This window comes from Legionella clemsonensis (genome assembly GCF_002240035.1).
Lineage (GTDB): Bacteria > Pseudomonadota > Gammaproteobacteria > Legionellales > Legionellaceae > Tatlockia > Tatlockia clemsonensis.
Genome location: NZ_CP016397.1, coordinates 540,001 through 655,343 on the forward strand (window position 1 = coordinate 540,001; position 115,343 = coordinate 655,343).

Here is a 115,343-nt window from a genome sequence, read left to right on the forward strand (position 1 = left end):
TTAAAGAAAGCGTAATAGCTCACTGGTCGAGTCGGCCTGCGCGGAAGATGTAACGGGGCTAAAACTATACACCGAAGCTGCGGATGTGCACTTTAGTGCACGTGGTAGGGGAGCGTTCTGTAGGCTGAAGAAGGTAGATTGAGAAGTCTGCTGGAGGTATCAGAAGTGCGAATGCTGACATGAGTAACGATAAAGAGGGTGAAAAACCCTCTCGCCGGAAGTCCCAGGTTTCCTGCACGACGTTAATCGGAGCAGGGTGAGTCGGCCCCTAAGGCGAGGCTGAAGAGCGTAGTCGATGGGAACCAGGTTAATATTCCTGGACTTTCTATAAGTGGTGAAGTGGGGACGAAGAAGGCTAGGTGAGCCGGGCGTTGGTAGTCCCGGTACTGGCATGTAGGCGGAGAGACTTGGCAAATCCGGTCTCTTGATAACGCTAAGGTGCACAGTGGTCCTGACCCTACGGGGTGCAGGGAAGTCATTGATGCCAAGCTTCCAGGAAAAGCTGCTAGCCATAACTTATAGAGAACCGTACCGCAAACCGACACAGGTGGACAAGTAGAGCATACTAAGGCGCTTGAGAGAACTCGGGTGAAGGAACTAGGCAAAATGGTACCGTAACTTCGGGAGAAGGTACGCCCTTGCTGGTTAGTTTCCTTGCGAAACGAAGCTGGTGAGGGCCGCAGAGACCAGGTGGCTGCGACTGTTTATTAAAAACACAGCACTCTGCAAATTCGAAAGAAGACGTATAGGGTGTGACGCCTGCCCGGTGCCGGAAGGTTAATTGATGCTGTTAGGAGAAATCCGAAGCGGTTGATCGAAGCCCCGGTAAACGGCGGCCGTAACTATAACGGTCCTAAGGTAGCGAAATTCCTTGTCGGGTAAGTTCCGACCTGCACGAATGGCGTAACGATGGCCACGCTGTCTCCACCCGAGACTCAGTGAAATTGAAATCGCTGTGAAGATGCAGTGTACCCGCGGCTAGACGGAAAGACCCCGTGAACCTTTACTACAGCTTTGCACTGGACTTTGATGATAACTGTGTAGGATAGGTGGGAGGCTATGAAGTGCGGACGCCAGTTCGCATGGAGCCGACCTTGAAATACCACCCTGTTATTATTGAGGTTCTAACTTGGACCAGTAAACCTGGTTGAGGACAGTGTATGGTGGGTAGTTTGACTGGGGCGGTCTCCTCCCAAAGAGTAACGGAGGAGCACAAAGGTACCCTCGGTACGGTCGGACATCGTACCAAGAGTGTAAAGGCAAAAGGGTGCTTGACTGCGAGAGTGACGGCTCGAGCAGGTACGAAAGTAGGTCTTAGTGATCCGGTGGTTCTGAATGGAAGGGCCATCGCTCAACGGATAAAAGGTACTCCGGGGATAACAGGCTGATACCGCCCAAGAGTTCATATCGACGGCGGTGTTTGGCACCTCGATGTCGGCTCATCACATCCTGGGGCTGAAGCAGGTCCCAAGGGTATGGCTGTTCGCCATTTAAAGTGGTACGCGAGCTGGGTTTAGAACGTCGTGAGACAGTTCGGTCCCTATCTGCCGTGGGCGTAGGAAAATTGAGAGGAGCTGCTCCTAGTACGAGAGGACCGGAGTGGACGAACCTCTGGTGTACCGGTTGTAACGCCAGTTGCATTGCCGGGTAGCTAAGTTCGGACGGGATAACCGCTGAAAGCATCTAAGCGGGAAGCCTCCCTCAAGATGAGTTTTCCCATGAAGCCCGTTGAAGACTACGACGTTGATAGGCGAGGTGTGGAAGCGCAGTAATGTGTGAAGCTAACTCGTACTAATTGGCTGATTGTCTTGACCATATAACCTGAATTGCTTCAGGGTATGGCAACAAACGATTAAACGAGTCAACCTTGTGTTGCCCTTAACTTCTTTACCAGCCTGCTGGCAAGACAGAGAATAAAACAATCCTGTCCACCCAGCTGGAAAACCAGTTTTCCTGGCGACTATAGCGGTTTGGAACCACCTGATTCCATCTCGAACTCAGAAGTGAAACAGACCAGCGCCGATGATAGTGTGAGGCTTCCTCATGCGAAAGTAGGTCATCGCCAGGGTTTTATTCCAAAGCGGCCTCGTGCCGCTTTTTTTTTACCTACCTTACCTTGATTCGTAGATTGAGTCGTTTTCGACTCAACACTAAAGAGGCGAATAAATTTTTATTGGTTCGAAAAGGCCTAACAAATTCTTGCTGCTTCCCTTTTTATGAAGAATTAGAATAAGAACCATTCGCAATGCTGAAATTTATGGTATGCTTACGATTTTTCGGATGTTCGCTAAAGTCGAAAGATTCCTCTCGTAAGTGTAAAACAAATACAGTAAAATTACTTATCATTACAAGGAAGTAGAGCAGTATGTTAGTTAGTCAAGTTTATAAATTTATCAATGCTTTAACGGACATTGAACATAATTTAGGACCTCATGACCAAGAATTACTGCATGCTTTTAAAGAAAAATATCCTCTTTCTAATTCCGAGACAGAAGCAAATTTAACAGAAAACGCTGATTTGGCACTTAATGGAGAAGAACTTCAGTGGATTCAAGAAGTGTTTGCTAAACGCTGGACTCATATAGCGGATACCTCAGAAGATTATACCTTTGATCCCAGAGGTAATAACATTCCCTGGATTACGTTCGCCAGAGAATTGGGGAAAGTATGCAAAAAGCCTTATCTAATGGTATTAATGCCAAAACTTGAATCGATTGATCCAGAAAAATTTCTGCGTCTAGAGGATGATCAAGATCCTCGATCTATTTATCTTTCAAATGATGATAAAACTTGGCATAGAGTTAAGGGACTGCTTGAGCGATTGCAGCAACCATCCGCTGTATTTTCAACGTTTGATGTAAAAAAAATTTTGCCAAGAGCATTAACTTTAAAAGAAATGTTTAGAATTCGTTCAAAAAAAGGAGATGAATTAGCCAAAGAAATTGACAATGAAACCTATGCCAATCTTTGGGATTACATTATGCGACGTTTCGCACCTACCTGGCAGCAAAAGGGGAAATGTCCAGAACACTTATTGCCTGATTTGCTTGAAGTGGTCGAATGCTATTTCAATGCAAAGGCAATGAATCAAAATTTGAAAGTATTCCATCAAAAATTAAAGAATTTTACTAAAGATTTGGAAGCATGTCCTTTAGAAGATATTAATCATTTTTATGGTATTGAGATCTTTGGTAGAGAACATAATCACTATCTTGTCAACATTTTACTTGATTGTTTTAATGAAACACCAGACCTTGAAGAAAAATTGGCAGATGTAGCCAGATGGATTTGTCGCTTTGATCCCACCTTGGTAAGTAAATGTGAGAATTTACTTCCTGTCTATAAAATATTGAAGGTGGGAGAATACTTTGACTTAACTCATTTACGGCAATTAATAAATAAACTGGATTCAAATGCTGCAGAAATTAAACCTAAGATACATGATTTCCTGGAAAAGATTCCTGCTACAGGAGAAATTTCTAAAGAGATTATTACTGAAATAAAAAAACTTTATGCATTTCGTTGGCAAATTATTAAAGATAGCCCTCATGATTACTTAAGGAAGCAAAATGAGGAAAACCGCTCCTGGATTAGATTAGCTCAATACCTGGCAGGCGCAGGGTATATTGAAGCAAATTATTATAAGTTATTAATTCCTACTTTAACTGAGGATAGTGATCCTATTTCCAAAGAGATATTGACCAATTTCCCTTTATCTCGATTTATTTTGTCAGAAGATGAGAAAGAATTAATATATTTACCAAATTGTGTAAGCCAACATCAAGCTAATGGTACCTTCTATCATTTTTCAGGAGAACGATTTCGCAAGTTGACTGCCAAGGAAATAGAAAGATTACCTTTTGCAGAATTGCAATTCTATGAATATTACGCCCAAGTTGTTGCTATTGAAGAAGAATGTCTTCCAATAAAAAAATCAACGGTAATGGCCCTAAAAGAATTGGTAAATGGGACTTTAAATCCCTACGCTTTACGCCTTGGTCATAGTATAACCTCAGAGCAAGAACGAATTGCCGAAGAAGCTTATTTTAAATTTTTTGGATTCTTAAATAATCTACCTGAGGATGAATTAGCCAGGCTCTATGCGCATACCGTAATCTGGCGAGGACAGAAAAGAAGCGTTCAAGAAATTCTTGCAGAAGTTCAACTGAACGAAACGCCCGAAGAGGATAAAAATTCTACTATTCAAACTATCAGTTTGTCTGAAGACCAAATGAGGAGTGGAGAAAAACTCGAGGAAAAAAATTCGACCACGCATCAAAAAGAAAATACATCAGCAGAACCGATTGTTGCCAAAGAAGTACCTCTAAAGGAGCGAGAATGTATTGCTTTCGCTGGACAATTTTTTGCGAAACTAGTTGCAGATTATGCTCCTGAGGAAAAATTTAATCAGGCTATTGAGGAAAATGCTTTAGCGGCGCTTGATGACATGCGTTTATGCTCAGCTCAACTTGTTTTTCGTAACTGGGATTTTGTGGATGACAAGGAAGCGACCCGACGTGCATTAACTATACTTGTTTCCTTAATTACCCATAATTTTAGTTGCATTTGGGGTACTGGTTCCTCCTTGCAGTTTTGGGATCAGAAAAAAAATATAATTACGGCAACCGGTAAAGAGCTTTTTAAAGCACTTGAATATGCACTCGACAACGGAGATTTCAGTAAAATTCGTTTTACTTATACCTATACAATGCGCAATATTGTTAAACGGGCGTTGGAGCAGAATGATTTTATAAGGAAATATATTCGCTATAAAGATACTTTAGATTGGTTGGAATCAATTAAAGATGAATCAATGTTTGAACCTAGAAATCAAGTATGCTTTGAGCCGGAATTGTTATTGTCGGTGCTTACGTCTTTGACTGAAAGGTGCAATGCAAAAACTAGCATGCTTATCGAAAATTTTCTGGATGAACTGATCAAAACACGAATACAACCTGAAAATCAATATCAGCAATGGGTTCGCATTAATGTAGAATTTAATAAATTGCTAAATAATAAAGCATTACCTCCAAAAGCCCGTCATCTAATACTTCAAGAATTAAGAAAAAGAAAAATCTCGGATCATGATAATGATTTAAATGAGAAAGTCGTTCATTTTATTACACGACGATTAGCCAGAGTCTCTATCTCTTCTACAAACCAATATGGTATGTTTAATACTACTCCAGGAAAATTTGGTGCCCAGTATAACGAGACAAAAAAACGTCTGGAGCAATATATTTCCTCTTTAGAATTAAGCTCGAAAAAGGAAATAACCATTTCCGAGCTCATTTCACAATTTAAAATAGGGATTAAGGGAATAGTTAATAGCCACAATATTGCTATGACCCAGTATTTAGAATCGTTAACTCAATCCATTCCATTACAGCATGTTGGAGACGATATTGTACAAATGGAACCTATTTCCCTAAAAGCTTAAGAATTATTTAAAAATTGTTTAGTAATTTTGATAAAATTATCATAGCGTTTTGCCGAAATTTGACCAGATAGCAGTGCTAAAATGATCGCACAACCAGGTGTATCCTGATGATTGCAGTTACGAAATTTACACCGAGTATTAAAAGGTTTAAATTCGCGATAACCTTCAACTATTTCACTTAAAGGCATATGCCATAGACCTAATTCTCGTACACCGGGAGAATCAATCAATGCTCCGCCACTGGGTAGGTGGTATAGACGTGAATTACTTGTGGTGTGACAACCTAATTGGGTGTTTAACGATATCTCAGCAGTTAGAATATTGGCTTCATGAGGTAAAATGCCTGCTATCAATGAAGATTTCCCTACCCCTGACTGGCCAACAAAAATGCTAACCTGATGATTAAGCGTTTTCTTTAGTTGCAGATAAGTTTTCGAATCCTCTTTACTGGTAAGCAATAATGGGTAGCCGAGAGGCTGATAATAGGTCTCTAAATCTTTGCGAATTGTCTCACAGGCCAAATCAATTTTATTAAGAATAATACCCACTTTTAATTTCAAAGACTCTGCCATTATCAGATAGCTGTCAAGTAAAGCCCAGGATAAGTCAGGTTTTGCTGCAACAACAACCATGATTTGTGTAATATTGGCTGCAACAGGTTTAAATTCTCCCCTTTTATCAGGGCGTCCGAGTACTGACTCACGTGGGAAGCGACTTACGATCACCCCTTGGTCAACGCCTTCTGGTTGCCAAATAATACGGTCACCTGCGACTAAAGAATCAATATTTGGACGAATAGAGCAGTGAATGTGATTCCCCGAACTATCTTCAACCTCTGCATGTCGACTAAAGCGAGTAAGTACAAGACCAGGGAAAGAGGTCCCATCAGCTATTTTGCCAGAGCGGTAGTTTGCTTGATTTTTTTCAATACGGGCTGATTGCTGTTTGTTAACTCGCCTTTTACTCATAATTTCAATATAGTCTATAATTGCAAAGGTCAACATTTAGGATTTGTTTTAATTTTATCATAGAAGCTGAATTCTTTTATAATTCCTACTACTAGTTAAATAGAATTTCACCAAACTATTACTTCTAAGGGCGTAGATTTCATGAAAATATATCTGGTAGGAGGCGCAGTTCGAGATAAATTATTGGGCTATCCTGTCAAGGAGCGAGATTGGGTTGTTGTTGGGGCAACGCCTAAGCAGATGCAGGAATTAGGTTATCAACAAGTAGGACGAGATTTTCCTGTATTTTTGCATCCTAAAACGAAAGAAGAATATGCTTTAGCAAGGATGGAACGCAAGTCAGCTCCAGGGTATTACGGCTTCCAATGCGATTTTAATCCTGAGGTTAGTTTGGAAGATGATTTATTACGTCGGGATTTAACCATTAACGCCATAGCTATGGATACTAATGGTCATTTAATTGATCCTTATCATGGTGAGGCTGATTTAAAAGCAAAACTGTTAAGACATGTTTCTCCTGCTTTTATTGAGGATCCTGTTCGAGTTTTGCGCGTTGCTCGCTTTGCTGCACGTTACCATCATTTGGGATTTAAATTAGCGGATGAGACAAGAGCACTGATGTACCTTATGGTAAAACGAGGTGAATTAAACCATCTCGTTGCTGAGCGTGTGTGGCAAGAGTGGTATCGCAGCCTTGAAGAAAAAAATCCAGAGGTATTTATTAAAACTTTAAGGGCTTGTGGAGCTCTTAAGGTTATTTTACCTGAACTGGATGTCCTTTTTGGTGTTCCTAATCATAAAAAATATCATGCTGAAGTAGATAGCGGCGTGCATACATTGATGGTACTTGAAAATGCGGTAAAATTATCGACTGAACCAATAGTACGATTTGCAGCGCTCGTCCATGATTTAGGAAAGGGGGTAACGCCAATGGCAGAGTGGCCGAGACAGGTTCAACATGAAATCAGAGGAGTGGCTATTATCAGAGATTTGTGCACTCGGTTGCGCATCCCGGCTGATTATCGCAAGTTTGCCGAAATGGTATCGCGATTTCATTTAAATATTCACCGCTTTTTTGAACTTAAACCAGGCACAAAAATTAAAATTCTGGAACAAACCGATGCGTTTCGACGCCCCCAGTTATTTGAAAAATTATTACTGGTCTGTGAGGCAGATGCAAAAGGACGAGGGGCAGGAAAAAAAGACTATCCACAGGCTAAAAATTGGCATTATTTATTGAAAGAATGTGCGAAAATATCGCCACAGGTATTTATAGCGCAGGGGTATCAGGGTGAGGCCATAAAACAAGCGTTGCATCAAAAGCGCGTTGCCTGTGCTGAACAATTGGAACCTAACTATGAAAAATAATGATAATTTAGTCTGGATTGATTTAGAGATGACAGGGCTTGATCCAGAAAAAGACAGGATTATTGAAATAGCCACAATAGTTACTGATTCACAATTAACTATTTTAGCTGAAGGACCAGTATTGGCCATTCATCAGGATGAGGCTTTAATCGCCGGTATGGATGAATGGAATACCAAACAACATAATCAATCCGGATTAGTAAAACGAGTTAGAGAATCAACGGTTGATGAGGCGGAGGCACAGCGACAAACTATTGATTTTCTCAAAAGTTATGTGGATAAGGGTAAGTCGCCTATGTGTGGCAACAGTATTTGCCAGGATAGACGATTCTTATATAAATACATGCCTGAATTAGCGGCTTATTTTCATTACCGTAATCTCGATGTTAGTACTCTAAAAGAATTAGTCAAAAGATGGCGGCCGCAGCTTATGAATGGAGTGACTAAGGAATCAAAACATTTAGCGCTGGATGACATTAAAGACTCTATTGTGGAATTAGCTTATTACCGTCAACATTTTATTAATATACCGAGTAGTGAATCATGATTGAACGTGAACAATTAGTATTACCCAATGGTGCTGATAAATTATTGCTTCACTCTTGCTGTGCTCCTTGTTCAGGCGAAGTGATGGAGGCTTTATTGGCTTCAAAAATTAATTTTTCCATATTTTTTTATAATCCTAACATTCACCCTGTACAAGAATACGAAATCAGAAAACAGGAAAACATAGCTTTTGCTAAAAAGCACAATATCCCTTTTATTGATGCTGATTATGATAAGGACAATTGGTTTGCCCGAGTTAGGGGTCTGGAATGGGAGCCTGAGCGCGGCAAGCGTTGTACGGCTTGTTTTGATATGCGATTTGAGCGCACAGCGCTTTATGCGTTTGAGCATGGCTTTACTGTAATCAGCAGTTCCTTAGGAATTTCACGCTGGAAAGATATGAATCAAATTAATGATTCAGGTACACGCGCAGCCAGCCGCTATCCCAATATGATCTATTGGACTTATAATTGGCGTAAAAATGGTGGCGCAGAGCGCATGTATCAAATTGCCAAACGCGAAAATTTTTACAAGCAGGAGTACTGTGGTTGTGTTTATTCATTGCGCGATACCAATCTTTGGCGTAAAAAAAATGAGCGAGAACGCATTAAAATTGGTATGAATTATTACGGTAATGATAAAAATACAGCTCCGTCTTCTGATAATCAGGAGACAGAATGATCTTTCATCAGCCTAACAATGAAGAGCATAATCACCCTCATGCGCATTCTCATCATCATGTGTCGGAATTTAATGGGGCGTTTTTAATTGCAATTATTGCAAATGGTGTATTTGTTATCTGTCAGATTATTTTTGCCTATCTTGCCAACTCTACCAGTTTGTTAGCCGATGCAGTCCATAATTTAGGTGATGTACTTAGCTTGATTTTGGCCTGGATAGCCAATGGTTTATTAAAACGTCTGCCCACCCATCATACCACCTATGGAATGAAGAAAACCTCCATTCTGGCAGCTCTGGCAAACGGTGTCCTGCTGGTATTTACCTGTGGCATTATTGCTACGGAAGCCATGTATAAATTGTTTTCTCCTACCGAAATTCAAGCGGTTTCTGTCATCATTGTTGCCAGTATAGGTATCGTGGTTAATGGCGCAACTGCAGCTTTATTTTTACGCGGTACAGATGATTTGAATATACGAGGTGCTTTTTTACATTTACTCTATGACGCTTTGATTTCAGTCGGTGTGGTGATTGCAGCCGTTATTCTTTATTTCACTAACTGGTTGTGGATTGATCCTATTGTTGGGTTACTGATTGCTGTCATAATTATTAAAGGAACCTGGTCGTTGTTTGCTGATAGTTTCCATTTGATAATCGATGCAGTTCCTCGTGGTATTTCCTGGATGGACGTTCGGGATTCTTTGCAAGCAGAACCTGGGGTTAAGGAAGTTCATGACTTGCACATCTGGGCTTTAAGTACCAAGGAAAATGCGCTCTCGGTGCATCTTTATATGCCAGAAACACCATTAAGTGATGAAGCGAGACAGGTGCTGGTTAAGATGTTGCGTGACAAACATCAAATTCATCACGCAACGATTCAGGTAGAACGTAATTTAACGTTTTGTGAAGATGCTTGTAAGCCCATTCTTAGCTCAATCATTTCATGATAAGAGCGTCTTCTTCACCTTCCTCTACTTGTAATTCTTCTGAGTGTTCCAAGTAAAAATCATTGAGGATTTTTCCATAAAAATCTTTAGTAGACTGTTTTTGACCTCGACGAGGACTGTTTAATGCCTCTTGAGCAAATTGTTGTATATCGTGGTAAAGTTGATAAATCTCTTGTTCATTAGGATCAGCTTTGGCTTCAAAGGTGGTAATCAATTTATAGATTTCAGCCACACGATGGGGAACTCTCTTAAGTTTTCCATCTACCTCAATGTCAACTCCACCACGGAAAAAAGCAAAATTTCCTATCTCCAGCTTACCTACCTCCCACTCAGCAGTGATAATTGAATCTTTAATTTGATTAACTGCTTGTTGGTAGGATTGCTGTCTCTCTTGATAATAGGTATCAGGGAAAGGAGGTGCCTCATCAATACGTTCTCTGAAGTAGCTGGTTAAGGATTTTGCATTACTGACAGCCTGTTGGGTCTTTTTAGCAATTCGTATAGCGAGTTGTGGACTTTTATTTTCTGGGGACTCTAAAATCAAACCGTTAAAAATTTTATTCGCTAAATTGCTTGCTAAATTATTGGCAAATGTTTCATCATATCCATCACCTGCGACCTCGTAAATAGTAGAAAAGATATAAGCGACTTCTTCATCAAATTGATAGTCTTCAGGAAATGCATCTTCCTCATTTTGAATGAAAAGGGGCACGAATTGCTTGTTTTTCTCTTTTTTACGTTCGTTTTGCTTGACTAATTCGGCCAAAATACCCGCTAAAAAATCTGCAGAACCTTCCCGAATGAACTTTGCACCATTGGTGTCGAAGCAAATCTTACTTAGTTTTCTGATTAAGGTCGGAAAATTTTGCCCACGTTGATTAACAATCTCTTTGGCAAGCCTAATTCTTTCCTCTTTATCTAAATTAGATAGTTGGCTGTAAAATGCACTACTTATCTCTTGTTTTAATAGATAAGTCGTTTTATTTTTTGCATGTATGAGTTCTTGAATAGTTGGCATGGAGTGCTCTCATAATAGTCAGCGTGACAACATTATAACCAATATTCCTTGAAAAAGCCACGACCGTTCCGAGATAGAGAAATTATTGCATACAGAGAGCACTATAAATTTGAGTTTGTGAAGTATTCAGTGAATAGTGCCACCTTATAGAGGAGAAACAGGAAATGATTTCGATTGGGCTTATTAGCCCCAATCTTTATCGCCTAGGAAATAATACGGATTGGAGGGAAAACGCGTTGCCCGTTTTCAGTAACAATAAAAAATTGATTAATGTCATAACCCGGTGCTATTTCTCCACCTTCGTAAACATTTATACCCATGGCATCGAGAGTTGCTGTGCTGTTATTTGTTGTTGCGCGAATGGTATTAACACTGGGAGAAAGAGCTAATATACTAGGGCTGGTAAAACCGCCCACTTCATACCCTGATGCAAAAACAGAGCCATTGCCGTTCATATCAATCGCATCAACATTCAAATGAACTCCTTTTACAGAGGCCCTGCCTTCAAAAATAATCATGCCAAATGCCCCAACGATGTTCGAATTTCCGCCAATATTTTCTGCGGTAACTTGAATTTTATCTCTGGCTTCACCAATGGAAGGAGATATATTTAAGTTATAATTAATTAGAGCAGTACTGCGTCTAACTTCTATACCAATAGCGGTACTAAAATTATTTTCTCCTCCTACAGTGTGTGCTTCAACATTGAATGCAGCGGGAACTAATGGATCAATATTGGGATGACGAATCATTTCTTCTGGTAGTCTTTCAGGATACAATAATGACTTTAGTATAGTTGCCTGGCTTTCTACTAGCTGGATTCCTGTAGCGAAAGCTACTTCACCGCCTGAGCTGAAGGTTTTTACATCCAAGCGTTTGTTTTGAATCTCAACATCCTTACTTTGGAATATTACAATTCCTTGTGCGGTAGCAAAATCAGATATATTTTGTGTCGCTTCTACCAAGATATTATTATTTAACAAATGAATATCAGTAGAGCTTTGCACTAAAATACCGATTGGGGCGCCATCAAATATATCTCTGTCTTCTAAAAAAGCTATCACATCGCTACTTTCTATAGTGACATTGTTGGCCCCTTCAATTTCAATGGCAGAACGATATCCAGTTAGATTGCTGTATTGGCCAATCTTCGAATTAGTAATACGGATGTTCGAACCACGGATAATTAAACCGGCTAGATTTTCTCCATTGTTATTGAGTAGGGTGACTGAATCGATCGTATCGTTTCCTGAAAGAATGAGAGACCCTATGATGGTTTCATTCTGTCGCGCTTTGTAATCACCATTGCGACCGTAAATGGATTGTCCTTCGTTCAATGAAAGGGTAGAAAGTAATGCAGTGGTATGCGAGCGCATAGATGAAACGCTATTGAGAGTACCATATGTAGCTGGACCAAGATAAAAATTGGCATTAGGTGAAAAACTATCGATGGCATCGAGAGTTAATTGATTAAAAGAAGTACTGTTACATTTGTTTTCAAAGGTACAATTGCTCAAGCCATTGGCGGCGACAAAAGGAGCGCCACTACTGCTGAAAAACCAAATATTATCACGAGTAAGTACCTGTACACCGGTATTAACGTAAGCCTGTTGGGTTGGAATACCAGCGCCTGTATTCCAGGTCCCCAGATGCCGTGGTATTGGATCCAGTAGGCGTTCATGAATATTGGGTTGCTCGCTTTTGGCAATACCTCCTAACGTGAGGCGAAGTGTCAATAATGCAGTATTTTTTTGGACTCTGTCATAGCTATCACGCACGGAGACGGTAAAATATTGATTAAGAGGCATTTCCACTCCACCAATGATGCCATTGATATCTTGTGCTTCCTTAAAGGAAAAATGATAGCCACCTGCAAACAATCGAAGGTAACTTGTGTCTGGTGGGGTTAAACCGATGACGCCATCAACGCCATTGCCTGTTTCTTCAACTAGATTTATCAAATTATCAAATTCACGATGACCGGAAAAACTTATGTATTGCGTGGTTCCAATTTGTTGGCCTAAGAATGTGCTCTGAATTTTTTGTTTGACGTGGGAAAATAGCCGTTAACATGGACGTCCCATAGATTCGTCATGAATTCTAGCCCGGGGTTAACGACAGAAAAACGCGGCCCCCGATCAACACGGTTAAAATCACCGAAAGTATAGACACCCCATAAGAAAGTATTATTATGAATACCACGATAGCCTGCGCCAATACTTTCCAACGAACCATCATCACTACCAATTTTTCCCAGTCCGTCTACATAGAAGATGCCATCCTGATTCCCATAAAACGGTAACATGGCATCCGCTTCGCCCAGTGTCCTGTCTCCAAAGTAAACCTCACCTAAGGCCCGTGGTATAAAAGGAAAAGGTCTGGGGCTGAAGTCTGCATGTACTGCGGTATTGGCAAGTAAAATAGAAAGACTTAAGAAAGTCAATGGTGGGGCGAAGTAGCGCATAAATCCTTTTAATCAAGCGATTATTTTCACTTAATTTATACTATTTATTGTCGCTATTCAAACGCTACTTTTTTGATTTAGAAACTTTTTTGGTTTTGCTGTCCAGTAAAAAGGTAAGTCCTAATTCCACCAAATAGGCAACAAGGCTCATTGTTTTTATATTTTTTCCTTTTGCTGCCCTGGAGGCTATAACACGTCTTATGATGAGCTGAATTAATTTGAGTCTAATCAAGTTAAGTATGGTTGTGTAAAGCATAGTTGGTTTTCCTAATTTATTAGATAGTAGTTATCCCCTAATAAATTATTATAGAACAAATGAGAGCTATGGATGTGGTTTCCTCTCTCGAGCGAATTGCATCAAAAGAATGTTACCGAAAATAGCAAAAACCTGATTCGTTGCCTCATAAATAATGTTACCGAAGATACAAGGGAGATTGATTATGGGGAAGCTGTCGATGAAAAATACCAATGGCCTGGTACGACAATACTTAAAAAAAGGCTAGCTTTGAAACAGTCACAGAACAACAAACTTATAATAATTATGAATAAACTCAATGATAGACCAAGAAAAACATTAGGCTTTAAGACACCAGCTATGTTATCTTTGTCCGAAACAAATGATGAGAAAAGTGCGGTTGCATTAGCTAGTTGAATTCACCCGATATATAGTACCAGCGTTTCTCATATCTGTTCCTAATGGTTGGGTATAATTATAATTATTTTTATGAGAAATTTTTTTAGATGTTTGCTAAAAGTATTCTTTGTTAAATCAACTCCTTGCTGAGTTTTTATGTGCGCTTTAAAAGCTGTCAACGTAATCTCGGTATAACCAAGATTTGCTGAGCTATTATCAAAAATTTAAGTCGATAAAATGCTACTTCTGCTAATGCTGTTTGCAGCTCTAGTGCAATTTTATGGATGCGCCTTAATTGATTTTTTTAAAGATTATGGTTTGGAATATATGTAAGTCTCGGAATTGTAAATTAATCTCAACAACTAAATATCGATAGAATGTATATATTATATTAATACCCGAACTCTTTAATTCAAGGTGTTGCTCTTTAAAAAAACATCCTAACTCTACAACAATTTGGTGTTTTTCTGCATGCACACCCAATTTTTCAAGTGGCTTTATTAAATTACAAATTTTGAAATTGTGAAGTATCCAATGAATGGTGCCGCCATAGAAAAGAAACAGGAAATAATTTCGATTGGGCTTATTAGCCCAATCTTTATGTGGCCTAGGAAATAATACGGATTGGAGGGAAAATGCGTTTACCATTTTCAGTGACAGTAAAAAACTGACTAACGTCATAACCCGGTGCTATTTCTCCACCTTCATAAACATTTATACCAATAGCATTGAGAGTTGCTGTGCTGTTAATTGTTGTTGCGCGAATAGTATTAACACTGGGAGAAAGAGCTAATATGCTAGGCCGGTAAAACCGCCCACTTCATACCCTGATGCAAAAACAGAGCCATTACCATTAATATCAATAGCGTCAACATTCAAATGAATTCCTTTCACAGAGACTGTACTATTAATGACGAAGAAACCGAAAGCTCCAACGTCATTTGATTCTCCACCAATATTTTCTGCGGTGACTTGAATAGTATCCCTGGCTTCACCAATGGAAGGAGATATACCCAAGTTATAATTAATTGAAGCAGAGCTGCGCTCAGCATATACACCCAAAGCAGTACTACCAAGGCTGTTTACTCCTCCTATACTATGTGCTTCAACATTAAACGCTGCGGGAACCTTTGGATCAATATTAGGATGACGAAGCATTTCTTCCGGGAGTCTTTCAGGAGACAAGGATGACTTAAAGATAGTTACTTGACTATCTTCTAGAAGAATACCTTCAGCGAAAGCCTGTTCACCGCCTGAATTATAAGCATTTACATCTAGACGTCTGTTTTTAATTTCTACATTCTTACTTTGGAATATCACAATTCCTTGTGCAATAGCAGGATCATCTATATTTTGTGTCGCTTCTACCAGAATATTATTATTTAATAAATGAATATTAGTGGAGTTGTGCACGAAAATACCGGAAGGAGTGCCAATAAGTGACTCTTTATTTTCTAAAAAAGCTATCACATCGCTACTTTCTATAGTGATATTGTTGGCCCCTTCAATTTCAATGGCAGAACGATATCCAGTTAGATTGCTGTATTGGCCAATCTTCGAATTAGTAATACGGATGTTCGAACCACGGATAATTAAACCGGCTAGATTTTCTCCATTGTTATTGAGTAGGGTGACTGAATCGATCGTATCGTTTCCTGAAAGAATGAGAGACCCTATGATGGTTTCATTCTGTCGCGCTTTGTAATCACCATTGCGACCGTAAATGGATTGTCCTTCGTTCAATGAAAGGGTAGAAAGTAATGCAGTGGTATGCGAGCGCATAGATGAAACGCTATTGAGAGTACCATATGTAGCTGGACCAAGATAAAAATTGGCATTAGGTGAAAAACTATCGATGGCATCGAGAGTTAATTGATTAAAAGAAGTACTGTTACATTTGTTTTCAAAGGTACAATTGCTCAAGCCATTGGCGGCGACAAAAGGAGCGCCACTACTGCTGAAAAACCAAATATTATCACGAGTAAGTACCTGTACACCGGTATTAACGTAAGCCTGTTGGGTTGGAATACCAGCGCCTGTATTCCAGGTCCCCAGATGCCGTGGTATTGGATCCAGTAGGCGTTCATGAATATTGGGTTGCTCGCTTTTGGCAATACCTCCTAACGTGAGGCGAAGTGTCAATAATGCAGTATTTTTTTGGACTCTGTCATAGCTATCACGCACGGAGACGGTAAAATATTGATTAAGAGGCATTTCCACTCCACCAATGATGCCATTGATATCTTGTGCTTCCTTAAAGGAAAAATGATAGCCACCTGCAAACAATCGAAGGTAACTTGTGTCTGGTGGGGTTAAACCGATGACGCCACAACGCCATTGCCTGTTTCTTCAACTAGATTTATCAAATTATCAAATTCACGATGACCGGAAAAACTTATATATTGCGTGGTTCCAATTTGTTGGCCTAAGAATGTGCTCTGAATTTTTTGTTTTGACGTGGGAAAATAGCCGTTAACATGGACGTCCCATAGATTCGTCATGAATTCTAGCCCGGGGTTAACGACAGAAAAACGCGGCCCCCGATCAACACGGTTAAAATCACCGAAAGTATAGACACCCCATAAGAAAGTATTATTATGAATACCACGATAGCCTGCGCCAATACTTTCCAACGAACCATCATCACTACCAATTTTTCCCAGTCCGTCTACATAGAAGATGCCATCCTGATTCCCATAAAACGGTAACATGGCATCCGCTTCGCCCAGTGTCCTGTCTCCAAAGTAAACCTCACCTAAGGCCCGTGGTATAAAAGGAAAAGGTCTGGGGCTGAAGTCTGCATGTACTGCGGTATTGGCAAGTAAAATAGAAAGACTTAAGAAAGTCAATGGTGGGGCGAAGTAGCGCATAAATCCTTTTAATCAAGCGATTATTTTCACTTAATTTATATACTATTCATTGTCGCTATTCAAACGCTACTTTAAAGATTACCTAGATTACCCCCATTTAATGATAATAATAATCCTTGACGATAAGCCTCGCAAGCCTCTGCTTGATTATTAAGGCATTCAAGTAATTTTCCGAGTTCTGCATAAGTTTCGGAACAGGGGCTAATGCTAATGCTTTTTTCAAAATAATGTCGAGCTTTGCCCCACAAATTATTAGTCATACTCAATCGTCCCAGGCATAGATACAATTCAGCAGAATCGGGATGTTTCTTAACCAGTGATTCGGCAAAAATTAAAGGCTTGTCTCCCAGTTTTAACTGGCCATACAAATTAATTAATTTTTCATTAAATGTTTTTCGCAGAATATGGCGAAGGATTGGTTCAACTTGTGCATCTTGATGTTGCTCTAATAAAGCATTGCAGTAAATGGTTATCAGTTCTGGATCATTGCGCAAGTCTTTCGGTAAGTTAGCTATCAGCTTATTTAAAGGTTCAATTTCAGCGGATTTTGCAAGCTCGGCGATAGCTCCCTGATAAGCTTGGTGACGTAATAAATGAAATGCTTTGTCCGAAAGTACCTGATTTTTTTTTAAAGCGGGCAATAAAGCAATTAATTGCTGCCAGTCTTTCACTTCTTTATAAAGTCGCATTAACAATTTAAGCACATAAGGATGATTAGGGGCTAAGTCTTGCAAATGTCGCAGTGTGGCAAGTGCCTGTTCCCATTGTTTATTCGCCAACTGTAACTGAGCTTGAGTCAGCTCAACTGCGATTTTGGCATCAGGCATGGATTGTTGAGCTTCACGTAGATAATCATCACGTAAATTATGATCGCCCATTTCTTGTGCAGCACGCGCGGCGGTTAAGTAATTTAACAAAGGCGAATCGGTATCAGGGAGAGCTTTAATTAAATAATTCTTAGCTTGAGCCCAATGCCCCTCACTAAATTCAATTAAGCCCTGTTGGGTTTTAGCCTGAGCTTTTTGCATGCGGCGTTTAGTTTGCCAATGACGAAATGCTTCCGGAATGTGGGTAATTTTGCTTACAATTAGCAGAAGTGTATGCAGTAGGAAAAAAGCGAGGATTAACCCTAAAATTGCCACCCATAAATTAGTTTCTATTGTCCAGTGATTAAGGGCAATTAGTAAATAGCCGGGGTCCCGATTTAACTGTACACCTATCCATACTGAAACAAGTAAAACCAAAAAAATTATTATTATACGTATCATTGTGACAGCTCTCCTTCTTTGAGAGCAGGTGTACTCAATTCCCTGCTTTTATTTTCAATTAGCTGATTAAGCAAAGGGAGCGCCTTATCCAGCGTAGGTTTAGCCACGTCTAGCTTTTGTTGTTGTAAAGTTTCTAACTGGTGAATTATAGTTTGTGTTGCTGGCGCTTTTTCGTCAAAGGCGCGTTTAATAGTGTTAATAGATTTCGTTAAGGCTATTTGATAAACCTTAGGATTATTGTGTAATAAAGCCCATTGTGCTTCTGCAAGATTCAGACGAATTACTTCTTCTAACAGGCTTTGTTGCAGTGGAGACAGCAGAGGTTCAATGGCTTCATCGTGACGTCGAATTACAATTAAATCCCCAAGGGAGTTCAAGCTTTGTTGTAAATGTTCACGCCAGGAAGTTTTTTTCTTTGCCTCTGCTTTGTTTTGTGTTTTGCCAAGTGGTTGCTTTAAGGGTAAATTAGACAAATTTCTTTCGGCTGCATCAAGTTGACTAAGTAAACCTGCTATGTCCACTCTAGGTGTGGCTTGTAATTGGGTAATTTCCTGAGCTATTGCTTGTCGAACAGTGAACACAGGCTGTTCAGATAAGCTTGATAATAAAGCATCGGCTTGTTTTAACAGTGCGATGCTGGTTTGCTGATCATTACTCCAATGCGCGTTGATTTGCGCGAGCTCCAGATAATAACGAGCTTTTAATAAATTCCAGTCTTCTCTTTGATACAGACGCTGCTGCATCGCAGTGCGCAATTCTTGATCGATGGCTTGTAGTTGACGCTGTAACTCGGTTTGTGCTTTAGTTAACGTTTCAACGCTGGTAGTAAGCGATTGCGCCTGCATTTGCTGTTGTTTTAAACGGTTGAATTCTGCAGTAAGCGAGTGTGTTTCCTTTTCTGCTTTCATTACAGATTGTTTATTCATATGCAATGAATAGATAGCAAAAATAAGCGCTATTAATGCCAGCAGGACAGCTAAGAGAACAATTCCTAAAGATAACTTAGGCGAATTAATTATTGAAACTGTTTCTGCTTTAGAAGTTGTCGTTTTCCTGGTGTTATCGAGATGAGGTTTTGATGATAACTTTTTAGTCTGTTCCTCTTTGTTATTTGCCATGAACTAATCCTTGATTAAATTGGTGCAAGCGTTGTAAAACAGTTTCAGGGCTACTTACTATAATTTGCTGAATTCCTAATAAAGCAGCAGCTTTTGCCAAGCGGTTACTAATAACCAGGCAAGGTGTGTGACAAAGCCAATCATGAGCTTTTTTGCCAAACATAGTAAAAATATTTTGCATAGCTTGTTGGCTTGTAAATAGTATAATATCCACAGCATTTTCCTGCCATAAGGAATGAAGATACTGCTGATCAAACTCAGGCATAACGCGCTTATAGACATCAATGCTCGTTAAATCAGCGCCTTTGGAAATTAAAGTTTGTGCAATATCTGCTCGTCCGTTCTTTCCTTTAAACAGAAAGAGGGATTTATTAGCGACGTCTTGTAAACAATCCAGTTGGAGCAAGGATTCGCTGGTTGATTCTTGCGGAATAAAATCTACTTTTATGCCATATTGTTCTAAAATTGCTGCTGTGGCATGACCTACGGCAATGACTTTAATTGCCTTTGGCCATTGAATTTTCTGTTTAGTTAAGGTGGCCAATAAATAGGTTACCGCATTGGCACTGATAAAAATGGCAAAGGTTGCGTTATTAAGTTCAGGGAGTGAAAATTCAATGGGTTCAATAGCTAACGCAGGACATTCAATAGCAATACCTCCCGCCTTTACAATGGTATCACTAAGCGATTTCCCTTGTGCCAAGGGACGAGTATTTAGAACCGATAAGCCTTGCAAACAATAATTCATGAGGTTTGACAGAGTAATTTTCCTGCCCCTTTGCTTAATAGTGTTTGGGCACAGTTATCGGCTAAACGCATCGCCTGAGATTGATGGTCTTGCTGGCTATCTTCAATCATGACAGTGCCATCCATATTCATTACTCGAGCTCTCAGTAACAGCTGCTCGTGAGGTTGAGGTTTACAGTAAACAGCAAGAGGAACATGGCAGTTACCTCCTAATAAGGCATTAACATGCCGTTCTGTCTGAACGCAAAGTGCTGAAAGAGGGTCATTTAGAGAGGCAAGAAGTTGGTGCAAGGCAGTGTCCTCAGTACGGCACTCAATGCCAAGTGCACCTTGCCCGCAAGCGGGCAACATTATCTCATCACTTAAAATTTCACAGACGTGCTCTTTCATCCCTAAACGCTCAAGTCCGGCGTAAGCAAGAATGATAGCATCATATTTCCCATTATGTAATTTTTCCAAGCGGGTATTCACGTTGCCACGCAAGGGTTTTACTATTAAATCCGGACGAATAGCCAACAATTGCGACTGACGTCTTAAGCTGGTAGTGCCTATTATGGCTTGCTGCGGTAACTGCTGTAATTTACAATGACTTCGACTGATAAGGGCATCAGCTGGATTATGACGTTTGCCGATGATTGGTAAGCAAAGACCTTGTGGGAAAGTAGCCGGTACATCCTTCATAGAGTGAACAGCAATATCGGCTTGCTTATCAAGAATCGCTTGCTCAAGTTCTTTAACAAAAAGACCTTTACCTCCTACCGCCTGTAATTTATCTTTTTGAAATTTATCGCCTGAAGTCAGCATGGGAACAAGTTCTACTCGTACCGGATGCAATTCTTTAATTTTATCGGCTATAAAATGTGCTTGCCATAAAGCCAGAGGGCTTTTTCTTGTAGCAATACGTAAGGTATCCATCTAGATTTCCATGACTATCATAGTTCATCACATTATTCAGTAAGTGGAGTGATACTTCAATTTGAAATTTATGAAATTCTTTCACACCCATGTAAAATAGTTAAATCAGGATCTATACGAATAGGGAAATGAATAATTTTAAAAAAATAATTAGCTACCTCGATAGTTCGATGCAGCGGAGTTTGTCAAACTCCGCCCACCAACTCATAGCAGTAGGTGCAATTGCCTTTTTTGGATTCCCATTGTTTTATTGGATTTGGGCGGTTTTCTTTCCTCAATACTATGAAACAATTAGTCTACGCCTGGTAGGAAGTTTACTCGGTTTGGGCTTGATGTTAACTCCTTACTGGCCTGCGGTATGTAAACCTTATTTGCCTGGTTATTGGTTTTTAACCATCTTGTATACTCTCTCCTTCTTTTTTGCTTATTCATTTCTAATGAATCAAGCCAGTGATATCTCGGCAATGTCCTTGCTGTGTAGTGTTTTCTTATTAGTCTTATTGGTTGATTTATTCAGTCTTACCGTATTGCTAGCTCTCGGATGGAGTCTTGCACTTATCTGCTATTATTTTACTTCACCTCAGCTTTATTTTGGTAAAGAGCATCTCGAAATGGCAATTGTATTACTCTTTGTTATCATTGCTGGTTCTACAGTTAATTATAAGACCGCCATGCTCCAGCAGCAGCGTTTAGCAGGTATGGCTGCCGCTGCAGGCATGATTGCACATGAGTTACGTACACCGCTGCTAGGTATTAAAAGTGGTGCAAAGGCAATGGCACATTATTTACCTCCTTTGTTTCAAGCTTATTATGTGGCCAAGCATCATGGGTTATTGGATTCTTCAATTCGTGAAACACGATTACAGCAGTTGAAAGTGGTCAGCGAGCGTATTATCAGCGAAATTGATTATGCTAACACTATAATTGACATGTTATTGATAAAGGCAGGGCGTGAAAACTCATTAGAAAACTGTGCGTTAGAAGTCTGCTCGATGGCGGATTGCTTAAAGGAGGCCCTTTCACGTTATCCTTTTAAATCAAATCAAGAGCGTTCTTTAGTAAATTTTCAGGGAGATTTTGTTTTCATTGGCTCAAAACTACTAATGCAGCATGTTCTTTTTAATCTTTTAAAAAATGCTCTGTACGTTATTGCCACAGCACAACGAGGGGAAATTACGATTTGGACAGAAATCGGAGAAAAATACAATACCCTTTATTTTAAAGATTCGGCGAAAGGTATGTCTTCTCAACAACTTTCGAAGTTATTCAATCATTTTTATACGACCACTTTTATGGGCACTGGGTTAGGATTATCGTTCTGTAAATTAGTAATGAGTCGTTTTGGTGGAGATATTCGCTGCGAAGCAGAGGAAGGAAATTATACACAATTTTTACTTTTTTTCCCGGTGATTTAGAGTAGGTTTATTGGTATTTGGGGAAATTTATCACCCATGTTATTTTATACGAATAAATTCGAGGATCTATGTTTTATTTAGAGTCTTTGAGAGTTGCTAGAATCCGCCGTACCACTTAGGTTCGCGGTAATATATTAGATAGCGTGGATGTCCGGACAAGCCGCGGCAAGTAAGCATTTGGCAGGAGCATGAAACCGGCAACGTCAAAAGCTCCTAATAAATTATTTTTAGTATTTATTTAAAGATTGAACTTGAATTAAGAGGATCTACGAGAGCTTTAAGTTTGAGATGGGGTCTGATGATGAGAGTTCATGGAATGTGAGTTGTTATAGTAAGGAACGCTGCTCAGGAGGAGCTATGCAATATTTTTCAATACCTACGTGCTATTTTCCGAGCACGGCGCTGTTTATTGATGACAGCCGTGATTTCTTATTAAACTTTGTTTTGCAGTTAGATGAAGGACTGGCTTACCGCGTATTTGATTCTCCCTTTGATGCTTTGGATTATATTAATAAAAAAGATTGTGAGCTGGTGATGTTAAGCCAGCGTTGTTTAAGTGAGTATACTGAAGCGAACAACTGTCCTCTTACGAATCACACAGTTAACCTTAATTTAAATGTAATTCATACGGAAATTTATAATCCAAAGCGTTTCTCCGAAATCTCGGTAGTGGTTGTTGATTATGCAATGCCCGGGATGGATGGAATAGAGTTTTGCCGCAGAATTGATAATACCAACATTAAAAAAATTCTGCTCACCGGCCAAGCCGATGAGAAAGTGGCGATTGAAGCATTTAATGAAGGATTAATACATCGTTACATCCAAAAAAGCGATCCTCATGTGGCTGAAATAATCACTAAAAGCATTTATGAGTTACAGCTTCAATATTTCCAGCTTATGTCGGATATGGTAGTACGCATGTTATCTGTAACGTCTCCTAGCTGTTTGCATGATAAGAAATTTGCCGACTTCTTCCGGCAACTCCGTCAAGAAAAAAGCATCGTTGAGTATTATTTGGCAGACAATTCAGGCAGTTTCTTGTTGCTGGATGATGATGCAAATGTAAATTTTCTCATTGTTAAAAATGAAGCAGACATGCGATTGCATTATGATTTTGCCTTGGATAATGGGGCCAGTGATGAGATTCTTGATCAACTTGCCAGTGCAGAAAAAATTCCTTGCTTCTGGCAAGCAACAAGCCGATCTCCAGAGTGGAATAATTGGACTTCTTGCTTGGTTCCTGCTCATCGCTTTATATCCCAGGAAACTTATTTCTATGCCTATGTGCCAGGTTCTGCCTTATTTGATGTGCATCAGGATAAAATTGTATCTTACCATCGTCATTTGGAGGAAATTGATGCAGAGGAATTGTTATTGACAACAAGCGAATCCCTCAGTTGAACCACGAGATGATTTTATCCAAGCAGAATAGTAATCAGGGCAAATAAAAAGTTCTCCTGGAGGTATGAAAATTTTTCAGGGGCCTCGGTTAATGATGAATAAAGGAAGATTACGTCTGCTTGTTTTAATAGCTAACAAACAGTTAACTATTCGCAGTAACTCATCGTGTTGATGATTTGAATTTACAGATAAACGAATAAGCGCATTATTTTTAGGCGTTGCGGGTGCACAAAAGACTGCACCATGTATATCAGCTCTTTCAAGTGCATTACGCAACCATATAGTATTGGCTTCTGTACCTGTATGAAGTGGAATAATTTGAGAGTTGCTCCCGCCCAAATAAAAGCCCGCTTGTTCCAAAGACGTTCGCAAAAAAATGGCATTACTATGTAATTTTTCACGGCGCCATTCTTCCTTGGTAATAATGTTAATGGATGCGTTAAAACCCGCTAAATCATGGGGTAAAAGAGTAGAGCTAAATATCGTGGGTAGAGCCGTATAACGAATCAATTCAATTAAATGGCGATTCGCAAGAATTACACCGCCTCGCCCTGATAATGCTTTGGCCAGACTTGCAGTAATAATATCAATTTCATTGGTCAAACCTAAGGCTGCGACTAGTCCACTTCCTTGTGGACCATGCGTTCCTAAGGAATGCGACTCATCAACAATCAACAAGCAATTGTATTTTTTTGCCAGTTTCACATAGTCTTTTATGGGACTAACTGTGCCGGTAGTGCTGTAGACGGAATCGACAGCGATAATGCCAGAACCATATCGTTGCAAGCGCTTTTCGAGGGAAGCGATAGAGTTATGTTGAAACGGAACGGGTTTGGCATTGGCTGCTTTAACCCCTTCCCAAAAAGACATATGGGTATAAATATCTAAATAAACTGGTAAGTGACGAGAAGCCAGAGCCTGAATTAAGCCTATGTTGGCACACCAGCCTGATTGGGCTAATAGACAAGCCGGATAACCTGTAAAATTTGCAAATTGTTGTTCACAGGCGGCAAGTAAACTATCATCGGTTAAAAAAACAGGGGATTGCATTTGACCATTGCCGTAGGTCATCATTGCAGTCACTTGGGCATTGATAAGTTCAGGATGACGGCTAATGTGTAAATAGTCATTACTGGTTAACATCAACGCATTCTCTGCAGGTGTTTTGCCTTTTAAAATGTGCTGCCCTTGCCAGGATTGTTGTACTCTGCCCTCAAAATATTGCTCCATGGCGCGCTGAATGAACGGAGGGAAAGCATGGGCATTTTTAGCAGTGATTTTTGATGCGTGGTTAAACAAATATCCTCTATTATACTCTACCATCAAGTAGTTAATCCTGTGTACGACTGGTATGATCAATCGCTCTTATTTTCGATTACTGTTACATTAATCAAAATAATAGAGCGCTGCGTTTGTTTTGTAAATAGAACAAAATAGCTGGCTGGCTTTTGCAGTTAGAGAACACTTATTTTTTAATACACTACGGGTGATCCTCTGTTGAATATAGAAATATCCCTTGATCTAACTGGAAATACGCATTGCATGTCGGTATGATTTTTAAATCATAAGAAAAAAGGCTAAATCATGCGTCTTAGGGTATTAATATTGGGTTTTGTAATTTCGTTGAGTGTTTCTGCTACTGAGGATTTTGATCGCCAGCAAATTGAACAACGTATTCAACCCATAGGTAAAGTCAGATTACAGGAACAGAAGACAGCCGCTCCAGCTGCTACAATGCAACCCGCAGAAACTGAAACAACGGCTGCAAAACAGGAAGAGCCCGGACAGGCAATTTATGAAAAATACTGCAGCGTTTGTCATCGAGACGGCGTTGCTGGGGCGCCGAAATTTCGTGTTGCTGCGGATTGGAAAGAACGGCTTGCTACTAAAAAATTTGAAGGTTTAACGGCTTCAGCGATTAAGGGAATTAATGCCATGCCTCCTAAGGGAACCTGCATGGAGTGCAGTGACGAAGAGATTAAAGACGCAGTTCAATATATGTTGCCTCAATCATGACAAAATCTAGTTATAAACGCTGGCAAATGTTGCTATTTTTGCTGAGCTTAACCGTGCTGGGAAGCTCTTTTTATTTTCAGTATATCGCAGGTCTTGCTCCTTGCCCTTTATGTTTAATGCAACGGTTATGTGTTTTTTTACTCGTTGTAGTGGGTTTTGTTGGTCTTTTAATCAATTACTTAAAAGCAGGTAAATTATTAGCCGTTTTACAAATTGGAGTGGCCTTGGGCGGGTTATTTTTTGCAGGTCGCCAGTTGTGGTTGCAGTCATTGCCTGGTGATCAAATGCCAGCATGTTTGCCAGAGCTCGATATTCTTGTCCGCTATTTTCCCTGGCGTGATGTATTTCATGCGCTTCTCTGGGGGGCTGGTGATTGTGCTGAAATTTCCTGGAAATGGCTGGGATTAACAATGCCGGGCTGGGCTGCCTTATACTTTTTGTTCATGTCACTGACAGGTGCATGGATTTTTTGGCAATTAAATAGAATAAGGCGGGATGTTTCCTGACATGTCTGGGTGTAAAAAGGCGATAATTTACTGGCAAATAAACAATCACTTGGCTATTATCTCATCCCATATCGTTTTTTGCCAGTCAATTATGACAAATCAGTTTCATTGTGAAGTTTTAAAGCGTCATACTTATACCCAGGCTCGCGTTACTCGTGTTAGTACTCCTCATGGTGATTTTATTACACCCTCCTTCATGCCAGTGGGAACTCGTGCAGGTGTGAACAATATGACACCTCAAGAACTATTACGGGCAGGCAGCCAAATTATTTTAGGTGGAAATACCTATCATATGCTTTGTGCGCCTGGTATGAAGGTTATAGAAGAAGCAGGAGGGATGCATGCTTTTATGGGATGGCATGGGCCGATGCTCACCGATAGTGGTGGATTTCAAGTGTTTAGTTTGTCTAAAAATAAGGAAATTTGTGTCATTGACGAAGAGGGGGCACATTTTAAATTACCGGGCTCTAACCGTTTGATTCATATGACACCAGAAATGTCACTTGAAACACAGAAAATTATTGGGGCCGATATTATTATGGCCTTTGATCAATGCACACCCGATAGCTGCGCACGTGACGAAGTACAACATATTATGACGCGCACTCATCGCTGGCTTAAACAATCAGTAGCCTATCATCAACAATTCCCCACTTCTCGTTACGGAGCGCGGCAGGCACTCTTTGGCATTATTCAAGGCGGAATCTATGAAGATTTACGTCGTGAAAGCGCAGAATTTATTGCCTCTATGGACACTGATGGTCTTGCCATTGGGGGTGAAACAATCGGTTTTAATATGGACACCACGGTAGAGGTTATTCGTTGGATTCGAGAATTTTTGCCAGAGAATAAGCCGCGCTACACGATGGGGGTGGGTATGTCGCCTCAGGATTTACTGGATGTTGTGGCTGAAGGGATTGATATGTTTGATTGCGTTGCACCGACACGTAATGCTCGTCACGGTGCCTTGTATTGTGGTGAAATTGTGAAAAAAGGGCATTGGCTCAAATTTGAAAGTCCTTATGAAAATGAACGTATGCAAATTAAGAAAGCCTGTTTTGCACAAGATCTGCAACCTATCATGGAAAGCTGCTCTTGCTATACTTGTACACATTATTCCCGGGCTTTTTTGTATCATCTGAGCAAGCAGAAGGCCAATTTGTTTACTGCATTGGCAAGTATTCATAATATCCATGTAATGCACGAGGTTTGTGCTAGAATGCGCGACCTAATTATGGCTTAATTTTTAAGAAAGACAGGAGATTTTTAATGATCGTAATTGCCACTTCAAAAGGCGATATTCGCATACAGTTGGATGAAGAAAACACACCAACGACTGCACAAAATTTTCTTAATTATGTGCGCAGCGGTTTCTATAATAATACTATCTTTCATCGCGTCATTGATGGGTTTATGATCCAGGGTGGTGGTTTGACGGCTGATATGACGCAAAAACCTACGGAACCTGCAATAAAGAATGAAGCAAAATTTGCCAAGCCCAATAAACGAGGCACTATTGCCATGGCTAGAACCATGGATCCACACTCAGCCACTTCACAATTTTTTATAAATGTTGCTGACAATGCTTTTCTTAATTTCACTGGTGAACACGCACAAGGTTATGGTTATTGTGTATTTGGAGAAGTCGTTGAGGGTATGGATGTCGTTGATGCTATAGTAAAAGTAAAAACAGGCCAGCGGATGGGCCATGCTGACGTGCCTGTGGAAGAAGTGGTAATTCATGAAATCCGTGAAGTTTAACAGGATTTGTTGACATTTAATGGATGGGTCAACAAGCGTCGAGTAGCGATCGCTATATCCTGCGACTCCTCCTGAATCGTCTACATATCTTGTAAAACCAAGTCCAGCTTTACTTTCCAACGTTTGCGGAATTCAGCTAAAAATACAGGATTCCGCAGACAAGATCTGAGTAATCCGCAAAAAAATTTTATACATTTCTACGTGTGTCACCTGCGATGTCGCTTCCTTAAACTTTTTGAATAGTCAAATTTTGGCATTTCAATGTGATAAATGATGGCTATGACCCGTACAGTAAAAATAGTAACTAAAGTAATCATGACATTAATATTTTTGGGAACATTGAAATGTGCCAGGGCAATAAATAATAAAGCTCCCACCAGTGCAATGGTCGCATAAAGTTCCTTGCGCAAGACGAGAGGAATATCATTACACAAAATGTCTCTTAACATTCCGCCGCAAATTCCTGTAATCATACCGCTTATAATTGCCATACCCGGTGAATATCCATTGGTTAAAACTTTTTGCGCGCCAATAATAACAAAAGCAGATAAGCCCAAGGCATCAAGAATAAGAAAAACTTTCATAATACGGACTAAGGAATGAGCAATAAAGATGGTGACAAAGGCAAAGGCGGACGTATAAAGAATATATTCGGGATGGGCAACCCATGTTAAAGGGTGGGTATCGAAAAGGACGTCCCTGACAGTTCCCCCACCAAGCGCTGCAATACAAGCAATGAGCATGACACCAAAAAAATCCATTTTTTTTCTACCAGCAGCGATGGCACCAGTAATTGCCTCTACACAAATGCCCATGATAAAGAGATAATGTAACAACATAATGGGTGTATTGCTCTAAAAAGGCGCAATCATATCATTGTTTATTGAGTTGGCGAAATAGCTTGATTACGCTAGGCTTATAATAGTGCAATCTCATATTAGTTATAGTAAGAAGGAAGATTAGATGAGTAATGAACATCATGAGCATACATTTCTTGAGGCTGTTGACAATGACACAAGAGCTAATATTCTTCGTTTAGATCAAAAACTTAAAGGATTGCAAGCCGAAATCAGCGCAAAAATTGATGCGATGGGGCTATCAACTGATGAAGCTTCAAATGAACGTAAAAAACAGTTAATTACTCTTTTCGATGAAGTAAAAAAAGCAATTGAAGGAATACAGCGGTTAGTTAATTTAGCGGTTGCGGATGAGTTTTCAGTGAGCGAGTTTAATGAAATAAATCATGATAAAATAGAAGCTCTACGGGAAATGTTTAAAGAAAGTGCTGATAAGATAGCGCTTATTAAAGAAAAATTTTAGAGTTTTACATTGACACCTTTCTGATTGCCTGTGAGTAAACTTTTCATAGTTACCTTGAAAGTAAATCCTTCCAGTTTGTGAAAAAAAGATTAATTAGGTATAATCCAAAGCCGAATAGGAAGTAAGGTAATCAATACATCGCTGCCTTTTCCTATTTTTGAATTATTTATAGTATTCAGTCTTTAAAAGTTTAAAATTTTGGTGCAAACTACAGTGAGCCTTACTGTATTGCTTTAAATAATTTAAGTCCAAACTAACAGAAGGGTCTTTTAATGAAAAAAATAGCAATAGTAATAGGTTGTTTAATACCTCTATTATCGTTCGCTACTACTGTAGAAAGCGACAAGGCCTTGGATACATTTCAAGAGTTATGCGCTAAAGAAAAAGATCCCCTCAAACGCCAAAATTATTGCCATATCCTTGATCAAAAAAACCATTCCCAAGCTATTCTTAGTGATATCAGGCCGGACACAGTGATTGTTTAGGGGGAGCGCGGATACTAACGTTTCACTACCCAGGACCCAGGAATAATACAGGGGGTGACAATTCACTCCCTGTCCTACGTGCCGCAACCTATAGCTTTTATCACTTCACTCTGGGACTTAATTTTATTTTATCAATTATGTTGCTCACTTCTGAAATGGAGCTAATGGAATCTAGAATGATTTTTTTATGTTCGGCAGAAGCAACTTCCCCCGTTAGGTAGACTTGGTCATTTTTTGTTTTTACGTCAATTGTCCATGCGGGAAAATTTCTATCTAAAATCTTTTCACGGATAAGAGTTCCTTTAATTTTTGCTGTGAGTTGAAGATCTTTTAAGGAATCATGACGGCCTATAATGGTTAAGTTATCTACATTTACTGCGGTGACACCTTCGGTTGACTCAACGAGGGTCACTACTTTTTCATAATCTATCTCTGAATCTAACTCACCAAAGAGATAAATGGAGCCATTAGAAACTTTCATTTTAACTTTGTTCATACATTCCCGAGTATTGGCTAAATAGTAGTCTTTAAAGCAGGTTTACTCACCGACAGCAGTTGATAAGAAATTTGTTTCGCACTTGCTGTAACAAAACTAATGGAAGCAATTTGCCAGTTGAATTGTTGATTTTTATTTGCAAAAGCAACTAAGGTCAAACTAATGCAAGCAACTGCAAGGGCAAGTTTTACAGTGATTAATTTATCCATCTTCTCCTCCTTGAGCAATCCCTTAGCCTAATTCCATGGCTTGGTTTTTAAGCATAGACAAGAAAAATTTATTCTTCAAATAAGAAGACATTTTAATTAGGTTCGACAACCTAGCTAATTAAACATTGCTTTGTAGTTACAGCTTTTATATAATCAACGCCTAGTTGCGAGAAAGAACGAATAATAGGCACGTAGCTCAGTGGTAGAGCACCACCTTGACATGGTGGTGGTCGGTGGTTCGATCCCACTCGTGCCTACCAAAATTAAACCCTGCAAGGCAGGGTTTTTTTTTCGCAGTAACAATGAATTCTTTCTATAAAAAATACAGGGCTAGATATCAATAGCTATTGCCACTATGATTAAGAAATTTTTATCTGCCTGAGGGATGGATATAACATGCCAAACATTAAATTGCCGGATGGAAATCTCAAGCATTTTGAACATTCAGTTTCAGTTTATGATGTAGCCCAAAGTATCAGTTCAGGATTGGCCAAAGCTGCACTAGCTGGCAAGGTTAATGGCAAATTGGTAGACACGAGTTACCTTATTCAAGATGACTGTGAGCTGGTTATTATCACAGAAAGACAAGAACCAGAAAGTCTTGAAGTCATACGCCATTCTACGGCTCATTTGTTGGCACAGGCTGTTAAACAATTATTCCCAACTGCTCAGGTGACTATTGGTCCTGTTATTGAGGATGGCTTTTACTACGACTTTGCCTTTGCCAGATCATTCACGCCTGAGGATTTAGAGCAAATAGAGGCTAAAATGTATGAATTGGCTAAGGCAGATTATCCCATCACGCGACGAGAAATGCCTCGAGATGAAGCTATTGCTTATTTTCGTAGCTTAGGGGAAGAGTATAAGGCCAAAATTATTGCCAATATTCCTGAAGGAGAAGTCCTTTCTCTTTATAAACAGGGAGATTTTGAAGATCTTTGTCGGGGACCGCACGTTCCTTCCACGGGGTACTTAAAAGCATTTAAATTAACTAAATTGGCCGGTGCTTATTGGCGTGGTGATTCACGTAATGAAATGCTGCAGCGTATTTATGGCACAGCGTGGCCAGATAAAAAATCGCTCAATAGTTATTTACATCGCATGGAAGAGGCGGAAAAACGTGATCACCGTAAGTTAGGTAAGGCCCTTGATCTCTTTCACTTTCAAGAAATTGCACCAGGAATGGTGTTTTGGCACCCAAAAGGGTGGATTATTTATCAAACTCTTGAGCAATACATGCGTGGCAGACTTGCTGATTTTGGTTATCAGGAAATTAAAACGCCTCAATTGGTTGATAAGGTTTTATGGGAAAAATCCGGTCATTGGGCTAATTTTCGTGAGGAAATGTTTGTTACTGAAACTGAAAATCGTGAATACGCTGTAAAACCAATGAATTGTCCTTGCCATATCCAGATTTTCAATCAGGGGCTAAGAAGTTATCGTGATTTACCCATACGCCTGTCTGAATTTGGTAATTGCCATCGTTGTGAACCCTCAGGTTCTTTGCATGGATTGATGCGTGTGCGCAATATGGTGCAAGATGATGCTCATATTTTTTGTACAGAAGAGCAGATACAATCTGAAGTAGCCATGATGCTTGAGTTGGTACAATCTGTTTATGCTGATTTTGGCTTTACACAGATAAAATATCGCTTGGCTTTGCGTCCTGAGAAACGCGTTGGCGGTGATGCCGTTTGGGATAAGGCGGAAGATGCTTTAAAACATGCTATGCTTGATAGAGGAATTGAATGGGTAGATGCGCCCGGAGAAGGTGCTTTTTACGGACCCAAAATAGAATGCTCTCTTGCAGACAGTCTTGGCCGAATCTGGCAATGTGGGACTATTCAGGTAGATTTTTCTATGCCAGAAAGACTGGAAGCGCAGTATGTGGCTGAAGACGGTAGCCGTAAAACGCCAGTAATGTTACATCGCGCCATCCTTGGCTCATTCGAACGGTTTATGGGAATTTTAATTGAGCATTTTGCCGGTCGTTTTCCCCTATGGTTGGCACCTGTTCAAGCAATGGTTCTGACCATTAGCGAAAAACAGGATAATTTTGCTCAAAAGATAACGCAAATTTTGCAAAAGCAAGGTATTCGTGCAAATTTCGACTTGAGAAATGAAAAAATTGGCTTTAAAATTCGCGAGCATACTTTGCAAAAAGTCCCCTATTTACTCATTATAGGCGATAAAGAAGTCGAAAATAATGCAGTATCTGTACGCACGCGTGAAGGTGTGGATTTGGGGGTGATGAATATTAATACAATTTGTGATACCTTACAGCGTGAAATAGCAGCAAAGGTGTTTAACCATTTGGAGGATTGAACTATTAGTGCATCAAATAAGCGTGATAGCGATCGCGCGCGAGTTAATGAACAGATCAATGTACCTGAGGTACGCTTAATTGATGTCGATGGCAATCAGGTGGGAATTGTATCAACGCGAGAAGCTTTACGAGCAGCAGAAGAAGGTGGCTATGATTTGGTTGAAATCTCACCAACTGCCAAGCCTCCTGTTTGCCGTATTATGGATTATGGTAAATTTCTCTTTGAATTGAGTAAAAAACAAGCGGAAGCCAAGAAAAAGCAGAAGCAAATTCAAGTCAAAGAGCTAAAATTCCGTCCCACGACGGAAACTGGAGATTATCAGGTCAAGCTACGCAACCTGATTCGTTTCCTTAATCATGGTGACAAAGTCAAAGTAACGTTACGCTTTCGTGGTCGAGAAATGGCTCATCAAGAAATTGGTATGAAACTCATGGAACGCTTACTGCAAGACACAGCAGAGCACGCTGTTGTTGAACAACAAGCCAAACGTGAGGGTCGTCAATTATTGATGGTATTGGCACCTAAGAAGAAATAGGTTCTTTTCAATCATTGCGAATGGCGTTGAATCGAAAGAGAGCCTGAGAGTAGTTGTGAGTATTGGATTAAACCAATAGATAGCTACATTTTTTATAAGTAGCAGAACAAATGCGGAGTATTATGTTATGCCTAAATTAAAGTCACATCGTGGCGCCCAAAAGCGCTTTCGTAAGACAGCAAGTGGATCTGTCAAGCGCCGTGGTGCTTATAGAAACCATATCCTCACTAAAAAATCAACCAAGCAAAAGCGCCATCTTCGAGTTGGTGCCAGTAGGTTGAAAGAATGTGATGCACGTTTAGCTAAACGTATGTTGCACGGTAGTTAAGGGGAGGATAAGAAATGCCAAGAGTTAAACGTGGTGTGACTGCTAAAGCACGTCATAAGAAAATTTTAGATCAAGCCAAAGGTTATTACGGTGCCCGTAGTCGTACCTATCGCGTTGCCAAACAAGCAGTGATTAAAGCTGGTCAATATGCTTATCGTGACCGCCGTCAGAAAAAGCGCCAGTTTCGCGCCTTATGGATTACCCGTATCAATGCGCAGGCCCGTGAGTGTGGTTTGTCTTACAGTCGCTTAATTGCTGGTTTGAAAAAAGCCGCCATTGAGTTGGATCGTAAAGTACTGGCTGATATGGCTGTATATGATAAGTCCGCTTTTGCAGCAATCGCTGAAAAAGCAAAAGCAGCACTTGCATAACGAGTAAATATCGTGATAACTAAGAGCTTTGCAAACCATTGCTAAAAACTGCTGGTAACGCTAGTTAAGTTTCAATAATTAGCCCAGTTAAGTGAAACAATGGTTTGTAGCAGCTCAACAAGGAGGCTGTAGCCTCCTTTTTTACATGTAGGTTTTTAATCATGCAAGATATCATTCTGTTACAGCAACAAGCAGCTGATGCGATTGCTAAAGCGCAAGAAATTTCTGCATTAGAAGCAATCCGGGTGGATTATTTAGGGAAAAAAGGCCAGCTTACTGAAATTCTTAAAAGTTTGGCAAATTTATCAGCTGAAGAAAAACCCAAAGTAGGACAACTGGTCAATCAAGCTAAGCGAGAGATAAGTGCGCTTATTGAAGAAAAAATGTTACAGCTTAAAGAAGTGCAACTACAGAAGAAACTGGATGCTGAAAGGATTGATGTCACTTTACCGGGTCGAGATGCTAAAAGTGGCTCTTTGCATCCTGTTACCCAAGTTAAACAAAAAATTACTGATTATTTTACGCGGCTGGGCTTTGATATTGTGACAGGACCTGAGATTGAAACCGAGTTTTATAATTTTGAAGCTTTAAATATTCCAGAGCACCATCCAGCTCGAGCAATGCATGATACTTTTTATTTCGGTGATGGCCATTTACTGCGTACTCACACATCTCCGGTACAAATTAGAGTGATGGAAAACCGTACTCCACCCTTGCGATTGATTGCTCCTGGACGCGTTTATCGTTGTGACTCAGATGTAACTCATACCCCAATGTTTCATCAAGTAGAAGGGTTGTTAATTGATAAACAAGCAACACTTTCTGACTTAAAGGGTTTATTGCAGGATTTTTTTGCCAACTTTTTTGGTCGCAATCTAGCTTTGCGTTTTAGACCCTCATACTTCCCATTCACCGAGCCCTCGGCTGAGGTGGATATTGAATGTACTCAATGCTCTGGTAAAGGCTGCCGCTCCTGTAAATTTACTGGATGGTTAGAGGTATTAGGTTGCGGCATGGTTCATCCCAATGTATTAAAAGCGGTTAATATCTCTGCTGAAGACTATCAAGGGTGGGCTTTTGGTATGGGAATGGATAGACTAGCAATGCTTTACTTTGGCATTGATGATTTACGGATGATGTTTGAAAATGAAGTAACCTTTTTAAAACAATTTTAATTTGTCTTCTAACCCGTACAACCATTGCTAGTTAAGCAAGAGTTAAGTCAGGCAAGAGCGTAATCCAGTTGTCATGCAGCAGTAGCTGAAGGGTAGAAAGTAATAGGTCTTTAAGACCAGTATTAGACGGATATTTACAATGAAAGTTAGTGAATTATGGTTACGTGAATGGGTAAACCCTTCTTTAGATAAGCAGCAGTTGGCTGCACTCTTAACCATGGCAGGTTTAGAAGTAGACGCAATTAACCCTGTTGCAGGTGAATTTAATGGGGTTGTGGTCGGACAAGTGATAAGCACTAAAGCGCATCCTCAGGCAGATAAATTAACTGTATGTGAAGTGAATGCAGGAGCTGGTCAACCCTTAAAAGTAGTTTGCGGAGCTTCAAATGTGCGTGCAGGGTTAAAAGTAGCGCTAGCGCAAATTGGAGCGCATTTACCTGATGATTTAGTAATAAAAGAATCTGTACTTCGCGGTGAATTATCCCAAGGGATGTTGTGCTCGGCCACTGAATTGGGACTATCAGAACAATCTGAAGGAATTTTGGAGCTTGGTGACGATGCGCCTGTAGGGACAGATTTAAGAACCTATCTTAGCCTAAATGATTGGGTATTTGACATTGACTTAACGCCTAACAGGGCTGATTGTTTTAGTGTGTTAGGAGTAGCGCGTGAAGTAGCAGCATTAACACAGATGCCTCTTAAAGCAAGGCCTAAGGAAATTGTACAACCTGCAACAGATGAAACACTCGCCATTAAATTACAAGCCACAGAGGCTTGTCCACAATATTTTGGTCGTGTAATTCGCAATATTAATCCACAGGCATTGACGCCTGTTTGGATGGTTGAGCGTTTGCGACGTGCGGGTATTCGTCCAATACATCCAGTAGTTGATGTGACGAATTATGTCATGCTTGAGCTTGGGCAACCTATGCATGCTTTCGATTTAGAAGCGATACAAGGTGGGATTGTTGTTCGCAGAGCAAAGGCAGGGGAAACTTTAACTTTACTGGATGGACAGGAAGTTAATTTACATGAGCGCGTATTGGTTATTGCTGACAACCAGCATCCCTTGGCAATGGCAGGCATTATGGGGGGGAAAGAGAGTGCAGTGCAGGAACATACCACTGCAGTTTTTCTTGAAAGTGCGTTTTTTAATCCGATAACCATTGCAGGTGTGGCGAGAAACTATGGTCTGTGTACGGACTCCTCTCAGCGATTTGAGCGTGGGGTTGATCCGGGGTTACACCTAATGGCTTTAGAAAAAGCCACAACATTATTACTTAATATTGTTGGCGGAGTAGCGGGGCCTGTATGTTCTGCCTCCAGCCCAGAAGCATTACCACCCCAAACTACCGTATTATTTAACCCGGTAAAAGTTGAGCAAATTACCGGTTTAAGCATTAGCGAAACGGAAATGGCCGCCATGCTTGAGCGTCTGGAAATGGAAGTGGATAGAAACGCTTCCCCCTGGAAAATTAAAGTGCCTTCTCATCGTTTTGATATAAGCCTTGATGTTGATCTAGTGGAAGAAATTGCTCGTTTAAATGGCTACGATAAACTGCCAGGCAGCAAAATGATAGCAGCAGTACAAGCAGGTCGAATAGATCCTGTTGAGGCGCTCGCCTCTCGAATTTCACAATTATTCGTTTCCCGGGGGTATCATGAAACGATTAGCTATAGCTTTGTGGATCCGGAGTTACAAGAAGAGTTATATCCTCAACAATCTAAAATGCAATTGCTCAATCCAATTTCTTCTGAATTATCGCAAATGCGCGCTGGCATGTGGCCGGGGCTAATAGCATCAATGATTTATAATATTCATCGCCAACAAACTGCGATAAAATTTTTTGAGCTGGGGGTGATTTTTGAGCTTAAAAATGAAGTATTACATGAACATCCCTGTATTGCAGGCTTATTAACAGGTGAATATGGCACATTAAATTGGGGTGAAAAGTCGGGGAAATTTGATTTTTTTGATTTGAAAGGTGATCTTCAGGCGCTTTTTGCTCTTTTGCATCTTGATGAGGTTGATTTTCAGGCAGCTGAGCATCCCGCGCTGCATCCTGGCAAGTCAGCCCGAATTAGTATTGCTAATCAGGGAGCAGGATGGTGCGGCGTATTACACCCACGAATTGCAGATGCGCTTGATATTCATGAAGAGGTAATAGTATTTGAGCTACATTTAAATGCATTGTTAAAAGAAATAACACCCCGTTATCAGCAAATCTCTAAATTCCCACAGATTCGCAGAGATTTATCAATGCTGGTAAATAATGAAGTGACTGTCACACAAATTAAAAAAGCAGTGTACGAGATTGTAGGAAGTGAACACCTTAAATCTTTTGATGTATTTGATGTTTATACAGGTGAACATATTCCAGAAGGCAAAAAAAGTTTGGCTATTGCCTTGACTTTGCAGGATGATAAGCGAACGATGATTGATACAGAGATCAATGCAATAATCAGTGCTATAATCAAAAAACTGAATGAAGAATTTGCCATTATATTGAGGGACTAATCGTGAATGCACTAAGTAAAGCAATGATTGCGGAAACTTTATGTAGTGAATTGGGGCTCGGTAAATCGGATGCCAGAGATATGGTAGAGCAGTTTTTTGAAACCTTAAAGGATGCTTTAGAAAACGGTCAGAATGTCAAATTATCGGGGTTTGGTAATTTTACTTTACGCGACAAACCTCAGCGACCGGGAAGAAATCCTAAAACGGGGCAGGCTATTCCCGTAGTGGCAAGACGAGTGGTCACTTTTAAGCCAGGTCTTAAATTAAAAACTAAAATTGAAGAGCGGAGTAAATAGTTCATTGGCTCACTACGTTAAGCATATTTTTTTATGTACCAATCAAAAAATAGCCGGCAAACAATGTTGTGCGAATACGGGTGGTGAACCATTCTTTGAATACATGAAAACTCGCTTGCTGGAGCTCGGTCTGCATGGTCCTGGTAAGATAAGAATAAGTAAATCAGGATGTCTGGGCCGCTGTAGTGAAGGCCCTTGTGTAGTTATTTATCCTGAAGGAGTATGGTATACTTATCAAACTACAGCTGATATTGATGAAATAATAGACAGTCATTTGATAGCAGGTGAGGAAGTAAAACATTTGCTAATCCCTGGTTAATTTGGTTTGGAAATCGCTAAAAACAGACTTAAATACGTTTTCAAGTTGTGTTTTTGGCTTTTCAACTAAAAAAATAGCGAAGAATCTTAAAAGCTTGCAAGAATTTCTAGGATTGCACTTGTAGGATCTTCAGGTTTTGGTTAAAATCGCCCGTCTGATTGAAAGATTACCAATAAAGGCGGTACGGAGTTATTAATGAAAACATTTAGCGCCAAGACACATGAAGTCAAACGCGACTGGTATGTGATCGATGCTAGCGACAAAGTTTTAGGTCGTCTTGCTACTGAAATTGCTCGTCGATTACGTGGCAAGCATAAAGCAGAGTATACACCCCATGTTGATACAGGTGATTATATTATTGTAACGAACGCGGAGAAGGTAACTGTTACCGGCCGTAAATTTAAAGAAAAGATGTATTACCATCACACTGGTTTTCCAGGTGGTATAAAGGCAACATCTTTTGATAAGTTGCAACAAAAGAATCCTGTGCGCATCATAGAACTCGCAGTGAAAGGAATGCTTCCCAAAAATCCTTTAGGTCGAGAAATGTATCGTAAGCTGAAAGTTTATGCTGGTAGTGAGCATCCGCATACTGCTCAGCAACCCAAGCAACTTGAGATTGAGGAATAAGTATTATGGCTGAAAGACAGCAATACTATGGCACTGGCCGTAGAAAAAGTTCAACGGCTAGAGTTTTCTTACGTCCTGGTAAAGGCGAAATTAAAATTAACAATCGCGCTCTGGAAGAATATTTTGGTCGTGAAACATCTTGTATGATTGTGCGTCAACCATTAGAAACAGTTGACGTTATCGGTAAATTTGATATTTACGCCACTGTGATTGGTGGTGGAATTTCTGGCCAAGCAGGTGCTGTGCGTTTAGGCATCGCTCGCGCACTGGTCGCTTATGATGAATCTGATTTGGTTGAGGGTGCTGAGCCTGACCCCAATTCGTTTCGCAGAAAGTTACGTACTCGTGGTTTGCTAACACGCGATTCAAGACGTGTCGAAAGAAAGAAATTTGGTTTGCACAAAGCTCGTCGAGCAACCCAATATTCAAAACGCTAATTTGTTTAGTCCAAAACCCCACAATAGTGGGGTTTTTTATTTCAGCACAAAATAATCCTTTCAATAAAAAATCAGGGCAGAGCATCATTTAAATCATTTTATAGCGTCATCTTAAGTAATTATACATTCCCCCTTTATTTTGCTCAGGCTAATTTCATTTTGCCGACATTTTAGACAAAAAAGGGTTTTGCTCTATCGAAAAGATAGCCTGTCATTTTCAAATGGCTAATTCTTTGTTATAACTGAATTAATTTTCTTGTAAGCTAGCGGAAATGGAACTGAGGGATGAACCAGGATGATACAAAGGTGATTAAAGACAATAATCCCAATCAACAGAATGAGCTGACAGAAGAAGAAATTGATGAACAAAGACGTAAATTTTTACTAACAACGACTGGTATCCTAGGCGGTGTTGGTGTTGCTTGCGCACTTACTCCTTTTATTTCTTCATGGTTACCCAGTGCACAAGCAGAAGCAGCTGGAGCACCCGTACAAGTTGATTTGACTACCTTGGAGCCAGGGCAACAAGTTACAGTAGAGTGGCGGGGCAAACCAGTGTGGATAATAAGACGTACAAAAGAAATGCTGGAAACACTAAAAGGAGCGGAAAATCAACTCCGCGATCCTGAGTCATTAGTAGAACAACAGCCAGTTTATGCCAAAAATCAATATCGTTCGATAAATCCTGAATATCTGGTTCTAGTCGGAATTTGTACTCACTTGGGTTGTTCACCAAAGTATATGCCTGATGTTAATGAGCTTGGACCTCATTGGGTGGGAGGTTTTTACTGTCCATGTCATGGCTCTACTTTTGATTTGGCAGGCAGGGTATTTAAAGGGGTTCCTGCGCCAATTAATTTAGAGGTGCCTCCTTATTATTTTGCAAGTGAACATGTCATTGTGATTGGTGAAGAAAAGAAACAAGGATAATCCAAGATGAATCGATTGATAAATTGGATAGATGCCCGCTTTCCCTTACTCAGTACCTGGAGAGAGCATTTAAGTGAATACTATGCGCCGAAAAATTTTAATTTTTATTATTATTTTGGCTCACTCGCGCTATTAGTCCTGGTTAATCAATTAGTAACCGGATTATGGCTCACGATGTTCTATACGCCTACAGCTGAACAGGCTTTTAATTCCATTGAGTATATTATGCGCGATGTAAATTATGGTTGGCTGCTGCGCTATATGCATTCAACGGGTGCCTCAGCATTTTTTATTGTGATTTATTTACACATGTTTCGAGGGCTTCTTTATGGTTCCTATCAGAAACCACGAGAGCTCATTTGGCTTATAGGAATGGCTATTTTCTTGTTGTTAATGGCGGAAGCTTTTTTTGGTTATTTATTACCTTGGGGACAAATGTCATTTTGGGGAGCACAAGTCATTACTTCCTTGTTTGGCGCTATTCCCTGGGTGGGTGAAAGTGTTGCAACCTGGCTGCGTGGTGATTTCAATGTGGCCAATGCCACGTTACAACGCTTTTTCGCATTGCATGTTGTCGGTGTCCCTCTCTTGCTTTTATTACTTGTATTCTTACATTTGGTGGCACTTCATAGAGTAGGTTCAAACAATCCTCAAGGGATAGACATTAAAAAACAGGTGGATGCCAATGGAAAACCGCTGGATGGTATTCCCTTTCATCCCTATTACACGGTGAAGGATTTTGTAGGTGTTATCGTATTTCTCATTATTTTTTTTGCCATTGTCTTTTTTATTCCGGAAATGGGCGGTTATTTCTTGGAATATGCCAATTTTGTACCAGCAAATCCTATGGTGACACCTGAGCATATTGCACCAGTGTGGTATTTAACACCATTCTATGCCATGTTAAGAGCTATCCCCGATAAGCTTTTGGGAGTAATTGCCATGGGGGCAGCCATCGTAATTTTATTTTTTATTCCCTGGCTGGATAAAAGTCCCGTGCGCTCGATGCGTTATAAAGGGATATATTCAAGAATTGCCTTGGCGGCGTTTATTATTAGTTTCATTATGCTGGGCTATCTTGGCACGGTAATTGTGACGCCTGTGAAGCAAATTTTGGCGCGAATTTTTACCACCATTTATTTTGCATATTTCTTGTTTATGCCCATTTATACGCGTTATGAACATTGTAAACAAGTTCCTGAGAGGATATCCGCATGAGTAAAAGGCATTTATTCTCTTATGTAGTTGGATTGGTGATTGCTACGTTTGTGCAGGCTTCAACCACAGTTGAAATACTTCCTGTCAACGTTGATGTTCGAGATCAGGCGAAATTACAGCGTGGGGCGAAAATCTTTATGAATTATTGCTCTGGTTGCCATGCTTTACGTTATATGCGTTACAATCGTATGGCAGAAGATTTAGGATTAACTACATTTACCGGAGAAATTGATAAAGACCTTTTATTCAATAATCTGGTTTTTACTACTGCCAAAATTCATGATCCTATTCAAATTAGTATGCCTCCAACTGATGCAAGACAATGGTTTGGTATTGTACCTCCAGATTTATCGTTAACAGCAAGAGAACGTGGTCCTGAATGGATTTATACTTATTTGAAAAGTTTCTATGAGGATAAAAAAAGACCCTTTGGCACTAACAATTTATTAGTGCCTGATGTTGCAATGCCCAATATTTTAGAACCTTTAATGGGTAGAATAATTGCGGTGCGGGAAAGTCAAAGTGCAACCTCTCCGGTATCGCATTTAGTTCTGGTGGAGTCAGGGGAAATGACCCTACGACAATTTGATAGTATGCTTGAAGATTTAGTCACTTTCCTGACCTATGTTGCTGAGCCGGTTAAATTAATTCGTTATCGACTGGGAATAATGGTCATTCTGTTTTTATGCGTTTTTTGGGTTGTTGCTTACCAGCTTAAACGAATCTATTGGAAAAAAATCCATTAGGACAATATCGAAATTGCCTTATGAGACGGATAAACGCTAATAATAAATTAATGTCTGCGGTCACGTGTTTATGCACGGTATGTAAAGAGGTATAAAATTGGGTGAGGTTCGCTCAGGCATAAAGCCCCGCAAGTGGGCAAGAGGAAGCAACGCTTGGGTACAAAATTTTTAGATGCGGTTATCGTGGAAAATTATCGGAGTTTATCATTATAAATTTAATTTTGTGGTAAAATAATGCCCTTTGACATACTAAAAGTATGAATTAAACATTGATTGAGGAGTTTGCTGATGGCTATTGTGGCAAAGCGCACGATTATGTCTCTATATTCTGACAGTGATGATATTTATAGTCATCAGGTACGTATAGTTTTGGCTGAAAAAGGTGTAAATGTTGAGATCCTTCATGCCAAACAAGGCGAAGCGCCGAATGATTTGCTAGCAGTTAATCCTTACGGATCGGTTCCTACTCTTTTGGATAGAGAATTAGTTCTCTATGAAGCGCGTATAATCATGGAGTATTTAGACGAGCGTTTCCCTCACCCGCCACTGTTGCCGGTGTATCCGGTGGCACGTGCAGAAGCGCGTAAGATGATGCACCGTATAGAGCAGGATTGGTATTGCTTGTTACAAAATATTAGAGCAGGACAAGAGGTCGAACAGTCCCGTGCTTATCTGCTGGAAAGTCTGGTAAATCTTGAGCCAATTTTTGCAGATAAACCTTATTTCCTTAGCGACGAATTTTCCTTATTGGATTGTGCACTGGCTCCTTTGTTATGGCGTTTGCCGCAATTGGGTATAGAAATTCCAACGAAATCCAAAGGAATACAAGCTTATATGCAACGTCTTTTCAAGCGTGATTCTTTTCAATCAAGCCTGACAGAAGCTGAGAGGCAATTAAGAGCGGCCTAATAATGAAAATGACTTCAAATAAGCCTTATTTAATTCGTGCTATTTATGATTGGATTGTCGACAATGATTTGACTCCTTATATTCTAGTCAATACCAATTTTCCTGGGATTCAAGTGCCACAAGAGTATGTGAACAATGGCCGTATTGTATTGAATATTTCGCCTAAAGCATGCCGTGGATTACATCTTGAGAATGACAGGATTATCTTTACCGCACGTTTTTCGGGGCATAGCATGCAAATTTTTATTGCCCCCGCAGCAGTTCTTGCAATTTATGCCAAGGAAAATGGTCAGGGGATGGAGTTCCCTGATGAGACTCATGAACCTCCACCAGCTACCACAGGTTCAGAGACCAAAGGACGGAAACCTGCATTAACCCTTGTAAAAAAAGAATAAGACTCAAATGCCATTTCTTTTTAAACTCGAGTTATAGCGTTTAAAGTTAATCAATTGAAAATGAATGGTACATGAAGTTTATCAAGGGTTATTGTGAATGGAGCATAAAAAGCTATGACTACTACCAAGAGTTCTTTGTACCAAGTCAAGCAGATTCGTTTATGTGAACAGTCAGCCATGACAGATTTGGGCTTGTCTGAAGATGAACTAATGGAGCGGGCAGGTTTTAGCGCATTTTCTGCATTAACCAAACTTTATCCTGACATTCGCAATATTGCGGTATTTTGTGGAAGTGGAAATAATGCTGGTGATGGCTATATTTTAGCACGCTTAGCTTATGAAAAAGGTTATTCAGTCGTTATTCATCAATATAAAACAGTGGAAGAATTACCTCCTGCAGCCCGCCATGCCGCTTTAACTGCTATTGCTGCCGGTGTTCCCTGTCAGTCGTTAGAGGAAGCCATCGATAGTGAGGTGGAGTTAATTGTGGATGCTTTACTGGGTATCGGTTTACAAGGTATCGTTAAGGGTCCTTTAGTTGCAGCTATCAATCAGATTAATGATAGTAAGCTTCCAGTACTAGCCATTGATATTCCATCAGGATTGAATGCTGATACCGGCGCTGTACTGGGAGTTTGTGTGCGCGCAACCACCACAGTCACTTTTATTGCTCGCAAGCTGGGACTATTTACTCTAGATGGGCCTGATTATTGCGGTAAAATCATTTGTGACAGCCTTGGACTCGATCGCATTTTATCAACCACTCAATCTGCTGTACAAGTTTTGGATGGAAGCTTACGCAATACACTTCTGGTTCCGCGGTTAAAAAATTCTCATAAAGGGCATTATGGCCATGTACTTATCATCGGTGGCGGACATGGCATGCCTGGCTCTGTTTTTCTTACGGCAAACGCTGCATTGCGTGTTGGAGCAGGACTTGTCACTATTGCAACACGTCCGGAGCATGCGAGTCAGGTCTTACCTGCTTTGCCTGAGGCGATGATTTACGGCATAAAAGAAGCAAATGATCTCTCTCCTTTAATAAGTCGAGCCACAATTTGTGTCATTGGTCCAGGATTAGGTGAAGATGAATGGGCCCATGCTTTATTTACTAAAGTCCTTACTTCTCAACTGCCGATGGTGATTGATGCTTCAGCGTTACGTATTTTGGCGACTCATCATCAACAGGATGACAATTGGATTTTAACTCCGCATCCCGGTGAGGCCGGCAGCCTGCTAAATTGTTCTGCTGCTGAGGTTCAGAAAGATCGTTTTGCAGCGGTTAGTGAAATTCAAAGACAATATGGCGGTAATATTATTCTTAAAGGTGTAGGAACTTTAGTTGCTACTGATGAGTCAGAAATCTATTTATGTGCTGCAGGAAATCCGGGTATGGCCAGTGCTGGTATGGGGGATGCTTTAAATGGTGTCATTGCCGGATTGTTTGCTCAGGGATTATCACTTGCTGAAGCAGCTAAATTAGGTGTTTGGCTTCATGCTACAGCAGCGGATACAGCAGCGATTGCAAACGGAGAACGTGGTCTTTTAGCGAGTGATTTAATGTCTTATCTACGTCAGCAGGTCAATGCTGCATCAACGATGGTGAGTGAATGACTAAAACTGATGTAGCTCTTCCGGATGAATATAGCAGCGAACTTCTTGCAGCAAAACTGGCGCAGGAATTAGCGCCACCTTTGATTTTAACGTTTAGCGGAGAAATCGGTGCAGGGAAGACCACTTTCATTCGAGCAATGCTGCGGGCTTTAGGAATCACCACTGCAATTAAAAGTCCAACCTTTTCCCTGATTGAAAGTTATCACTGCAATAAATTTCAGCTACATCATTTTGATCTCTATCGTATTCACGACGAGTCTGAGCTAGAGTATATTGGGTTTAGAGATTATTTTCGTGAAGATTCGGTATGTTGTATTGAATGGCCAGAACAGGCCGGACACTTCTTGAATAAGGTCGATATGAATTTTAGCTTTGCTATCAAAGGTCATGGGCGTTTGCTGTCAATAAAGGCTGCAAGCCCTGTGGGAGAAAAACTGCTGTCTAAACTTGCAGGTAAGGAATGATTAGGCGCCTCTTCGCTTTATTTTTATTAGTGACAAGTTGCTCAATGGTGATGGCTGCAGCAAAATTACTTTCTGTCGAAGTAAAGCCACAAGGAAACAATGGGACTGTACTTTTTACACTGGATAAAGCCGTTGCTCATAAAGTGTTTACGCTTACCAATCCTAATCGGGTGGTGATTGATTTTGAAGAGACGGATCTGGCGGTCAATTTGAATCAAATCAATTTGGGGCACCAATTAATTCGATATATTCGTAGTGGCAGACCGAATCCACGCACACTGCGTTTAGTTTTCGAAGTGAATCAAGTGGTAATGACGCAAACAAAGCCATTACAACGTTCAACGGATCAGCATAGTTTTTCTCTTAATTTAAAAACAGATGGTCAAATTTCTGCGGCAAATAACTCAAAATCTACTGACTATAATCCAGTCCCCCATTATTATGATCCACCTTCTCCTACGTCTCAGAAAGGACAGAAAATAATAAAAAAGGCAGTACCCGTAAAACATGTCCCCAAAAAAACATTGCGTGATGTGATCGTGGTTTTAGATCCTGGTCATGGCGGCAAAGATCCCGGTGCAAGTGGGCCACGAAAAACAGCTGAAAAAAATGTGACATTGGCTATAGCAAAAAGACTGAAACAAATTATCGATAGACAACCTGGTATGAAGGCTGTGTTAACTCGTAATGGTGATTATTATATTGAATTGCGCGAACGGTTAAGAATTGCCAGAAAATATAATGCCGATGTTTTTATTTCAATTCATGCGGATGCGTTTATTAATCAGCAATCAAGTGGTGCTTCTGTATTTGCCTTGTCTCAATCTGGTGCGACCAGTGAAGCTGCCAGATGGCTTGCAGAGAAGGAAAATTATTCAGAGCTAGGAGGAGTTAATTTATCTGAATTGGATGATCAAAGTGGTTTGGTGCGAACGGTTCTTATTGATTTATCTCAAACGGCAACCATTGGTGCTAGTCTTCATATGGGAGAGCGCGTGTTGCGCAATCTGGATAGAATAACCCGCTTACACAATCGTAAAGTGGAGCAGGCACGTTTTATGGTGTTGAAATCACCAGATATTCCATCAATTTTGATTGAGACGGGCTTTATTTCTAATCCACAAGAGGAACGTAATTTGACAAGTCCAGCCTATCAACAGCGATTAACTCAAGCCATTTTTGAAGGATTAAAACGCTATTTTTGGGATTATCCGCCCCATGGAACACGAATAGAAGCTCTGGCTGGGAATAGTAATATTCATTTAGTTCAGCATGGTGAATCATTACCACAAATTGCTTCCAGATATCATGTTTCGGTAGCCGCATTACAAAATGCCAATCATTTGTCTGCAAATCAATTACAAACCGGTCAACGACTTGTTATTCCTACTGTATGAGAATTAAGCAATTACCAACAGCTCTGGCCAATCAAATAGCAGCAGGAGAAGTGATTGAACGTCCAGCGTCAATTGTTAAAGAGTTATTGGAAAATTCTTTCGATGCCAAGGCGACTCTCATTAATATAGAGATTGGTTATGGGGGGTTAAACCAGATAAAAATCAGTGATAACGGTACCGGTATTGTCGCTGATGACTTGCCACTGGCCATCGCGCCACATGCAACCAGCAAAATCAGTCAACCTGAAGATTTATATGCCATCTTAAGTATGGGGTTTCGTGGAGAGGCTCTAGCCAGTATTGCGTCTGTTTCACGCTTAACCATAAGTTCTAAACCGGCAGACCAAACTCATGCAATGAAATTGATTAGTGATAGCCAGCACATTCGACTGGAACCTTGTGCAAGAACTCAGGGAACGACAGTGGATGTGCGAGATGTGTTTTTTAATGTCCCAGTTCGAAAAAAATTTTTGAAAAATGAGCGCAGTGAGTTTCAAGCAATAGAAATGGTTGTTAAACGGTTTGCTTTAAGTGCACCAGACATCACGATTAATCTATCGCATAATCAGAAAAAAATAGTAAGTTTGCCCGCAGCTCATTGTGATCAAAGCAAATTAGGGCGAATCCGTAAAATATTAGGGAAAGCATTCATTGAACAGTCTTACTATATTGATGTTGAGCATGCAGGTATGCGACTTTTGGGCTGGATAGGGAGTGAAACTTACCAACGCAGCCAAAATGATAAACAGTGGATTTATATTAATGCACGGATGGTAAAAGATAAATTGCTTAACCATGCCATTAAACAAGCCTATGAGAACTTGTTGCATCCAGGGCGTTACCCTTCTTGTCTTTTATATTTAACCATTCCTGCTGGGCAAGTGGATGTTAATGTACACCCAACAAAACATGAGGTTCGCTTCCAACAGCCACGGCTTGTGCATGACTTTATTAGTACTCAAATTCAGAGTGTTTTGAATCACTCTAAAGCACCTAAGCAATATGCATTATTAACTGAAAATTACTCGGATACCTGCCAAATTCATGAACCATCTCCTTACCCAACGTCACCAATAACAGGTAGTAATATCAAGGAGGTAATTACTTATGACAATAAATGGATTGACTTGAATAATCATTTTGCACTGGTGTTTTTGCAAGAGGAGCCTCATTTAATTGATGTTGCTTATTTACAACGTCATTGGTTACGAACGTTTTTAACGAAAGAGAATTTGCCACTAAAGAGTCGGCCTTTGCTGGTTCCAGTGAGTCATATTCTTGAAAAGATTAATGTGCAACATTTTGCTGAAATTAAAAATCACCTGGAGCAAATGGGTATTGAAGTGAGTCTTTTAGGGGAAAATACCTTATTTATTAGAAGCTTACCTATAGCCCTCCCGCATTTGGATTTTAAGCAATTGCTAAATGCTATATTTAAAACATACCCTTTTACACAATCGGAACTAATGGAGCTATTGATTCAACATCAAATTTTTGGATTAAGTAGTGCCTCACAGGCAGAAAAAGAAACCTTGATGGCCTATATGCATCGCTTACAGTATGAGAATAATAAAGAACGTGGTGTGTGGCAAAAACAATTGTCAGTAGAACTTTGTAAGGATTTATTAAATGGCTAAGACAATTGTTTGCTTAATGGGGCCAACTGCTTCAGGTAAAACAGCACTTGCTTTTGAGCTGGTGAAAGCTTTTCCGTTTGAAATTATTAGTGTTGACTCAGCCATGATTTATCGAGAAATGAATATTGGCACAGCAAAACCCACTCCTGAAGAACTTAAACGTGCGCCGCATCATTTAATTGATATTTTAGATCCCATTGAAAATTATTCAGCGGCGCAATTTTGTGAAGACACCGTGGAGTTAATTGAGGCTATTTTTCAGCGTGGCAAGCTCCCTTTGCTAGTCGGTGGCACCATGATGTATTTTAATGCACTGCAGCAGGGTTTATCCGTATTGCCTCAGGCGGATGAAGCAGTACGGCTGGAGTTATTGCGGCAAGCCGAGCGACATGGTTGGTCTTATTTACACCAACAGCTAGAGCAGGTTGACCCTCTATCAGCCAAACGAATTCATCCTAATGATACTCAACGCATCCAAAGAGCATTAGAAGTTTACCACCTAACCGGTAAGCCACTTTCTTTTTTTTGGTCAGAGCAGAAAGGGGCAGCAAAGTATCGTTTCATTAATCTAATCTTGTTCCCAGAACAAAGAGCCTGGCTACATGAGCAGATTGCTGCAAGATTCGAGAAAATGTTAAATCAGGATTTTATAGGGGAAGTGGCTCAACTTCTCCAAAAATGGCAATTACCTCCTACTTGTCCCTCCATGCGTTGTGTGGGTTATCGCCAAGTCATTGATTATTTGGCAGGAGATTATAATTATGACACCTTGCGTTATAAAGGGATCGTGGCCACAAGACAGTTGGCTAAAAGACAGTTAACCTGGTTACGCTCATGGTCCAATAGTTTATTTTTTAATTGCCAAAATCCTGCAACGACAAAACGCGAAATCATGGCACTTGTTAAGGAAATCATGGATAATAAGCTTCATAATTTTAAGACCGTATAAGTTTTTTGAGGATTATGATGGCTGAAACCAAAAAAAAACCAGCAAGCACCAAGAAACATTATGTTGTGCATCAACGTGATTTGCCTTTGAGTTGTCCAACCGATGAAATGGAATTATGGAATGCTCATCCAAAAGTTTATCTACCCATTGAAAAAACTGGCTCTGAAGTTTGCCCCTATTGCAGTGCCCATTTTGTTTTAAAAAATGATTAATTCCATTTGTGTCGTGCGTTTATCAGCATTAGGCGATGTACTAATGTTGGTTCCCTTAATTCGTACCTTACAAACCCATTTTCCTAAAGCAGCGATTACCTGGATCATTTCGCGGCCGGCTTATGATTTAGTGGAAGGAATGGATGGGGTTGAATTTATTGTCATTAATAAACCCGATAGCCTTAAAGATTATTGGCAATTTAAAAAGCAATTAAAAGGGCGCTCGTTTGATGTCCTTTTAGCCGCTCAGGCAAGTTTTCGGGCTAATCTTTTATATCCATTAATTCGTGCCTCGCGAAAAATTGGCTATGACCTTTATCGCGCTAAAGATGGGCATAAGTGGTTTATTCATGAAGCCATCAGTGCTGCTAATGGCCATACTTTGGAAGGTTTTTTACAGTTTGCTACTGCGCTAGGAGTAACACAGCATGAGTTACGCTGGAATTTGCCCATTACTCAAGAAGATTTTACATGGGCTCGTGAACATCTGCCTTCCAATGGACCTGTTCTTTTAGTGAATCCTGCAGCCAGTAAACGTGAAAGAAGTTGGCCAGTGGAGAGATATATTGCTGTCATAAAAGAGGCCCAGCAACGCTGGCAAGCCCAGGTAGTTTTGACTGGAGGGCCTGGAAATCTCGATAGAGAATTAGCCGATGAGATATTAAAAAAGGTTCAATGTGTTGATTTGGTAGGTAACACCAGGCCTAAGCAATTATTAGCACTTATTAGTGAAGCGGATGTTTTGTTATGTCCGGATACAGGCCCGTCTCACATGGCTGCTGCTGTAGGAACACCTGTCATTGCCTTACACGCAGTCACCAATTCACAAGTTTCAGGACCCTATACCTTCAGGCACTTAGCTGTGGATTGTTATCCAGAAGCGGTAAAAAACATTCTTAAAAAAGGAAATGCCGAGGATGCCTGGGGGGAAAAAGTTCATGGTATTGAGGCAATGAAATTAATCCAGATTGAAGCGGTATTGGCAAAACTAGAACAGGTAATATTACCCCTTGTTCCTAATCCAATTGATAATTTTGCGAATAATTAACACTTTAAAAGTTGCCTTTATTGAGTAGGTAGATTATTTTTAAATCATAGATAGTATTTCTTGTCCGGCTAACAGAATTCTTTTAGGGGCCAGATTAAGATGTGGTGAGCAAGCTTATTCAGTTAAGAAGCCTGAAATATCTTAAGAGGCGTCCATTTTTGCAAATAGAACCGCGACAAGACTACTATCTAACTCATTTTGTTGTAGCATTGATTCCTCCACTTTTTCCTTTCTGAGAATACGAATAAGTCATTATCTAAGGATTTATTTAGGTTAGGCAAAGGAATAGCTCCGTTTTATGAAATATTACTTATCAATTAAAATCCTTGTGAGTAAATTGTACTATGCTTAGAAAGAGCTTTCTTTGTTATAGGAAAAAATCATGAAAAAGTCTTCGAAAAAATCTTCAAAAGATAAAGCTAGGGAAACCGTAAAAAAAGAGGATTTAAAGAATATTTCTGGTGGTTGTCATCAAGACCCATATAATCGTTATCGAGGAGGAGATGTCCACGATGATAATCGTTATGGACACGACGACGATAATCGTTACCCATATGGTAAGGGTTGAGCAAGTACCACACGACATTATTCATAAGCCTAAATAGCGAAGAGAAAATAATAGTCTCCCTTTTATGAGAGCAAGGTAGCAACTGTCTCTGAGTTAAAAAATTCAAAACAGTTGCTACCTTGCTGTATTAAATCCTTCATCAAACGGATTGAAGCGAATAAAGACGAATAGATGTAGTTAAGACTTGCATCTTACTTCTGTTATTAAGTGCTATCTGGTGGGTGGTGGATTCAGTTGTTGCTACTTCCTCAGCATGTATTTAATTGATATTAGAAGCCGTATGAGTCGCATCGTACTCGAAAATTTAGAGCAGTTAAGAAAGGCATACCTACTAAATGTAAGCCTTGTGAGTAAATTGTACTATGCTTAAAAAGAGCTTTCTTTGTTATAGGAAAAATCATGAAAAAGTCTTCCAAAAAATCTTCAAAAGATAAAGCTAGGGAAACCGTAAAAAAAGAGGATTTAAAGAATATTTCTGGTGGTCATGACTCGTCTGGGATTTCTCGTGATTGGCTTCGGCAAAAGTATAAGGATGAAGCTAGACGTTGGTAGGAGTGGCTTGCTAGGCGATGATAATCTTGAGTAGCGAGGAGAAAAATAATAATCTCTTTTGTAATAGCAAGTAGCAACTTCTCTGAATTAATTAAGACAGTTGCTATCTTGCTGTGTCCGTAAATTAGCATTCACCCTCCGCATTAGATAACCTTAATACATCCTTCATTCTAAAAACCTAAATTGCGATGAGTAAATACTGAATCAGAGCTCTTTAAACTATTAAGGCAAGTTCTTGCTGTGAGATAATTAATTTTTCAAAAAGAGAAGTGAAAACACGATTAGCGGAGAATTAGAGTGACAAAGCGAGGAGAGCATTTCAGTGAACTTTTTTATCATTGGCGCCTTGATAAAGCAAAAAACGAAGAGTCCGTATTACTAACGGTACTTGATATTGATGCTTATCTGCAAACAGTGCTTGATTTAAAAAATATAAAAAATGATTTCCATCATGTTACTTCTCTTAACTATATAGCGCTGAATCGTTATGGAAAAAGAGAGTTTGGTGCTCTAGTGTATTGTAAATTTATAATTCAGGATTATTTTGCATGTGCGGGTGAAGAAGAACAAGTCTTGCTAAATGCCATTATGGAAAATATTGATGGGCTGTATATTCAAGGTCGTGTTGATACACAAACGAAATTAAATTCTCTTATTGCAAGCTGCCATCTTTGGCTTGATAACTACACGCAAAATAGAGTAGACGTCTTTCAAATTAAATCCCTATGTTGTACGTTATATCTTCTCTTGAAAGTATTAGAGATTTTTCTTAAAAATCTTGGTGGTTGGAGTAAACAGTTAGCAAAACCATTTGTTGATCTAAATTCATTAATCCATGCAATAGATAACTTGCTTGCAAAAACAGAAGAGAGATTTAACGCCATTAATACATCAACGTTGCTTGAGGAAAAGTCTATTATTCCCCAAAATTTGGCAGAATTTTTTGATAAAAAATATTTGAAAATTGCCGCAACTAATCCAACTGAGCGTTATGATCTTTTGTTAGAAAAGGTGTCTCTGCTTAAGACGTTAGTGACTGATACTCGTGCAGTAAGTATGACGCTGAAGAAAAGGCATGAGGTTGAAAAGCGAATTCAAAATGCCCAAGCATTGTTAGATTTAATGGAGGATAACGCACGACGCGTTATCGGAAGGAAATATTTTTTAGAGTTAATCGAAGAAAATGATAAATATTTTCAAGACGTAATGAATTGTCTTGATTCAGAGGAAAAAACTGCATTGTTGGAAAAAGTAGAACAGTTAAAAAAACCAACGAGTTCGCAAAAAGTTTATTCATCGGTGCAGTATGGTGTGAGTTATGTTACAGCATTGCCTACCTCAGCGTTTCGCTTGACGGTCCCACAAGATTGGCAGAATTACGTGGTTAGTGTCATTCCCGACACGTTAGATAGTCAATGTAAGGGTGAGTTAAAATTTCTGATTGAAACAGCTTTAAAGAAATTAAAAAAAACACTAGCTGACACAGAAACAGAATTACAAATTCTGGCTGAAAAATTTCCTGCCGACAAAGAACGATATGAGCAATTTATTAAATCTAAAATATCACCTGAAGTCATTGAGCAAATGATAATTTCTAGTGAGGTGATGATGAACAGTCTCGCAATGTATGAAAATCTGCTGAGCTATGCAAATAAGATGCGGGAAATATCTAAGGAAATTTATGCTCTTAATGAAAAAATTGATTGCTTTTTGCAATTGCATAACGGTTTTTGGGTAAAACTTTCTAATTTTTTGGCACGATTTTTTTCAGTTTTTAAAACTGAAACTGCAAAGCTAGTGGGTAAAGTACAAGCCATTCAAAGTGAATTAAATGCTTTAAAGCAAGAATATACAAGTAATTTTAAAAAAGCATGTGACGTTTATTTACAAAAGCAAGGAATCCTTCATCCGCAACTGCATCATTTGTTAACAAAAGAAGCTAAAAGCCTTGGTAGTTTAATCGAAATCCCCAAAAAAGCAGTGATGACCAAGACGACGATGCATGCGTCTTTTTCTCATATAAGACAATGCTTTTTTTATTTAAAAGAAGATGCCGTACAATTGGCAGAAACTAACCGTGTTCCTTTGAGGATATAGTTAATTCAATTAACCAGGGTTAGGAGAATATTTTGGAACCATTATTTTTCTCGGCAGGATTGATTGCACTTGCTGAATTTGGGGATAAAACGCAATTGCTTGCTTTTATATTGGCAACGCGATTTAAGCGTCCATTGCCCATTATACTTGCAATTTTGCTCGCTACATTAGCTAATCATGGACTTGCCGGTGTTATAGGAGTATGGATTACCTCTACACTGAGTCCTCAAAGTCTTCGTTGGATACTGGGTCTTTCCTTCATTGCGATGGCTATTTGGAGTTTAATTCCTGATGATATCGGTACCAATGAGACCAAAATAGCGTCCAAGGTGGGGGTTTTTACAGCTACGTTTGTAAGTTTTTTTTTAGCGGAAATGGGTGATAAAACCCAGGTGGCGACCATTGCTTTAACTGCCCACTATCACACCCCTTTTATGATCATTCTGGGAACAACCTTGGGTATGTTGCTGGCTGATGTCCCTGCAGTTTTTATAGGCGAAAAGCTGGCAGAAAAATTGCCAATGACTCTGATTCGCCTTAGTGCTGCAAGCTTATTTTTATTAATAGCGTTTGTGACACTCATGCAATTTGATAAATTTATTTTTAACTAACAGTGATTTCACGAGCATGATAGCCTTCTAAAATAGACAGTGCTTCCTTTATTTGTTTGTCAGAAGTCACTGTAATCCAAAGTACAAAGCCACCTTTTCTTTCTTGGCGTCTTATTTGTTTGAGTTGACGTTTGCTAATATATTTCGCTAAAAATGCTCCAGCTACAGCCCCAATAACGGCTCCTAAAACGCCATAGAATAGATTGTCTGAAGGAGAACGCACATCACCAATTAAAAAGACACCGATAGTAACGCAGATAAATACCGGAATGGCAAAGGAAAATCCTACGACCCATCCAAAATCATCCCTTAAAAAATGTTCTTTTTTCGGTGGTCTGGCGCTTTCTTGAATTTTATCGGGTTTCACATAAGGTTGGCCATATTTTTCAGCCATTTTTTCGGGTGGTCCTTGTACACTAATATCATGACGTGCTACTGTTTTTTCAGTTAATTTAGCGATAACTCTTTCTAAAACACTTTCACTACTGATAATTGCGCTTATCGTTTTATTAGGTGCATTGACCATGCCTATCTCCTTGTTACCCAGGATTGTTAAAATTTCTTTTGTTGTTTGCTGACTCTCTTTATGCTCTGCCAGTTTTATTGAAAGGCTTTATACTTACATTATAGTCAATGGAGATTAAGCTTAGGGAGCTCATCATGGTTAACTATACAGTAGGACACATGTCTCCGACTGAAGTAGGCTATGCTATAGAGTGGGCAGCCAAAGAGGGATGGAATCCAGGACTGCATGATGCAAGCTGTTTTTATCAAACGGATCCGCAAGGGTTTTTTGTTGGAAAATTGGATGGCAAAATTATTGCTATTGGTTCAGCCGTCATTTATGACGAACATTTTGCCTTTTGTGGTTTTTACATTGTGGATAAAGCATTTCGCGGGAAAGGGTACGGCTTGGCATTAACCAAGGCTCGTTTGGCCTATATTGGAGACCGTAATGCTGGTTTGGACGGTGTGATTAATATGACCGATAAATATGCCAACCTTGGTTATAAAATTGCCCATACCAACAGCCGCTATACGGGAATTTCTTATTCTTCACTTGAGAAACATAATCCTGCGATCGTTCCATTGGCAGCAGTTGATTTTGCTCAGCTACTTGCCTATGACCGCTTGCATTTCCCCGCTTTGCGTGCCACTTTTTTAAAATGCTGGATTAACCAACCAGAAGGCGCAAGCCTTGGCTATGTTAGTTCTGGCAGGCTTTTAGGTTATGGGGTCATAAGGGCATGTCGAAGCGGTTTTAAAGTCGGGCCGCTGTTTGCTGATTCACCAGAAATTGCAGAAGAATTATTTTTAAACTTAGTCTTTCATGCGCAGGGTAAAGCATTTTATTTGGATATTCCTGAAAATAATCCTCATGCTAAAGCCTTAGTGAAACGCTATCAATTAAACAAAGTATTCGCAACAGCAAGAATGTATTTAAAGGGTGAGCCGCGTTTACCCATTGAGCAAATTTATGGCATTACTACTTTTGAACTGGGATGATTATGCACCGACAAATGGTGGGTTATGGGGCTAATCCTCTGCAAATTTTCTGGCCAAATCATGCGAAAATTGCAGTTAATTTTGTTCTTAATTATGAGGAAGGAGCGGAGCTTTCTCCTGTCAATGGGGATAAATTTGCAGAAGAGTATGGTGGGGAATTTACGCTGGCTAAAAAACCAGCTGGTATGCGTAATCGCAGCATGGAATCCTTGTTTGAGTATGGCAGTCGTACTGGTGTATGGCGATTAATTCGCTTATTTGATTCAGAAAATATTCCTTTAACCTTCTTCATGACGGGTTTGGCTTTAACCTTAAATCCTGAATTAAGTAGTTATCTGAAAAAATCATCGCATGAGCTTGCAGGGCATGGATGGCGATGGATAGATTATGCACTAATTTCTAAAGAAGAAGAAAAAGAGCATATTAGAAACTGTTGCCACACCATAAAAAAATTGACTGGGAAGACCGTTGAAGGATGGTATTCTGGCCGACGTAGCGAGAATACCAGAAATTTATTGCTTGAGATTGGAGGTTTTATTTATGATTCAGATAGTTACGCTGATGATTTACCCTATTTTGAAGGAAATCATTTAATCGTTCCCTATACGCTTGATTGTAATGACTTTCGCTTCAGTACATCTCCTGGGTTTAGTTACGGCAATGAGTTTTTTCTTCATTTAAAAAATACACTGGACTATCTTTATGCGGAACAAAGAGCAGCGATGATGACTATCGGTTTGCATTCTCGGATAAGTGGACATCCGGGGCGTAGTATGGCAGTAAAACAATTTATTGATTATCTGAAGCAGTTTCCCGATATTTGGATAGCGCGGCGCATTGATATTGCTCGTCATTGGCTTGCGCAATCTCCTCATTCGGCATGACTATTTCTGTCCTGATTACATCTCTGCCTACACCCGCGGCTTGTCCTTGTCCGCGGGTCTGTCTCAGTATCCTGTATTATGCAGATTCTATATTCGCAGTTAATTGCTCATGCACATTACTATCAATGAGAACGTGTTGAGACATCTGTAGAATAAAAATACTGAGTGGGAGTATTAATAAACTGTCTAAAGGAAATTGTAAAACGCCTGTTCCTCCAAAAGAACCAAAATAAGAGACAGTTAACATCGCTGCCATGTAAAAAGCAAACCAATAAAGACTGGGGCTGCAATCACTTAATTGTCGTTTTTGATAAGCTAAATTAATAATAAAGCCAATCAATAAGGCTAAACTTAATTTCCATAAAATATCAAATCCACACCAATACAACATTAAATTGCATATGTAGAAAGCTATATGAGAAAAAAACATGCTTCCATGGAGTTTAAAAGGCCTCTCCCGCGAGGGTTGAAGTTGGCGCATTGCCAATAGACAAATAGGACCAATCCCATAAGATAAAATACTACAGGAAGACAGGAAGGCCACCATTTTTTGCCAGCCAGGGAAAGGAAGGAATGATAAAATACCCACTAGAAAATTCGCATACAAAGTCACATAGGGAATTTTATGTTTGTTGAGCTTTAAAAAAAATTCTGGGAGGTGTTTGTTTTGTGACATACCATATAAAATGCGTGAGGTAGCGGCAGTATAAACTAAAGTGGTGCCAAAAGGGGAAAAGGCTGCATCAAACATCAGAAGCATAGCTACCAAGCCCAGCCCTAAAAGTAGTGTTAAGCCGACTAGAGGACCACTGTCGCCAGGAAAACTAAGATTATGCCATCCCTCCTTTAAATAGGATTTGGGGATAGCAGCTAGGAAACTAAGCTGCAGCATGAAATAAAGCACAAACCCCACTAATACAGCGCCAACAATGGCAATAGGAATATTACGTTGAGGATTTTGCACTTCACCAGCAAGCATTAAGCCATTTTGAAAACCGGTAAATGCAAATGCAATACCGCCTGCTGAAAGCGCAGTAAAAATCTGTATCCAGGCCTCCTTGGTGGTTAGCTGTAGATTAATATTGCTCATAGAAGGGGCACTTGAAAGTAAGGCAACAATGGCTAGACCCGGGACCAAAAATTTTATGATGCTTGCAAATTTATTACACTCTGCCAATAATTTGATTCCATAAGAGTTTAAAAGAACCACAAACAGCATTATACCCATGGCTACTACATAACCTATCCCGGATAAGCTAAAGGATTCTGCACCCTTAACAACGAGTGATGGAAAAAAATGACTGGAATATTGTAAAATAGCTTGAATTTCAATAGGAGTCATTACCACATAAGATAGCCAGGACGTCCAGGCAAATAAAAAACCAACATCCTTTCCATGGGTAAAACTGGGGTAATTGGTCATGCCACCGGAAATAGGAAACATGGCGCCTAATTCGCATAATGGCAAAGCAATAAATAACATAAACAAGGCAGCAATAATCCAACTAACTAGAGCATTACTTCCCGCCATTTGAGCACTGATAAAAGGACTAAATAGCCAACCGGAGCCGACCATACCTCCAGCCGCAGCGATTAATACATTGGTTCGAGAAATATCACGTTTTAGCATTGCTTTTTCCTTATAGCGAATGCACTGAAACCTGTTATTCGCAGTTTAACTGTTATTCGCAGTTTAAGTAGGGTGAAGAGAATAAAAAGGCAAAACGGCTATTTTTTTTATTCTTTCATAAAAGACCGACATTTAAAAGAATTTTTAGCAGGGTACAGGACAAGGATCATACCATCTTGAATTAGTTTCACACGATTTATCTTGCACCAATTACCGTCACCCTGAACAAAGCGAAGGATCCTCAGCAGATAAAATCTCGCTCTTTGACGAAGAAAATGCTTTAAGTGACGATGTCGCGGTGGCAGGAGTTGAAAATAGAAGTTTGTAATCCCTTGCCATACCGCGCATGAAGCCGCAGTATGGCAAGGGGGATAAGACTAGTGAACGGTTATTGAGCCGCACTGGAATTAGATGTATCGCTGGACGCACGTAAAAATCCATTCAATTCCAGAATTTTTGAGTTTTGTAGCAACAAAACGCTGTTCGTTAATAAGATACGTTCTTCTTGTTGACGATTCAGGTACAATTGATAATTAATTTCAGCAAGTAAAATAGCAATTTCTTTCTGTACGGTTGCGGCTGAAGCGGTATCAAGCCCGGCTAACCATTCAGTATTCCCCATACTTCCCTGGTTGTTATTATTAGCCTGCCTCGGGTCAAAAAGCCGCCAGGTCGCCATTTGATATTCACTTAACGATTGGCTAGTGGGGGGAAGCTGCGCTTCACCCGAAGTATTAACGACAGGTTGTTGCATTCTTTTTGACAAAATATAGTAGAGGTTACTAATTCCTACGGAGGTTTGTGCGGCAAAAACTCTAAGATTTAAAAGGTAGTTGGTCAATGCATAACCTGCTTGAAATTTAGATAATGTTGAACCCTTTGGATCGATGTATTGTTGATACAATTTGTCATAAAAGTTACGACTGGCTAAGGGCACTGGGGTTACGGCTGATGTAGCATAACGAATAAAATTAATAGCTTGTTGAGCAGGGTTTTGGGCAACTAAAGGACCTGTGGTTGGCGATGGCTGGGTTGTTCCTGTATTCACTACCTGCGTTGCAGGTTGGTTGGTAGCCTGTGTTGTGTACATTAATGGAGCTATTAGACTATTACTGTTAAGCTGCATGATGGCAGGTAAATTAAAAGCACCTTTATAAAAATCTGCTGTTCCAGGTATTGTTCCAATTACATTTTGCATAACTTGGCCTTCATTCAACCCAGCCTGATTCGTGTCACATCCCACCCAATTTTGGCCAGCATTGTCCAGGCAAAAACTGTAATCTGGTGTCATTAAAATGTTAGCGAGAGCCTGGCTTACCGGATCATTTTGGTATTGATACTGTACTTGGCCTGCACCAGCAGCTGAACTCGTTGGTTGATCCATCAATGGAGAAATTGAAATATTCGTGGAAGGCTCGGAAAAGCGAGAGGTGAGGAAAGTACTGTTACCAGAAACATTTAATAGCGATAGAGGGTTATTGCTCGGAACAAAATAAGGTGGTGCAGTTTCACTCGATGTTACAGCACTAATTCCTGCGGTATTTACGGGAAGTGCTCCATAGAGCGTTTTTACTGTTGGTAGCAATATCGTCTGCAGTGCAGAGCCGGTTATCTGAAGCATGGTATCATTCAGAGTAGATGAAGGCGGATTTTCGATGTTATAACCTAAGTATTGTCCCAGATTAAGCAAATACTTGGAGATCTGATTCATCGTATTGTTAATAGGGTCTAAAGGATTAACACTATTTACCGAAGCAACGCTGGATGAAGTTGCAGCAGTAAACAGTAAAACACTTGATAAAGCAACGCGACGACTAAGTAATTTCATTTATTCTTCCCCTTCAAGAGCACGAGCTACAAGTTTTAAACGATACTCAGAAAAAACACGAGCAAGCAAACGCAAACGCTCAAAGACAATATTTCGCTTCAGAAAAAAACCGGCAGGATCATGGCTGCCTGTACTTGTTTCTTCTGCATGAATTAAGATTCTCGAAGCACTACCAGGATGAACCGTATCGATTGCCTGTAAAAGACGAAGGCCTCTTCCTGACTTAATATTACCTACGATGCGAATGAAAATATCTTCCTGAGCAAGTGTGCTCATGTCAATTTTTTCAATATCATCCAATTCTTTACCTAAGCGATTAATTGCTTCTTCCAAATCTGGGTTTCCATCCAGAGTCCAGTCTTCTACACTTTCCATAAACGTAATAACCCGGTAGATCATTGGGTCAACGTATTCAAACCAATATTTAGAAGATTCTTCATGACTGAGATCGGGCATTTTTTACTCTTTTTTTACGGTATAACTTCGTGAATGGACTGCGCTTTATCTAACTACTATAGTATAGTATGAAGAGTAAAAGTCCATTATCGAAAAGTAAAATTTATGAAAATCAAAAGAAGCACCCGATTGGTGGGCATTATTAAACGTATTTTTAATGTCCGTGCATGGATTGATTTTGATCGAGTCAGAGCATTTACGTCCTATTTAGCAGCTGGTTTTCAAAAACTGTTTATCCCGCAACAGCAGACAGAAAAGGGTGAGTCATTTGAAGCTGCAGTTGCTAGAATGAATTTAAGCGAGCAGGAACTACAGGCTAAAAAAAAGGCCCTGTACCGTTTAAGCGTGCTAATGTGTTTAGCTGCAGTGGGTATTTTTTCCTATTCAATTTACCATTTGTACTATGGTAGCTATCGAGCAGTGGTTGTTAGTTTGGTTTTAGTGTTAGTTGCTCTGGTCTTAGCGTTTCGTTACCACTTTTGGTATTTCCAGATAAAAGAACGAAAACTGGGCTGTTCATTCAGTGAGTGGTACAGAGAGGGCCTGAAAGGTGATAAGCGATGAATAGAATTGTATTGATATTGCTGGGCCTTGTAGTTCCGGCTTTGGCTCTTGCTTCTGATGGGTCTTTTAATAACCCCTATTTTAATTTTTCTCCGCCACCACAGGATTATTCAGTAATATTTCTTGGGAATATTTTTGGTGTTGTGGATGGTGTGTTACATGGCACTGGTAGTCAGATTATGGGTACCATGTTTGGTGTATTTAACTCAGCCGTACTCGCTTTAGGCGGCATCATCATCATGTACACCTTATTAGTGTCTACCATGAATACAGCGCATGAAGGACAAATGCTTGGTCAAAAATGGTCATCCATTTGGGTGCCCATGCGTGCTACTCTTGGTTTTGCATTACTAATACCCAAAGGCTCAGGTTATTGCTTAATGCAAATATTTGTGATGTGGATTGTCGTGCAGGGAGTAGGGGCTGCCGATAAGGTTTGGCAAGCAGCATTGAGTTATTTAAATCGTGGTGGTCTTATTATTCAAACCCAAATGAATCCCTCCACGTCAATACAAGCGGGCTCTAATGAAATTGCAACCGCTGCTGGTAAAATTCTTTCTGGCCAGGTATGTATGTTGGGCTTACAGGCTGCTCTGGAAAATCAACGTCAAAGTTACCTCAATAGTAAACAGAATGGCTCAGGGCCATGTGCTGGTACGCCTTCGCAAACGATGCAGACTTTTTGTAATACGCCAGTTCCGGATTTTTTAAGTACTGTCAATGTAGTTTCTGTGCAAAATAGTACAGCCCCCAGTATAGACAGTCCCAACTTTAAAGTTCCCATGCCTAATTTTACGGATGCGCCCTATTCTGCACTAAATGGCATTTGCGGTTCGATTTCCTGGAATCTATTTTCCGGAGCGAATACTCTTACTGATCCGAATAATTCTTCTGGTGTAGTTATTTCCAAGAGTGAATTACAAACCACTCAATTCTCGCGAGCAATTGCTATTCAGCAGATGTACACTGATCTTGCGATGGTGGCGCAAATTATGGTTAATAATGATCCTTTATTAAATCCACCCGCCAATAACAATAACAATAATAATATTACTCCTCTAAATATTAATTTTTCGGCGAATGCAGTACAACAATTTGGTGTTCCATTGAATGCCACCGGTCAAAGTGTATGTTCAGAAACGGATGTTAAAGCCGGTGCTTGTAAGAACTGGGGGGCTGATCCTACCAGCACCAATGATTCTGCTCCACTTTTTAATGGTACCGAGTTTCAAGGTGCCGTGGCGGATTACAATGGCATTATGCTACCGGCATTAAATCTGGTCGCAGAAGCTAAAAAGGGAAGTGATGCAGCTTCAGAGCGTAAGTTTATTACTGATGCCAATAATTATGGGTGGATTTTAGCAGGTAGTTATTTTTTTGATTTGGCTAAATTAAATTCTGCAGCCAATATGGCAACAGCATCTGCAACGAGTGATTCTGATACTGGTATGGACCAGACTGAATTTTCCACACAAAATTTACAAAGTGCCTTTGCTCAGGGTGGACAGTGCGGAGGGCCTCCTTATGGTGTTCTCTGTGAATGGGTGAATGGTGACACAACAGTTGTGGATCAAGTCATTGGATTAATTGATGGCTCCAATGTGTCTTCGACTAGCCCCAAACCTTCTCTACCTGCAGGTGGAGGCATTAGCGATATAGTGAAGGGTACTTCCACTACGGCCCAGGCAGAAACAGGAGCTTATTCTTCTACAGCCTACGGTTTTATTGTAAATTCCCTCATGGTTAATTTGGCCGAACAGCCAGGTCAAACACCGCCTGACTTCAATATGAAGTTTAATTTTAGTTTTAACTTTACGCAATTTAGATTACCGGATCAAAGTTTTCCATGTGGAAGTATCATGGGGTTATGTATAGGTCGGTTAATGGGAAATATTTTTTATAATTTGATTATAAAAAATATATTCAACTTCTTCTTAAATACTGTTGCCCAAGTGATTAACATGGTTGTGATGTCTTTTCTTTCCATACCATTGCTAGGGATGAGTGTGATTTTTAAATCAGGGGTGGCCATTATAGAGCAGCCCTCAGTCAATCCGGTTATTGCTCTGGCAAATATGGGAGTAAACTATATAAATTTTGCAAATGAACTGTGGTTCACATTGCTGACGATATCCATTGTAACTTCTTTAATTCCAATCTTTGGTATTTTTATCTTTGCGCTTATCTCCATGATGTTCCCGCTGCTGTTTGCATGGATGGCAGTCATGTTAAGTATTGGCTTTGTGACTGCCTACTATATACCATTTTTGCCTTATATGATTTTTACCTTTGGTTCGATTGCCTGGTTAATGGTAGTTATAGAAGCGATGGTTGCTGCGCCTATTGTTGCACTGGGAGTGACCCATCCTGAAGGCCATGATGCTTTCGGTAAAGGTGAACAAGCGATTATGATTCTACTGAATGTCTTCTTGCGCCCGACAATGATGATTATCGGCTACATAGCAGCCATTGCCTTAACCTATGTTTCTGTCTGGATAATCAATGCAGGATTTTCAAATGCCATGGCTTTCATTCAAGGTAGTGCAAGTGGTGCTACATTTAGTTCCAGCAGTTCTGCAAGTAATCTTCTTCAGCAAGCCTCAGAAATGAATACCACTCAAGGCTACACCGGTTGGGCTGGGGTTTATGGTTTCTTCTTCTCGATTTTAATCTATACCACAATGTATTTAATTGTTGTCCAGAAAGCATTTACCCTCATTGTTGTTCTACCTGATAAAGTATTGCGCTGGATTGGTGGTCAACCCGAAAGCGTGGGTCAAGAAGCCGTGCAGTGGGGTGAAGAAGCCAAAGCTCAAGTAGGTAAGGGAGAGGCTGGAACAATGAAGGCAGCTCAGCAAATGGATTCTGCATTAACTGGTTACGGTGAAAAAGCTTATATGAAAGCTGTAGATGCTGCCAAGGGTGGAGGACCTCAAGTTGGTCTTTCTGGTGGCAAGAGCCTTAGTGATGGTGGTGATTCCAAGGCAAGTAAGGGAGACAGTTAATGGCAAAGATGGAGCCTGCGCGTGCTCCATCTTTCCTTCCTTTAAATCTACAACGTTTTGCCTCCCAAACCATAATAAATATTGGGTGTTGCCAATGTTTTGGATGCAACATCTTCAAATAATTGAACTGCCTTATTTTTTGCTAAGGATAAATCCAGGCTTGTTATATGAGACGGTGCTTTTCCAATCCATAAATTGTGTGCCACCGAAAAATTGGGGTTATGGAAAATGTCTTTATCTAAAGTAAAATCCCGATCCAATGAGCGTTTGGGGCTATCAGCAATATAGTCGCAACTGATTTTTATTTTATTGTTAAGTGGTTTTCGCGAGCATTTAATTGCCGCTACTATGGCTGAAGCGGGAACTTGATAAGCAATTGCTTCGTAAGCATATAAAGGCCACGCTGCGAAGGTGGTTAAATTTTCATGCTCCACTTTCTGGTTGGCAAAAAAATGATGGATGTTGTTTGCCTGTTTCGTTTGGAAGTTATGTAAATCAATGACTAAATTTTTATCATCAGTAGGTGTGTCTGCAGTTCTAAGTAAATCAGGTGTACTATTTTTATTTTTAATGTCAGATCCATAGTCAATTTGAGTAGGTTCTGGAAGAATCATTGCATAAATATAGGTATCCTCATCATTTAATGGAAATAGAGGTGCACTTTCTAATTTTGTTGTTAAGCAGATACAAACATTCGCATTAGCATCAATGGCTTCATAATCAATACCACAATGATTTTTATACCCGCGATATTTTATGGCTTCAAGCCACCAGGCGTCTTCATAGTTTACTCGTGGCATGAATCCCGTTTTAAATATTTCCTCTGGTGTTCGGCTATCGGAACGAAAATAAATATGAGGCATCATAGACTCCAGCTTATAATCCCACATATATTGCGCAATTAAGTCTCATTGATCAATGTAGGCTATTTATTAGGCAGTAAATTACGGTGAGATGTAGAATTACTTAGTGGGTTAATTTTTTCATGGTCCTCATAGTGTCAGTATCAAATAATTTGTTGAACCAGTCTTTTTCGCGTGGGTGAGAAAGAAAGGGGTTTCCTTTTTCATTCATTCGAATAAAATTTTGTAAATTTTTTTTATCTTGCTTATCTAGATGTTCAATTGTTTTTTCAAGCATGTCAATAAATCGCTCTTTAATGATTTTTAACTGCTCAGGATTAAAATGTTTGCCAAATTGTTCTGTAAATCGCATCTGAGCAGCAAAGCCAGGGGATTTCTGTTGATTATATTGTTCTGCTTGAAGTTTATAAAACTGTTTCATAAGCTCAAGAAGTTCATCTTGATGTGCCGCCAAAAATTCATCAACATGACTTTCTACTGCATTGATAAATGTAGGTAGGTCTACCTTTAATTGATAGTTGTTAATAAGAGTTTCAGCAGTTTCAGTATCACCATGGAAAACAATCCAACTTAACAAGGAGTTTTTACTGTATTTGCGGTCATAATATCGATTTATTCTATCTTCTTTATCTTTGGATAACTCTTCATCCAGTGTATGATCGAGGGATGAAATTACTTTTGATGTATAAGTGATACTGGCGGGAAATATTTCTGTGTTAGTATTAGACTGATGAAGTAAGTTTAAAAATTGTCTCCTCAACTCTTCCTCAGAGTCACAACGGATTGTTTCACCAATATTGGGATCAAAAAATAAATATTGATCTTGCTCATTCTGGGATAAGCCAATGGCATGGCCAAAATTAAATTCAGAATTTTTTTCATTATAACCAAAAATAATTGAGCCATTCTTTAAATCAAATTTTTTGATAGTGCTTAAAAGCTCATCTAACGGGAAAAAACTGGCTTCTTTGTAAAGAACATTGTCGGTAGTTAGTTCTGCAATTTTCCAAGGATATTGCTTAGCATTATATTTTTGTGGTTCTTGCAATTTATCGATGATTTTAATCCATTTTATAACGTCTTCCTTAGGTTTTTCTTCTCTTAATATTTCCAATAATCTTTCGAATTTATCCAATTGCTTATTATTTACATGCTCAACCCAAAGGATCGATAGAGCATGACAAACGCCGGAAGGATTAAGCGTTATTTTTAAATGATTTTTTTCAGAAAAACGATTTAATTGTTGAATTAACTCATACTGAAATGTCCTTTCATAGTTGGATTGCATAATAATGCCAGTGAAAGTTTATATACTTCAAGTATAGGCGTTTCCTGGCAAAGCAATAGCAGTTGTATTTAAAAAATTTTTGTATTAATCCGTAAGTTAATGAGACACCATTATTGAAAATAAAAAATTGCGCTGCAAAATTAGCGTTGATATTCTTTTGTGCCTGCGATAATTATCTTATAAGTTCGCTCACTTATAAGACCTTGCTCAAATTTATTCCGCGCATCAACCGTCATCAACTGCCCACGTTGACGCACAAGCTTACGTGTAGTAGACGTTACCTCATTAGGATCACTTTCAAGTAAAATATCCCGTACTTCTTCATCAAACACCAAATATTCGCGTAAAGCCACGCGTTTACCATCGACGGTAGGAACAAGTTTTTGCCAAATACAAAGACGAATGGTTTCTAGAATATCAATTGTGCGGCCCAATCGCTCTTCACCTGCAAATGACGTCACCAATCGCCGCATGGTTTCTGCAACACCTGAAGTGTGCAACGTGGTATAAACAGGATGTCCTGTTAGAGCAGCTTCGAGAGCCGCACTAATTGTTTCTGCATCACGACATTCACCGACCATAATTAAACGTGGTTTTCGACGCAAGGCATTCCGTACGCCGTCTGCGAAATCAGGTAAATGACGTGGAATTTCAGATTGACTTACGACCGCTGATACCGTCTCAATTTCATCATAAACAAATTCGATGGGTGCTTCATAAGTTAAAACTTTACGATGAGATTCTTCTTTTTCAATTAATTCACGAATAATGGAAGCAAGTAAGGTTGATTTACCTGAGCCAGTTGCTCCAGTGATAAATACAATGCCCTCTTGTGGTGCAATGGCCTCCAAAATGTTATCAGGTAGCCCCATTGTTTCCAGCCTAGGTGGGGTGGTAGGAATGGTTCTTAATGTAATTTGAATAGCGTCATGACCTTCGACCAAACAGGAAGTGGCATTAACACGGTAACGGTAGCGCACACCACGATTTGGGCGAAATTCATAGTGAGTATCAATATCCTTCCCAGACAATAGCTGCGTGGTAGCATTAGGACCATAAATTGCATTAATTAAATCACCTAACTCAGTATTAGACAAGCGGCGATTGGTAATTTTGTAGAGTCGACCGTAGACCTCCGCAAAGATAGGCTCACCGGTTTGAATGGTAATGTCAGAGGCAGAAAGACGTTCTGCATGCTCTAACATTTTATCCATAAATACAGGTGTAAAACGCGTTGGCTCATCAGGCATCAAATTAATATTAGAATGGCTACTCATACTTAACTAACAGGTTTATCATTAATAGGGGCGATGACAGGCTGCCATGCCTTACTGGTTATAGTAATTTTAGTGCTTTGTGCCAATTTTTCCATATTTCTGAGCTGTTCCAGTGCTCCTTCGTCTTTTGAAACGGCTGCTATCCATTCCTTACTATCAACATTCAAAGCAGGTAAGGCCGTTATTCGTAGCACTCTATCATCGATATGAATTTCTGAACCATCACCAGTAACGCCCAGATCAGTATGCGAAACAAAAGGAGGTGATACCATATTCATTGCTAATAACTTGCGATAGAGAATCATTCCGGCAAAGTCTTCTTTAATTCTTGCTACACTTTCTTCAAGAATAATCCCAGCCTGCTCAATGCCGTTTTGCCAGCCCTGTTCCACATAGCGACACCACAGCATCTTTTCTTGCTTGGTTTTGGGTAATAAGGTTACATTTGGACAGTCAGGTTTTCTATAATCCATCCACAAATACTGTCGCCAATTGGGTGGTGTGGTAATAAAGCGGGCTTGCTTGGCAATTTTGTACGTACGATCTGAAATGCGAATGGTTTGTGTGTCTGCCAAATTTAAGGTATTGCGACCTTCAAGTAATACAGGAGGTAAAATATTATGTTCGAGCACTAATGAATTAAAATCGAAAATAGCATCCAGATTACGCGCTTGCTTTGTTAACTGTTCGTCGATAATTTTGGCGCGCCAGGCTAATCCAGCTTGAGCTCCCAGGCTTAATGCAGTTTCCTTGAGAGCCATTTCCCGAATTTTACCAATGCTAGCTTTACTGCGGGTTTTCGCACTTTTAGTATTCGCCAATGCCTTTAAACCCGCGAGAGAACCAGTATCAGCCACGATGACTGTGCGATGGCAGGCAGTTAAAAAAAGAGTAAATAAAACAAAGAGACTAAGAATAAAGTTTCGCATAGCGCAATTCAACAACCTGACTGTTAGGGTAAACATAGATAGTCGCTTTCTTTCCTGCCTGGTAATCAATATCGCGCAGAATTTCAGCCAAGCTCATATCTTTGGCATTAAGACTAATTAAAACAGGAACAGCGGGTTCCTTCCCCAGTACACGTAAACGAAAATGCGCAGCTTTAGCAATACGTAATGTAACTTCCTCAATAGGGCCTGACCAATCCACAGACGCTCGGGCCTGCAGATTATAAGCATTAGGGATAGTTAACGTATTATCTTTATTCTTTGGCAGAATAACTTTTTCCACGCGTTGCATTTCTAACATTGAGTCACTGACAGACGATGCTGCTTGTGCAAGTTTAATGGTAGCATCATCACTCGGCGCATTTAAGGGAGGCTTCATGTAAATCACGCCACCACGGCATCCGACTAATAACATGGCGGTAATAATAAACACAACGAGCTTGTTGATCATCTTTTTGACTTTATAAACATTATGTACTGCAATGATTGAAACAGGAGCATGACGCCTTGTCAAGGAAAAGAAGTCCTGATTCAGGATGTTAGTTCTTTTCATAAAGGCCATAGATAACTTGTCCTGCTTGTTTGGATTTTTTTTCAATCCAATGGGTGGAATCAGGTGAAATTTTATCAGCTGATTCAAGATAAACCAAGCCTCCAGGAACGAGTAAATCAGAGTGTGCTAATATTTTTAGGCATTCTTCAAGATACTGTTTGGCAAAAGGTGGGTCAAGAAAAATAATATCAAAACGTTCTGTGCTTGTTGCAAAATAATCGAATGCATCGGATTGCACCACAGAAAGTGCAGTTGGGTTAAAAGTGGGTGCTATTTGTTTCAGGTTAGCACAAACTTCGGGTGAAGACTCAACCAGCACAACACGACTGGCACCGCGTGAATAAGCTTCAAAACCCAGAGCACCGCTGCCAGCAAAAGCATCAAGACAATGCGCGCCATGGATGTCGTGCATTAGCCAGTTAAACAGTGTTTCCTTAACTCGATCCGGGGTGGGACGCAATCCTTCTGAGGCTGGAAAATAGAGTTTTTTCCCTCGGTACTTTCCGCCAATAATTCGAACAGTTTGTTTCACAGCTTCCCCACTGAAACGACAAGCATGTTATTGAGGTTAACTTGTTTTTGAAAGGCCTGCTTGATTTGAGAGGTGCTGACTGCATTAATTTTTTCTACATAAGTGTCTAAATAGTTATCCGGTAAATGATAAAAGACAATACGAAGAAGCATACTCGCAATACTGCTGTTACTGGCTAATGATAAAGGAAAACTCCCCGTGAGGTACTGTTTGGCGGCCATTAATTCCGCTTCTTCGGGACCATTCTCTATAAATGTTGCTAAGGTATCCTCTGCTATTTTCAATGCGGTGGTTGCCTGCCTGTTTTGTGTCGCCAGACTGATTAGGAAAGGCCCCTCTCCCGGCATAGGAATAAATTGACTGCTTACACCATAGGTCAAACCCCGTTTTTCACGAACTTCGTTGGCCAAACGAGAAACCAGGGCTCCACCTCCCAAAATATAATTCCCTACAGTAAGTGGGAAATAGTCGGGAGAATGATGATCAATGCCAATTTGTCCTAAACGAATAATGGTTTGTGATGAAGGAAAAGGAATGTCTTTTTTTTCACTAGCAGTCAGTTGTGGTGCTTTAGGTACCTTTGGAGCAGCCTGTCCTGTGGGCAGCTGCTGAACAAGTTTATCTGCCAATTCATGCGCTTTTTTTTCATCAATGGCGCCTACCATTACAATCACTGCATTGGAGCCGACGAAGTATCGCTTGTAAAAATCACGTACATGATGAGGCTCAATAGTGTTTACACTTTCTTCTGTGCCTATGACAGGATGTGCATAGGGATGATTTTTATATAATGTTTTAAAAAAGACAAGATTGGCAACATCATCAGGCGATTCTTGATTTTGTGCTATAGCAAGCAATTGCTGACTCTTCTCTCGATGAAAAGCGTTTTGCGGGAAATCGGGCTTGTTTAAAATTAAATGAAATGTTTCAATAGCTTGTTGAAGGGCTTCCTGCGTAGTTAATGTCTTTAACTTTAACACAATCATATCTCGACTACTGTCGGCACTGTATTGAGCCCCTATATTGGCTAGTCTTTCTGCAACTGCTGTAGCATCTAAACCGGCATTTCCCTGACTTAGCAAGTCTGTAGTTAACGCACTTAAACCATAATGCTTGCCGTCATAGGCTGAGCCTGCTCTAAAAGCAATGTGGATATCCAGCATGGGCACTTCAAGTGCTTGATAAAATACGACTTGTGCCCCATTCGCTGTTTGCCATTTTTGTAGTTTAAAAGAACCTGCTAGTAATGATTGCGACAAGCAAAAAATTAAAATTGTTGTGAAGAGAGTGGATCGTTTCATGCTTGTTCCTCTTGCGGTATAGGAATTAATAAGGTTTCGGTTTCTGCAATATCTTTAAAATAATGTCGAGCTACTTCTTGTATCTGCTCGGGAGTGATCTGATTAATTCTTTCAACATAGGCTTCTGCTGTTTGCCAACCCAACCCGATGGTTTCCACCAAGCCTAATTCCATGGCTTGACCAAAAATGGAATCTTTTTCAAAGGTTTTTTGTGCAATGAGTTGTGTTTTAATACGTTTTAGTTCTTCGGGACTGACTAACTCATCTTTTAAACGAGTAATTTCTTTAAGCATGGCTGTTTTAAGTTCATTAACAGTATGAGCTTGGGAAGGTGTACCAAAAAGAATAAACTGTGTCTGATATCTGGCATAGAGATTATAATAAGTGTCTACGCCACTGGCGACATGGCTACCGCGGATGAGATTTTTAGAAAATCTTGCACTATCTCCAGCATCTAAAATACCGGTAATTAATTCAAGGGCATAAGGTTCCCAGCTGTTTTTGGCCGTTTTTGCACTAGGAACTGTATAGCCAAACATCAATAAGGGCAATTTGGCTGGTGCATACACTTCTACGGATTTTTGACCGAGCGCGGGTGGTTCGATTTGCAAACGCCGTAAATAATCAGTGCGTTTATTTATCTTACCGAAATATTGAATGGCCAGTTGATGTACTTTTTCTGCATCAACATCGCCGACCACCACCAAAGTCGCATTGTTAGGCGCATAAAAACGCTGATACCAGTATTTCAGATCATCTACACTCATCTGATGTAAATCGCTCATCCAACCAATGACAGGGTGATGATAGGGGGCAGTTAGATGCGCTGCGGCCAGATAGCGCTCAAAAGCAAGCGCTTGCGGATTATCATCAGTACGTAAGCGGCGTTCTTCGCGAATTACTTTAATTTCTTTGGCAAATTCTTCTTTATCGAGCAAAAGATTTTGCATGCGATCAGCTTCTAATTCAAAGGCAATAGGTAATTTCGAAGCGGCTACTTTTTCAAAATAAGCAGTGTAATCAAAGTTGGTAAACGCATTTTCCTGTCCACCAACAGCAGCAATGGTTTTCGAAAAAACACCCAAAGGATAATGGGAAGTCCCTTTGAACATGAGATGTTCCAAAGCATGGGATACGCCCGTTAATCCACCTGGCTCATCAGCTGAACCTACATTGTACCATATCATTGAAACGGCTACAGGTGCTCTATGATCTTCCCTGACCAGCACTTTAAGACCATTATCCAGAATAAATTCTCGCACTTGACTCACAGCCTGACAGGAGAGCGCAGTTAAGAAAATCATTAAAGCAATGCGCATGGATTAACTCCGAAGCAAAAAAAGTGATAGAATTTCATATTTCCTTTGTTTTGTACACTTATGATTAAATGGTTTAAACGAAATCAAGAAGAATCTACCTCAATTTCCAAGACGTCTGAGGAGGAGGTAGTGCCGTCTATTGAAAGACAGGAGCAGACAAAAACTCAAACAGCAATGCCTTCCTCAAAGGAAGGATTTTTTGCGCGTTTTAAAAAGGGGTTAAGCAAGACTCGGCAGCAGTTTGGAGACAATATTGGCCGTTTATTATTAGGCAAAAAAGAAATTGATGCAGCCATTCTTGAAGATCTTGAAACAGTGTTATTAAGTGCCGATTTGGGAATTGAAACCTCACAAATTGTTTTGAAACAATTGATTGAAGAGTTGGCCAGAAAACAATTAACCGATGGTAATGCTGTTTTTCAGGCACTGAAAAAGCGACTGGAAGAAATATTAGTTATTTGTGAAAAACCATTAAATCCAGAAACACCTGATAAGTCACCATTTGTTATTTTAACGGTGGGCGTTAATGGGGCAGGTAAAACAACATCGATTGGCAAAATGGCAAAGCAATTCCAGCAACAAGGTAAAAAAGTCATGTTGGCCGCAGGCGATACTTTCCGTGCTGCTGCGGTAGAACAGTTACAGATTTGGGGGGAACGTAATCAAATTCCTGTGATTGCCCAACACACAGGCGCTGACAGCGCTTCTGTTATCTATGATGCTTTGCAGGCAGCCAAGGCACGAGGAATTGATGTTTTAATCGCCGATACTGCAGGGCGTTTACATACCCAAGGTAACTTAATAGAAGAGCTTAAAAAAGTGAAGCGTGTCATGCAGAAGTTAGATCCGGGGGCACCTCATGAAGTAATGCTGGTTTTGGATGCCAGCATAGGACAGAATGCACTCAATCAAGCTAGGCAGTTCCATGAAGCTGTTGGTTTAACCGGTATAATGATGACAAAACTTGATGGAACAGCAAAGGGTGGGGTATTGTTTGCAATTGCTAATGAGTTAGGTATTCCCTTTCGTTATCTGGGAATGGGGGAAGGGATAGATGATCTTCGTCCCTTCAATGCATCACAATTTGTTAGAGCAATTTTTAATGATGATCAAATTTGACCAAGTTACCAAGCGTTATCCGGGCGGGTTTGAAGCATTAAGTCAGATTAATTTTTCATTGCAGCAAGGTGAAATGGCTTTTCTGACCGGACATTCTGGTGCAGGAAAAAGTACTTTGCTTAAACTCATTGCCATGCTTGAAATTCCTTCATCTGGGCAAATTGAAATTAATGGCATACGCTTGAATCACTTGAAAAAAAAGGACATTGCTGCCTACCGCAGTAATTTAGGCATTACGTTTCAGTCCCCAAATTTATTAAATGATCGAACTGTTTTTGATAATGTTGCCATGCCGCTGCAAATTCAAGGCCTTGCTCCGCCCATGATTACTAAACGAGTTCATGCAGCTTTGGATATGGTAGGTTTATTAAATAAAGAAAAAATGTTGCCAATTCATTTGTCGGGAGGCGAACAGCAACGTGTCGGTATTGCACGAGCAGTGGTGCATAAACCTGCTTTGCTGTTAGCGGATGAACCAACAGGAAATTTGGACCCAAGTTTATCCTCTGAAATTATGAAGTTATTTGCTCAATTTAATCAGGTGGGTGTTAGTATTCTTATCGCTACACATGATCTGGCATTAATTGCTGGAATGAAGCATCGCATTGTCATGTTAAAAGGGGGGAGAATGTGTTAAATACTATCCGCTCGCTTACAGCCTATCATTTACAAGCTGCCAGTAATAGTCTAAATCTGCTTTGCCGGAAACCTATGGCAACGATGATGACCGTTATTGTTATTGCGATTACCTTAACGTTGCCGGCGCTATTTTGGGTCTTCAGTGATAATTTGGAAAAAATAACCAAGCATTGGCAGAAAGGGGGACATATTTCACTCTACCTAAAACCCGCACTGTCTTCTGTAGAAGAAAAAAGTATTCTTGAACAAGTACAAGCCATAGAGGGTGTGGGTAAAGCCAGTTTGAAAACCCCTGCAGAAGGCTTACAGGAATTACAACAGCAAGAAGGTATGCACGATATTATGCGTTATCTTCCAGAAAATCCTTTACCTGCTGTTATTGAGGTAGTTCCGACTCTTGCTGTTAATCAACCGTTCCAGATGGAACAATTGTTTCATCGTTTGAAAGTTTTGCCTCAGATAGAACAAGCCAAATTAGATATGGAGTGGATAACACGTCTTCATGCTATTTTAGGCTTTGCTAATAAAGCGGCACATGCAGTCATGGCTCTTTTAGCCTCAGCAGTGGTGCTAATTATTGGTAATACCTTACGGTTAGCTATTCATAATCGGCATGAGGAGATCCAGGTCCTTAAATTAATTGGTGCTACCGACTCATTTATTGCCCGTCCCTTTCTATATTCAGGAATATGGTATAGCTTGGCTGGTGCCATACTGGCAGTACTGTTTGTGAATATTTTCATGCTAAGTTTTGCAGTAGCAATTAAACAATTGGCTTCTGCCTATCAAATGAATTATCCTATTATGGGTCTATCCGTTAAACAGGCTTATTTATTGGTTTTAGTTTCAACTCTATTAGGTTGGTTAGGGGCTAGAGTGTCAGTAAATCGCCAACTTGCTTCAATTGAGCCCTATAATTAGTTATAATAAGGAATGAATTTTATCAAACCTCTTTTTAATGCACTTTCGAGTATGATGTTGGTAATGGAGGATGTATGAATCAGCAGTTACAGTTAGCGTCATTAAATTTTCCAATCGGTAGCCTCGATGCTTATATTCATCGTGTCAATCAAATGCCAATGCTATCTGCTGAAGAAGAATATGATTGTGCTGAACGCTTCCAAGTCGAAGGCGATTTGGAGGCCGCACGCCGTTTAGTATTAGCTCATTTACGCTATGTCGTGCGCGTTGCCCGTGGCTATTTAGGCTATGGATTACCTCTTAACGATTTAATACAAGAAGGTAATGTTGGCCTCATGAAGGCAGTTAAGCGCTTTGATCCCAAAATTGGTGTGCGACTTGTGTCTTTCGCTGTCCATTGGATTAAGGCTGAAATTCATGAGTTTGTGCTACGCAACTGGCGCATTGTTAAAATTGCTACCACTAAAGCGCAGCGTAAATTATTTTTTAATCTTCGTCACATGAAAAATCGTTTGGGTTGGTTCAGTCGTGAAGAAGTTGATGCTGTTGCCAAGGATTTAGGGGTCAGTCGTGAAGACGTATTGCTCATGGAGCAACGCCTTAATGCGATGGATACTTCTTACGATTCGCCTGTTTCAGATGACGAGGATGAAGCATTTAAATCACCGGCGCATTATCTTCATGATGATAATAGTGATCCTGCTCAATTAATTGAACAGGAAACCAGTGGTGAGCGAGGACGGGAACAATTATTTTTTGCTCTGGAACAGTTGGATGAACGCAGTCAGGATATCTTGCAGCAACGTTGGTTGGCAGAGGACAAGGCAACTTTGCATGATTTAGCGGATAAATATGGCGTGTCAGCTGAACGTGTTCGCCAACTGGAAAAGAACGCAATGAAAAAGCTTCGTCAATATATGGAATCTGAGGCATAGTCTCAGTCTGTCAGGAAGAATTACTCTCACAATCTTTGCCTGGGTGCAGGTCTGTAAGGCTGAACTCAGGGTATTTTTTGCCACTTGCTATGCGTATTATTTGATATAATATTCAGTGCAGGTTTTAGAAAACTATAGTTCAACTTTGTTTCTGTAGAAATCTCCTCTTCATAATTGCTTCGAGAAAAAAAGCATTGTTTGGCTTTCTGTATTTTATTAAATTGACTCCTTTGGAGTCTAATTCTCCCTTAATAGCAGTCTAAATAAGCGTTTATTTTTTACTACGAATTTGCCAGCAATGTTCTAAGTTTGAGTTTCGTTTCTTTATCAGCAAAAGAGGCTTCAATAGCCATTGCAGTGAATTGCTTCATTTGTTCATTGCTATAATTATAGGCTTGCTGCACGCGTTGATATTCGTTGGCTAAATGGGTACGAAAAAAGGGAGGATCATCAGAGCCCAGGCTAATGGAAATACCAGCCTCAAGCAAACGCGGCAAAGGATGGCTGAAAAAATTCGGGAAAAGACCCAAAGCAATGTTACTGGAAGGACAAATTTCCAGAGCAATATTTTTATCTTTTAGTTGAGAGATAGTCTCTGAGGAATGTATAGCTTGAACTCCATGCCCAATACGCTTAATAGGGAGATATTGAATTGCTTCCAGCATGCCATTGGCCGGAGCAAATTCGCCTGCATGAACAGTACAGTGCAATCCGCCTTCAGCCGCAATATTATAAGCTTCAGTAAACAATCTGGGAGGAAAGTTTATTTCGTCACCACCTAAACCAAATCCCACTATACAGGGCACATCCTCTTTGATTGCATGCCGGGCTACTCTAACAGCAGCTTCAGCGCCGAAATGGCGAACAGCAGTGACAATAATTCGACCAAATATATGGTACTTTTCTTCTGCATCATTAATTGCTTGCTGAATAGCCTTTAAATGCTCGCTTGAAGGAATATTGCTAGATTTTTCAGCATGATCCGGTGAATACATCATTTCAATATAAAGTGTATCTTCCAATGCATTCGCTTTTAAGTAGTCAAAAGTAATATCGTAATAGTCGTCTGGATATTTAATGACTTCTGCGACTATATCGTAGGTTTTTAAAAAGTCGAGAAAATCTTTATAACGATAACTTTGGCCGTCTGCGGCCATAATGGAGTCAGGCAATGAAAGATTATTACGCTGGGCCAGTTTTTTTGCTAATGCTGGGGTAATGGTACCCTCCAAATGGGTGTGTAGCTCTGCTTTTTTTATGGCCATAGAATTATCCTTTCTCTACTATACTGATTTTGGATGGCAACTTATCGTAAAAACCGATAAAATTACCCTTTTTAGTATAATACGTAAAGCAGGATTATTTCATGAGTAACGAAGATATTGATAAATCTTATGTCAGCCCCTACGATAAATTTTTATTTGAATTTGATGCGACACATGAAAAATCAACCTCTCAATTAAAAGAAATTAAGAAGCATCAACGCATTGCCTACCTTCGTGATCATCCTAATCCAGAAGGTAAAGAAGATGAAATTTGGGAGGAGTTCTAACTCCTTTCTATTCGACCCTCGAAATGGTTATTAGGGCAGGTTGACAATCATCGGACTCATTAGCAATGAATTGTCAACAGAGAACTAAGTCTTTGCTCCCTTACGACTTACTCTTAACTAGATAAGAGGTATTCCAATAATTTTCAAAATTACCTAGTCTCGACTAGCGAATTTCCCCCGTTCCCCGAATCCCCGCGGCGAAGACCGCGGGGCCCATTCACTGAACTATTTCATGGTATAGATCTTTCCATTCTGGATTATGTTTTTGGATGAGATCTATTTTCCACTGCCGTTTCCATTCCTTTAATCTTTTTTCCCTGCCAGCAGCCAAGGTGATGTCATTAAAAATTTCATAATATACAAGGATCGTGACATTGTATTTGTTGGTAAATCCCGGAACAAATTTATTTTTATGCTCCCAAATCCGTTTAATCAAATCCGAGGTTAACCCGATATACAATGTGCCATTTTTTTGACTTGCAAGGATATACACATAACTGTCTTTCATTTGGACTCGCCTTAATTCCATTATAAGGGTTACCTCCATTGAAAAATGAAGTTGTCAATGCGGTAAAACTTAATACCCTATTGTTCGCTAAAACGTACAGGGAATAACAACATTGACAACGGAAATTATATCAGTACTGGCGGTATTTGCCTCTCAATCAAGCAACCCACCTGGAAAAATTGCAAACTTTGTTTCTCGGCGCAGTTTTGTGCCGCGGCCCACGTCGAATCAGCACCATCCTGCGTGTCATGGGGTTGGCACAGGAAAAAAACGTCTGCAAATATCATCGTGATGGTCAGGAAAGAAATTTGGTCAACACGCTATTTATTCAAATCAGCAAATCACGATGAGTTTGATAAATTCAGTGAACAAGAAATGAGTGGTTGATCTATCCGTTGTCATTGGCGACTTAAGACCTGATGTGGTAACGAGTTTAAGCAAAAGCTGTTGTATAATTTGAGATCGAAGTGGGCCCCGCGGTCTTCGCCGCTGGGATTCGGGAACCGGAGAAATTCGCTAAAGTCGAGCTAGTGTTTCTTGTAAAAAAGAGAACTTTCATCAATAGGTGTGTCTCGTATTGCACTAAAAATAAAAGTACATTCCGCACAACGCCTCACAATATTATAAATGGGATGAATATTATATTTTTCCGCAAGTAATTCTTTTAAGCGAGGCGAAATGGATTGAACGTCATTACATAAATAAAAACCTTCTCGAGCAGAGTCAATGAGCTGTGAGGTGAGGTACTGGAACTCTTTAACTATTTACTGCTTTTGTAAAGGCAGTTTTTTTACATTCAAAAATATCGACTATTTCATACCGAGGTTTCTTTGTTGTTTCAGCAACAAATTCCTTAAGCATAGCAACAAGCCATTCATACCAATTAATTTTTTGTTTCATAATCCTTTTGCTCAAATTACTCCAATTGCACCAATACTTTCTTTACCGTATTCTGGTAGCAATAAATCTTCTGGGAATTGACCACTTCTGTTGATGTATTCTGAGTGTTCAATTGAAAAACCTTCCTTTATTAAACTACGCTCTAACACTTCTTTTGTAATCCAATGTACGAACTTAGGTAATGAGCTCACTCGGCCACTGCTTTCATAGTTAGCTGGTTCAGCAATTTCACCAGGCCATTCCTCATTTTCTTCTACTCGTTTATTAAATTCAGGAATAAAGCGTTGCCAATTTTTTAAAAAGGGTGTTTCGCAAACGATATATATCTTACCTTCGGGAGCTAACAGGGTTGATAATAAGCCCAAAGCTTCTTCTATCTTGGCTCCAGAGAAAAAATGAAAAACACGGCAAATCAAAATAGCAGCAAAATATTTCTTAGGAAGACCAATTAACTCATCGGGTAACTCGCCTGGTATTAGGACTAACGCACCACTATCTCCGGTTAAGGAGTCAATACAGGCATTCGTTGCTTCCAGAAAACGTTGTCGAACAACTGCTAAATTTTCAGGATTAATATCGTTACAAAAAACGGTTGCTCCTCTTGCAATTGCTTCCAGTGTAGCAGCACCAAAAGCAGCCCCTATTTCTAATACTTTACCCCCATCTTTAGCTGACAACGCTGCATGAGCAAGGAAGCGCTGCGAAACAGGATCACAAGGTGTTGTTGTAAAGCCACCAAAAGGATTATGTGTTTTTGTAAATACACCTTTTTCTTCTTTGGCAGGGGGTGCTTCAACACGTGTAATACTTTTAGGATCTATAATAACATTGTTACTGTAATCTTTACTAAATTCCTTATTGTTTAAGTTGAGCCAGGGAAAATCAATGAGGGTTTTATTTCGAGGGTTAATGCATCAAATAGTTGGGTTGTTTGATCAATTTGTGCTTTAAATGAGAGAAGAAAGGTAATTGTAGGTGTACCGAAATGATTTTCCCATCGCTTAGCTCTGATAGCCTGCAAATCGTGTTTAAGCGATTCTGTACTAAATGTCGATAAAATCCCTCAAACAATATGGTTGCTTGAGTCATGCAGAGTGATTGATTAGCTTTACTGTTTTTTTCCAATCTTATTTAACTCTGCAAGTAAGATAATATTTTTTTCTAAATACCCATTGATTTGGGTAAAATTCTCCACGGCTTTTTGAATGGCTCTATAAAACTCTAAAAACCCCATTTAAACTAATCCTATATTTTAAGCCCTCGCAATATATAATTACGATCATTAAAATTCAATAACTTTATTCAAGCAAACGAATCCTTTGAATCGGACAAAACCACACGTTGTCTAAGTTAAAAACAGACATTATGCTGACCTCAAGCAACGTGAGGGGAAGGATTGATTTCTAGCAGATTCTCCCTGATGTTTAAAACGAGGAGCTTCTTCACTTTGCTCGTAATTAACCATCAATTAGACGACGTAGTCAAAGATAAACTTACTTTTATTCGAAGGCATTAGCGCTTCATGATTTATTGTTTAAAAGTTGAACAACATGTGTTAAAATAAATTCCTTCCCTATAAGTTACGTTTTTCAAATGAATGGGTAGTCTCTAGTTGTCGAGGGTAAAATGAAGTTATCATTAAATTCAGTGAAAGCCATTTTGGGGGATTCAAAAGAGGTTTTAGTGTATGGATTTAGCAACTGCCAGTATGGTTATGTTGCTCGTGCTTTAAATGCCTTAACCATTAAAGCAATGATCAAGGATAGCTTTAAAAATGAATTTGAGATGCTGGAATTTGACAGCCAACCTCATGTTCCTGATGCTTCTCTGGATTTAAACAGTATTGATTATCAAGAATACGTGGAACGTGAAAAGACTATTCTTTTTGCCCGGGAGTGTAAGGCGCTTATCACCAGTTTATGCATTAACAATTTAAAACGTAAACAAAACAATGAGCCTATTATCCCCTTGTTATTTTGCATAGAAGGTGAATTTTCTGGTTATTCCGTATCGTTAAACATTAAAAGCGTTGCAGAAAGCCATCCTATGTTGGGTACGTATATTACAGACGAAGAATTGCGTCATTGCTTTAAAATGTGGATGTTTGAAACTGAACCGGAATTTAAAGAGGTCATTCGAGAAACAATTAAGTTTGTAAAATTACTTCCTCACCCTGTTGAACCAGAAAGTTATCAGCTCCAATCGATAGCTCCATTTTGGGAAAAACCAGAATGGGCTGCTGCTTTAGATAAACGCCAACCCATGAAAACACCTGAAGCATTAAAAAAGAAAACATTTCCCTGGCGAGAAATTACCGCTCAGAAGGTATCAGCCATCTTACAAAACCGAGGCTTATTTAAAGAATCCCTGGTGGGGGATGCCGATAACTTAGTGGAAAAAGCTATTAATGCCTGCTCCGTAGAGATGCCTTCAATGGGCTAACCAATCACTGCATGTAAAATTTTATAAGCCAGGATAGTTAGTAATGAGGCTGCAGGTAAGGTTAATATCCAGGAAGTAAAAATATTACGAATTACAATTAAATTTAAAGCACCGATACCTCGTGCTAAACCTACACCCAAGACAGCACCCACCAGCGTTTGAGTGGCAGAAACAGGGATACCTGTGCTGGTAGCAACAACCACAGTAGTTGCTGCAGCCAGTGTTGCCGCAAAAGCGCGACTGGGAGTCAATGCTGTAATTGAACTGCCTACTGTTTCAATAACCTTACGTCCATACATGAGAAAACCGATAACAACCCCCGCGCAGCCAAGAAAAATAATCCAGGCAGGGTAACTGGCGGTGACCAGTGGTTGGTCGGCTTGCATAATGAGGCTGTAGATGATCGTTAAAGGACCTACTGCCAATGCGACGTCATTTGAACCATGGGCAAAAACCATCGCACAAGCGGTTAAACCCATTAAAACTGCGAAATATTTTTCGACTTGCAGGAAACGTTCTCGCCGCCGAATACGTGGCATTTCCGGAATATGTTTGATGATCATCATACCGATAATAGTTAAACTAATACTTGAAGCCAGGGTGACGGCTAAATCTTGTTTTAAATTTAGATGAATATCAAAATGATTTAACCCTTTAAAGACGGTAATAAACGATAAAATAGACCCCACCAGGAAGAGATAAATAGGAACATACCATTTGGCCTTTTCCAAAGGGTCACTTTTAATAAAAATAGTTTGCTGAATACTTAAAAATAGAGCATAGCCAGTAAATCCGGCAATGAGTGGTGAAGTAATCCAGCCAATAGCAATGTAGTAAACCTGTTGCCAGTGGATAGCATTTGTTCCCAAAACCACAGAACCAAAACCAACCATCGACCCAACCAGAGCATTGGTAATGGAAACAGGAACTCCTAGATAGCTTGCTAAATTCATCCAGACCGTACAGGCCATTAGAACACTTAGCATTCCCTCGATAAGGATAAAGGGTTGATTAGATAACTGACTGCTATCAATGATCCTGTCACGCATGGTTTCTGTGACGTCACTGCCCCCAAGAAAAGCGCCTGCAAACTCAAATACAATGGCGATAAGCATGGCCTGACGGACAGTGATTGCCTTGGAACCCATGGTGGTACTCATGACATTCGCTAAATCATTGGCACCGACACCCCAAGTCATTAGAAAACAAAAAGCAACAGCAAGAATAAATAATAAAAAAGGATAATCCATAGGAATTTACTACCGGGCAATGAGAATTTGGAGTCGACCACCTACAGTTTGGGCGTGATCGGCCAAGTCACCAATCCATTGAACTAGTTTATAAAGAAAAACGACCTCTATAGCCGGTAAATCCTTTTCCAACTCAAAAATACGATGCCTGATATCAGCAAGTTTGTCATCGCTGTCGTGTTCAATTTCATCCAGGGTAACAATCATTTCCTCAACAATTTTCACCTCACTACCGCGAAAACCACTTTCAAGTAATTCATCCAATTCATTAATCGCCTTACAGGCTTGTCTGGAGGCATCCAAGCAACGATCGAGGAAAGGCATAAAAACAGAAACGAGTACTTCTGGAATAATCATTCTACGACTAACAATTAACCCGGCAATATCTTGGGCTTTGTTGGCAATGCGATCTTGCGCGCTTAACAATTCGAGTAAATCAGTACGGGATACAGGCAAGAATAACCCTGTGGGTAAATGAAGACGCAGATCGCGTTTAATCAAATCGGCTTCTTTTTCAATGCTCGAAATTTTTTCCTGAACAGCTTCAGCAGTTCTCCAATCTTGTTGCAGTACTGCTTCAAAAAAAGGATGCAGCTGTTTGGCGCAATGATGCGCTTTTCGCATATGTTGTTCAATAGGCCGAATAGGCGAAGGCCCAAACATGTTAAATATGCTGCCCATACCTGTTTTAATCTTTGAAAAGATTGGGAGATTATAAACCAAACTTAGTTTTGCACAAGTTGTATTTAAGGGACAGTTGGCGAAGATAAAAGAAAATTTTTAGGAAATGTAAATGATGCTACACTAAAAAATACATAACAAGGAGTGTTAGCATGAAAAAATGGATGCTGTGTTTGTTTTTTATTGTAACAAATGCGTTAGCTTTACCTCCCTTAATGACAAAGGTTATTCAGCTAAATTATCAAACTGCTGATACAGTTATTCAGTTGGTGCAGCCTTTGTTAAAAGAGGGTGAACAAATTACCGGCACAGGACAAACGCTTGTTGTTAAGGTAACGCCGCAAACATTGACTCAACTGCGGGTTTTATTACAAAAAATTGATCAACCGCCGGTCACCTTTGAAATTACAGTTTTTCAAGGTGATCCTGATTGGCTAAATACGCAAAATGATAATACCATGGTCATAAGTACCTCTTCTCAGCAAAATCAACAGCGTCGCCAATCAGTACAGGTAATGAATGGTGAATCTGCTTTTATAAGTACGGGTCAGGATCAACCGGTTATCAGTTCCGTTGGCATAGGATGGTGGGGGCCAGGGATCACCTATGATCGTCGGTTGATACAAAACGGTTTACTCGTGGAACCCGAGTTACAAGGACAAAAAGTAAAATTAACAGTACGTCGTGTTCGTGAGCAAGATAGTCGTATAAGTAATCAGCAATTTGATGAGCAACAAGTAATGACTACGGTTATGGTGCCTCTTAATCAGTGGGTTTCTTTAGCCAGTCCTCAAGGAGATGCGCCAGCGGATTCCACCACCGAAGTTTATCGGGCAGGCGACCAATTTTCGCAAAACTCTACTCTTTACATAAAAGTGAATATTGTTAAAAAAGCAACGTCGGGCATACCAAAGTAAATGGGTGGCAATACTTGGAAAGCAGGTAAAAAAACAGTCCTGTCGCTTTTCAAAACTTGACATCCATGCTCTCTGGCAAAACAATAGCTGACGATTATTAGCCGGTATCTTAATCAGATACAATAACATACCAGAGGACCTCTCATGCAAATTGCCAACATCAAAGGACGTGAAATTCTTGATTCACGTGGTAATCCAACTGTTGAAGCTGACGTTATACTGACAAATGGTGAAATGGGCAGGGCAAGTGTACCCTCAGGTGCTTCCACCGGGAGTCGCGAGGCTTGTGAATTACGTGATGAGAATGAAGCGCGTTATGCAGGTAGAGGCGTAAGACAGGCAGTAGTTCATATTAATGAAGAAATTAATCAGGCTTTAAAAGGCTTTTCTGTTATCGAGCAGGATAAACTTGATGCACGTCTCTGCGAAATTGACGGCAGCGTTAATAAAGCACGTCTTGGGGCCAATGCCATTCTGGCTGTCTCACTGGCAAGTGCCAGAGCTTATGCCAGTGCTATTAAAAAGCCTTTATTTGTGGCTCTAAATGAAGGACAGCTCATGTCTATGCCTGTTCCTATGATGAATGTATTAAATGGTGGAGCTCACGCTGATAACAATGTTGATATTCAAGAGTTCATGATAATGCCTGTTGGTGCTCCAGATTTTCCAACGGCACTGCAAATGGGTGCAGAAATTTTCCACGCATTGAAAACGGTCTTAAAAAAGCAAAACCTGAGTACTGCTGTGGGAGATGAAGGAGGATTTGCGCCGAATTTGACATCTAATCAGCAAGCCCTGGATATGCTTGTTCAGGCAGTGGAGCAGGCCGGTTATACATTAGGCTCAGAGGTTGTCTTTGCCCTTGATGTTGCTGCTTCTGAATTATTTCAGGATGGCGTATATCGCTTAGCATCAGAAAATAAAACATTAAGTAGTGATGAGATGATTGCCTATTATCGCCAATTGGTGACTAATTACCCTATCGTCAGCATTGAAGATGGACTGGATGAAAATGACTGGGAAGGTTGGAAACAATTAACCGAAGCTCTGGGCAAGCAAATTCAGCTAGTAGGGGATGATTTATTCGTCACTAATTCGCATATCTTGCAAGAAGGAATTGCTCATAAAATGGCTAATGCCATTTTAATTAAACCGAATCAGATAGGCACCTTAACCGAGACCAGAAAGGCAATTCATCTTGCCCATGCCAATGGCTATCGTTGCGTTATGTCTCATCGCTCCGGTGAAACAGAAGATACTTTTATTGCTGATTTAGCAGTAGCGACGGGTTGTGGCCAAATCAAAACTGGCTCTTTATGCCGTACTGACAGAGTAGCGAAATATAACCAGTTGCTACGCATTAATGAAATGACTTTATTACCCTATGCAGGTAAGGAGGCCTTTAAGTCTTTTCTATAGTATTTTGTAAACGTATTTGACAAGTATATAATGTGAAAAAACTTCTCATCTTTATTTATCATGCGCACAATCATTGTTATTTTGCTATTAGCCTTAATCGGCCTACAATACAAATTGTGGCTAGGAGATGGTAGTGTGTCACAATGGATTAACCTCGAGAAGAAACTTGAAATTCAGGCAGAAGAAAATGAGAAACTTCTCGCGCGCAATCGTGCCATGGAAGCCGATATTCTTGAATTAAAAAGTGGCGATCAGGCATTGGAAGAACAAGCTCGCTATGAGCTTGGTATGGTTAAAGAGGGTGAGATTTATTATCAATTTGTTGATTAGAGAAGTAGCTCTTATTGAAGTGAGGCCTTATATCTGACATTTTTTTCAAATATATTAGCCATCCATGGGTAAAATTACCCATTTACACCAATTTTCGTTCAAAATATAATCAAAAAAATATTTTTTTGTTCGAAATGTAGGAATTACGATGCAGGCTAAATTTGAAACTCCAAACACTTATCAAGAGGCGGAAAGAAATCTTGAGCAAGGCTATACAAGTTTGGGAGATGAAATATTTGCAGAAGATAATCCGGATTATAGGGATTACAAACACCCCCTTGAAAGAATAGTTATGGATTTGCTGTGTGCAAAAAAATACAGTATATATCTGTCATTAAGTAAGCAAAAAACATCGGAAGAGGAATCTAAGAAAAGCGGAACTAAAATAATAAACCCTCTAAAGAATATAATAAATGATGGGATTAGTAAGCTTCCAGATGAAGTACTACTAACCCTTACTTTTGATACAGGAAGAGATAATAGAGATTCTCTCCTTTGTTTCCTAGCCGAGATAGGCGAAATTGTTTTATTTAAAAGGACTTTTACTAAATTAAAGGATAAATTATCTCAAGAAGACTTGCTTCGTTTATATGGGATACTTCAAACGTCGTACGAGGGAGGCTCAAGAATAGCTGAAAGCCTAGGGTTAAGTTCTAGTCTCCTTAAGCGGGGCCATGTTTATTATATAGCAATGGCTGATTGGCTGTTAGCTCAAATAGAGAATTCTAAGCAAATTTTAGACGAATACTTAAAGCATATCGACTGGGCTGATTTATCATCATTAAGTACTAAAATTCTATTTTTAGAGGAATTTATAGAAAAAAAACGCGATCTTAGAGATGAAGATGAAGATGAAGAAAAAGTTATAGCGTTAGCTCAACATCAATACAAGCAATTTGTAACTGACCATGAAGGAAAAAATCTATTTTTAGAGTCTATTAATGATCACTTGAAAAGTAATTACCAGCTTGCTTCGGGATTATCACCCAATTTATTCCTCGATATAGTGACCAGTAAATCATTTAAAACGGCTGCATTGATAATTTTAATGTCTGCAGGTTTAGTCGCCCTAACGGTAGGGAGTTTGGGAACCGCCGGGTTAATCACTGGGTTAACCGGTGCAGCTGCAATTGCCACTGCAGCAGCAGGTGGATTTACCTTTGGGACTACTGTTGCGGTTGGTGTTTTTTTTGCGCCACCCAAAATGAATAAACCTGATGAAGAGATTGCCTATCGTATTGGGCAACCAATTTAATGTAACGCTCACGTCCCCGTTAATGTCACTTGAAAATTTAACGGGGAACATGAGCGTTTACACCATCAGCTTAAAGATAATCTTCACGTGAATTGGTAGGAGGTTTAATCCTCTGGAAATCAATACTCATTTAAATCGGAATATCCCGATACAAAAGTTATTAGACATCAATTAATAAGGGCATATTATACCATTTTAAATTAATTTCACCCGATTATCTTGCACCCATTACCGTCATCCTGCTGAGCAAGTGAAGGATCCTCAGCAGATAAAATCCCCGCTCTTTGAACGAAGAGGTCCTTCAAGCGACGATGTCGCTTTCAGGATGACGTGTGTTGGAATCTTTTGGTATTTTACATCTCGTCATCCAGAATGCGGCAAAGCCGCATGAAGGATTGCAAGTAGAACCCGATTCCATATCGAAGAGGTCCTTCGCTTTGCTCCCAAAGACGTACGTCATGTCGAACGTAGTGAGACATCTCCTAATAAAGGATCCCTCACTTTGCTCAGGGATGACTGTCGTCTCTTTTGATGTTTGCCACAATGTGGTTGGGATACTCAGGATGATGAAGTCTTTGTGTTTAAAATTTAGAAAAAGTAAATTTATTTAATGATCAATAAATTGTAAGACTTGCGACTCAGTTGAAAAATATATTACAGTGTCCGAAATATAAGCACAAATATCCATGAGAGGCCAAATCCTGGCTCCCCAAAGAGAGTAAGATTTATGCAAAAAGAAGTTGCATTACAAATATATGATCTAGCAAAAAGTAATAAGATGCAAGAACTTAGAGAATTTCTCACACAACAACAGAAGAGGTTTAGCGATCATGGTTTCTGGGATTACCATACAGATGATCACCTTATAGAAGGTGCGGCTCGCGATGCTATTTTGGCAGGCCATGAAGATATTGTGAGGCTTCTTTTTGATGCTGGTTTGTCACCAGATGATAAGGCATATGTAGTTGGTAAGGGTAGTTTGGCATCGTTAATTCATTTTGCCGCAAAATCAGGCAGATTAAGTATGGTCAAGTTATTGGTTGAATATGGTGCAAAAATCTATTTAACCCCACGAGATGATAGAGAAAGATGGAACGATAATTATGGATTGAGGACTGCAGTAAAAGAAGGGCATGCAGAGATAGTTGATTATTTACTTGATTGTGGTGCAGATGCTAATGGCTTATGCGGTGGTGGGATATTGGGGGAGGTGCATGGTGGTACCACGTTTCTTGCCAGAGCTGCCGAGAATGGGAATATTCCTATTTTTGAATCATTGATTAGACATGGTGCTAAAGTGCCCTCTACCCTAAACCTTGCTTATGAAAAACTCTATGTTCATGGATATAAGAAATACCTATCTGTTATAGAGGGTAATTACAGTGATAGAAATAGGATAAGCAAGCTCGAATATGCTTTTACTATTTTCTCTCAAAACAGCTCAAAATTTAATGTTGATTATTCGTTAACACCAAAAGCTAAAGCATTCTTTGCTGAATTAAATGAATTGTTAAAGGATGTTGATAAATTAAGGAATAATGAGAGTGAAAAAGCTAATTTTTTACGACTACTTATAAAGAATTTATCCGAGCAATTTAACATCATTGTCAATGATACAGATCATCTTGAACGTGATCTTCACTATTTATTAATCTATTTAGAAGAGTTTGATAACAAAAAAAGAAAGCTGCAACAAAAAGCGGACGAATTAAAAAATTCCTACACACGCATTGTAAAAACATGCATGGATTATGCAATTGGCTGTGATTTTGAAGCAAAGAGCAGACGCTTTTCGAGAGAATATGGTGGTTTGTTATTTTTGGGGGACTTAGATGTTTCGGGCATGAATTTTATTGGTGTTTCTGTCGCTGGTCAGCCGGTAACCCGAGAGGTTTTGGAAAAAGAAGCAAAATCTGGTGCTAAAGATGCAATTATCACGTCTCTTAATCTGATGGCACTTGATGATGAGGAAAGAAAAAATAATTTAAGTAGTCGATTATATGCCGCATTGGATAAAAGAGGCACATTGGTGAGTAAAAATGGTATTGTCAATTTAATTCCCTTGGCTCGAGCTGCAGCAATGGGTGATGTAGAGGCGGTAAAGACTAGACTTCAGGCAGGCGAAGATCCAAATTTGGAAGAGGGAGCACCACTCATCTCAGCGGCCCAAAATGGTCATATGGAGATCGTGAAAATTTTAGTTGAAGCGCATGTTGAACATACAGCCAATAAGACAAAACGATTAATTTCAGAGGCGCAAGAATTTATATTAGAAAACCCAAGTGTAAAATCTCTATCTATAGTAGAAGGTCGATTACATCAAACTTCAATTCCGTTTGAAAATGATAGATGTCAAATGATTTTACCCGGTAGTAAACGATTAACTTCAATCATGCGTATGATTAAAGAGTTTGGCACGGACGAATTTAATAATACTATTGCGCCTGTTGTTTTGGATGCAGAAACAAAGAATCAACATTTTGTGGCAGTTCTTAGCCATAATAGGTCCCTCAAATGGATTGAGTATAATGATTTGGCTGATAGAGGGGAGTTAAGAAAAAATATCACTGAAATGATTAAATTAGCTTCCGATGAATGGCATTACTTTCCGGCTATTATTACTAACAATAATAATTTTGAGGTTATTGAAGCACTTATTATTTCACAATATCAGGATCTCGATAAAGGCAAAACGGCTATTATTAAGGCAATCGAGGCTGCAAGGCAAAAAAATCATGCTGCAATCGTTGATTTTCTTCAAGATCAACAGGATATCAATCAACAGGATGACGATGGAAATACTCTTTTACATAAGGCTGTAAAAGAGGGTGATGTAAGGCGTGTACAGGAACTTATTCGAAAGGGTGCAGATGTTGACCTGCAAAATAAAAGCGGTTACACCCCTTTAAGTATTGCGGCAAAATATTCTAGTAGTGAGTGGGGTATATCAGACGAGCATACTGAAATAGTGAAAATACTATTAGAAAACAAAGCTGATCCGAATCAATATAAACGAGATTCGCCTTTGGCACTTGCAGTGGATGCAGGTAATACTCAAGTCGTTGCCATGCTGCTCCCGGTGACAAAAAAAGAAACTCCCAGAAAGAGTCACTCAACATTGAAATCTAAAGAACTGCGTAGGCTTCCTTGGTATGTTGATATGATGTTCAGCGCCTTGCGTAAAAAAGACGGTATAGCATTGTTAACTTTGTTACAAGAATATGGTGCAGATTTTAATGTAAAAAATAAATATGGCAGTACGCTGTTAAATGAGGCTGTGTATGGATTGCCATCTTTCAGTGATATTAGAAATACGATGAGTAAGCTAGTGCATGCGGGTTATGGCGCAGAGCGTATGGGTAATGCACTTGAAAAGACATCAAAACAGTTGGTTAAGGATTCTGAAAAACATCTTCAAGAAGAGTTAAAAATGCTGGATTTTCTATTAGCAAATGGAGCAGATCCACGAATAGAAGGCCGAGATGGAAAGACTCCTTTAGCATTGTTGATTGAGGAAAAAGATTTAGGTCATTTGGAAAAAGCAGCCGATATTGTAATGGATCGTTTTATAAAACATGGAGCCAATGTTAATGCTGTTGATAATTATGGTCGAACGCCATTACATGAAGCGGCTAGTGCAGGAGATAGTGTTGCGATTGAATATTTAATCCATCATGGAGCGGCTGTGAATTGTCAGGATAACAGAAAGCGCACGCCTTTACATTGTGCAGCAGCTCGCGGAAACAAACTTTCTACAAAATTGTTGCTTGAGCGAGGAGCTGATTATACCATGCTCGAGGAAAATGGATTAACACCTTCACAGCTTTCAGCGAAAGCCATGACCCATGATAAGAAAATATATCACTTTAGTTCAATAGCAGCTGAGCGTAAATTTGAGAGTAAATATATAGCCGCTCAAAATGTTATTGCAGAATTTATCGCAACACATGCCAGTGAAGCATTAAAAAAACCTATAGCTGAATCAGGTTTTGTAGCAGAGCTCGCTCGGCAGAGAGCTAGTTTGCACGGCACAACCAAGCAAAGGGTAGTTATTTTTCTTGGTATTGATGGCGTGCTTTTCCGTAATAATTTTGATGATAGTGTGAACGAGCGTGTAGAGGAACGATATAAAATGAAAGAAATAGTTCCGCCTAAACCTTATTCTACTGTAGATTGTGATGAAGCGACAGCTGGTTTATTTGACAAGCATGCTCTTGCTAATTTGGATATTCTGATAAAAAGAATAGAAGATAATGGCTACGAAGCTGGCATCATTCTCTCTTCTTCATGGAGAACAAAGGGTGACATCGAATTTTTACGCAAGCTATTCGAACAGCATACTTTTAGTAAGCATCTCATTGGTAAAACGATGGCTAAACGATGGGAAGACCAAGCAAAACCTGATCCATTTGCAGACATACGAGGTAAGCGCGCCCTTGAAATCAAACATTGGCTAGATGCAAACGGAACTAAGCTGAATGTGAAAGATTATATTATCCTTGACGAGGAAGACGTTGATTTAAAAGAAGCTTATGGAAATAAATTTATTCCCTGTGATCAGGAGAAAGATTTGTTTTCTGAGGATAGATTAAATCAGGCAGTGAGTTCGTTGGACATTACTGCTATTCCAATGGTACATGACCATGATAACATAAATCATCAAGAGAGCAGGGTCAGGCAGGCAGGATAAAAAAGTCTAGGCTATCAATAATGAAGACACGCTATATATTCTGAATCAGGAAGTAAAAATTAATCTAGCTTTTGATTTAAAAGAATTTCTCTCATAAACTAAGTCCTTTATTTTATTGAAAGGAGAGAAATTTGAATTGGAAATTATTAAGACGGTTAAGCCGTAGTAGTTCAAACTTGATCTGACAGTGCCGGTTTTAGAGTGTCTGTCAGGTCAAATTTAGTCTATAAATTTTTTCTTCCAGATTTGGTTTACCATCACTCAATGTTTTGCATCGAGGTCCGCCCATAGCACATTTTGCCTTGGCTGAATCAATACTCGTTTACAAATTAATATTTCCTTCTAGATTCAGTTTCCTTTAAAACGTATACTGCAGGTAATAACAATGTTAGGGCTACCCGCTGACAGTTGTGGCGCTTACTGATCTTGAGTAATTTTAGCGATATAGTAGGGAATGTCGCTCAAACGATACTTATCTATTTTACAAAAGCCACTATCGTCATGGTAATAAGACGAGGAATTATCTTGACAGCCAAATATAACAAAATTGGATTTTTTTTAGTGCTTTGGCTAGCTTGTTCAACATTAATTGCTGCCAAAGTTAAATTTGCGATTGTTGCGCAAAATTCATTGCCTACACCGATTATGGCAAACAGTATTGTTTCCATTCAATATTTAGTAACTAATCAGACTACCAAAACTCGACAGTTAACGATGCGACCTATTCCTGGGGTTACGGTATTTAATCCTGGACAGGTAGATGCTTGCACATTACCATTTACATTGGCTCCTGGTCAGAGTTGCCGTCTTAATTTAAGACTACATGCCAGTCAAATGGGACCAGGAGTTAGTCAGGGTCCAGTAATATGTAAAACACGTGGGAATGACTCACAACCAGATCCCTTTTTATGTTCTCAGCCTTCTTATCAAGACAGTTTGCATGTGGCGATTCAATCCTGCACGTCAGGTCGTTGCTTACCGAATTCTCTCACTTTAGCATTACGTCGATTGACTTCTCAGTATCGGCAACAATTTGGTATTCCAGCTGTCGTCGCAGGTATATGGTTACCTGGTCGAGGTGAGCTGATTATTGAGGATGGGTTTGCTGATCTTAGCAATTTAAGACCTGTGTCCCGTTTAGATCATCTGCGCATTGGAAGTGTAACAAAATCGTTTACTGTAACAGTTATTTTGCAATTGATTAGTGAAGGGCGACTTTCATTACTCACTTTACTTAGCCAGTTTATGCCAGGTTTACAAAATAGTAATGCAACGATAGCTGATTTAGCCAATATGCGTAGCGGTATTTTTAACTACACAGAAGATACAGCTTTTGCTGCGGAGTTACTTCAGGATTTGACTCGCAGTTGGCTTCCGGCACAACTTATTAACATCGCTAATCGCAATCTGCCTTATTTTCCTGCAGGGACCAATTGGCATTACTCGAATACTAATACACTCATTCTAGGTCTCATTATTCAGCAGTTAAGTCAGCATTCGATAGGTCAGGAAATTGAACGTCGATTACTTAAGCCCTTAGGGTTAAAAAATACCCTGTACCCCCTAACCATGGCTATACCAACCCCATTTGCTCGTGGTTACGGGTTTTCACCATTAGAAGATTTAACGAACGCTAATCCCTCTATAGCCGCTGCTTCCGGGGCCATGATTTCTCGACTTGAGGATTTAAAGACCTGGGCAATAGCGCTAGGCCAGGGGCGTTCGTTAACGCCTACTATGCAAGCACAACGACTTGCCAGTTTGCAACCCATCGTGTTTCAACCTTGTGCTGACACAGTACCGGGTAGACCATTAGTAACATGTCCCGAATATGATCGCTATGGTTTTGGTATTGGCGAGCTTTCAGGCTGGATAGGGCATACTGGAGAGTTTTTCGGCTATTCTAGTTTAGTAATGTATCACCCTCCCAGCAAAGGAGTCATTGTCATCTGGATGAACATTTTTGGAGTAGGACCACATTTACCAACAAAGCTATTTTTGGACTATTTGCAATTGCTAGCTTAGTTTCCTTGGATTTAGTTAGAGTCTAAATATGCATCTACAATCAGAGGAAAATACGGGCTGTCGAAATAGGGGGACTATTGAAAAGGCATTTCAAGCAGGAGCAAATTTAAAAAAGATTCTTTTTACCTAATATCTCTTCTTAGAATGACCGAGGCTACAAGTTAGCCGCAGCCCAAATCTGCTTGATTGACAAATGGCTGATTAAATAGTGATTGACGGAGACAAAGTAAGTTTGCATCTGAGGCTTATCCGTCAATCTACCTAATAAAGGCCTTGCTGCGATTATTTCAGAACACTCTTAGCAGGCTCAGCTGAGTTTTCATCCCTATTTTCTTTAGATGATCCAAACAATGTCTGAACGTTGACCTTGGGCTCTTCTCGACGAGGTGATACTACAAGTCCTGTCTTTTTGAAGTGTAGACCTGAAAATTCTGGATTTTTAAGCATTTCATTTAATTCAGTCAGACTAACCTCAGGTATAGGTTCAATGGGAAGCTCTTGCTTTTCAGGAAGATTCTGCTCGAGATCCTCGAATATCAAATTATATAATTCCTTTCTATAATCAAGATCTTTGGTTATGGGATCAAAAACTTCTATTTGTAAATCTCTTTTACCTGATTCACCTTCTCTCATACTTGTAACTGAACTGCATAGAGACTGGATTGCGCCAGGGAGAATATTTTGATACCACATTTTTTGATATTGTTCGGGGATAAGCATTGCCCTATGTATAATGCTTGCATTAACAAATCTTAATAAAATGAATGCCATAAAACTACGTCTTACTTCATTTGCGTCCGTGCTTTTAGAGGCTAAATCAATATAAGCTAACTTTAGAAATTCTTTCATGAGTGGAGGAAATTTTTCAGTGAGTAGCAAAGCTATTATATTCTTTAGAACTTCTTTAAATTGCGATTGCAACGCTTGAATATCAGTTTGTCCCGCATCAAAGTTGTCAGGTTTTCCCTGAATAGATGCCCGCTGCATAACCTTAATTTTTGTAATGAAAGGATTAAGAGAGAAAAGCTCTTTCCAAACTAAATCACGAAAATCCTTTCCTTCCTTCTGCTCAAAAAATTGTTGAATTAACTGGTATAATAATCTGTTTCCACGACACCATGTAGAGAGTGACTCCTGACTCAGTAAATGCTTAAGCAAGGATAACATTTCAGAATGAGATAATTTTTCAAGGAGCAATTTTGCAATTTCTGAATTATTTTTATCAGCCCCTAGATCAAGTGCTCTAACACCCCACGCATACTGCTTTGGAATTTTGGCTCTTACAAGAGAAAGAATGAACTGAGTAGCTTTTTCCCTATCACTTGTCAATAAATCATTAAAGAAACTTTCAAAAGTATTTGATTGCTCTTTTTTGGTGACTATTTTTGTAGATGAGGTTGCCCCTGAATGCAGTTTATCCAATGGAGGTTGTCGGTAAAAACTTATTGTTCTTTCTCGAGTATAAACTTCTCTCTTTGAGAGTGGTGGTTTCTCCTCATCGCCACGTTCAATCTCACTTGATGAGGTAGCCACTCCCAAATCCAATGAATGAGAGCGACGTCGCTGATGGCGAGAAGGCAATTCTTTCTTGATAGGAGTAGTCTTTTTAAACGATTGAGTAAAGATAAGGAAGAATTCTTCTGCCTTCTCTCTTACTGCAGAACTGGTACAAAGTTCAAAAAGCGCAGGACAGATAATACTAGTAGCTTTTATTTTTTCCAAACTCTCTTTAGACTTTAAACCAAGGATAATATCAAAGGCAACGGATAATTCTACTCGGAATGTTTTACAGAGCTGCTCGTCCCACTCTTTAGCTAATTGAGTTTCTATCTCTTTTAGCAGCGGTGAAACAATACCAAAATAGCAAACAGCTTTCAGAAAAATATCAGGAGTTGTATGCAAAGCGGTAATTGCCTCTTTCCTAGTTGCAAGATCTTGTGTAGCAGCACCTAAAATGAAATGAAACTCCTCTATCATCTTTAAAGTATTTTCTGCCAAGCTTTCAAACGCGTTTCGCGTAAGAATCCCACTTTTGTCAAAGAGTGCTTGTTTCGTATTAATGACAGGAGTTTTAGGAAGTGTGTCTATAAAATCCGTAGTGATTTTTTTGCATGACGGGCTTTGCTTTACCAACAATTCTAATATTGAGACTAAAAGAGTCGAATGACGACAATAACCTTCTGTTTTTTCCACAGCAAAAAATGCTTTAATTATAGGAATATTTACATTATCTTTTTCAAAAAAAGAGGCGAATCGGGTAACTAATCTTTCATCATCAATACCGTTTATTATTTTTAATAATTTATACAAACTGTTAAGGTGAACACCATAGAAGTTGTAACTTTTAGGAGGATTGTTTAGGAGTTGTTCAGCGGTTTGTTTTAAACTAGTAATGAAGGATTCCGAGTTCAGTTTTTCTTGAAATATAGCTCGAGCCTCGAGAATTTCTTTTGGCCTAACCCCACATTTTTCTTTAAGAAAATCCTTTGCCTCACCTTTTGCATAGGCTTTAATCAGTGCGAGTACCTCTTGGTCACTTTTTTTATCCCTATTCTTTATTATTTTTTTTAGCTTCTTTTCATTTGGATCAAAAAGTTTTTTTAATTTTTTTACAGACTCCTGTGGAAGACCAAAAGTTTCTGCAATTTTACTAAATAAAATTGGCTTTTTTTCTTCTATGAACTTCTTCAATGATGCTTCTTCAGAAGGCAATGTTAACTCTAATGTTACTTTGAATTGTGTGAGAAGCTTTACTCCCTCATTCAATCCAAATTTATTAGCTAAACGATGTCCTTCTTCAAGAATAGCAAACAAAACCTGATACTGTTGCTGTGATGTAAGACTCATAAAAAACCTTTACCAAAAGCTTATATTCTAAAGAAAAAAGATTAAGGGAAAATTAAGTGTTGATTAAATATAATACAATTACAGACAAGAAAAACAAGATTGTTCTGAATTAAAAGGAGAGAATATAACCATTGATTGAATCATGTATAGATATGTATAAGAAGGGAGAACTTCATAGTTAATGAAAAGCTTATAATTTTACTGATATGCGAAAAATCTAGGGCTAATTCAAAAGAACAATAAAAATGCAATGATCAGCATACTGCAAGTGCCCATCAATCAAGCCAATCCTGACAAGTAAATGCTAAAGCTTTGTCCTTACCAGTTCTCCTCAGCCCTCACAGAAAGACTTTGACTTTTTGCTATAATTATTGAAGCCCTATGTTGGGAGAAAGTTATGTCACGGCGAGATCAAACCGCTTTATTGTCACAGTTGAATCGATATCTCTATTGGCTCCTGAATTAACTCTACCACCTAAGGGCGTTTGTTTTGGACTGTCAGTCTGCCGTTCTGCTATGCGAATATCCGGAAAATTGGCATGGTGGGATGCTGCTATTGACCAAATTTTATTATGGAATGGTCAAAAAAGCTCTCTTTCTGAAGGGATTATTTTGCCAGAAGCAAATTCACCGCAAAGTGTTCCTTTAGAAATGCTTTTTGAACGAGTAATTAATTATCTTGTTTTTAATCATACAATTTATAAACCCCTTCCTCTATCTCAATACCATTTATTAATGCCTGGAAAATTATTTGGTTTGGTTGATAGTAATAACGAACTACATCAAATTCAAGAGAGTCATCGTATAGCTGGACGCTTCTTCTCAAAGGATTTGATAAGAATTTTCGAAGACGTTAATACGATTGAAGCAATTAAAAATAGTATTTGCATTATAACTAATATGTCTCACGCCTGCGAGTTAGGATGGTTAAATGGACGATGGTATTTTTATGACCCTGAGTATTCTAAAGGTACTCATAGATTTTTTGAAACATCTAAAGAGCTAGTTGAAGAAATCTTTGCAAGATTAGGTAAAGATGTTTGCATACAACTTGCCAGTTTAACCAAGCTTAAAAATAAACCTTTCCAAACTTTTAATGAGCTGGTTATCCAACATACTAAAAGATTGACTTCTCAAGATGGGTTTTTGACTATAGCAAAATGTCATACATCTTTAATACCTCAGCTCTTAGAAAATTTAAGCCAGGATAAAATTACTCCACTCCTAATCAAACTGATACCTATGGTGGGTCTGCACTAATGTTTGCAGCATATAATAATGTTCCTCAAGCTTTGCATGTGCTTTGTGCTGCAGGCGCAAATCCTAATCAAATCATAACAACAAATGGATGGACTTCGCTTATTCTAGCGAGCAGGAATAATGCTTCTGATGCAATAAGACAACTCCATGCAGATGGAGCAGAGCTCGATAAAATGGATAATAGTGGGGATACAGCATTAATTCACGCTGTTAAATGTAAGGCTACTGATGTTGTTAAAGCCCTTTGTGAATTTAATTTAAATGTACTGGAAAGATATAATGGTGGAACTGCGCTTCACTATGCCATAGTTTTGGAAGATACAGAGATTTTTTCACTTTTGTTAAAAAAAGCAGAACCTCTCCCACCTGAAATTTTTTCGGAATTGCATGATATAGCAAAACGTTTTAAAAAAGTTGAAGTTACTTCATTACTAGAATTTCAAAATGCAAAATCTGTGGGTAAAAATTATGCACCATCATTTTTTAAGGCAAATTCGAGCAATCCCAATGAACAAGATCAATCTTTTGCAAGTAACAAGTGGCTCATCACCCAAATGAGCTAGGAGCAGCAACATCTTGCCGAACATCAAGTACAGCAATATTTGCGCAATTTGCTGTATAATTAAACTTGAAAACATAGACCAGAAGGAACAACATGAGCTACATTGAATTATTGTTGAGTGAATGTGAAAGGGGGAAAACCCCTGAGTCTGATCAAGATGCAGCAAGCATTAACGAATTATTAAAAGCAGAAGACTTCTCGTTAAGAATAACCATAAAGAGTAGTGATAATATTTCCAAGACCTACTGGGAGCTGTTACCACTTATCAAACTGGCTGTTGAGAAAGAACAACCACTATTACCCTCAGTAGAGAAAGAGCATTTTGCCAATCTACATGCGGTAAAATTGGCTATTTTGTTTGGTGAGTACCAGAAAGCCATCGCTTATTTAAAACGATTTGCATCGATCTATACTCCAAGCGCACGTAATCAACTGATACATGATGCTTGTCTTTTCACCCTCCCCAAAGGCACTTGGAACATCCCATTGTGGCAAAAAATTGTAGCTCAAAATGCGCCTAACAAGCCTACTGATAACATCATGAAAGCAGTTAGTATGGCAATAGAGATAGAGGAATATCTCTCTAAGGAAAAATCAGTTCCTTCAGCCTCAAAAGTGCCAGCAAAAACCACCCAACCTATTGATGAAAATATCGCTCGGAAAGCTTTGGAAAAAAATATTGCTCGAGAAGTGAATCGTCAATTTGATCTCTATCTACGTGCTCAGTTGGGTATTAATAGTGCAGAATTAACAGAGGCTGATAAAGATAAGTTACGTGAAAGAAAGAAAAGTCTCACCCCACAGGATCTGGAGAAAAAAAATCTATTGAAGAAGAGGTGGGTCGAGATCCAGGTGCGTTTCGTAAAGAGAAGCGAAAAAAAAACAAAAGCACGGAGAGAACTGAAAAGACAAAAAAAAATGAGCATGCTACCTCTAGTAATCAAAGCACTTCTTCATTATCGCCCTACATTAGCGTTGGAGAGTTATTAAAATATATGGCTTTGATTCAATTCGCACAAGCTAATCGTGATCCTGAGGCTGCAACACTGTTTTTAGACTATGGTATTTCTGAAGCTGTTTTCAATGATTACATTCAATTAAAAGATCATATAAAAGATGACAATGAGGCCATACCTGATATAAATATCCCAGGTTCAGAAATTCATCCAACTTATCAAGATTTTTACATTAAAAAACTTTCCTCATCGGATCCACGGGCTGCTATTTTAGGGAAGTTAACTAGTTGCTGTCAGTCCTTAGGTGATGCCGGAAAAGATCCAACCACCTATGGTTTAATCAGTCCGCATGCTGGATTTTATGTGCTTTGTAAAAAAGAAAATGGTAAAGAAAAAATTATTGCTCAATGTATGGCATGGAGAAGCCAAGAGAACTATATCGTATTTGACTCTGTAGAGAGCCAAATTAATTTTGGCAATAAAAACAAAGCATTAATAATAGATTTTTTTACTTATCTGGCAAACAGATTAGTAGAAACATCTGGCATTGAGCGTGTCTTGGTGGGAGAAAGCGGACAAACTCCTGATAAGTTAGGTTCCCTAACACCACTAAAAATGGCTCAGCCTATTGATTATCGTGGTTATAGAGATTCCAGAACCCAACGCGTAATCGTTGATAAGAGATGGAAATTTCTTCAAGAAGAATATCATACTGACAATCCCGAAACCTTACTATCTATTAACCATTCATCGAATGAACCTCTTGTCATGGATTTTGAAACACTCAGAGAAATCTATACCATGTTTTATATGAAAAAAGAGGAGAATTATGACATAAGTCGTTTGAAAAAATATGCAGCTAGCGATATGGAGTATGAAAAATTGCTTGATTATCAAAAAAAGCTACAGCAATTTAGAAAATGTACAAGCATGAAGAGCTACCCTACATTAAATCTTTCAGAAGTACAAGAGTTAATTGAAAATGGGATTCCCGTAGATATATCTCTTTCTTCTGGTGAGACAATGCTACACCTTGCTTCTCAAAATGATGACATTGATATGGTTAATTGGCTGCTTAAAAGAAATGCAGATGTAAATATAGCTGAAGATCAAGGATTAACGGCTTTGCATATAGCTGCCTCAAGGGAAAATAACAATATTCTCTTATTATTACTCAATCATGGTGCTGAAGTTAATGCCGATGATCATAATGGAGTAACTGTCTTACAATGCGCAATAAGAGCAAAAAAATGGGGAGTAGTCGATACATTACTTGACAGAGGGGCAAACATTCACGCGAAAGATGCAGCTGGTGTAACTGTATTAAACAGTGCGATTTTTACGGGAAACTTAGGCTTGGTAAGGCGACTAGTTAATATGGGAGCAGATCCAATGTCCACAGACGGTATCTACGCATTTCATATAGCCGCTAGAAAAGGTCATTCCGATATAGTTCAATATTTATTAGAAAAAAAGCTTAATCCTAATTTGAAAGATAACGATGGCATGACTGCACTATTATACTACTGTGCTTCGGGTTCAAGCGATTTGAACACGATAAAGAGTCTTATTGAAAAGGGCGGACGCATCACCGAAAAAAATAATAAGGGTGAAACAGCTGTTCATTTATATATAGAAGCGACAAGGGCAGGAGGATATAATCCTAATGTTTTTGAATACCTGGTTAATCGCATGATGAGTGATGGCTTGTCGGTGGATGGCGAGATGCTTCTTCATACAGCTGCTCGCTGCAGAAATACGCAAGCTATCATGCAACTAGTCAGTCTTGGTGCGGACATTAACTTAAACGATAAAAATAATCAAACACCACTTGATATCCTGTTGGCTGATTCTAGCGTAAATTCTGGTGCAATATTTTTGCTGGAAAAAGGAGCTGACATTAATCAAGCCGATCTTAAACGATTAAGTCGCGATCGAGTAGCAATAAAAGAAGCAATTGAAAAAGGTTATGTACATGTCATCCAAAGGCTAGTACATAATGAAGAAATTGCTAATTTCAAAGAAACTGAAACCAGCCAATCCCTGTTAGATATGGCTATTGAAAACAGTCAGGGGCGTCTCGAAGATAATTTAATTGTACGTCATTTGATTAGTCAAGGGAGTCGCCAAACAAAAGCAAACAATCCATATTTCTTTCCCTCTTCATTACAAATTGCTGCAAAAAAGGGGCAGCTTGACTTAGTGAAATTATTAACCACTAGCCAAGAAGAACATGACCCATCGCCTGATAATAAAGCGCTAAGGCTCGCAATCCAGAAAGGTCATTTGGATATCGTTAACTATTTTATCAATGACTTAAGTTACAGCGTTAATACAATAATAGACGGTTTTACTGTGCTTCATATCGCCATTTTTGAAGGTCAATCAACCATTGTTGATTACCTTATTAACCACAATGCTGATGTCAATCAAATTAATTTTAGAGAGATTATCCCAGAAGACAGAATAATTGATGAAAAAACAGTTAACAGCATCAACAATATAATAAAAACAGGAAAATTGAATGCCGAACAAATAATTAAAGCTATTCATTTATTAGCGAGAAGCGCTCCTGATTCTCTGGAAGGCCTAGAGGTTGACTTCATAGAGGCAGATGAATATATCAGAACCAGAACCAGAGATATTATGGGCTTTATGATACATCTTTATCAGCTCGGTCTTCCTCAAGAAAGAAGCGACTTTATTGCAAGATCCTTGTCGAAAGAGTCATTCAACCAGACTAAAATGCTTTTCAAATTTAAATGGTTGAAAAATGGGGATTTATATCACCAAGAAAATGATACGTCACCAGAATATTACAGAGAAAAAAATGACGAGGGATCAACCTTATTACACTTACTAGCTGAATTGAATTATGTGCATGAATTAGGTTTACTAGTCAAAAAAATACCTCACGAAATATTGCCAGAGCTTATTACCACGAAAAATAATGCTGGACAAACGCCTCTCGATATCATACTCCGCAAGAACCCATATGCATTGGACACGATGATAAGTCGCTTGTCCATAAAAGATCTTTTAACTAAACGTCCTGAATTAAAAGAATTTCTACAACCCTTTTTTTTAAGTGCTCTTAGAAAAGATAGCTTGGAAAACATAGGTTATTTAATTATGAACGGTGCAAATTCATCAGAGCTTCGCCCAGAACAAAAATACAGGTTAATTCAACACGCCATATCAGCTGGCCAATTAAATATCGTTAAACATTTGTATGACGAAAATATAGATAGAAATCATCAAAAAAAGGCATTACATACTGCTGCAGAATTGGGTCAACTAGCGATAATTAAATATCTAGTGGAGGAGCAAGAAGCTGACCTAAGAGTAGCATGTTTTGATGATGATTTTATGCTACCGCAACATTATGCAGCCAAAAATGGTCAATTAGAGGTAGTAAAATATTTAATTGCAAGAGGGGTAGATACTAAAGAAATAGATGAGTTAGGCAATACTATGCTGGATCTTGCTCAGGAGAACAAACACCAAGAGATCGTTACTTACTTGATGAGTTTAGATGCTGAAAAAAATCATTCTGCCACTGTAGGAAATTATTCTTCAACTGCTTCTCCTCGTTTCTTTTCAAGTCCTCAATCCGACACAAAGGAAACTGAGGAAGCAATACCTACTCCCCAGAAGAGGAGTTTACAATAAATTTAACAATCAAACTCATGGAGCATATTTTGGAATACTTATCATTATCAATAACAGGGATGAATGGAAGCGTTTCTTCGTGGTAATCTGGGTAAATTATACACTCGTTCGAATTAGTCTGATGTTAAATTGAACTAATTCACTTAATATGAAGACATCGCTATATTCTGCATCAGGAAGTAAAAATTAATCAGGCTTTTGATTTAAAAGAATTTCTCTCATAAACTAAGTCCTTTATTTTATTGAAAGGAGAGAAATTTGAATTGGAAATTATTAAGACGGTTAAGCGTCTCGGTTTTGCTGTTACTGAGCACTATTTCTTTAAGTATGGCAACACCAATGCCAAAATTTACTTTACTTCCGAGAACAGCTACCTCACTAAATCTTCGTCCATTTGACACTGGCGTGGTAACTTACAGAGTAAGCAATAATACCCGTGTTACTCGTACCTTAACAACTGTGCCAGTAACAGGAATTACACAAATTACAACAGGGACAGGAATTTGTCCTCGACCTTTTACTTTGGCGACAGGCCAATCCTGTTTACTTTCCTTAAGCATTAGTGGTGCACAACTAACTGCCTCAGGAATTCACGGTGGTCCAGTTGTCTGTAAAACAATTGGCCGTGGAGATAATAATCCCAGTAAATTTCTTTGTTCTCAACCCGCAAGTCCTCATGTTCTCCATATAAATGCCGTGGACTCTGTTGTTTTGATACGAGTTTCGCCTCGCAATCTGTCGTTTCCTGTAGGAAGCTCGGGCACCGTTACCATTACCAATGTTAATACTAATCGCCAAAGTGCTAATAATATTACTGCTCACATTCCAGCGGGTAGCGGATTAACTTTCACTAACAATTGTCCGGCAAGGTTACCTGTAGGGCAAAGTTGTACAATAGTGTTCTCGAGCGCCAACAGCGAAACAAATACTTTAGTGGCTATTCACGGTTCAAATACCTCAAGCGCATTCGTTTCGGTAACCACGACTACCGCCACCATTTCGGCTGCAATAAGTTCTCAGCAATTGGAAGCAGATGGTACGTCAACAGTACAAATTACAGTCACGAATAGTACCGCAAGTGCAGGGCCAGCCAATGCGATTCAATTGCGATTGCCATCCACGTGGAGTGGCGTAAGTAGTGTCGCCAGCTCAGGATGCAGCAGTCTTGCCCCTGGAAGTAGTAACTGTATCTTCACACTGACAGCGACCAATCCTAATATTGCTAATACCATCATCATTCATGGAAGCAATACCAACACAGTACAGACTCCCAATTTAGCGTTTACGCAACAGGGGTTTCTTGTGTTTGCAGTGGACTCTGTCGCCAGAATAGCCAAGGTTATTTATCCTTCAGATAATAGTTTTGTCGGAGGGATAGTGTGGGATCCTTGTGGTGGTGGTTTTTGTACGGCTACAGCAGCAACTGATTTTTATGATGGAGAAACCAATACTGCCAATATCACTACGGCTCTCTCTGCGGCTGGAATTCCAGATAATACTTATGCTGCCAGTTTGTGCTATGAATTTACCAATGGTGGTGCCAATCCTGTAGGAACCTGGTATTTACCGGCTATTTGTGAGTTAGGCTCAGGTATTCCTGGACTCACCGCAAATTGCATTGAGGGTACACCAAATATTTATGACAATCTGGTATTAAAGGGCTTTGGTAATTTTACTATTAATGAAGTCTATTGGAGTTCAACCCAAGCTGATTTAGATCATGCCTGGTATCTCTATTCAGACACACCGCCTGGAGGCAATGATCAAGGTATAGACCTTAAGACCCAACCAGGTACAGTGCGTTGCGCTCGTCAGATAACTTATTAAATCCTATATCACCCGTGATAGTTTTGCGTAACGCGGGTGATCATTTGAATTTGCAATTAACCGGCAAAGTCCCATAGTTAGAGTTTAATAAAGTCAATTTCTATTGCAGGAGGTAAATTTTTCCATAAACTCAAAACATAGCCTCCTCCTCCTGAGCCTGTAGGTTTCACTGCTAAAGCGCCAGCATCCAATAATTTCTGCATATGTTGTTGTAGATTCTCACTGACAAGTCCCCAGGCTTTAAAGCAGTCAGCTGCTTCTTTAATTGCCGCTGCCAAGCTAGTTAAGGAAGCAGGGGAATCTTTCTCCAAAGCAGCTTGGGCATTTTTAACACTTTCTTTCATCCGATTGTCAATTTCCATTGCTTTTGCTATATCACTCTCCCATAGCGTTTGTACTTGCTGAATACAATGGGCAGTAATACCGAGCTGTCCACTGGAAGAAAGATACCAATGAGGATTCCATGTTTGTTGAATAGGTGTGGTTATTCCCTGCTTAAAATAAATACCAGCGCTCGCTGCTACACCTGCAACATCGAGGCCACTACTTTTACCATGGAATAAATTTTCAAGGTTTTTTGCAAAATCAGAAATGGATTGAGGATCCAACATCTGTTGTGCTGTAAACCAACGGGCCATCGCTACACAAAGTGCCGCTGAGGCCCCCATGCCTACGCCAATAGGAATATCATTGTATAAATGAAAATGACCACTTAAACTATTTAACGACTTACCCAATAACTGTTGACCTTGCTCTAGAACACTCCAGAAGAGTAAATGAATGTCGGCACTGTTTTGTCCCGCGTAATCGGCACTAAGTCTGGAGTTTGTTTTTGTATAACTTAACGTTAATTTTTTTTCGAAAATGGGAAATACAAGTGCACCATGGCCACGAAGAACGGCATGTTCTCCCGCAAGAATCCATTTGCCGTGTGTTGTTGTCTGAAAATCAGAGTACATCGTAATTACCAACCAGGTGGTCACGTTTAAATTGCAACGCCATTTCGGCTTGATCAGGACGATAAAGTAAATGAATATTCGGTCCAGCATCCATGGTAACTATAGGTCCATCTCCTTCACGTTGCCATAAATCCTGAAGGCTATGCAGCGCTTTACGGGTGTTATCGGTCATGTAAGAGAAAGGTTCTTTGCAGGTCATGAATAATTGGTGCATATCGTGAAATTCGCGCCAACAAATATGATAGGCACTTTCCCAGTCTTTTGCTTCAAAGGCTGTGAGTAACACTTTTAAATTTTCATTGGCACGCTGAGGGCGTGTAGGATAATGGGTGCTTGTTTTTACCCGACGGTGAGCTTCTTTGGATGATACCTTTTTTTCATCATGACTGATAATAATAACCTGGTGTTCCAGCTCCTGGTAATGTATCTGAACAGAGGAAACTTTCTCCTCCTGCCACAGTGCCCATGGAGCAAAAAAAGAGCGACAGGAAGACCCAGAACCTAAGCGACTTAATTGAGCCTGTGTTTCAACTGAAGGTAAGGGCGTGTTAGTTAATTCAGAAAGTGCCAAAACTGCACATTTTGTAAGCGCAGCAAAACTTGATGCTGAACTTGCCAAACCACTGCTATGGGGAAAATTGTTAGAAGAGCGGACAACAAAGGCGCCAGAATAGTGGAAGTGAGCTTTAAGGCGGGCCAGGTGTTCTAGAAAACGTGTTTGAGCGGGCTGAGATAACGTAAAACTTCCTGCACCAGGAATTTCCAGTGGTTCCCAAAAATCCTTTTTTCCCTGAGTAGTCTCAAGGACTACACTACTTAAGAGTTGATTCAAGGTATAGGATAAAGAGGGATTATCCGGAATATTATTGACTTCATCTTTTTTACCCATGTACTTAATTAATGCAATATTGGAGGGTGCTTGCGAGAGCCACTGCATCATTACTATCTCCTCTAACCTTATATCCAAATCATATTTATAAGTGCAACATTAAAAATAGCCTTCTCTTGAATACTGCGGATAAGCTGCAGTACGTAGTGATAGTATTTATTGCTTTACTTTAAACTATTCTGGCACTCTCAACCTAACAAGCATTTTAATCTTATTCTACTTTCTACTACCTACCGCGACTCGTTCGCGATATCCAGAAGTTCAAGCCAAGTGCTCTAGTGGCCTGGGGCATCATTCCACAAAATTTTATGAAGTTGCAACTGAAATCTGACAGGTAATTTGTCTTCTACGATCCAATTTGCAAGTTCTGTCGGGTTTAATTGATGCCAGCTTGGGGAAAATAAAATTTGTACTTTTTTGGGTAAATGATATTCGGCCATTATTTGACATGCCCATTTATAATCATTGTGACTGCATAGCACAAATTTAATTTGATCGGTAGGTTTTAAAAAAGCTAAATTGTCAAATAAATTTTTATCTGCCTCGCCTGAATCAGGCGTCTTTAAGTCCATCACAATCATAACGCGTTTGTCGATCTGACTAAGATCACGAGCACCACTGGTTTCTAAAGAAACATGGTATCCAGCGTCACATAACTCCTTGAGTAGAGGGATACAACCAGGTTGTGCCAATGGCTCTCCTCCCGTCACGCACACATGACTGCACTGATAAGAAGCTACTTTCTCTAAAATAGCGCTTAACGATGCCATTTTGCCACCACTGAAGGCATAAGTGGTATCGCAATAGTGACAACGCAGCGGACAGCCTGTTAAACGAACAAATACCGTGGGTAATCCCACGGTAACCGATTCACCTTGTAAAGAGTGGAAAATTTCAGTGATACGTAATTGGGTACTGCTGTGTTTCATGAAACGCCTAAGGTCTCCAGTTTTGTTGCTGCTAGTTGAGCTGTAGGTGTATCTGGATAATTTCGCAAAACTTCTTGCAGGCGCATTCTTGCATCTTCAATTTTACCTGAAGCGGCCAATGCATAACCAATTTTCAGAGTACTGGCTGCAGCCTTACTGGAAGAAGGAAATTTCTTTAACACAATCTCAAAGTGCTCAATAGCTTTTGCATAATTGCTCTTAACTAAATATAGCTCTCCTAACCAGTATTGTGCATTTGCTGTATAACCACCTTGAGGGTATTGAACTACAAAACGCTGCATTGCTGTTAATGCATCATCAAAACGCTTACTCTTCACCAGGTCATAAGCAGCCATGTAGCTAATTTGTTCATCGGCAGGGTTACCACGGGAAGTAGAATTTAGTGGGGCCGTGACTATATTTTCTGCTTGAATTTTAGATCTTGCTTGTGTTTCTGCCGGAGGTGGTGTTTGAATGTCAGCAGGTTTTAAGGATAACTCGGTAGGCTTATTGTCGGGAATAGCGGGCGCTGCTTGCGCAGATTTGCCAGGATTTGTATTGCGTAGACGGGCATCCAGGTCTTTATAAAAAGCTAATTGTTGTTGCTGTAATAATTTTAAATCATGAGCCTGTATTTCCAGCTGCCCTCGCAGTTCCTGAAGTTCCTGTTGCAATCCATGTAATTTATCAAGTAAGCCTGCATTGGCATTGTTACTATCGCTATTATCTTGCGCAAGAGCTATCTCTTCCTCATCGTCCATATCATTTAATTGAGCTTTGGCAACAGGCTGCTCTATAGCGGCCTGTTGATCATCATCCAAAATCGCAAAATTTTCGCTATCATCAACTACAGGTGCTTCGGCAAAAACCTGAAAAGAAAAAATCCAGGAGAAGCATAAGCAAAGTAAAAGTCGATGGGATTTAATCATCGTGTAGCCTCATACGTTAGCTCGACACGACGGTTTTGCATATGAGAAGCCTCGTCATGACCGAAGTTAGCAGGACGCTCCTTACCATAACTTACAACACGAATCTGATTTCTACCCACACCAGCCATACGCATTAATTCGGCGACGGTATTAGCACGACGCTCACCAAGTGCAATATTGTATTCGCGACTACCACGCTCGTCGGTATGGCCAGCTAATAAAACGCGTGCACCAGGATGGGTTTTCAAATATTCTGATTGTGCGTTAAGAGAAGCTGTGTATTTAGGATTAAAAGAACTATCATCATAAGAGAATAAATAAATCTGATTATGGGGTGCCTGTGTAGTATAAGATTCACCCGGCTCTTGACCTGCAAATCGACTTAATTGCCCCAGACCATGAGCAGATGCGCCACCATCAGCGCCCATACCATCAGCACTGCCAGGGGTTCTTGAACAGGATGCGAGCAGCACCACGCTGGCGGCAACAAGTCCCAACTTAAAAAACGATCTGGCTTTCATCCTTTTATTCTCCTTCTTATTCGAATTACTAATAGTTAAATCGCCACAATGGCGGCTCATTGTACAATTGTTTTCACTGTTTCGCTATCGTCTCGAATACATTTAAATGAAAAGCTCACTATCCCGCGCTCCTAATATGATTTATTACAAATTTGGTGAGTGCTGCAGTGAATAATTGGGAAGCCTGATTTGCAGCCAATACCCCACCATAAGGAGTATCCGCTGGGCATGGAACAACATAGCTGAAGATGCGTGAGGCAATAACATGATTATCTTCTACACGAACCAGCACGGTTTTAACAACAAAATGAAGAGTGCTGGGTTTTGTTAAAAAGCTTTGATGAAGTTCAATCAATTGAGTATCGATACGATATTCAGTAACTTCCGCACCAGGACTTGAAGCAACAACATGAAAATAACCACTGCGTTGTAAACTTTGTATAATCAAAGGGAGTAACATCTCTGCCGGCTGATCTACCCAGGCACTATGAACAAACGGTGTTAATTCATAAGCTTTCACCGTATATAACATCTCTTCCCCCTGATAACCTGCCACTGCATCCGGCATATTTACAAAAATGGAATGCTTTGAAGGGGTTTTGGTGAGTTGCTTTTTACTAAAGGCACCAAGCTTGTATTGATTAGTTACCAGAGGTTTTACCGCGCAACTTGACAAGAGAACAAGAATTAATATTATTACACTATATTTTCTCACAATTTACTCTCCTGGCCCAGGCTTTGGGGGCTTCGTACCCCGAATTAGAACAGAAGGATTCTGTCGCATTTGCGCACTGATCTTTTCAAGATTGGCAGCGATCACATCCAGTCGACGTAATAAAACCACTGCTGGAGGCACTGCTTGTTGCGAAATTTTATTAATAGCTAGTTTTCCCGCTTTCATGGTGCTTGCTATTTCATCACCGGCGTGACTTACTGAATTAGCCATGGTGTTAAATTTGCGTACCCCAGTTTTTAAGTCGGCAACGACAGCAGGAAATTCTTTGCTCACTTTCGCAGCATTATTTAAAAATATATCTGCACTTTGTAAGCTTTGGTGAATATGCTCACTATCCTTGGCAATAACATCTGTTACGGTCTTAAAATTGGCAAGTGTTTTTTTAATGTATTGCGCGTTTTCTTTATCAAATATTCTACTGACTTCAACACTCACCTTATTTACATTTTCAGACACTTCTTTAAGAACACTGTCGAGTTGGTGAAATAGCGAAGGTTTCGAAGGAATAATAGGGTAGCGATGGTTAGGGGCTTTTCTTAATGGGGTTAAATCAGATGAGCTGGCGGAAAGTCCTACATAAGTTGTGCCTGTGATTCCTTGTGAAATTAAAGTGGCACTGGTGCTGGTGGTAATGGGGGTTCCTTCTTCAATACTGAGTAAAAGTCTGACTTGCTGTGGATCTTGCTGACTAAGTTCAATGCTTTTAACAAAACCTACTTGAACACCATTAAATTTAACGACAGCTTCATTGGTTAACCCTGACACTGCTTCGTGCATAAATACTTCATAAGTGTGATATTTTTTTTGTTCAAAACCAACAGATAGCCATAGACCTGCTGCAAGCAGTCCGGCTATTAAAATCAGAACGATAATACCTACAACCGTATAATTGGTTTTTGCTTCCAAAAAACACACTCCCAAGTTTGTATTGCTTCAGTTTAAAGTTTACTGAAGTATTCAGCAATTAAAGGATGTTTATTTTTTATTAGATTATCAAGTGGCCCAATATCGAGTACTTTACCTTCACCGAGAAAGGCAATTCGATCGGTGGTTCGTTTTAATGATTCAATATCATGGCTAATCATAACAATCGTCAAGTTTAATGTATCTCTTAAAAAAAGAATAAGCTCATCAAATTGTCTCGCGCTGCGTGGATCAAGTCCTGTTGTAGGTTCGTCCAGGAATAGTAATTCAGGATCCATAGCAAGAGCCCGGGCTGCCGCAGCACGTCGTTGCATACCCCCACTTAATTCAGATGGAAATTTGCCGGCGGCTTCTTTAGGTAACCCAACTAAAGAAATTTTTAACATGGCAAGTTCTTCCATAAAATTTTTATCAAGCGTGGTAAATTCTCGCATAGGAAAAGTGATATTTTCCAACACGGTCATTGCTGAAAAAAGAGCACTATGTTGAAATAACATCCCCCAGCGTCTTCTTAGCACATTCGCCTGATGACTATCAAGCTTTGAGATATCCTGACCAAAAATTTTCAAACAACCATCTGTAGGTTTTAATAGCATGAGAAGACTGCGCAAGATAGTAGTTTTACCACTACCGCTGCCACCGATAATTGCTAAAATTTCTCCTTTTTCGACAGTAAGATTTACATCAGAATGTACCCATTGGCCGCCCAGATAGTTTTTTAATCCTGTAATTTCAATGATTGGTTCGCTCATGACTATAAATTTAACCAGCTATAGATAATGGAATAGATTGCATCAGCGATGATAATCAAAAACAAAGCTTGCACTACACTTTTGGTGGTTTGGCTACCTATTGTATCCGCCTCCACCCGAAATCCTTGAAAACAGCCTACTAATGAAATCAATAAGGCAAAGGCTGGTGCTTTATATAAGCCTAGCATTAATTGATCAAGTCCAACACTGTCCTTCAAACGCAGCATGAAATCAGAATAGCTCACATTAAGCATCCATTTTGACATATATAAAGCGCCCAGGATACTAAACACATCAGCCCAAAAAATAAGTAGAGGAAAGATAAACAACAAGGCAATTACTTTGGGCATAACCAGAAGTTCTGTTGGTGATAATCCCATGGTTTTAAGCGCATCGACTTCCTCATTAATTTTCATGCTACCGATTTGGGCAGTAAAAGCGGAGCTTGTGCGTCCGGCAACAATAATGGCAGTAATGAGAGGACCAAATTCCCGAAAAATAGCAAGACCGGATAAATAGGCAATAAAAAAATTGGCGCCATAAGTTTGTAGTTGCAATCCCATCTGATAAGCCAAAACAATACCAATCAGAAAGGCCAGTAGCCCGACGATAGGTAAAGCCTGTATACCGGCGGAATGAATATTTGAAACAATACTGGGTAATTGAAAACGTCGCCAGTAACCAAACGCTTCAAACATTTTTGAACTCAAATCGCCGATTAGGATAATAAAACCATCAAGTTGTTTTAGTTTGTGGATAGTTTCCTCACCGACACGCGCAAAAAAATTTTTTTTAGGTGGCGGTGGTGGTTTGTAATCCAGAGTATCCTTCTTCTTTTCAAGAAGATTAAACAAGGCTTGATGTTCTTCATGAAAATTAATCAGTTCAATTTTGTTGTCTCTGGTTTTCAAGGTATTAATGCAGTGCAAAAGGGCGAGGGCACCGGCACTATCAAAGTGGATAAGTTTCTCTCCATTGAAGGTGAGTTGGGTGGCTTCCGGGAGTGCTTCTTCATGAAAGCGTTTTAACAATCCATCCAAATGAAGAACGGACCAGGATCCTTCGCATTGATAGGTATTTTTTTCCTCATTAAAAATTAATTTGGCCGAAGGATTTGCCTTAATCATAATTTACTATCATCTTAAAAAATAACCTAGCATAATACGAATTTCTCTCTGTCGCAAAATACTTATATAACGTGTTTAATTTAAAACAACTACCACTCTTTTTTGGGAAATCGATCCTGGTTATTTTCGATTAAAGCATGCCATGAAAACCATTTTGGCTATCTTGATCACACTTTTTCTTGTTCAAAATGAGTCAGTAGCGACAAAGGCAATGGCGTCTATCTCCTGTGCTATATCAATGCAAGGTTCATTTGCTAAACACTATCTGTGGCGAGTAGGGCAGATTATTTTATTTGATATTTTTTATTTTGCTTCATTTAGTTTAGGACTTGCTATTCGTGAGGCTGATAATTTAAAGGCGATTGTGTTGATATTATTGGGATTTACCGTGAATTACGCTCGTCGGTTTAGATTACAAACCAGCGTGGCTCCGCTGATGATTTGGCTTTTGTGTTTTATGGCAACCATTTTACCTTTTAGTTCTTCCGCTGAGGCATGGAGTCATATTCATGGTTTAATTACAGGTTTAGTTGTTTCGGCTGTGGTGATGCTGGTCATTTTTCCAGAAAATTATCGGCGGTTGTATGTACACAACTCCAATCGTTTCTTTAGCAGTTTGGCGCAGGGTTTAAATGAAATGAGGCGCTATCTTTTACTGCCTGGTAATTCTTTGGATTTTTACCGCCTTTCTTTTGTGCGAACCAAAAAGCGTTTAAATCGTTTGCTGGATAGTAATCAGAGTATTGATCAGAGCGATCTGTTTGATGAGCAACAGGAAAATTTAATTAGCGAGCTAATGCTTTCTGAATATGCATTAGCCCAAGCTTATATCATTATGATTGATGCCTATTGCCATCTGGGCACTCACCATCATTTTTTATCCAAAGAACTCAGATTAAGAATAAGTAAAATTAATAAACAGCTTTCACAATGGTTTGCTTCAGCTAAAATGGATAAGTCTTATAAAGTCAGTGCCGAACAAATAGAAATTTCTTTCGAAAAATTGATCCAGACAGTCAGTAAAGAAAAAATAACTGCGCCTGATTTAGTAATGGCAATTTTAAACTTGAATTTAAGTTTAAGATTTATGGTTCAACAATTTAATAAACTGTTGGATTTTAGTCATGAAAATTAGAAATACCACCCGAATGGCGTTTCAAGCGGCTATAGCCATTGCCATCACAGAGCTAATTAACAGACAATTTGAGATGGATCATGGTTACTGGGCCACGCTAACAGCGATGGCGTTAACTGCACAAACCTGGGGCGAAAGTGTAAAGCGGTCGATTGAACGTGTTTTAATGACTATTTTAGGTGGAGTTTGTGGTACTTTTTTATATTTTATTCTTCCTCCCAGTGAAATTCTTACTATAACCATTCTGTTGGTTTTTATTTTTTTTACTGTCTATTTGCTTACGATTAATAATCTGATTGCTGTTTTTACCTTAACTGGTTTTGTTGTTTTTTTCTTTGCCTTGCTTGATGATTGGAATTTTCTGTTGCTAACACAGCGAATTGAGGAAACAGCCTTAGGAGCCTTAATAGCAGTATTAGTAGGTTTTTTTTTCTTACCAGTTAAAACCAACGTTACAGAAATTTTCATTGCTTACCTTGAAAAAATGGATAGAAGTATCGCTTCTATTTTTGGCACATTACCTCAAGAGCAACTCATAATTAAACAAGACTTGCTGATGGAATTTCAAAAAATACGTAAACAAGCTTTATCTATTCGTTATGAGGTTTTTTTTCATCGCATGACGATGCGAGATTTTAATAGTCTTCTCACCCAAATTTTATTCTGTACGCAGTATATTGCTAATGTAATTGAAGCTTATCAATGGTTATGTACTATTTTAAGCGAGGAGGATAAAAAAAATATTGCTATAGCCGTGCATATCACCCAGCATAATATACAAGTATTGGTAAAGCTCTTAAATAATTTCAAGTCTAATGAAATGATTTCTGCACAGCATTTGCTCGATATACTTGATAAAGCAATTACTCTCCATCCAAAACAATTTGTAGCATTAAATGATAAGGCACT

Annotated in this window: 106 protein-coding genes, 1 tRNA gene and 2 rRNA genes (2 of these 109 only partly in view); 66 read left to right on the plus strand and 43 right to left on the minus strand. The window is 39.5% G+C overall.

Features of this window, described 5'->3' with window-relative positions; all coding sequences use genetic code 11:
- The 3 genes from clem_RS02295 to clem_RS02305 all read left to right on the plus strand — a co-directional run.
- A 23S ribosomal RNA gene (locus clem_RS02295) occupies nucleotides 1-1,816 on the plus strand (it extends 1,083 nt beyond the left edge of the window).
- Between the two features lie 136 nt (nucleotides 1,817-1,952).
- Nucleotides 1,953-2,068, plus strand: a 5S ribosomal RNA gene (gene rrf / locus clem_RS02300).
- Between the two features lie 297 nt (nucleotides 2,069-2,365).
- Nucleotides 2,366-5,440, plus strand: a complete 3,075-nt coding sequence (locus clem_RS02305) for a hypothetical protein (RefSeq protein ID WP_094090134.1) — start codon at nucleotides 2,366-2,368, stop codon at nucleotides 5,438-5,440.
- Here clem_RS02305 and rsgA read toward each other — a convergent pair.
- Nucleotides 5,437-6,408 (minus strand): ribosome small subunit-dependent GTPase A, encoded by a 972-nt coding sequence (rsgA, locus tag clem_RS02310; protein ID WP_094092246.1) that lies wholly within the window; start codon nucleotides 6,406-6,408, stop codon nucleotides 5,437-5,439. The two genes, clem_RS02305 and rsgA, sit on opposite strands and share 4 nt — an antisense overlap.
- 141 nt (nucleotides 6,409-6,549) lie before the next feature.
- Here rsgA and clem_RS02315 point away from each other — a divergent pair, with 141 nt between their 5' ends.
- From clem_RS02315 to clem_RS02330, 4 genes are read left to right on the plus strand one after another with little or no spacing between them, the layout of a single operon-like run.
- Nucleotides 6,550-7,776, plus strand: coding sequence for a multifunctional CCA addition/repair protein (locus tag clem_RS02315; RefSeq protein ID WP_094090135.1), 1,227 nt, complete (start codon nucleotides 6,550-6,552; stop codon nucleotides 7,774-7,776).
- Nucleotides 7,766-8,323 carry an oligoribonuclease gene (gene orn, locus clem_RS02320; RefSeq protein WP_094090136.1) on the plus strand — a complete coding sequence of 186 codons (558 nt, stop codon included), beginning with the start codon at nucleotides 7,766-7,768 and terminating at the stop codon, nucleotides 8,321-8,323. The genes clem_RS02315 and orn overlap by 11 nt, the downstream gene beginning before the upstream one ends.
- Entirely contained in the window at nucleotides 8,320-9,003 is a 684-nt protein-coding gene (locus tag clem_RS02325; RefSeq protein WP_094090137.1) for an epoxyqueuosine reductase QueH, read from the plus strand. Before orn ends, clem_RS02325 begins: the two co-directional genes overlap by 4 nt.
- Nucleotides 9,000-9,947, plus strand: coding sequence for a cation diffusion facilitator family transporter (locus clem_RS02330; RefSeq protein ID WP_094090138.1), 948 nt, complete (start codon nucleotides 9,000-9,002; stop codon nucleotides 9,945-9,947). Before clem_RS02325 ends, clem_RS02330 begins: the two co-directional genes overlap by 4 nt.
- Here clem_RS02330 and clem_RS02335 read toward each other — a convergent pair.
- The 3 genes from clem_RS02335 to clem_RS02345 form a co-directional block, all read right to left on the minus strand.
- On the minus strand, nucleotides 9,937-10,965 hold the full coding sequence (locus clem_RS02335) for a hypothetical protein (protein WP_094090139.1): 1,029 nt from the start codon (nucleotides 10,963-10,965) through the stop codon (nucleotides 9,937-9,939). The genes clem_RS02330 and clem_RS02335 overlap by 11 nt on opposite strands.
- A gap of 203 nt (nucleotides 10,966-11,168) precedes the next feature.
- Nucleotides 11,169-12,926: a right-handed parallel beta-helix repeat-containing protein gene (locus tag clem_RS02340; RefSeq protein ID WP_094090140.1), complete on the minus strand. Its 1,758-nt coding sequence runs from the start codon at nucleotides 12,924-12,926 to the stop codon at nucleotides 11,169-11,171.
- Nucleotides 12,927-12,985: 59 nt separating this feature from the next.
- The gene (locus tag clem_RS02345) at nucleotides 12,986-13,429 is read right to left on the minus strand and encodes an inverse autotransporter beta domain-containing protein (RefSeq protein ID WP_094090141.1); all 444 of its coding nucleotides are present in this window, start codon (nucleotides 13,427-13,429) and stop codon (nucleotides 12,986-12,988) included.
- Nucleotides 13,430-13,757: 328 nt separating this feature from the next.
- Here clem_RS02345 and clem_RS02355 point away from each other — a divergent pair, with 328 nt between their 5' ends.
- Nucleotides 13,758-14,081 (plus strand): hypothetical protein, encoded by a 324-nt coding sequence (locus clem_RS02355; protein ID WP_094090143.1) that lies wholly within the window; start codon nucleotides 13,758-13,760, stop codon nucleotides 14,079-14,081.
- A 771-nt stretch (nucleotides 14,082-14,852) separates the two neighbouring features.
- Here clem_RS02355 and clem_RS02365 read toward each other — a convergent pair.
- The 6 genes from clem_RS02365 to hemC all read right to left on the minus strand — a co-directional run bounded on the left by clem_RS02365 (nucleotide 14,853) and on the right by hemC (nucleotide 20,981).
- Nucleotides 14,853-16,349 (minus strand): right-handed parallel beta-helix repeat-containing protein, encoded by a 1,497-nt coding sequence (locus tag clem_RS02365; RefSeq protein WP_094090145.1) that lies wholly within the window; start codon nucleotides 16,347-16,349, stop codon nucleotides 14,853-14,855.
- A gap of 26 nt (nucleotides 16,350-16,375) precedes the next feature.
- Entirely contained in the window at nucleotides 16,376-16,933 is a 558-nt protein-coding gene (locus clem_RS02370; RefSeq protein WP_094090146.1) for an inverse autotransporter beta domain-containing protein, read from the minus strand.
- Between the two features lie 71 nt (nucleotides 16,934-17,004).
- Nucleotides 17,005-18,201, minus strand: coding sequence for a heme biosynthesis protein HemY (locus tag clem_RS02375; protein WP_094090147.1), 1,197 nt, complete (start codon nucleotides 18,199-18,201; stop codon nucleotides 17,005-17,007).
- On the minus strand, nucleotides 18,198-19,319 hold the full coding sequence (locus clem_RS02380; RefSeq protein ID WP_094090148.1) for a uroporphyrinogen-III C-methyltransferase: 1,122 nt from the start codon (nucleotides 19,317-19,319) through the stop codon (nucleotides 18,198-18,200). Before clem_RS02380 ends, clem_RS02375 begins: the two co-directional genes overlap by 4 nt.
- Complete coding sequence (locus clem_RS02385) at nucleotides 19,309-20,067, minus strand: uroporphyrinogen-III synthase (RefSeq protein WP_094090149.1); 759 nt, start codon at nucleotides 20,065-20,067, stop codon at nucleotides 19,309-19,311. The genes clem_RS02380 and clem_RS02385 overlap by 11 nt, the downstream gene beginning before the upstream one ends.
- Nucleotides 20,064-20,981: a hydroxymethylbilane synthase gene (gene hemC / locus clem_RS02390; RefSeq protein WP_094090150.1), complete on the minus strand. Its 918-nt coding sequence runs from the start codon at nucleotides 20,979-20,981 to the stop codon at nucleotides 20,064-20,066. Before hemC ends, clem_RS02385 begins: the two co-directional genes overlap by 4 nt.
- A gap of 128 nt (nucleotides 20,982-21,109) precedes the next feature.
- Here hemC and clem_RS02395 point away from each other — a divergent pair, with 128 nt between their 5' ends.
- On the plus strand, nucleotides 21,110-22,396 hold the full coding sequence (locus clem_RS02395; protein ID WP_094090151.1) for a sensor histidine kinase: 1,287 nt from the start codon (nucleotides 21,110-21,112) through the stop codon (nucleotides 22,394-22,396).
- Between the two features lie 357 nt (nucleotides 22,397-22,753).
- The gene (locus tag clem_RS02400; RefSeq protein WP_094090152.1) at nucleotides 22,754-23,797 is read left to right on the plus strand and encodes a response regulator; all 1,044 of its coding nucleotides are present in this window, start codon (nucleotides 22,754-22,756) and stop codon (nucleotides 23,795-23,797) included.
- Between the two features lie 75 nt (nucleotides 23,798-23,872).
- Here clem_RS02400 and cqsA read toward each other — a convergent pair whose 3' ends face one another.
- Complete coding sequence (gene cqsA / locus clem_RS02405) at nucleotides 23,873-25,120, minus strand: alpha-hydroxyketone-type quorum-sensing autoinducer synthase (RefSeq protein WP_094090153.1); 1,248 nt, start codon at nucleotides 25,118-25,120, stop codon at nucleotides 23,873-23,875.
- A 261-nt stretch (nucleotides 25,121-25,381) separates the two neighbouring features.
- Between cqsA and clem_RS02410 the strand changes: the two genes are divergently transcribed.
- The 4 genes from clem_RS02410 (at nucleotide 25,382) to clem_RS02425 (ending at nucleotide 28,080) form a co-directional block, all read left to right on the plus strand.
- A complete protein-coding gene (locus clem_RS02410; protein ID WP_094090154.1) occupies nucleotides 25,382-25,813 on the plus strand; it encodes a c-type cytochrome in 432 nt (143 codons plus the stop codon).
- Nucleotides 25,810-26,319, plus strand: a complete 510-nt coding sequence (locus clem_RS02415) for a disulfide bond formation protein B (RefSeq protein ID WP_094090155.1) — start codon at nucleotides 25,810-25,812, stop codon at nucleotides 26,317-26,319. The genes clem_RS02410 and clem_RS02415 overlap by 4 nt, the downstream gene beginning before the upstream one ends.
- Nucleotides 26,320-26,410: 91 nt before the next feature.
- On the plus strand, nucleotides 26,411-27,562 hold the full coding sequence (tgt, locus tag clem_RS02420; protein ID WP_094092247.1) for a tRNA guanosine(34) transglycosylase Tgt: 1,152 nt from the start codon (nucleotides 26,411-26,413) through the stop codon (nucleotides 27,560-27,562).
- Between the two features lie 26 nt (nucleotides 27,563-27,588).
- Nucleotides 27,589-28,080 (plus strand): peptidylprolyl isomerase, encoded by a 492-nt coding sequence (locus clem_RS02425; RefSeq protein WP_094090156.1) that lies wholly within the window; start codon nucleotides 27,589-27,591, stop codon nucleotides 28,078-28,080.
- Nucleotides 28,081-28,286: 206 nt separating this feature from the next.
- Here the strand turns inward: clem_RS02425 and clem_RS02430 are convergent, their stop codons facing one another.
- Nucleotides 28,287-28,919: a trimeric intracellular cation channel family protein gene (locus clem_RS02430; RefSeq protein WP_094090157.1), complete on the minus strand. Its 633-nt coding sequence runs from the start codon at nucleotides 28,917-28,919 to the stop codon at nucleotides 28,287-28,289.
- Nucleotides 28,920-29,043: 124 nt separating this feature from the next.
- Between clem_RS02430 and clem_RS02435 the strand changes: the two genes are divergently transcribed.
- Both clem_RS02435 and clem_RS02440 read left to right on the plus strand, forming a co-directional pair.
- On the plus strand, nucleotides 29,044-29,400 hold the full coding sequence (locus clem_RS02435; RefSeq protein WP_094090158.1) for a hypothetical protein: 357 nt from the start codon (nucleotides 29,044-29,046) through the stop codon (nucleotides 29,398-29,400).
- Between the two features lie 272 nt (nucleotides 29,401-29,672).
- Entirely contained in the window at nucleotides 29,673-29,885 is a 213-nt protein-coding gene (locus tag clem_RS02440) for a nucleoside triphosphate pyrophosphohydrolase family protein (RefSeq protein ID WP_094090159.1), read from the plus strand.
- A gap of 100 nt (nucleotides 29,886-29,985) precedes the next feature.
- On the opposite strand, the gene clem_RS02445 is transcribed toward clem_RS02440, so the two are convergent.
- Together clem_RS02445 and clem_RS02450 are read right to left on the minus strand one after the other, a co-directional pair.
- Entirely contained in the window at nucleotides 29,986-30,381 is a 396-nt protein-coding gene (locus clem_RS02445) for a BON domain-containing protein (RefSeq protein WP_094090160.1), read from the minus strand.
- Between the two features lie 17 nt (nucleotides 30,382-30,398).
- Nucleotides 30,399-30,590 carry a hypothetical protein gene (locus clem_RS02450; RefSeq protein ID WP_094090161.1) on the minus strand — a complete coding sequence of 64 codons (192 nt, stop codon included), beginning with the start codon at nucleotides 30,588-30,590 and terminating at the stop codon, nucleotides 30,399-30,401.
- A gap of 185 nt (nucleotides 30,591-30,775) precedes the next feature.
- On the opposite strand from clem_RS02450, the gene clem_RS02455 reads away from it, so the two are divergent.
- The 27 genes from clem_RS02455 (at nucleotide 30,776) to clem_RS02580 (ending at nucleotide 54,873) form a co-directional block, all read left to right on the plus strand.
- A tRNA-Val gene (locus tag clem_RS02455) sits at nucleotides 30,776-30,850 on the plus strand.
- A 136-nt stretch (nucleotides 30,851-30,986) separates the two neighbouring features.
- The gene (gene thrS, locus clem_RS02460; RefSeq protein WP_094090162.1) at nucleotides 30,987-32,915 is read left to right on the plus strand and encodes a threonine--tRNA ligase; all 1,929 of its coding nucleotides are present in this window, start codon (nucleotides 30,987-30,989) and stop codon (nucleotides 32,913-32,915) included.
- Nucleotides 32,916-32,918: 3 nt separating this feature from the next.
- Complete coding sequence (gene infC / locus clem_RS02465) at nucleotides 32,919-33,452, plus strand: translation initiation factor IF-3 (protein ID WP_094090163.1); 534 nt, start codon at nucleotides 32,919-32,921, stop codon at nucleotides 33,450-33,452.
- Between the two features lie 127 nt (nucleotides 33,453-33,579).
- Nucleotides 33,580-33,780 (plus strand): 50S ribosomal protein L35, encoded by a 201-nt coding sequence (gene rpmI, locus clem_RS02470; RefSeq protein WP_094090164.1) that lies wholly within the window; start codon nucleotides 33,580-33,582, stop codon nucleotides 33,778-33,780.
- 14 nt (nucleotides 33,781-33,794) lie between these two features.
- Nucleotides 33,795-34,151 carry a 50S ribosomal protein L20 gene (gene rplT, locus clem_RS02475; protein ID WP_094090165.1) on the plus strand — a complete coding sequence of 119 codons (357 nt, stop codon included), beginning with the start codon at nucleotides 33,795-33,797 and terminating at the stop codon, nucleotides 34,149-34,151.
- A gap of 161 nt (nucleotides 34,152-34,312) precedes the next feature.
- Complete coding sequence (gene pheS, locus clem_RS02480; RefSeq protein ID WP_094090166.1) at nucleotides 34,313-35,326, plus strand: phenylalanine--tRNA ligase subunit alpha; 1,014 nt, start codon at nucleotides 34,313-34,315, stop codon at nucleotides 35,324-35,326.
- Between the two features lie 139 nt (nucleotides 35,327-35,465).
- Nucleotides 35,466-37,844, plus strand: a complete 2,379-nt coding sequence (pheT, locus tag clem_RS02485) for a phenylalanine--tRNA ligase subunit beta (protein ID WP_094090167.1) — start codon at nucleotides 35,466-35,468, stop codon at nucleotides 37,842-37,844.
- 2 nt (nucleotides 37,845-37,846) lie between these two features.
- Nucleotides 37,847-38,140, plus strand: a complete 294-nt coding sequence (locus tag clem_RS02490) for an integration host factor subunit alpha (RefSeq protein ID WP_094090168.1) — start codon at nucleotides 37,847-37,849, stop codon at nucleotides 38,138-38,140.
- Between the two features lie 4 nt (nucleotides 38,141-38,144).
- Nucleotides 38,145-38,459: a (2Fe-2S) ferredoxin domain-containing protein gene (locus clem_RS02495; RefSeq protein ID WP_094090169.1), complete on the plus strand. Its 315-nt coding sequence runs from the start codon at nucleotides 38,145-38,147 to the stop codon at nucleotides 38,457-38,459.
- Nucleotides 38,460-38,654: 195 nt separating this feature from the next.
- Nucleotides 38,655-39,089 (plus strand): 50S ribosomal protein L13, encoded by a 435-nt coding sequence (gene rplM / locus clem_RS02500; protein ID WP_094090170.1) that lies wholly within the window; start codon nucleotides 38,655-38,657, stop codon nucleotides 39,087-39,089.
- A 5-nt stretch (nucleotides 39,090-39,094) separates the two neighbouring features.
- The gene (gene rpsI, locus clem_RS02505) at nucleotides 39,095-39,526 is read left to right on the plus strand and encodes a 30S ribosomal protein S9 (RefSeq protein WP_094090171.1); all 432 of its coding nucleotides are present in this window, start codon (nucleotides 39,095-39,097) and stop codon (nucleotides 39,524-39,526) included.
- Nucleotides 39,527-39,811: 285 nt separating this feature from the next.
- Nucleotides 39,812-40,456 (plus strand): ubiquinol-cytochrome c reductase iron-sulfur subunit, encoded by a 645-nt coding sequence (petA, locus tag clem_RS02510; protein WP_094090172.1) that lies wholly within the window; start codon nucleotides 39,812-39,814, stop codon nucleotides 40,454-40,456.
- Between the two features lie 6 nt (nucleotides 40,457-40,462).
- Nucleotides 40,463-41,674, plus strand: a complete 1,212-nt coding sequence (locus tag clem_RS02515) for a cytochrome b (protein WP_094090173.1) — start codon at nucleotides 40,463-40,465, stop codon at nucleotides 41,672-41,674.
- A complete protein-coding gene (locus clem_RS02520) occupies nucleotides 41,671-42,420 on the plus strand; it encodes a cytochrome c1 (protein WP_094090174.1) in 750 nt (249 codons plus the stop codon). Before clem_RS02515 ends, clem_RS02520 begins: the two co-directional genes overlap by 4 nt.
- Before the next feature lie 288 nt (nucleotides 42,421-42,708).
- Complete coding sequence (gene sspA, locus clem_RS02525) at nucleotides 42,709-43,329, plus strand: stringent starvation protein SspA (RefSeq protein WP_094090175.1); 621 nt, start codon at nucleotides 42,709-42,711, stop codon at nucleotides 43,327-43,329.
- Between the two features lie 2 nt (nucleotides 43,330-43,331).
- Complete coding sequence (locus clem_RS02530; RefSeq protein ID WP_094090176.1) at nucleotides 43,332-43,724, plus strand: ClpXP protease specificity-enhancing factor; 393 nt, start codon at nucleotides 43,332-43,334, stop codon at nucleotides 43,722-43,724.
- Nucleotides 43,725-43,838: 114 nt separating this feature from the next.
- A complete protein-coding gene (locus tag clem_RS02535; protein WP_094090177.1) occupies nucleotides 43,839-45,338 on the plus strand; it encodes an NAD(P)H-hydrate dehydratase in 1,500 nt (499 codons plus the stop codon).
- Complete coding sequence (gene tsaE, locus clem_RS02540) at nucleotides 45,335-45,802, plus strand: tRNA (adenosine(37)-N6)-threonylcarbamoyltransferase complex ATPase subunit type 1 TsaE (protein ID WP_094090178.1); 468 nt, start codon at nucleotides 45,335-45,337, stop codon at nucleotides 45,800-45,802. The genes clem_RS02535 and tsaE overlap by 4 nt, the downstream gene beginning before the upstream one ends.
- Nucleotides 45,799-47,199, plus strand: a complete 1,401-nt coding sequence (locus clem_RS02545) for an N-acetylmuramoyl-L-alanine amidase (RefSeq protein ID WP_094090179.1) — start codon at nucleotides 45,799-45,801, stop codon at nucleotides 47,197-47,199. The genes tsaE and clem_RS02545 overlap by 4 nt, the downstream gene beginning before the upstream one ends.
- Nucleotides 47,196-48,836 (plus strand): DNA mismatch repair endonuclease MutL, encoded by a 1,641-nt coding sequence (mutL, locus tag clem_RS02550; protein WP_094090180.1) that lies wholly within the window; start codon nucleotides 47,196-47,198, stop codon nucleotides 48,834-48,836. The genes clem_RS02545 and mutL overlap by 4 nt, the downstream gene beginning before the upstream one ends.
- Nucleotides 48,829-49,785, plus strand: a complete 957-nt coding sequence (miaA, locus tag clem_RS02555) for a tRNA (adenosine(37)-N6)-dimethylallyltransferase MiaA (RefSeq protein ID WP_094090181.1) — start codon at nucleotides 48,829-48,831, stop codon at nucleotides 49,783-49,785. Before mutL ends, miaA begins: the two co-directional genes overlap by 8 nt.
- A gap of 17 nt (nucleotides 49,786-49,802) precedes the next feature.
- Nucleotides 49,803-49,997, plus strand: a complete 195-nt coding sequence (locus clem_RS02560) for a zinc-finger domain-containing protein (protein WP_094090182.1) — start codon at nucleotides 49,803-49,805, stop codon at nucleotides 49,995-49,997.
- Nucleotides 49,990-51,045 carry a glycosyltransferase family 9 protein gene (locus clem_RS02565; RefSeq protein ID WP_094090183.1) on the plus strand — a complete coding sequence of 352 codons (1,056 nt, stop codon included), beginning with the start codon at nucleotides 49,990-49,992 and terminating at the stop codon, nucleotides 51,043-51,045. Before clem_RS02560 ends, clem_RS02565 begins: the two co-directional genes overlap by 8 nt.
- Before the next feature lie 382 nt (nucleotides 51,046-51,427).
- Nucleotides 51,428-51,613 carry a hypothetical protein gene (locus clem_RS02570; RefSeq protein WP_094090184.1) on the plus strand — a complete coding sequence of 62 codons (186 nt, stop codon included), beginning with the start codon at nucleotides 51,428-51,430 and terminating at the stop codon, nucleotides 51,611-51,613.
- A 399-nt stretch (nucleotides 51,614-52,012) separates the two neighbouring features.
- The gene (locus clem_RS14745) at nucleotides 52,013-52,165 is read left to right on the plus strand and encodes a hypothetical protein (RefSeq protein ID WP_157698155.1); all 153 of its coding nucleotides are present in this window, start codon (nucleotides 52,013-52,015) and stop codon (nucleotides 52,163-52,165) included.
- Nucleotides 52,166-52,462: 297 nt separating this feature from the next.
- Nucleotides 52,463-54,262: a hypothetical protein gene (locus clem_RS02575; RefSeq protein ID WP_094090185.1), complete on the plus strand. Its 1,800-nt coding sequence runs from the start codon at nucleotides 52,463-52,465 to the stop codon at nucleotides 54,260-54,262.
- A 32-nt stretch (nucleotides 54,263-54,294) separates the two neighbouring features.
- The gene (locus clem_RS02580; RefSeq protein ID WP_094090186.1) at nucleotides 54,295-54,873 is read left to right on the plus strand and encodes a TMEM165/GDT1 family protein; all 579 of its coding nucleotides are present in this window, start codon (nucleotides 54,295-54,297) and stop codon (nucleotides 54,871-54,873) included.
- Here clem_RS02580 and clem_RS02585 read toward each other — a convergent pair.
- A complete protein-coding gene (locus clem_RS02585; protein WP_094090187.1) occupies nucleotides 54,866-55,399 on the minus strand; it encodes an AtpZ/AtpI family protein in 534 nt (177 codons plus the stop codon). The two genes, clem_RS02580 and clem_RS02585, sit on opposite strands and share 8 nt — an antisense overlap.
- A gap of 131 nt (nucleotides 55,400-55,530) precedes the next feature.
- Here clem_RS02585 and clem_RS02590 point away from each other — a divergent pair, with 131 nt between their 5' ends.
- On the plus strand, nucleotides 55,531-56,379 hold the full coding sequence (locus clem_RS02590) for a GNAT family N-acetyltransferase (protein WP_198333238.1): 849 nt from the start codon (nucleotides 55,531-55,533) through the stop codon (nucleotides 56,377-56,379).
- Between the two features lie 2 nt (nucleotides 56,380-56,381).
- Complete coding sequence (locus clem_RS02595) at nucleotides 56,382-57,263, plus strand: polysaccharide deacetylase family protein (RefSeq protein WP_094092248.1); 882 nt, start codon at nucleotides 56,382-56,384, stop codon at nucleotides 57,261-57,263.
- A 76-nt stretch (nucleotides 57,264-57,339) separates the two neighbouring features.
- Here the strand turns inward: clem_RS02595 and clem_RS02600 are convergent, their stop codons facing one another.
- From clem_RS02600 to icmW, 3 genes are all read right to left on the minus strand, one after another.
- Nucleotides 57,340-58,893: an APC family permease gene (locus tag clem_RS02600; RefSeq protein WP_094090189.1), complete on the minus strand. Its 1,554-nt coding sequence runs from the start codon at nucleotides 58,891-58,893 to the stop codon at nucleotides 57,340-57,342.
- A gap of 388 nt (nucleotides 58,894-59,281) precedes the next feature.
- On the minus strand, nucleotides 59,282-60,721 hold the full coding sequence (gene icmX, locus clem_RS02605; protein ID WP_094090190.1) for a type IVB secretion system protein IcmX: 1,440 nt from the start codon (nucleotides 60,719-60,721) through the stop codon (nucleotides 59,282-59,284).
- Nucleotides 60,722-61,177 (minus strand): type IVB secretion system protein IcmW, encoded by a 456-nt coding sequence (icmW, locus tag clem_RS02610; protein ID WP_094090191.1) that lies wholly within the window; start codon nucleotides 61,175-61,177, stop codon nucleotides 60,722-60,724.
- Between the two features lie 105 nt (nucleotides 61,178-61,282).
- On the opposite strand from icmW, the gene icmV reads away from it, so the two are divergent.
- Together icmV and dotA are read left to right on the plus strand one after the other, a co-directional pair.
- Nucleotides 61,283-61,741, plus strand: coding sequence for a type IVB secretion system protein IcmV (gene icmV / locus clem_RS02615; RefSeq protein WP_094090192.1), 459 nt, complete (start codon nucleotides 61,283-61,285; stop codon nucleotides 61,739-61,741).
- A complete protein-coding gene (gene dotA, locus clem_RS02620) occupies nucleotides 61,738-64,746 on the plus strand; it encodes a type IVB secretion system protein DotA (protein ID WP_232505530.1) in 3,009 nt (1,002 codons plus the stop codon). Before icmV ends, dotA begins: the two co-directional genes overlap by 4 nt.
- Nucleotides 64,747-64,793: 47 nt before the next feature.
- Here the strand turns inward: dotA and clem_RS15030 are convergent, their stop codons facing one another.
- The 8 genes from clem_RS15030 to clem_RS02655 all read right to left on the minus strand — a co-directional run bounded on the left by clem_RS15030 (nucleotide 64,794) and on the right by clem_RS02655 (nucleotide 72,826).
- Nucleotides 64,794-65,612, minus strand: coding sequence for a hypothetical protein (locus tag clem_RS15030; RefSeq protein ID WP_232505531.1), 819 nt, complete (start codon nucleotides 65,610-65,612; stop codon nucleotides 64,794-64,796).
- Between the two features lie 100 nt (nucleotides 65,613-65,712).
- Nucleotides 65,713-66,897 carry a YopT-type cysteine protease domain-containing protein gene (locus clem_RS02625; RefSeq protein ID WP_094090193.1) on the minus strand — a complete coding sequence of 395 codons (1,185 nt, stop codon included), beginning with the start codon at nucleotides 66,895-66,897 and terminating at the stop codon, nucleotides 65,713-65,715.
- Nucleotides 66,898-67,037: 140 nt separating this feature from the next.
- Entirely contained in the window at nucleotides 67,038-68,147 is a 1,110-nt protein-coding gene (dotB, locus tag clem_RS02630; RefSeq protein ID WP_198333240.1) for a Dot/Icm type IV secretion system ATPase DotB, read from the minus strand.
- Nucleotides 68,148-68,176: 29 nt separating this feature from the next.
- Nucleotides 68,177-69,103: a type IV secretion system DotC family protein gene (locus clem_RS02635; protein ID WP_094090195.1), complete on the minus strand. Its 927-nt coding sequence runs from the start codon at nucleotides 69,101-69,103 to the stop codon at nucleotides 68,177-68,179.
- Nucleotides 69,084-69,674: a type IVB secretion system lipoprotein DotD gene (gene dotD, locus clem_RS02640; protein WP_232505532.1), complete on the minus strand. Its 591-nt coding sequence runs from the start codon at nucleotides 69,672-69,674 to the stop codon at nucleotides 69,084-69,086. The genes clem_RS02635 and dotD overlap by 20 nt, the downstream gene beginning before the upstream one ends.
- Complete coding sequence (gene rsmD / locus clem_RS02645) at nucleotides 69,661-70,206, minus strand: 16S rRNA (guanine(966)-N(2))-methyltransferase RsmD (protein WP_094090196.1); 546 nt, start codon at nucleotides 70,204-70,206, stop codon at nucleotides 69,661-69,663. The genes dotD and rsmD overlap by 14 nt, the downstream gene beginning before the upstream one ends.
- On the minus strand, nucleotides 70,203-71,507 hold the full coding sequence (locus clem_RS02650) for a M16 family metallopeptidase (protein ID WP_094090197.1): 1,305 nt from the start codon (nucleotides 71,505-71,507) through the stop codon (nucleotides 70,203-70,205). The genes rsmD and clem_RS02650 overlap by 4 nt, the downstream gene beginning before the upstream one ends.
- The gene (locus clem_RS02655; RefSeq protein ID WP_094090198.1) at nucleotides 71,504-72,826 is read right to left on the minus strand and encodes a M16 family metallopeptidase; all 1,323 of its coding nucleotides are present in this window, start codon (nucleotides 72,824-72,826) and stop codon (nucleotides 71,504-71,506) included. Before clem_RS02655 ends, clem_RS02650 begins: the two co-directional genes overlap by 4 nt.
- Before the next feature lie 174 nt (nucleotides 72,827-73,000).
- On the opposite strand from clem_RS02655, the gene ftsY reads away from it, so the two are divergent.
- From ftsY to rpoH, 4 genes are all read left to right on the plus strand, one after another.
- Nucleotides 73,001-73,945 (plus strand): signal recognition particle-docking protein FtsY, encoded by a 945-nt coding sequence (gene ftsY, locus clem_RS02660; RefSeq protein ID WP_408606886.1) that lies wholly within the window; start codon nucleotides 73,001-73,003, stop codon nucleotides 73,943-73,945.
- Entirely contained in the window at nucleotides 73,932-74,582 is a 651-nt protein-coding gene (gene ftsE, locus clem_RS02665) for a cell division ATP-binding protein FtsE (RefSeq protein WP_094092250.1), read from the plus strand. Before ftsY ends, ftsE begins: the two co-directional genes overlap by 14 nt.
- A complete protein-coding gene (gene ftsX / locus clem_RS02670) occupies nucleotides 74,576-75,505 on the plus strand; it encodes a permease-like cell division protein FtsX (protein WP_232505533.1) in 930 nt (309 codons plus the stop codon). The genes ftsE and ftsX overlap by 7 nt, the downstream gene beginning before the upstream one ends.
- Before the next feature lie 74 nt (nucleotides 75,506-75,579).
- Nucleotides 75,580-76,440: an RNA polymerase sigma factor RpoH gene (gene rpoH, locus clem_RS02675; RefSeq protein ID WP_094090201.1), complete on the plus strand. Its 861-nt coding sequence runs from the start codon at nucleotides 75,580-75,582 to the stop codon at nucleotides 76,438-76,440.
- Nucleotides 76,441-76,721: 281 nt separating this feature from the next.
- Here rpoH and clem_RS02680 read toward each other — a convergent pair whose 3' ends face one another.
- Nucleotides 76,722-77,705, minus strand: coding sequence for an adenosine deaminase (locus clem_RS02680; protein WP_094090202.1), 984 nt, complete (start codon nucleotides 77,703-77,705; stop codon nucleotides 76,722-76,724).
- A 101-nt stretch (nucleotides 77,706-77,806) separates the two neighbouring features.
- On the opposite strand from clem_RS02680, the gene clem_RS02685 reads away from it, so the two are divergent.
- Nucleotides 77,807-77,992 (plus strand): CBU_0585 family protein, encoded by a 186-nt coding sequence (locus tag clem_RS02685; RefSeq protein WP_094090203.1) that lies wholly within the window; start codon nucleotides 77,807-77,809, stop codon nucleotides 77,990-77,992.
- A gap of 217 nt (nucleotides 77,993-78,209) precedes the next feature.
- Here clem_RS02685 and clem_RS02690 read toward each other — a convergent pair whose 3' ends face one another.
- From clem_RS02690 to clem_RS15275, 4 genes are all read right to left on the minus strand, one after another.
- Entirely contained in the window at nucleotides 78,210-78,500 is a 291-nt protein-coding gene (locus clem_RS02690; RefSeq protein ID WP_094092251.1) for a GIY-YIG nuclease family protein, read from the minus strand.
- A gap of 756 nt (nucleotides 78,501-79,256) precedes the next feature.
- Entirely contained in the window at nucleotides 79,257-79,400 is a 144-nt protein-coding gene (locus tag clem_RS14750; RefSeq protein WP_157698156.1) for a hypothetical protein, read from the minus strand.
- An 11-nt stretch (nucleotides 79,401-79,411) separates the two neighbouring features.
- Entirely contained in the window at nucleotides 79,412-80,077 is a 666-nt protein-coding gene (locus clem_RS15035) for a class I SAM-dependent methyltransferase (protein WP_232505534.1), read from the minus strand.
- A gap of 431 nt (nucleotides 80,078-80,508) precedes the next feature.
- On the minus strand, nucleotides 80,509-80,634 hold the full coding sequence (locus clem_RS15275; RefSeq protein WP_269766804.1) for a hypothetical protein: 126 nt from the start codon (nucleotides 80,632-80,634) through the stop codon (nucleotides 80,509-80,511).
- A 392-nt stretch (nucleotides 80,635-81,026) separates the two neighbouring features.
- Between clem_RS15275 and clem_RS02705 the strand changes: the two genes are divergently transcribed.
- Nucleotides 81,027-81,842, plus strand: a complete 816-nt coding sequence (locus clem_RS02705; RefSeq protein ID WP_094090205.1) for a hypothetical protein — start codon at nucleotides 81,027-81,029, stop codon at nucleotides 81,840-81,842.
- On the opposite strand, the gene clem_RS02710 is transcribed toward clem_RS02705, so the two are convergent.
- Both clem_RS02710 and clem_RS02715 read right to left on the minus strand, forming a co-directional pair.
- Entirely contained in the window at nucleotides 81,839-83,092 is a 1,254-nt protein-coding gene (locus clem_RS02710) for an inorganic phosphate transporter (RefSeq protein ID WP_094090206.1), read from the minus strand. The two genes, clem_RS02705 and clem_RS02710, sit on opposite strands and share 4 nt — an antisense overlap.
- Before the next feature lie 9 nt (nucleotides 83,093-83,101).
- Nucleotides 83,102-83,755, minus strand: coding sequence for a TIGR00153 family protein (locus tag clem_RS02715; RefSeq protein ID WP_232505535.1), 654 nt, complete (start codon nucleotides 83,753-83,755; stop codon nucleotides 83,102-83,104).
- A gap of 170 nt (nucleotides 83,756-83,925) precedes the next feature.
- Here clem_RS02715 and clem_RS02720 point away from each other — a divergent pair, with 170 nt between their 5' ends.
- The 6 genes from clem_RS02720 to clem_RS02745 all read left to right on the plus strand — a co-directional run bounded on the left by clem_RS02720 (nucleotide 83,926) and on the right by clem_RS02745 (nucleotide 94,409).
- Nucleotides 83,926-84,690, plus strand: coding sequence for a type II/III secretion system protein (locus clem_RS02720; RefSeq protein ID WP_094090208.1), 765 nt, complete (start codon nucleotides 83,926-83,928; stop codon nucleotides 84,688-84,690).
- A 144-nt stretch (nucleotides 84,691-84,834) separates the two neighbouring features.
- Entirely contained in the window at nucleotides 84,835-86,109 is a 1,275-nt protein-coding gene (gene eno, locus clem_RS02725; RefSeq protein ID WP_094090209.1) for a phosphopyruvate hydratase, read from the plus strand.
- Nucleotides 86,110-86,169: 60 nt separating this feature from the next.
- The gene (ftsB, locus tag clem_RS02730) at nucleotides 86,170-86,439 is read left to right on the plus strand and encodes a cell division protein FtsB (protein WP_094090210.1); all 270 of its coding nucleotides are present in this window, start codon (nucleotides 86,170-86,172) and stop codon (nucleotides 86,437-86,439) included.
- A 148-nt stretch (nucleotides 86,440-86,587) separates the two neighbouring features.
- Complete coding sequence (locus tag clem_RS02735; RefSeq protein ID WP_094090211.1) at nucleotides 86,588-87,694, plus strand: hypothetical protein; 1,107 nt, start codon at nucleotides 86,588-86,590, stop codon at nucleotides 87,692-87,694.
- A gap of 727 nt (nucleotides 87,695-88,421) precedes the next feature.
- On the plus strand, nucleotides 88,422-92,384 hold the full coding sequence (locus clem_RS02740) for an ankyrin repeat domain-containing protein (protein WP_094090212.1): 3,963 nt from the start codon (nucleotides 88,422-88,424) through the stop codon (nucleotides 92,382-92,384).
- A 426-nt stretch (nucleotides 92,385-92,810) separates the two neighbouring features.
- The gene (locus clem_RS02745) at nucleotides 92,811-94,409 is read left to right on the plus strand and encodes a serine hydrolase (RefSeq protein WP_157698157.1); all 1,599 of its coding nucleotides are present in this window, start codon (nucleotides 92,811-92,813) and stop codon (nucleotides 94,407-94,409) included.
- Between the two features lie 282 nt (nucleotides 94,410-94,691).
- Here the strand turns inward: clem_RS02745 and clem_RS02750 are convergent, their stop codons facing one another.
- Complete coding sequence (locus clem_RS02750; protein WP_094090214.1) at nucleotides 94,692-97,256, minus strand: hypothetical protein; 2,565 nt, start codon at nucleotides 97,254-97,256, stop codon at nucleotides 94,692-94,694.
- A 381-nt stretch (nucleotides 97,257-97,637) separates the two neighbouring features.
- Between clem_RS02750 and clem_RS02755 the strand changes: the two genes are divergently transcribed.
- The 5 genes from clem_RS02755 to clem_RS02775 all read left to right on the plus strand — a co-directional run bounded on the left by clem_RS02755 (nucleotide 97,638) and on the right by clem_RS02775 (nucleotide 105,533).
- Nucleotides 97,638-98,516: a hypothetical protein gene (locus clem_RS02755; RefSeq protein WP_094090215.1), complete on the plus strand. Its 879-nt coding sequence runs from the start codon at nucleotides 97,638-97,640 to the stop codon at nucleotides 98,514-98,516.
- A complete protein-coding gene (locus clem_RS02760) occupies nucleotides 98,516-99,079 on the plus strand; it encodes an ankyrin repeat domain-containing protein (protein ID WP_094090216.1) in 564 nt (187 codons plus the stop codon). The genes clem_RS02755 and clem_RS02760 overlap by 1 nt, the downstream gene beginning before the upstream one ends.
- 92 nt (nucleotides 99,080-99,171) lie before the next feature.
- Nucleotides 99,172-100,068 carry a hypothetical protein gene (locus clem_RS02765; protein ID WP_094090217.1) on the plus strand — a complete coding sequence of 299 codons (897 nt, stop codon included), beginning with the start codon at nucleotides 99,172-99,174 and terminating at the stop codon, nucleotides 100,066-100,068.
- A 5-nt stretch (nucleotides 100,069-100,073) separates the two neighbouring features.
- Nucleotides 100,074-103,706 carry an ankyrin repeat domain-containing protein gene (locus clem_RS02770; RefSeq protein ID WP_094090218.1) on the plus strand — a complete coding sequence of 1,211 codons (3,633 nt, stop codon included), beginning with the start codon at nucleotides 100,074-100,076 and terminating at the stop codon, nucleotides 103,704-103,706.
- Nucleotides 103,707-103,964: 258 nt separating this feature from the next.
- Nucleotides 103,965-105,533, plus strand: coding sequence for a hypothetical protein (locus clem_RS02775; protein ID WP_094090219.1), 1,569 nt, complete (start codon nucleotides 103,965-103,967; stop codon nucleotides 105,531-105,533).
- A gap of 77 nt (nucleotides 105,534-105,610) precedes the next feature.
- Here the strand turns inward: clem_RS02775 and clem_RS02780 are convergent, their stop codons facing one another.
- The 9 genes from clem_RS02780 to clem_RS02820 all read right to left on the minus strand — a co-directional run bounded on the left by clem_RS02780 (nucleotide 105,611) and on the right by clem_RS02820 (nucleotide 113,299).
- A complete protein-coding gene (locus clem_RS02780) occupies nucleotides 105,611-106,492 on the minus strand; it encodes a mevalonate kinase family protein (protein WP_094090220.1) in 882 nt (293 codons plus the stop codon).
- Complete coding sequence (locus clem_RS02785) at nucleotides 106,482-107,429, minus strand: diphosphomevalonate/mevalonate 3,5-bisphosphate decarboxylase family protein (RefSeq protein ID WP_094092252.1); 948 nt, start codon at nucleotides 107,427-107,429, stop codon at nucleotides 106,482-106,484. The genes clem_RS02780 and clem_RS02785 overlap by 11 nt, the downstream gene beginning before the upstream one ends.
- A gap of 227 nt (nucleotides 107,430-107,656) precedes the next feature.
- Nucleotides 107,657-108,310, minus strand: coding sequence for a 7-carboxy-7-deazaguanine synthase QueE (queE, locus tag clem_RS02790; RefSeq protein WP_094090221.1), 654 nt, complete (start codon nucleotides 108,308-108,310; stop codon nucleotides 107,657-107,659).
- On the minus strand, nucleotides 108,307-109,239 hold the full coding sequence (gene ybgF, locus clem_RS02795) for a tol-pal system protein YbgF (protein ID WP_094090222.1): 933 nt from the start codon (nucleotides 109,237-109,239) through the stop codon (nucleotides 108,307-108,309). The genes queE and ybgF overlap by 4 nt, the downstream gene beginning before the upstream one ends.
- Nucleotides 109,236-109,760: a peptidoglycan-associated lipoprotein Pal gene (gene pal / locus clem_RS02800; protein ID WP_094090223.1), complete on the minus strand. Its 525-nt coding sequence runs from the start codon at nucleotides 109,758-109,760 to the stop codon at nucleotides 109,236-109,238. The genes ybgF and pal overlap by 4 nt, the downstream gene beginning before the upstream one ends.
- Nucleotides 109,761-109,878: 118 nt before the next feature.
- Entirely contained in the window at nucleotides 109,879-110,475 is a 597-nt protein-coding gene (locus tag clem_RS02805; RefSeq protein WP_094090224.1) for an ABC-type transport auxiliary lipoprotein family protein, read from the minus strand.
- A 3-nt stretch (nucleotides 110,476-110,478) separates the two neighbouring features.
- Nucleotides 110,479-111,402, minus strand: a complete 924-nt coding sequence (locus tag clem_RS02810) for an MlaD family protein (protein WP_094090225.1) — start codon at nucleotides 111,400-111,402, stop codon at nucleotides 110,479-110,481.
- Between the two features lie 32 nt (nucleotides 111,403-111,434).
- Nucleotides 111,435-112,172, minus strand: a complete 738-nt coding sequence (locus clem_RS02815) for an ABC transporter ATP-binding protein (RefSeq protein ID WP_094090226.1) — start codon at nucleotides 112,170-112,172, stop codon at nucleotides 111,435-111,437.
- 2 nt (nucleotides 112,173-112,174) lie between these two features.
- On the minus strand, nucleotides 112,175-113,299 hold the full coding sequence (locus clem_RS02820; protein WP_094090227.1) for an ABC transporter permease: 1,125 nt from the start codon (nucleotides 113,297-113,299) through the stop codon (nucleotides 112,175-112,177).
- A 142-nt stretch (nucleotides 113,300-113,441) separates the two neighbouring features.
- On the opposite strand from clem_RS02820, the gene clem_RS02825 reads away from it, so the two are divergent.
- Both clem_RS02825 and clem_RS02830 read left to right on the plus strand, forming a co-directional pair.
- Nucleotides 113,442-114,434 (plus strand): hypothetical protein, encoded by a 993-nt coding sequence (locus clem_RS02825; RefSeq protein ID WP_094090228.1) that lies wholly within the window; start codon nucleotides 113,442-113,444, stop codon nucleotides 114,432-114,434.
- Nucleotides 114,424-115,343, plus strand: the 5' portion of a protein-coding gene (locus clem_RS02830) for an FUSC family protein (RefSeq protein ID WP_094090229.1). The gene runs 88 nt beyond the window's last position; the window shows 920 of its 1,008 coding nt (coding positions 1-920); it begins with the start codon at nucleotides 114,424-114,426; its stop codon lies beyond the right edge, outside the window. Before clem_RS02825 ends, clem_RS02830 begins: the two co-directional genes overlap by 11 nt.

What these genes read in the sequence shown, in the direction of transcription:
- clem_RS02305 (WP_094090134.1), top strand. Translation starts at nt 2,366, where the DNA reads ATGTTAGTTAGTCAAGTTTATAAATTTATCAATGCTTTAACGGACATT.
- rsgA (WP_094092246.1), bottom strand. Translation starts at nt 6,408, where the DNA reads ATGAGTAAAAGGCGAGTTAACAAACAGCAATCAGCCCGTATTGAAAAA.
- clem_RS02315 (WP_094090135.1), top strand. Translation starts at nt 6,550, where the DNA reads ATGAAAATATATCTGGTAGGAGGCGCAGTTCGAGATAAATTATTGGGC.
- orn (WP_094090136.1), top strand. Translation starts at nt 7,766, where the DNA reads ATGAAAAATAATGATAATTTAGTCTGGATTGATTTAGAGATGACAGGG.
- clem_RS02325 (WP_094090137.1), top strand. Translation starts at nt 8,320, where the DNA reads ATGATTGAACGTGAACAATTAGTATTACCCAATGGTGCTGATAAATTA.
- clem_RS02330 (WP_094090138.1), top strand. Translation starts at nt 9,000, where the DNA reads ATGATCTTTCATCAGCCTAACAATGAAGAGCATAATCACCCTCATGCG.
- clem_RS02335 (WP_094090139.1), bottom strand. Translation starts at nt 10,965, where the DNA reads ATGCCAACTATTCAAGAACTCATACATGCAAAAAATAAAACGACTTAT.
- clem_RS02345 (WP_094090141.1), bottom strand. Translation starts at nt 13,429, where the DNA reads ATGCGCTACTTCGCCCCACCATTGACTTTCTTAAGTCTTTCTATTTTA.
- clem_RS02355 (WP_094090143.1), top strand. Translation starts at nt 13,758, where the DNA reads ATGTGGTTTCCTCTCTCGAGCGAATTGCATCAAAAGAATGTTACCGAA.
- clem_RS02370 (WP_094090146.1), bottom strand. Translation starts at nt 16,933, where the DNA reads ATGCGCTACTTCGCCCCACCATTGACTTTCTTAAGTCTTTCTATTTTA.
- clem_RS02375 (WP_094090147.1), bottom strand. Translation starts at nt 18,201, where the DNA reads ATGATACGTATAATAATAATTTTTTTGGTTTTACTTGTTTCAGTATGG.
- clem_RS02380 (WP_094090148.1), bottom strand. Translation starts at nt 19,319, where the DNA reads ATGGCAAATAACAAAGAGGAACAGACTAAAAAGTTATCATCAAAACCT.
- clem_RS02385 (WP_094090149.1), bottom strand. Translation starts at nt 20,067, where the DNA reads ATGAATTATTGTTTGCAAGGCTTATCGGTTCTAAATACTCGTCCCTTG.
- hemC (WP_094090150.1), bottom strand. Translation starts at nt 20,981, where the DNA reads ATGGATACCTTACGTATTGCTACAAGAAAAAGCCCTCTGGCTTTATGG.
- clem_RS02395 (WP_094090151.1), top strand. Translation starts at nt 21,110, where the DNA reads ATGAATAATTTTAAAAAAATAATTAGCTACCTCGATAGTTCGATGCAG.
- clem_RS02400 (WP_094090152.1), top strand. Translation starts at nt 22,754, where the DNA reads ATGCAATATTTTTCAATACCTACGTGCTATTTTCCGAGCACGGCGCTG.
- cqsA (WP_094090153.1), bottom strand. Translation starts at nt 25,120, where the DNA reads ATGGTAGAGTATAATAGAGGATATTTGTTTAACCACGCATCAAAAATC.
- clem_RS02410 (WP_094090154.1), top strand. Translation starts at nt 25,382, where the DNA reads ATGCGTCTTAGGGTATTAATATTGGGTTTTGTAATTTCGTTGAGTGTT.
- clem_RS02415 (WP_094090155.1), top strand. Translation starts at nt 25,810, where the DNA reads ATGACAAAATCTAGTTATAAACGCTGGCAAATGTTGCTATTTTTGCTG.
- tgt (WP_094092247.1), top strand. Translation starts at nt 26,411, where the DNA reads ATGACAAATCAGTTTCATTGTGAAGTTTTAAAGCGTCATACTTATACC.
- clem_RS02425 (WP_094090156.1), top strand. Translation starts at nt 27,589, where the DNA reads ATGATCGTAATTGCCACTTCAAAAGGCGATATTCGCATACAGTTGGAT.
- clem_RS02430 (WP_094090157.1), bottom strand. Translation starts at nt 28,919, where the DNA reads ATGTTGTTACATTATCTCTTTATCATGGGCATTTGTGTAGAGGCAATT.
- clem_RS02435 (WP_094090158.1), top strand. Translation starts at nt 29,044, where the DNA reads ATGAGTAATGAACATCATGAGCATACATTTCTTGAGGCTGTTGACAAT.
- clem_RS02440 (WP_094090159.1), top strand. Translation starts at nt 29,673, where the DNA reads ATGAAAAAAATAGCAATAGTAATAGGTTGTTTAATACCTCTATTATCG.
- clem_RS02445 (WP_094090160.1), bottom strand. Translation starts at nt 30,381, where the DNA reads ATGAACAAAGTTAAAATGAAAGTTTCTAATGGCTCCATTTATCTCTTT.
- clem_RS02450 (WP_094090161.1), bottom strand. Translation starts at nt 30,590, where the DNA reads ATGGATAAATTAATCACTGTAAAACTTGCCCTTGCAGTTGCTTGCATT.
- thrS (WP_094090162.1), top strand. Translation starts at nt 30,987, where the DNA reads ATGCCAAACATTAAATTGCCGGATGGAAATCTCAAGCATTTTGAACAT.
- rpmI (WP_094090164.1), top strand. Translation starts at nt 33,580, where the DNA reads ATGCCTAAATTAAAGTCACATCGTGGCGCCCAAAAGCGCTTTCGTAAG.
- rplT (WP_094090165.1), top strand. Translation starts at nt 33,795, where the DNA reads ATGCCAAGAGTTAAACGTGGTGTGACTGCTAAAGCACGTCATAAGAAA.
- pheS (WP_094090166.1), top strand. Translation starts at nt 34,313, where the DNA reads ATGCAAGATATCATTCTGTTACAGCAACAAGCAGCTGATGCGATTGCT.
- pheT (WP_094090167.1), top strand. Translation starts at nt 35,466, where the DNA reads ATGAAAGTTAGTGAATTATGGTTACGTGAATGGGTAAACCCTTCTTTA.
- rplM (WP_094090170.1), top strand. Translation starts at nt 38,655, where the DNA reads ATGAAAACATTTAGCGCCAAGACACATGAAGTCAAACGCGACTGGTAT.
- rpsI (WP_094090171.1), top strand. Translation starts at nt 39,095, where the DNA reads ATGGCTGAAAGACAGCAATACTATGGCACTGGCCGTAGAAAAAGTTCA.
- petA (WP_094090172.1), top strand. Translation starts at nt 39,812, where the DNA reads ATGAACCAGGATGATACAAAGGTGATTAAAGACAATAATCCCAATCAA.
- clem_RS02515 (WP_094090173.1), top strand. Translation starts at nt 40,463, where the DNA reads ATGAATCGATTGATAAATTGGATAGATGCCCGCTTTCCCTTACTCAGT.
- clem_RS02520 (WP_094090174.1), top strand. Translation starts at nt 41,671, where the DNA reads ATGAGTAAAAGGCATTTATTCTCTTATGTAGTTGGATTGGTGATTGCT.
- sspA (WP_094090175.1), top strand. Translation starts at nt 42,709, where the DNA reads ATGGCTATTGTGGCAAAGCGCACGATTATGTCTCTATATTCTGACAGT.
- clem_RS02530 (WP_094090176.1), top strand. Translation starts at nt 43,332, where the DNA reads ATGAAAATGACTTCAAATAAGCCTTATTTAATTCGTGCTATTTATGAT.
- clem_RS02535 (WP_094090177.1), top strand. Translation starts at nt 43,839, where the DNA reads ATGACTACTACCAAGAGTTCTTTGTACCAAGTCAAGCAGATTCGTTTA.
- tsaE (WP_094090178.1), top strand. Translation starts at nt 45,335, where the DNA reads ATGACTAAAACTGATGTAGCTCTTCCGGATGAATATAGCAGCGAACTT.
- clem_RS02545 (WP_094090179.1), top strand. Translation starts at nt 45,799, where the DNA reads ATGATTAGGCGCCTCTTCGCTTTATTTTTATTAGTGACAAGTTGCTCA.
- mutL (WP_094090180.1), top strand. Translation starts at nt 47,196, where the DNA reads ATGAGAATTAAGCAATTACCAACAGCTCTGGCCAATCAAATAGCAGCA.
- miaA (WP_094090181.1), top strand. Translation starts at nt 48,829, where the DNA reads ATGGCTAAGACAATTGTTTGCTTAATGGGGCCAACTGCTTCAGGTAAA.
- clem_RS02560 (WP_094090182.1), top strand. Translation starts at nt 49,803, where the DNA reads ATGGCTGAAACCAAAAAAAAACCAGCAAGCACCAAGAAACATTATGTT.
- clem_RS02565 (WP_094090183.1), top strand. Translation starts at nt 49,990, where the DNA reads ATGATTAATTCCATTTGTGTCGTGCGTTTATCAGCATTAGGCGATGTA.
- clem_RS02570 (WP_094090184.1), top strand. Translation starts at nt 51,428, where the DNA reads ATGAAAAAGTCTTCGAAAAAATCTTCAAAAGATAAAGCTAGGGAAACC.
- clem_RS14745 (WP_157698155.1), top strand. Translation starts at nt 52,013, where the DNA reads ATGAAAAAGTCTTCCAAAAAATCTTCAAAAGATAAAGCTAGGGAAACC.
- clem_RS02585 (WP_094090187.1), bottom strand. Translation starts at nt 55,399, where the DNA reads ATGGTCAATGCACCTAATAAAACGATAAGCGCAATTATCAGTAGTGAA.
- clem_RS02595 (WP_094092248.1), top strand. Translation starts at nt 56,382, where the DNA reads ATGCACCGACAAATGGTGGGTTATGGGGCTAATCCTCTGCAAATTTTC.
- clem_RS02600 (WP_094090189.1), bottom strand. Translation starts at nt 58,893, where the DNA reads ATGCTAAAACGTGATATTTCTCGAACCAATGTATTAATCGCTGCGGCT.
- icmX (WP_094090190.1), bottom strand. Translation starts at nt 60,721, where the DNA reads ATGAAATTACTTAGTCGTCGCGTTGCTTTATCAAGTGTTTTACTGTTT.
- icmW (WP_094090191.1), bottom strand. Translation starts at nt 61,177, where the DNA reads ATGCCCGATCTCAGTCATGAAGAATCTTCTAAATATTGGTTTGAATAC.
- icmV (WP_094090192.1), top strand. Translation starts at nt 61,283, where the DNA reads ATGAAAATCAAAAGAAGCACCCGATTGGTGGGCATTATTAAACGTATT.
- dotA (WP_232505530.1), top strand. Translation starts at nt 61,738, where the DNA reads ATGAATAGAATTGTATTGATATTGCTGGGCCTTGTAGTTCCGGCTTTG.
- clem_RS15030 (WP_232505531.1), bottom strand. Translation starts at nt 65,612, where the DNA reads ATGATGCCTCATATTTATTTTCGTTCCGATAGCCGAACACCAGAGGAA.
- clem_RS02625 (WP_094090193.1), bottom strand. Translation starts at nt 66,897, where the DNA reads ATGCAATCCAACTATGAAAGGACATTTCAGTATGAGTTAATTCAACAA.
- dotB (WP_198333240.1), bottom strand. Translation starts at nt 68,147, where the DNA reads ATGCCTGATGAGCCAACGCGTTTTACACCTGTATTTATGGATAAAATG.
- clem_RS02635 (WP_094090195.1), bottom strand. Translation starts at nt 69,103, where the DNA reads ATGCGAAACTTTATTCTTAGTCTCTTTGTTTTATTTACTCTTTTTTTA.
- dotD (WP_232505532.1), bottom strand. Translation starts at nt 69,674, where the DNA reads ATGAAAAGAACTAACATCCTGAATCAGGACTTCTTTTCCTTGACAAGG.
- clem_RS02650 (WP_094090197.1), bottom strand. Translation starts at nt 71,507, where the DNA reads ATGAAACGATCCACTCTCTTCACAACAATTTTAATTTTTTGCTTGTCG.
- clem_RS02655 (WP_094090198.1), bottom strand. Translation starts at nt 72,826, where the DNA reads ATGCGCATTGCTTTAATGATTTTCTTAACTGCGCTCTCCTGTCAGGCT.
- ftsY (WP_408606886.1), top strand. Translation starts at nt 73,001, where the DNA reads ATGCCTTCCTCAAAGGAAGGATTTTTTGCGCGTTTTAAAAAGGGGTTA.
- ftsE (WP_094092250.1), top strand. Translation starts at nt 73,932, where the DNA reads ATGATCAAATTTGACCAAGTTACCAAGCGTTATCCGGGCGGGTTTGAA.
- rpoH (WP_094090201.1), top strand. Translation starts at nt 75,580, where the DNA reads ATGAATCAGCAGTTACAGTTAGCGTCATTAAATTTTCCAATCGGTAGC.
- clem_RS02680 (WP_094090202.1), bottom strand. Translation starts at nt 77,705, where the DNA reads ATGGCCATAAAAAAAGCAGAGCTACACACCCATTTGGAGGGTACCATT.
- clem_RS02685 (WP_094090203.1), top strand. Translation starts at nt 77,807, where the DNA reads ATGAGTAACGAAGATATTGATAAATCTTATGTCAGCCCCTACGATAAA.
- clem_RS02690 (WP_094092251.1), bottom strand. Translation starts at nt 78,500, where the DNA reads ATGAAAGACAGTTATGTGTATATCCTTGCAAGTCAAAAAAATGGCACA.
- clem_RS14750 (WP_157698156.1), bottom strand. Translation starts at nt 79,400, where the DNA reads ATGAAACAAAAAATTAATTGGTATGAATGGCTTGTTGCTATGCTTAAG.
- clem_RS15275 (WP_269766804.1), bottom strand. Translation starts at nt 80,634, where the DNA reads ATGGGGTTTTTAGAGTTTTATAGAGCCATTCAAAAAGCCGTGGAGAAT.
- clem_RS02705 (WP_094090205.1), top strand. Translation starts at nt 81,027, where the DNA reads ATGAAGTTATCATTAAATTCAGTGAAAGCCATTTTGGGGGATTCAAAA.
- clem_RS02710 (WP_094090206.1), bottom strand. Translation starts at nt 83,092, where the DNA reads ATGGATTATCCTTTTTTATTATTTATTCTTGCTGTTGCTTTTTGTTTT.
- clem_RS02715 (WP_232505535.1), bottom strand. Translation starts at nt 83,755, where the DNA reads ATGTTTGGGCCTTCGCCTATTCGGCCTATTGAACAACATATGCGAAAA.
- clem_RS02720 (WP_094090208.1), top strand. Translation starts at nt 83,926, where the DNA reads ATGAAAAAATGGATGCTGTGTTTGTTTTTTATTGTAACAAATGCGTTA.
- eno (WP_094090209.1), top strand. Translation starts at nt 84,835, where the DNA reads ATGCAAATTGCCAACATCAAAGGACGTGAAATTCTTGATTCACGTGGT.
- ftsB (WP_094090210.1), top strand. Translation starts at nt 86,170, where the DNA reads ATGCGCACAATCATTGTTATTTTGCTATTAGCCTTAATCGGCCTACAA.
- clem_RS02735 (WP_094090211.1), top strand. Translation starts at nt 86,588, where the DNA reads ATGCAGGCTAAATTTGAAACTCCAAACACTTATCAAGAGGCGGAAAGA.
- clem_RS02740 (WP_094090212.1), top strand. Translation starts at nt 88,422, where the DNA reads ATGCAAAAAGAAGTTGCATTACAAATATATGATCTAGCAAAAAGTAAT.
- clem_RS02750 (WP_094090214.1), bottom strand. Translation starts at nt 97,256, where the DNA reads ATGAGTCTTACATCACAGCAACAGTATCAGGTTTTGTTTGCTATTCTT.
- clem_RS02755 (WP_094090215.1), top strand. Translation starts at nt 97,638, where the DNA reads ATGTTGGGAGAAAGTTATGTCACGGCGAGATCAAACCGCTTTATTGTC.
- clem_RS02760 (WP_094090216.1), top strand. Translation starts at nt 98,516, where the DNA reads ATGTTTGCAGCATATAATAATGTTCCTCAAGCTTTGCATGTGCTTTGT.
- clem_RS02765 (WP_094090217.1), top strand. Translation starts at nt 99,172, where the DNA reads ATGAGCTACATTGAATTATTGTTGAGTGAATGTGAAAGGGGGAAAACC.
- clem_RS02770 (WP_094090218.1), top strand. Translation starts at nt 100,074, where the DNA reads ATGGCTTTGATTCAATTCGCACAAGCTAATCGTGATCCTGAGGCTGCA.
- clem_RS02780 (WP_094090220.1), bottom strand. Translation starts at nt 106,492, where the DNA reads ATGTACTCTGATTTTCAGACAACAACACACGGCAAATGGATTCTTGCG.
- clem_RS02785 (WP_094092252.1), bottom strand. Translation starts at nt 107,429, where the DNA reads ATGCAGTGGCTCTCGCAAGCACCCTCCAATATTGCATTAATTAAGTAC.
- queE (WP_094090221.1), bottom strand. Translation starts at nt 108,310, where the DNA reads ATGAAACACAGCAGTACCCAATTACGTATCACTGAAATTTTCCACTCT.
- ybgF (WP_094090222.1), bottom strand. Translation starts at nt 109,239, where the DNA reads ATGATTAAATCCCATCGACTTTTACTTTGCTTATGCTTCTCCTGGATT.
- pal (WP_094090223.1), bottom strand. Translation starts at nt 109,760, where the DNA reads ATGAAAGCCAGATCGTTTTTTAAGTTGGGACTTGTTGCCGCCAGCGTG.
- clem_RS02815 (WP_094090226.1), bottom strand. Translation starts at nt 112,172, where the DNA reads ATGAGCGAACCAATCATTGAAATTACAGGATTAAAAAACTATCTGGGC.
- clem_RS02820 (WP_094090227.1), bottom strand. Translation starts at nt 113,299, where the DNA reads ATGATTAAGGCAAATCCTTCGGCCAAATTAATTTTTAATGAGGAAAAA.
- clem_RS02825 (WP_094090228.1), top strand. Translation starts at nt 113,442, where the DNA reads ATGAAAACCATTTTGGCTATCTTGATCACACTTTTTCTTGTTCAAAAT.